83 protein-coding genes, 3 tRNA genes, 5 pseudogenes and 2 riboswitches (1 of these 93 running past the window's edge) are annotated in these 115,343 nt (G+C 60.7%); of the genes and pseudogenes, 38 read left to right on the top strand and 53 right to left on the bottom strand.

Annotation, left to right across the window (positions count from 1 at the left end):
- On the top strand, positions 1–730 hold the 3' portion of the coding sequence (locus JFX23_RS05055; RefSeq protein WP_198775991.1) for a metallophosphoesterase. Its footprint begins 377 nt before the window's first position; the window shows 730 of its 1,107 coding nt (coding positions 378–1,107); its start codon lies beyond the left edge, outside the window; the stop codon is at positions 728–730.
- Between the two features lie 695 nt (positions 731–1,425).
- Positions 1,426–1,499: transfer RNA gene (locus JFX23_RS05050), tRNA-Pro, on the top strand.
- Positions 1,500–2,658: 1,159 nt separating this feature from the next.
- On the opposite strand, the gene hisC is transcribed toward JFX23_RS05050, so the two are convergent.
- Positions 2,659–3,708 (bottom strand): histidinol-phosphate transaminase, encoded by a 1,050-nt coding sequence (hisC, locus tag JFX23_RS05045; protein WP_198775990.1) that lies wholly within the window; start codon positions 3,706–3,708, stop codon positions 2,659–2,661.
- Positions 3,709–3,876: 168 nt separating this feature from the next.
- Between hisC and JFX23_RS05040 the strand changes: the two genes are divergently transcribed.
- On the top strand, positions 3,877–4,263 hold the full coding sequence (locus JFX23_RS05040) for a phage holin family protein (protein WP_005962553.1): 387 nt from the start codon (positions 3,877–3,879) through the stop codon (positions 4,261–4,263).
- A 372-nt stretch (positions 4,264–4,635) separates the two neighbouring features.
- Here JFX23_RS05040 and JFX23_RS05035 read toward each other — a convergent pair whose 3' ends face one another.
- From JFX23_RS05035 to JFX23_RS05010, 6 genes are all read right to left on the bottom strand, one after another.
- The gene (locus JFX23_RS05035) at positions 4,636–5,283 is read right to left on the bottom strand and encodes a TenA family protein (protein ID WP_198775989.1); all 648 of its coding nucleotides are present in this window, start codon (positions 5,281–5,283) and stop codon (positions 4,636–4,638) included.
- Positions 5,280–6,086, bottom strand: coding sequence for a bifunctional hydroxymethylpyrimidine kinase/phosphomethylpyrimidine kinase (gene thiD, locus JFX23_RS05030; RefSeq protein ID WP_005962557.1), 807 nt, complete (start codon positions 6,084–6,086; stop codon positions 5,280–5,282). The genes JFX23_RS05035 and thiD overlap by 4 nt, the downstream gene beginning before the upstream one ends.
- Positions 6,083–6,745, bottom strand: coding sequence for a thiamine phosphate synthase (gene thiE, locus JFX23_RS05025; RefSeq protein ID WP_005962559.1), 663 nt, complete (start codon positions 6,743–6,745; stop codon positions 6,083–6,085). Before thiE ends, thiD begins: the two co-directional genes overlap by 4 nt.
- A complete protein-coding gene (gene thiM, locus JFX23_RS05020) occupies positions 6,742–7,545 on the bottom strand; it encodes a hydroxyethylthiazole kinase (RefSeq protein ID WP_005962561.1) in 804 nt (267 codons plus the stop codon). The genes thiE and thiM overlap by 4 nt, the downstream gene beginning before the upstream one ends.
- Positions 7,535–7,622, bottom strand: a riboswitch (TPP riboswitch). It overlaps the preceding gene by 11 nt.
- 291 nt (positions 7,623–7,913) lie before the next feature.
- Positions 7,914–9,629 carry an alpha/beta hydrolase family protein gene (locus JFX23_RS05015; protein ID WP_198775988.1) on the bottom strand — a complete coding sequence of 572 codons (1,716 nt, stop codon included), beginning with the start codon at positions 9,627–9,629 and terminating at the stop codon, positions 7,914–7,916.
- Positions 9,630–9,632: 3 nt separating this feature from the next.
- Positions 9,633–9,995, bottom strand: coding sequence for a hypothetical protein (locus JFX23_RS05010; RefSeq protein ID WP_198775987.1), 363 nt, complete (start codon positions 9,993–9,995; stop codon positions 9,633–9,635).
- 129 nt (positions 9,996–10,124) lie between these two features.
- Between JFX23_RS05010 and JFX23_RS05005 the strand changes: the two genes are divergently transcribed.
- Together JFX23_RS05005 and purB are read left to right on the top strand one after the other, a co-directional pair.
- Entirely contained in the window at positions 10,125–11,099 is a 975-nt protein-coding gene (locus JFX23_RS05005) for a fructosamine kinase family protein (RefSeq protein WP_198775986.1), read from the top strand.
- An 88-nt stretch (positions 11,100–11,187) separates the two neighbouring features.
- Entirely contained in the window at positions 11,188–12,660 is a 1,473-nt protein-coding gene (gene purB, locus JFX23_RS05000) for an adenylosuccinate lyase (RefSeq protein WP_198775985.1), read from the top strand.
- A gap of 206 nt (positions 12,661–12,866) precedes the next feature.
- Here the strand turns inward: purB and JFX23_RS04995 are convergent, their stop codons facing one another.
- From JFX23_RS04995 to JFX23_RS04985, 3 genes are all read right to left on the bottom strand, one after another.
- Positions 12,867–14,597: a glycoside hydrolase family 13 protein gene (locus JFX23_RS04995; protein WP_198775984.1), complete on the bottom strand. Its 1,731-nt coding sequence runs from the start codon at positions 14,595–14,597 to the stop codon at positions 12,867–12,869.
- Positions 14,598–14,848: 251 nt separating this feature from the next.
- A complete protein-coding gene (locus JFX23_RS04990; protein WP_198775983.1) occupies positions 14,849–15,643 on the bottom strand; it encodes a hypothetical protein in 795 nt (264 codons plus the stop codon).
- Positions 15,640–17,298, bottom strand: a complete 1,659-nt coding sequence (locus JFX23_RS04985; RefSeq protein WP_233050594.1) for an alpha/beta hydrolase family protein — start codon at positions 17,296–17,298, stop codon at positions 15,640–15,642. The genes JFX23_RS04990 and JFX23_RS04985 overlap by 4 nt, the downstream gene beginning before the upstream one ends.
- Positions 17,299–18,155: 857 nt before the next feature.
- On the opposite strand from JFX23_RS04985, the gene JFX23_RS04980 reads away from it, so the two are divergent.
- The 3 genes from JFX23_RS04980 (at position 18,156) to JFX23_RS04970 (ending at position 22,158) form a co-directional block, all read left to right on the top strand.
- A complete protein-coding gene (locus JFX23_RS04980; RefSeq protein ID WP_005962586.1) occupies positions 18,156–18,440 on the top strand; it encodes a metal-sensitive transcriptional regulator in 285 nt (94 codons plus the stop codon).
- A gap of 470 nt (positions 18,441–18,910) precedes the next feature.
- Positions 18,911–19,156, top strand: a complete 246-nt coding sequence (locus tag JFX23_RS04975; RefSeq protein WP_005962589.1) for a heavy-metal-associated domain-containing protein — start codon at positions 18,911–18,913, stop codon at positions 19,154–19,156.
- A gap of 380 nt (positions 19,157–19,536) precedes the next feature.
- A complete protein-coding gene (locus JFX23_RS04970) occupies positions 19,537–22,158 on the top strand; it encodes an HAD-IC family P-type ATPase (RefSeq protein ID WP_198775982.1) in 2,622 nt (873 codons plus the stop codon).
- A gap of 142 nt (positions 22,159–22,300) precedes the next feature.
- On the opposite strand, the gene JFX23_RS04965 is transcribed toward JFX23_RS04970, so the two are convergent.
- From JFX23_RS04965 to JFX23_RS04930, 8 genes are all read right to left on the bottom strand, one after another.
- A complete protein-coding gene (locus JFX23_RS04965) occupies positions 22,301–23,137 on the bottom strand; it encodes a glycosyltransferase family 2 protein (RefSeq protein ID WP_198775981.1) in 837 nt (278 codons plus the stop codon).
- A 133-nt stretch (positions 23,138–23,270) separates the two neighbouring features.
- Positions 23,271–23,573 (bottom strand): acylphosphatase, encoded by a 303-nt coding sequence (locus tag JFX23_RS04960; protein WP_198775980.1) that lies wholly within the window; start codon positions 23,571–23,573, stop codon positions 23,271–23,273.
- 110 nt (positions 23,574–23,683) lie between these two features.
- Positions 23,684–24,565 (bottom strand): DUF5926 family protein, encoded by an 882-nt coding sequence (locus JFX23_RS04955; protein ID WP_198775979.1) that lies wholly within the window; start codon positions 24,563–24,565, stop codon positions 23,684–23,686.
- 527 nt (positions 24,566–25,092) lie between these two features.
- Positions 25,093–26,685, bottom strand: coding sequence for a xylulokinase (locus JFX23_RS04950; RefSeq protein WP_198775978.1), 1,593 nt, complete (start codon positions 26,683–26,685; stop codon positions 25,093–25,095).
- A gap of 149 nt (positions 26,686–26,834) precedes the next feature.
- Complete coding sequence (locus JFX23_RS04945) at positions 26,835–27,752, bottom strand: HAD family hydrolase (protein ID WP_233050593.1); 918 nt, start codon at positions 27,750–27,752, stop codon at positions 26,835–26,837.
- 5 nt (positions 27,753–27,757) lie between these two features.
- Positions 27,758–29,032 (bottom strand): serine--tRNA ligase, encoded by a 1,275-nt coding sequence (gene serS / locus JFX23_RS04940; protein ID WP_198775976.1) that lies wholly within the window; start codon positions 29,030–29,032, stop codon positions 27,758–27,760.
- Positions 29,033–29,191: 159 nt separating this feature from the next.
- Positions 29,192–29,653 carry a PIN domain-containing protein gene (locus JFX23_RS04935; protein WP_269815687.1) on the bottom strand — a complete coding sequence of 154 codons (462 nt, stop codon included), beginning with the start codon at positions 29,651–29,653 and terminating at the stop codon, positions 29,192–29,194.
- A gap of 126 nt (positions 29,654–29,779) precedes the next feature.
- A complete protein-coding gene (locus tag JFX23_RS04930; RefSeq protein WP_198775975.1) occupies positions 29,780–30,262 on the bottom strand; it encodes a helix-turn-helix domain-containing protein in 483 nt (160 codons plus the stop codon).
- Positions 30,263–30,492: 230 nt separating this feature from the next.
- Here JFX23_RS04930 and JFX23_RS04925 point away from each other — a divergent pair, with 230 nt between their 5' ends.
- The 4 genes from JFX23_RS04925 to JFX23_RS04910 all read left to right on the top strand — a co-directional run bounded on the left by JFX23_RS04925 (position 30,493) and on the right by JFX23_RS04910 (position 35,867).
- The gene (locus tag JFX23_RS04925; RefSeq protein ID WP_198775974.1) at positions 30,493–31,800 is read left to right on the top strand and encodes a diacylglycerol/lipid kinase family protein; all 1,308 of its coding nucleotides are present in this window, start codon (positions 30,493–30,495) and stop codon (positions 31,798–31,800) included.
- Between the two features lie 1,100 nt (positions 31,801–32,900).
- The gene (locus JFX23_RS04920; protein ID WP_198775973.1) at positions 32,901–33,968 is read left to right on the top strand and encodes an ABC transporter substrate-binding protein; all 1,068 of its coding nucleotides are present in this window, start codon (positions 32,901–32,903) and stop codon (positions 33,966–33,968) included.
- Between the two features lie 52 nt (positions 33,969–34,020).
- Positions 34,021–35,040, top strand: coding sequence for a FecCD family ABC transporter permease (locus tag JFX23_RS04915; protein WP_198775972.1), 1,020 nt, complete (start codon positions 34,021–34,023; stop codon positions 35,038–35,040).
- Entirely contained in the window at positions 35,040–35,867 is an 828-nt protein-coding gene (locus tag JFX23_RS04910; RefSeq protein WP_198775971.1) for an ABC transporter ATP-binding protein, read from the top strand. Before JFX23_RS04915 ends, JFX23_RS04910 begins: the two co-directional genes overlap by 1 nt.
- Before the next feature lie 784 nt (positions 35,868–36,651).
- Here JFX23_RS04910 and pheA read toward each other — a convergent pair.
- The 3 genes and pseudogenes from pheA to JFX23_RS04895 all read right to left on the bottom strand — a co-directional run.
- The gene (gene pheA / locus JFX23_RS04905) at positions 36,652–37,716 is read right to left on the bottom strand and encodes a prephenate dehydratase (RefSeq protein WP_198775970.1); all 1,065 of its coding nucleotides are present in this window, start codon (positions 37,714–37,716) and stop codon (positions 36,652–36,654) included.
- A 276-nt stretch (positions 37,717–37,992) separates the two neighbouring features.
- Entirely contained in the window at positions 37,993–40,509 is a 2,517-nt protein-coding gene (locus tag JFX23_RS04900) for a DUF6541 family protein (protein WP_198775969.1), read from the bottom strand.
- A 210-nt stretch (positions 40,510–40,719) separates the two neighbouring features.
- Positions 40,720–41,355, bottom strand: a pseudogene (locus JFX23_RS04895) (DedA family protein); the annotation flags it as partial.
- A 96-nt stretch (positions 41,356–41,451) separates the two neighbouring features.
- Between JFX23_RS04895 and JFX23_RS04890 the strand changes: the two are divergent.
- Entirely contained in the window at positions 41,452–44,109 is a 2,658-nt protein-coding gene (locus JFX23_RS04890; protein ID WP_233050591.1) for a lysylphosphatidylglycerol synthase transmembrane domain-containing protein, read from the top strand.
- 66 nt (positions 44,110–44,175) lie between these two features.
- On the opposite strand, the gene JFX23_RS04885 is transcribed toward JFX23_RS04890, so the two are convergent.
- The 6 genes from JFX23_RS04885 to JFX23_RS04860 form a co-directional block, all read right to left on the bottom strand.
- Positions 44,176–45,003, bottom strand: coding sequence for a class I SAM-dependent methyltransferase (locus JFX23_RS04885; protein WP_198775968.1), 828 nt, complete (start codon positions 45,001–45,003; stop codon positions 44,176–44,178).
- 142 nt (positions 45,004–45,145) lie between these two features.
- Positions 45,146–45,937 carry a nucleoside/nucleotide kinase family protein gene (locus tag JFX23_RS04880; RefSeq protein ID WP_198775967.1) on the bottom strand — a complete coding sequence of 264 codons (792 nt, stop codon included), beginning with the start codon at positions 45,935–45,937 and terminating at the stop codon, positions 45,146–45,148.
- Positions 45,938–46,641: 704 nt separating this feature from the next.
- The gene (locus tag JFX23_RS04875) at positions 46,642–49,350 is read right to left on the bottom strand and encodes an ATP-binding cassette domain-containing protein (RefSeq protein ID WP_198775966.1); all 2,709 of its coding nucleotides are present in this window, start codon (positions 49,348–49,350) and stop codon (positions 46,642–46,644) included.
- Positions 49,343–49,954 (bottom strand): ECF transporter S component, encoded by a 612-nt coding sequence (locus JFX23_RS04870; RefSeq protein WP_198775965.1) that lies wholly within the window; start codon positions 49,952–49,954, stop codon positions 49,343–49,345. Before JFX23_RS04870 ends, JFX23_RS04875 begins: the two co-directional genes overlap by 8 nt.
- A 33-nt stretch (positions 49,955–49,987) precedes the next feature.
- Positions 49,988–50,097: riboswitch (TPP riboswitch) on the bottom strand.
- A 422-nt stretch (positions 50,098–50,519) separates the two neighbouring features.
- Positions 50,520–51,938, bottom strand: coding sequence for an amino acid permease (locus tag JFX23_RS04865; protein ID WP_198775964.1), 1,419 nt, complete (start codon positions 51,936–51,938; stop codon positions 50,520–50,522).
- Positions 51,939–52,060: 122 nt separating this feature from the next.
- Positions 52,061–52,534, bottom strand: coding sequence for an SRPBCC family protein (locus JFX23_RS04860; RefSeq protein ID WP_198775963.1), 474 nt, complete (start codon positions 52,532–52,534; stop codon positions 52,061–52,063).
- Positions 52,535–52,722: 188 nt separating this feature from the next.
- Here JFX23_RS04860 and JFX23_RS04855 point away from each other — a divergent pair, with 188 nt between their 5' ends.
- Both JFX23_RS04855 and JFX23_RS04850 read left to right on the top strand, forming a co-directional pair.
- Complete coding sequence (locus JFX23_RS04855) at positions 52,723–54,270, top strand: Re/Si-specific NAD(P)(+) transhydrogenase subunit alpha (protein WP_198775962.1); 1,548 nt, start codon at positions 52,723–52,725, stop codon at positions 54,268–54,270.
- Between the two features lie 6 nt (positions 54,271–54,276).
- Entirely contained in the window at positions 54,277–55,752 is a 1,476-nt protein-coding gene (locus JFX23_RS04850) for an NAD(P)(+) transhydrogenase (Re/Si-specific) subunit beta (protein WP_198775961.1), read from the top strand.
- 172 nt (positions 55,753–55,924) lie between these two features.
- Here JFX23_RS04850 and JFX23_RS09360 read toward each other — a convergent pair whose 3' ends face one another.
- Positions 55,925–56,557: a transposase gene (locus tag JFX23_RS09360; RefSeq protein WP_332874678.1), complete on the bottom strand. Its 633-nt coding sequence runs from the start codon at positions 56,555–56,557 to the stop codon at positions 55,925–55,927.
- Positions 56,558–57,884: 1,327 nt separating this feature from the next.
- Between JFX23_RS09360 and JFX23_RS04840 the strand changes: the two genes are divergently transcribed.
- Both JFX23_RS04840 and JFX23_RS09685 read left to right on the top strand, forming a co-directional pair.
- Positions 57,885–58,343 carry a hypothetical protein gene (locus tag JFX23_RS04840; RefSeq protein WP_198775960.1) on the top strand — a complete coding sequence of 153 codons (459 nt, stop codon included), beginning with the start codon at positions 57,885–57,887 and terminating at the stop codon, positions 58,341–58,343.
- A gap of 842 nt (positions 58,344–59,185) precedes the next feature.
- Positions 59,186–60,743 (top strand): annotated as a pseudogene (locus tag JFX23_RS09685) (IS1634 family transposase).
- 654 nt (positions 60,744–61,397) lie between these two features.
- On the opposite strand, the gene JFX23_RS04825 reads toward JFX23_RS09685, so the two are convergent.
- From JFX23_RS04825 to JFX23_RS04810, 4 genes are all read right to left on the bottom strand, one after another.
- On the bottom strand, positions 61,398–61,904 hold the full coding sequence (locus JFX23_RS04825) for a DUF2249 domain-containing protein (protein WP_233050590.1): 507 nt from the start codon (positions 61,902–61,904) through the stop codon (positions 61,398–61,400).
- A gap of 279 nt (positions 61,905–62,183) precedes the next feature.
- On the bottom strand, positions 62,184–62,648 hold the full coding sequence (locus JFX23_RS04820; protein ID WP_198775957.1) for a RidA family protein: 465 nt from the start codon (positions 62,646–62,648) through the stop codon (positions 62,184–62,186).
- Between the two features lie 299 nt (positions 62,649–62,947).
- A complete protein-coding gene (locus tag JFX23_RS04815) occupies positions 62,948–63,781 on the bottom strand; it encodes a polyphosphate polymerase domain-containing protein (protein WP_233050589.1) in 834 nt (277 codons plus the stop codon).
- A 44-nt stretch (positions 63,782–63,825) separates the two neighbouring features.
- Positions 63,826–64,491 (bottom strand): DUF4956 domain-containing protein, encoded by a 666-nt coding sequence (locus tag JFX23_RS04810; RefSeq protein WP_198775956.1) that lies wholly within the window; start codon positions 64,489–64,491, stop codon positions 63,826–63,828.
- Positions 64,492–64,668: 177 nt separating this feature from the next.
- Between JFX23_RS04810 and JFX23_RS04805 the strand changes: the two genes are divergently transcribed.
- Positions 64,669–65,310 (top strand): HAD family hydrolase, encoded by a 642-nt coding sequence (locus tag JFX23_RS04805; RefSeq protein WP_198775955.1) that lies wholly within the window; start codon positions 64,669–64,671, stop codon positions 65,308–65,310.
- Between the two features lie 6 nt (positions 65,311–65,316).
- Here JFX23_RS04805 and JFX23_RS04800 read toward each other — a convergent pair whose 3' ends face one another.
- Complete coding sequence (locus tag JFX23_RS04800) at positions 65,317–67,338, bottom strand: carbohydrate-binding domain-containing protein (protein WP_198775954.1); 2,022 nt, start codon at positions 67,336–67,338, stop codon at positions 65,317–65,319.
- 419 nt (positions 67,339–67,757) lie between these two features.
- On the opposite strand from JFX23_RS04800, the gene JFX23_RS04795 reads away from it, so the two are divergent.
- Genes JFX23_RS04795 through JFX23_RS04780 form a run of 4 tightly spaced genes read left to right on the top strand, consistent with a single transcriptional unit; the run spans position 67,758 to position 72,518 of the window.
- Positions 67,758–68,354: a 2-oxoacid:acceptor oxidoreductase family protein gene (locus JFX23_RS04795; protein ID WP_198775953.1), complete on the top strand. Its 597-nt coding sequence runs from the start codon at positions 67,758–67,760 to the stop codon at positions 68,352–68,354.
- The gene (porA, locus tag JFX23_RS04790) at positions 68,347–69,618 is read left to right on the top strand and encodes a pyruvate ferredoxin oxidoreductase (RefSeq protein WP_198775952.1); all 1,272 of its coding nucleotides are present in this window, start codon (positions 68,347–68,349) and stop codon (positions 69,616–69,618) included. Before JFX23_RS04795 ends, porA begins: the two co-directional genes overlap by 8 nt.
- Positions 69,619–69,631: 13 nt before the next feature.
- Positions 69,632–70,888 (top strand): thiamine pyrophosphate-dependent enzyme, encoded by a 1,257-nt coding sequence (locus tag JFX23_RS04785; protein WP_198775951.1) that lies wholly within the window; start codon positions 69,632–69,634, stop codon positions 70,886–70,888.
- A gap of 4 nt (positions 70,889–70,892) precedes the next feature.
- The gene (locus JFX23_RS04780) at positions 70,893–72,518 is read left to right on the top strand and encodes an NAD(P)-binding protein (protein WP_198775950.1); all 1,626 of its coding nucleotides are present in this window, start codon (positions 70,893–70,895) and stop codon (positions 72,516–72,518) included.
- 79 nt (positions 72,519–72,597) lie between these two features.
- On the opposite strand, the gene JFX23_RS04775 is transcribed toward JFX23_RS04780, so the two are convergent.
- The 4 genes and pseudogenes from JFX23_RS04775 to JFX23_RS04765 all read right to left on the bottom strand — a co-directional run bounded on the left by JFX23_RS04775 (position 72,598) and on the right by JFX23_RS04765 (position 75,618).
- The gene (locus tag JFX23_RS04775; RefSeq protein WP_005962667.1) at positions 72,598–73,176 is read right to left on the bottom strand and encodes a PIN domain-containing protein; all 579 of its coding nucleotides are present in this window, start codon (positions 73,174–73,176) and stop codon (positions 72,598–72,600) included.
- Complete coding sequence (locus JFX23_RS04770) at positions 73,173–73,694, bottom strand: helix-turn-helix domain-containing protein (protein WP_198775949.1); 522 nt, start codon at positions 73,692–73,694, stop codon at positions 73,173–73,175. The genes JFX23_RS04775 and JFX23_RS04770 overlap by 4 nt, the downstream gene beginning before the upstream one ends.
- Positions 73,695–73,945: 251 nt before the next feature.
- Positions 73,946–74,119 (bottom strand): annotated as a pseudogene (locus JFX23_RS09355) (ISL3 family transposase); the annotation flags it as partial.
- Positions 74,120–74,259: 140 nt separating this feature from the next.
- Positions 74,260–75,618 (bottom strand): Fic family protein, encoded by a 1,359-nt coding sequence (locus tag JFX23_RS04765; RefSeq protein ID WP_198775948.1) that lies wholly within the window; start codon positions 75,616–75,618, stop codon positions 74,260–74,262.
- 186 nt (positions 75,619–75,804) lie between these two features.
- Between JFX23_RS04765 and JFX23_RS04760 the strand changes: the two genes are divergently transcribed.
- The 4 genes from JFX23_RS04760 to JFX23_RS04745 all read left to right on the top strand — a co-directional run bounded on the left by JFX23_RS04760 (position 75,805) and on the right by JFX23_RS04745 (position 81,932).
- Positions 75,805–77,400, top strand: coding sequence for an MFS transporter (locus JFX23_RS04760; protein WP_198775947.1), 1,596 nt, complete (start codon positions 75,805–75,807; stop codon positions 77,398–77,400).
- Between the two features lie 537 nt (positions 77,401–77,937).
- Positions 77,938–78,912 carry an aldose epimerase family protein gene (locus tag JFX23_RS04755; RefSeq protein WP_198775946.1) on the top strand — a complete coding sequence of 325 codons (975 nt, stop codon included), beginning with the start codon at positions 77,938–77,940 and terminating at the stop codon, positions 78,910–78,912.
- Positions 78,913–79,261: 349 nt separating this feature from the next.
- On the top strand, positions 79,262–80,722 hold the full coding sequence (locus tag JFX23_RS04750; RefSeq protein WP_198775945.1) for an ATP-binding protein: 1,461 nt from the start codon (positions 79,262–79,264) through the stop codon (positions 80,720–80,722).
- Positions 80,723–80,885: 163 nt separating this feature from the next.
- Entirely contained in the window at positions 80,886–81,932 is a 1,047-nt protein-coding gene (locus tag JFX23_RS04745; RefSeq protein WP_198775944.1) for a LacI family DNA-binding transcriptional regulator, read from the top strand.
- Positions 81,933–82,384: 452 nt separating this feature from the next.
- On the opposite strand, the gene JFX23_RS04740 is transcribed toward JFX23_RS04745, so the two are convergent.
- From JFX23_RS04740 to JFX23_RS04710, 7 genes are all read right to left on the bottom strand, one after another.
- Positions 82,385–82,948, bottom strand: a complete 564-nt coding sequence (locus JFX23_RS04740) for an RpiB/LacA/LacB family sugar-phosphate isomerase (RefSeq protein ID WP_198775943.1) — start codon at positions 82,946–82,948, stop codon at positions 82,385–82,387.
- Entirely contained in the window at positions 82,945–83,994 is a 1,050-nt protein-coding gene (locus JFX23_RS04735) for an ABC transporter permease (protein ID WP_198775942.1), read from the bottom strand. The genes JFX23_RS04740 and JFX23_RS04735 overlap by 4 nt, the downstream gene beginning before the upstream one ends.
- Before the next feature lie 14 nt (positions 83,995–84,008).
- Positions 84,009–85,019 carry an ABC transporter permease gene (locus JFX23_RS04730; RefSeq protein WP_198775941.1) on the bottom strand — a complete coding sequence of 337 codons (1,011 nt, stop codon included), beginning with the start codon at positions 85,017–85,019 and terminating at the stop codon, positions 84,009–84,011.
- 1 nt (position 85,020) lies between these two features.
- Entirely contained in the window at positions 85,021–86,532 is a 1,512-nt protein-coding gene (locus JFX23_RS04725) for a sugar ABC transporter ATP-binding protein (protein ID WP_198775940.1), read from the bottom strand.
- A 103-nt stretch (positions 86,533–86,635) separates the two neighbouring features.
- Positions 86,636–87,673 carry an autoinducer 2 ABC transporter substrate-binding protein gene (locus tag JFX23_RS04720; RefSeq protein WP_198775939.1) on the bottom strand — a complete coding sequence of 346 codons (1,038 nt, stop codon included), beginning with the start codon at positions 87,671–87,673 and terminating at the stop codon, positions 86,636–86,638.
- 242 nt (positions 87,674–87,915) lie between these two features.
- Positions 87,916–88,869 (bottom strand): ribokinase, encoded by a 954-nt coding sequence (rbsK, locus tag JFX23_RS04715; RefSeq protein ID WP_198775938.1) that lies wholly within the window; start codon positions 88,867–88,869, stop codon positions 87,916–87,918.
- Positions 88,870–89,168: 299 nt separating this feature from the next.
- Complete coding sequence (locus tag JFX23_RS04710) at positions 89,169–89,870, bottom strand: MgtC/SapB family protein (RefSeq protein ID WP_198775937.1); 702 nt, start codon at positions 89,868–89,870, stop codon at positions 89,169–89,171.
- 731 nt (positions 89,871–90,601) lie between these two features.
- Between JFX23_RS04710 and JFX23_RS04705 the strand changes: the two genes are divergently transcribed.
- Positions 90,602–91,933, top strand: coding sequence for an aminotransferase-like domain-containing protein (locus JFX23_RS04705; RefSeq protein WP_198775936.1), 1,332 nt, complete (start codon positions 90,602–90,604; stop codon positions 91,931–91,933).
- Positions 91,934–92,088: 155 nt separating this feature from the next.
- The gene (locus JFX23_RS04700) at positions 92,089–93,111 is read left to right on the top strand and encodes a D-alanine--D-alanine ligase family protein (RefSeq protein WP_198775935.1); all 1,023 of its coding nucleotides are present in this window, start codon (positions 92,089–92,091) and stop codon (positions 93,109–93,111) included.
- A 965-nt stretch (positions 93,112–94,076) separates the two neighbouring features.
- On the opposite strand, the gene JFX23_RS04695 is transcribed toward JFX23_RS04700, so the two are convergent.
- From JFX23_RS04695 to rpmH, 9 genes and pseudogenes are all read right to left on the bottom strand, one after another.
- Positions 94,077–94,706 carry an HAD family hydrolase gene (locus JFX23_RS04695; RefSeq protein ID WP_233050587.1) on the bottom strand — a complete coding sequence of 210 codons (630 nt, stop codon included), beginning with the start codon at positions 94,704–94,706 and terminating at the stop codon, positions 94,077–94,079.
- A 143-nt stretch (positions 94,707–94,849) separates the two neighbouring features.
- Complete coding sequence (locus tag JFX23_RS04690) at positions 94,850–96,388, bottom strand: ParB/RepB/Spo0J family partition protein (RefSeq protein WP_198775933.1); 1,539 nt, start codon at positions 96,386–96,388, stop codon at positions 94,850–94,852.
- Positions 96,389–97,987: 1,599 nt separating this feature from the next.
- On the bottom strand, positions 97,988–98,818 hold the full coding sequence (locus tag JFX23_RS04685) for a ParA family protein (RefSeq protein ID WP_198776016.1): 831 nt from the start codon (positions 98,816–98,818) through the stop codon (positions 97,988–97,990).
- A gap of 662 nt (positions 98,819–99,480) precedes the next feature.
- Positions 99,481–100,245, bottom strand: a complete 765-nt coding sequence (gene rsmG, locus JFX23_RS04680) for a 16S rRNA (guanine(527)-N(7))-methyltransferase RsmG (protein WP_198775932.1) — start codon at positions 100,243–100,245, stop codon at positions 99,481–99,483.
- The gene (locus tag JFX23_RS04675; RefSeq protein WP_198775931.1) at positions 100,242–100,781 is read right to left on the bottom strand and encodes a Jag family protein; all 540 of its coding nucleotides are present in this window, start codon (positions 100,779–100,781) and stop codon (positions 100,242–100,244) included. The genes rsmG and JFX23_RS04675 overlap by 4 nt, the downstream gene beginning before the upstream one ends.
- 69 nt (positions 100,782–100,850) lie before the next feature.
- Positions 100,851–102,191 (bottom strand): membrane protein insertase YidC, encoded by a 1,341-nt coding sequence (gene yidC, locus JFX23_RS04670; protein ID WP_198775930.1) that lies wholly within the window; start codon positions 102,189–102,191, stop codon positions 100,851–100,853.
- 184 nt (positions 102,192–102,375) lie between these two features.
- A pseudogene (gene yidD, locus JFX23_RS04665) lies at positions 102,376–102,705 on the bottom strand (membrane protein insertion efficiency factor YidD); the annotation flags it as partial.
- On the bottom strand, positions 102,699–103,055 hold the full coding sequence (gene rnpA, locus JFX23_RS04660) for a ribonuclease P protein component (protein ID WP_198775928.1): 357 nt from the start codon (positions 103,053–103,055) through the stop codon (positions 102,699–102,701). The gene rnpA and the pseudogene yidD, both read right to left, overlap by 7 nt.
- A gap of 10 nt (positions 103,056–103,065) precedes the next feature.
- Complete coding sequence (gene rpmH / locus JFX23_RS04655; RefSeq protein ID WP_003791379.1) at positions 103,066–103,206, bottom strand: 50S ribosomal protein L34; 141 nt, start codon at positions 103,204–103,206, stop codon at positions 103,066–103,068.
- Between the two features lie 465 nt (positions 103,207–103,671).
- On the opposite strand from rpmH, the gene dnaA reads away from it, so the two are divergent.
- The 10 genes and pseudogenes from dnaA to JFX23_RS04605 all read left to right on the top strand — a co-directional run bounded on the left by dnaA (position 103,672) and on the right by JFX23_RS04605 (position 115,047).
- Positions 103,672–105,141, top strand: a complete 1,470-nt coding sequence (gene dnaA / locus JFX23_RS04650) for a chromosomal replication initiator protein DnaA (protein ID WP_198775927.1) — start codon at positions 103,672–103,674, stop codon at positions 105,139–105,141.
- Between the two features lie 489 nt (positions 105,142–105,630).
- Positions 105,631–106,767 carry a DNA polymerase III subunit beta gene (dnaN, locus tag JFX23_RS04645; RefSeq protein ID WP_198775926.1) on the top strand — a complete coding sequence of 379 codons (1,137 nt, stop codon included), beginning with the start codon at positions 105,631–105,633 and terminating at the stop codon, positions 106,765–106,767.
- Between the two features lie 3 nt (positions 106,768–106,770).
- Positions 106,771–107,949 (top strand): annotated as a pseudogene (gene recF / locus JFX23_RS04640) (DNA replication/repair protein RecF); the annotation flags it as partial.
- 401 nt (positions 107,950–108,350) lie between these two features.
- On the top strand, positions 108,351–109,088 hold the full coding sequence (locus JFX23_RS04635; protein ID WP_198775924.1) for a DciA family protein: 738 nt from the start codon (positions 108,351–108,353) through the stop codon (positions 109,086–109,088).
- A gap of 225 nt (positions 109,089–109,313) precedes the next feature.
- Positions 109,314–111,326, top strand: coding sequence for a DNA topoisomerase (ATP-hydrolyzing) subunit B (gene gyrB, locus JFX23_RS04630; RefSeq protein WP_207382566.1), 2,013 nt, complete (start codon positions 109,314–109,316; stop codon positions 111,324–111,326).
- A 66-nt stretch (positions 111,327–111,392) separates the two neighbouring features.
- Positions 111,393–114,089, top strand: coding sequence for a DNA gyrase subunit A (gyrA, locus tag JFX23_RS04625; RefSeq protein WP_198775923.1), 2,697 nt, complete (start codon positions 111,393–111,395; stop codon positions 114,087–114,089).
- Entirely contained in the window at positions 114,086–114,475 is a 390-nt protein-coding gene (locus JFX23_RS04620) for a DUF3566 domain-containing protein (RefSeq protein ID WP_005962772.1), read from the top strand. The genes gyrA and JFX23_RS04620 overlap by 4 nt, the downstream gene beginning before the upstream one ends.
- 244 nt (positions 114,476–114,719) lie before the next feature.
- Positions 114,720–114,796, top strand: a tRNA-Ile gene (locus tag JFX23_RS04615).
- Positions 114,797–114,826: 30 nt separating this feature from the next.
- A complete protein-coding gene (locus JFX23_RS04610; RefSeq protein WP_005962775.1) occupies positions 114,827–114,964 on the top strand; it encodes a DLW-39 family protein in 138 nt (45 codons plus the stop codon).
- Positions 114,965–114,974: 10 nt separating this feature from the next.
- Positions 114,975–115,047 (top strand) — tRNA-Ala (locus JFX23_RS04605).
- The last annotated feature ends 296 nt before the right edge of the window (positions 115,048–115,343 follow it).

Here is a 115,343-nt window from a genome sequence, read left to right as displayed (position 1 = left end):
CTACGAGCCCCTCCTCGCTCTGCCCGGTGCATTCGTATTCGGCTCCAACGACTACTACTCGGCACAGAAGAAGAACTGGGGACGCTACCTCCTCGGCTCCTCAAAACTGCCAAAGAGTTCAATACCGGACCTGCCGTGGATAGAACTCGCCCGCCGTTTCAAAGACGCCGGATGGCTCGACCTGTCCAATCGGGCTGGCACGCTGAATGTGGAACCCTGCGGCGGCGACGGATCCGCATGTGGGAGGTCTGCACTCGGGGATTCCTCGTGTGGCGGGTTACCGCTTGGGGGCTCCGCACTTGGGGGGTCACAACTCAATGGCTCCGCACCCGAAGCTTCGCAAAGAGTTTCCTTCCTCGGAACCGACGACCCGCATATCGGTCGCGACCGGATCGTCGACCCAGATCCCTCCTGGGCTCTGGACTCCTCACTTCGCATCGGTGTCACGCACGCCCCCTACACGCGCGTCCTCAACGCCTTCACCGCGGCTGGAGCGGACCTCATCCTCGCCGGCCACACGCACGGAGGCCAGATCGGAGTGCCAGGCTACGGAGCTATTGTCACGAACTGCGACATCAAACAAAAATACGCAAAAGGACTTCATCGCTGGCATTCGGGCGATCGCTCCTCCCTCCTGCACGTGTCCGCCGGACTCGGCACTTCCCCCTATGCTCCCGTCAGGATCGCGACGAGGCCGGAAGCTTCCCTCTTGACGATCCGCTCAGTCTGAGTGGCGCGCCCTCTCGCCAAGCCTTGAACGTGGGGCGGATGCCTGAAGAGCCGTCCATTAAGGGGGCATGGCAGTTTGGCTGGAGCCATGCGCGGGAGCCGTGCGGTCGCGGTCGCGTTTTGAGAAGCGCACCCTGTGAGCCGCGCGGCGGCAGCAGTCCTCTGGCAACCGTGCGCGGTAGCCGTGCGGTTGTCGCGGCCGTGAAGCGAGAGCCATGCGCGGGAAGCGTGTGGTTGCGGCCGTGTAGAGGATGGCGGTCGAACAGGGTCTGTTTGGAAGAAACATGCGCTAAACAGAACTTGAAGGCTCGAGTGAACACCCCAAACTCCCCTCAGCCTGGGGATTCCAGGCCGAGGGACGCGAGCACTCAAGAATGCTGTTGAACTGTCAAGCTATTGAGCCTAGAACTTCTCGAACCCAACAGGTCTTCGAGGCTCTGAGCTTCAATGAAGCTGTTCAACGCTCGATCCTAGGCTGACACGCCCTATGACGCTCCCATGCGCTCCACACCTTCGATGCACTCCACACCTTCGATGCTGTTGTGGTCTCCGAGGGAACGTTGCCAAGACGAGACTCACAAGCTCCACCGACCTTCAACACTGCACGAACGGCGTCCCTGTGATCCATCTGCCACCCCGCTCCTCGTCCTCAATTTTGGAGGGCGGGCACCCGGCGCGTATACTTCTCAAGTCGCACGGGGTGTGGCGCAGCTTGGTAGCGCGCTTCGTTCGGGACGAAGAGGCCGTGGGTTCAAATCCCGCCACCCCGACTCGTGTGGAGTCCCAGGGCACTGTTCAACAAGGTCCTGGGACTTTTCACATCCGCTTCTTCTTGATCTTCCCTCCAGGTATTAATCCCCCTGTAGGTTCACTGCATCTTCTCATAGCCCCTGCACCTCCCCCGCGCCTGAGACTTCTATCAATGGTACGAGGCATCTGGCTACTCGGGCAGGGATCACCTCCCACGCTGTTAACGCGCGACCGACCACGCGCATCTGGCCGCGGGGACGTGCATCTCCTCTGTGGCACAACCTCCTCCATCCCCTGTGGCAGCGCCTCCTTCATGCCCTGTGTTCGACCTCAATGCTTTGAGGTGTGCCCGACCTCAGTGCCTTGACCTGTCCGAGGTCTCACTATCGCTTGCCGGTTCTCGGTGAAACCGGGATAACGGCCAGAATGGAGTGGTGGGACAGAAAGTATTCGTTTGACCTGGACTTTTTGGCTTTGTGGTGCGGAAAAGTCGGAATACCGGTCAGAATGTGCGGCGCCGCCCGTGCGGTGGTGCGGCGGTCCACAAGTCGAACCGTACGCCTCGGCCCCTTAAGAAAACCCCAGGTCAGAGTTTGGATTATCAGACTTGTCTACGCCTATTGTCCGACTTGAGGCCTCGCGGCCTGGGTGCCGACCAAAACCCTCGCAGCCTACGTCCACGCCGAGCCCTTGTGGCCTTAACCGAAGGATATCGGCCACAATGAGCGACATTTTCGGGTGTGTCCAGGGTTTTTCGAGGTTGAAGCGTCGAGCCTTCTAGCTCCGTGGCGCGGAGCATTCGCAGCCGCACCGCCCAAAGGACCCCAAATATAATCTCGGCGCCATCAACCACCCCTCAGCCTCGCCGAACGCATAATGTGGGCACCCGCACACCACCCCACACCAATCCAGAGAACCCCAAATATGACCTCGGGGCTATCAAGGACCCCTCAGCCTTGCCGAACACATAACGTGGGGACGCATGTCCCAAAGAGGCTGAGGCATAGACGCACAGCAGCCCGGACTTCCAACACCGCACCTCGAAGCAGCAACACCGCACCTCGAAGCAGCAACACAGCACCTCGCAGCTCCGCCACGACAGCTCGCAGCTCCAGCACCGCACCCCGCAGCTCCAATCCAGCAGCCTCGATCTACCGGATAACACCCACGGCGCGCTCCTCAGCGCGCAAAGCGCCTCGCGACCTCCAAGAAGCGATCATTCGTTAGCGGATCGGCAAGCGTCACCCGAACGCCCTCGGGGAAAGGACGAACGATGAGGCCCGCATCCACACATGCTTCGACAAAGTCGGCCCCCAAGCCCGGAAGGAAGAAGAAGTTCGCCTGAGAATCCGGCACCGAAAGCCCCGCCTCGCGAAGCGCGGCGATCATGCGTTCGCGCTCGGCAATGACCGCCTGAGCCGAAGCGCGGACCCCGGCCTCGTCCTCAAGGGAAGCGAGAGCCGCTGCCTGCGCGACACTCGACACCCCAAAAGGAACGGACACCGCCTGGATTGCACCAATCAGCTCCGTATTCCCAATCGCATACCCGACCCGCACTCCCGCGAGCGCATGCACCTTTGAGAAAGTCCGCAAAACGAGGACGTTCGGATGCTCCTCAATCAACGGGATCGCGCTCGACACGCGCGGATCGCTCGCGAAATCAATGTACGCCTCATCAACGAGGACGAGGACAGATGCGGGAACGCGCTCAACAATGTCCCGGATCGTGTCGAAAGTCAGAACAGGACCCGTCGGGTTGTTCGGCGAACACAGGATCAAGGCGGTAGCATCCTGAGCTGCACACACGAGCCCCTCAACATCGTGACCCCCATCCTCGTCGAGGGGAACGGGAACCCCTTCGGCGTGCGAAGCTGGGATCGCAATCGGATAGGACTCGAAGGAGCGCCACGGGTAGACGACTTTCGCGCCCGGCGAGCACACGGCCGACAGGGCGGCGAGGAGGAGCGCAGAAGAGCCGGTTCCGACGCAGACCTGCTCGGGAAGGACCTTGAAACGCTTGGCGATGGCCTCGCGCACTGGCGTTGCCATGAGATCCGGGTAGCGGTTCACGTTCTCAAGGGCTTTTCTCATCGCCTCGAGGATGGGGGCCGAGGGCGGGGTCGCCATCTCATTCGAGGAGAGTTTCATTGCTCCCGGCGCGGCCTTCCCCGGCCGGTAACGCGGGAGATTACGGACGGCGGGGCGGATCGGGACCTGGAATTCGCTCATGCTTCAGTCCTAGCGCACAGCGCCGAAGGAGATGAAGGATTTCCGAAGTGCGGGCGTTCACGCGCTCAAAGGGCGCGGAGGGGACGAGGGGCCTTTCACGTGGGCCAGCATGAGCGTTGAAGCGTCGCTCAGCGAGCGCGGAGCGGGAAAATGCGCGACAGTGGAGGCATGGAGTTTCTTCTTCGTCTTCTCGCAACCATGGCAGGGATCTGGGTGTCCGCACGCCTGATCCCCGATATTTCCTTCACCTCAGGGGCTTCCCTGACGGAAACAGCCCTCACACTCGCAGTGATCGCTCTTGTTTTCACCGGGGTCAATTCCATCATCAAGCCGATCGTGAAGACCTTGACTTTCCCGCTCTACCTGTTGAGCTTTGGGCTTTTCGCAATCGTCACGAACTCGGTCCTCTTCAAGTTCACGGGCTGGCTGTCCACACAACTCGGCTTCCCCTTCTCCACGGGCGGTTTCCTGTCCTGCCTCTTCGGAGCGATCATCACCGCGATCGTCTCTTCTTTCGTCGCGGGCTTGTTCGGTGCAAAGAAGAAGGAGGACTGAAAAAGGACACGTGAGGAGGCGCCGATCCGCACGTCAAGACGGAGAGCCGCCGAAGCAAGCTGCGCAGCGGTCGAGGCAAGACGGGGAACGACCAAAGCAAGACGGGGAGCGGCCGAGGCAAAGCCCCGGCCGCTGCGCAGCTTGAGCACCCCCACGGACTCCCCGAAATGCTCATCCGGGGCAGCGATCGGACTTGCAGCAAGCTCGCGAGCCTCAGATCGCGGCGAGCCAGCTCCCCCGGACACCCAGCTCACCCGGACACCCCAGCTCCCCCAGCTCCCCCGGACCCCCAGCTCCCCCAGATCCCCCGGACACCCCGGCTCACCCAAGCTTCTCCCATCCCGGCTGCTACGCAGCTTGAGCGCTCCCAGCTCAGATCGGCCAGGCCTCCATGCGCCAGGCCGCATCCCAAAACATCCACTCATAACGACAGGCCGTCTCGAAGGCCTCACGCATACGCCCACGCGCCTCCTCTGACACCTGCTCGGCCAGACGATCCACAATCGAACGAACAATCATAGTCTGCTCGGCGAAAGCCGGATCAGCGTACATGCCGATCCAATCCCCATAAGCGTGATTCTCCAGCTCACCGGCTTTTTCGAGCAGAGAATCCCCAACACTCTGGTAGATCCAAAAACACGGCAGAACCGCACTCGCAGCGACCGCATACTCACCCGAGGCGAGGCAGGCCAAGAGGAAACTCTGATACGCCCTCGAGGTCGGCGACACCTCCAAGGGGCCGTCAACCTCCACATGGGAAGCGTGCAAGGAACGCTCAACAAGGATCGAATCCCTCGCACAGCCCGCCCAGAACACCAGGTCATCCGGGTCGCTCGCCATCGAGGCAAGCCCCGCAAGAGCCCGAGCATAAGTCCCGAGGTATCCCGCATCCTGACGCATGTAGTAGTCGAAGCGCTCGCGTGAAAGAGTCCCCTCACCCAAGCCCCTGAGGAAATCAAGATCCTCAATCGCCTGACGGATCGGGACAATCCCCTGCCACAGTTCATCGGTGAAACTCATCGCTCCTCCTTGGGCCAGATCGCGTGGAAATGGTGAATGGGGCCGTGCCCGTGCCCAACGCCAAGAGAATCGGCGTGAGCAATCGCCTCCGTGAGGTAAGCCTTCGCGTCCTTCACGGCATCGACCCATGTGTGACGACGAGGACGCAGAGCCGCAATCGCCGAAGAGAGGGTGCAGCCGGTCCCATGAGTGTTCTGCGTGGCAATCCTGCGGCCCGTCAAAACGAGGGGCCCGTCCTCGTCGATGAAGACATCACTCGCATCTTCATCCAGGTGCCCGCCCTTGACGAGGGCGCGCTTGACTCCAAGCTCGCGCAAAGCCTTCGCCTGCTCGATCATCTCCTCAACGTTCCTCGCGCGTTCACATTCGAGGAGGACCGCCGCTTCGGAAAGGTTCGGCGTGATGAGCTCGACAAGAGTGCAGAGCCTACGAACCTCGGCCCGCGCATCCGGCTCGAGGAGCGGATCGCCCGAGGTCGCGACCATCACCGGGTCGAGGACCGTGTTCTCCAGGGTCGGAAGATACTCAGCGACGAGGGCGGCAAGCTCGGCGGTTGCGAGCATCCCGATCTTCGTCGCACCGGGGCGAATATCAGCAAGGACGGTGTCGAGTTGGAGTCGAACGAAATCCAGGGGCACGGCATGCACTCCCGTGACACCACGAGTCGACTGGGCGGTGAGTGCGGTAATGACACTCATCGCGTAGGCGCCATTGGCGCTCATCGCCTTAAGGTCCGCTTGAATGCCCGCGCCTCCCGAAGGGTCAGATCCTGCGATCGTCAAAGCTGTGACGGTCCTAGTCATTCCTGTGCTCCTTCATTCCACTGGGCAAGTAGTTGAGCTGCGGTGGCAGCCGGGTCAGGGGCGCAACAGATCGCGGACACGATGGCCCCTCCGTCAATGCCGATTCGCGCGAGCTGCGCCATGTCATCGACTCCGACCCCACCAATCGCGACGGCCGGGATGCCGACAATCCTCTTCAAGCGTTCACAGCCTTCGAAGCCGAGAACATCAGGAGTGTCGGTCTTTGTCGCGGTGGTGCGCAGAACTGAAAGGCCGACGTGGTCGGCCGCCCCTTCCTCTCGGGCGGCCTGTGCTTCCTCTTGAGTGCCGATCGACAAACCAAGGTAGGCGTCCTCGCCGATGAGAGTGCGCACGAGGGAGGCGGGCAGATCGGATTGACCGACGTGCACGCCAGCAACTTGCGCTCCGAGGGCGCGGGCCGCGAGGAACACGTCGACGCGGTCGTTCACGATCACGGGGACTTTCTCGCCGACGGCTTTCGCGACCTCGAGGACTTCCTCAAGGAAGGGCCTCCCATCGGAGTCTTTAGCGCGCAACTGCACGCAGGTTGCGCCGCCCTCAACTGCGGCGATAACGGTTTCACGGACCGTGCGGCCCGCGCTTTCGCACAGGCCCGCGTCAGTTACGAAGTAGACGCGAAGATCAGGGGCGGTCCTCATGACAGGGGGATCCTTTTCAGCTCGGCGCCTTCCAGCGAATACAGGGCGTCGAGGAAGAGCGGAGCGAAAGTGCCCGGCCCTGCAGCCTGAGACTCGGCGCGCTCAGCCGCAGCCGAGTAGGCGATATGGCATGCGGCAACAGATTCCAGATCCCCCAGGCCCTTGGTGCGGCCCGCGCTCACGAAAGCGGCGCTCACAGCGCCGAGGGCGCAGCCACCACCGGTCACTCGCGTCAGCATCTCGGCTCCACCTCCGACGCGGAGGATCTCAGAGACGGACACGATCGCATCAACGGCCCCAGAGATCGCGACCACGCACTCGGCCTTTTGCGCGAGGGCCCGGGCCGCGTCGAGTGCGGCATCAACCTCGTCAGCGGCATCCACGCCGCGACCCCCGATGCCAGTGCCAGCCAAGGCGATGATCTCCGAGGCGTTACCCCGGATCACAGTGGGCTTGAAGTCGAGGAGCTCATGAGCGAGGGCGGTGCGATGCACGAGTGCGCCCACGGCCACAGGGTCAAGGACCCAGGGGACGCCCGCATCATGAGCGGCTCGCGCGGCCTGTCTGGCTGCCTCACGCTGTTCAGGAGTCGGGGTTCCTAAGTTGATGAGCAGGGCGGAGGCGATCGAAGCGAAAGGCCCGGCCTCGCCGACAATGTCAACCATCGCCGGTGCGGCGCCCACTGCGAGCAGAGCATTCGCGGTGAAGTTCGTGACGACCGAGTTCGTAATGCAAGAAACCAGAGGAGTGGTCTCGCGAACGGCGTTGAGTGCGGTTGATGCGGTCGCGTGCGTAATCATGCGACATCCCTTCGTCAGAATTATCTGGACAGGTTCAACGGGTGTGTTCTCAGCCAGTGGCACCCCGTGTCACGCAGCACACGTTAGCACTCCACAGGGTGTTTGACCTGCGCGCTAAGCCCTTGAGCGCGCTTGCGCGAGCTGTTCTGGGACCTGTTGCCAGCACGCTCTCGCACTCTTTCTTCACAGACTTCTTTTCAGCACCCTGCTGCGCGACTCCTCTTTAACACCCCTTGCGTAGTTTGGTCTGCGTTTCCTTTTCCGCACCCTCTTGCGCAGTTTCTTGCCCATCTCCATCCCAGGCTCAGTCTGCGTTTTCAAGCGCGAGGTGTCGCGAGGCTTTTTCAGCGAGGTGTCACGAGACCTCTTCAGTAGCCGACCCTTTGAGTGTCGAAAACGAAGGCCGTCGTCCTCGTCCTCGAAGAAAACCCCATCCGAGAGCTTCGCGCCTCCTCCCAAGCCCTCACCTCCGCGAGCTCTTCTCCCTCATGTGCCTGAAGATCAGCGAGTGCGTTGCGGTACAGCCCGATGTCGTGGGCGACGACCTTCCCGCCCTCCTTCCCCTCGGGGATATAGGGTTCCCCGTCGAAGTGGACGGTAACGACTCCTGGGGCATTATTCGCACCATCCAGCCCGGGAACAATGTCCCTCGTGTTCTCAAGAGCAAGGACACGCACACCTCCTTCGGGGACGGACCCGGCGATTGGCGAGCCCGCAGTCAGGGCGGAAACGACCGAATAGTCCTGACAGAGCGTCTGGTCGGTGGCGAGGTCCGCAGCAACAATGCCCCCTTGAGAATGACCGACGAACTCGACCGGCTCACCCTTGTCAATTCCCGCCATCTCCATTGCCGCCAGAACCGCGCGCTTTTGGTCCGTGTCGAGGCCGCCGACTCCCTGGAAGTTCGTGAGCATGTCCTGCGGGTTCGAAGCTCCAACTCCCCATTTCTGTGTGCCGCGTACAACGACGCTCCACGATCTACTGCTCGTCCCATCCCCCAGTGGTGTCTCATGGCGCAAGATCATGAACTGGCCGGAATCGCCAGAACCATCAAGGCTCGCCAGGTGATCGAGAAGCGCCGTCGGTTCCTTTGGTGTGGGGACCGAGGATGCAGGAGTGGGAGTCGGAAGCCCTGTCCCGGGAAGGGGGAGTCGATGCCCCACGAATCTGGTGAGGCTTCTCGTGCCTCCCGGAACAAGGCTTGCGCTTGAGAGCAGGTCAATGACCCTCAGATTGGTCTCCCCTGTCTTGGCAAACCCCCTGCTCACACCTTCTCCGGGATTCACTAAGACATGATCCCGGCCGGGTGGAAGGCCCTGACCGCTGCGCACTTCAACACCCTTTGGTGCGCCGAAAACGGAAGCGCCCAAGAAGGAGGAGAGCCACGATACCCGTGCCGCAGCCTCTTTCGTTCCTCGACGTCCGCCCGCATCCTCCTCGCAGAAGGGAGTATCCATGAGCGCCCTGCTGATCGTAGCGAGGTCGCGCTGCAGGCGCACTCCAGCGAAACCATCGCCTGCGCCGGAAGTGAATTCCATGATCTCCGCCATGATTCTCGCGTTGCTCCCCGTCGCAACGAGGCGTGCCAGCCAGTCGAAGTAACTACTGGCCGCCCTGTGAGGAGGCGAGGCGATACCCGAAGAATGGGGGCCTTTTGAGCTTAGGAGCAGACTCAGCAACACCCCGCTTGCGCCCGCAGGGCCTGGAAAGAGCATGGATATTCCCGCAATGCCCCGTAGCGCCAATTCACCGTCAGTGAGGGGCTCGCTCAGACTCAGGGCTCGCGACTCTGCTTCGCAATACAGGTTCGCCGCAAACCTCACAGAATCAACGAGCTCAATCAAACGGGCTCTGGCAGTCAGGATTCCCTGTTCGGCGGACTCGGCGGCGACCCTTGCCTGCCAGGCGCCAGCAAAGTCCCCGCTCGAAGCGGCCAGGGTATCCTCGCCAGCACGGCGCGCACGGTATTCGAGCTCTTCAAGATCACAGGCAAGAGCCTCAAGACGAGCCGCAGCAGCGAAAAGAGCCTCCGTATCGACCTGGGTCTCACCGTTCGTCACAAGGAATCGGCCAAAAGCCTCCATCTCTTAGCGTCCCATCACACTCGCGCCGAAAAGTTCGGCATCCGAATCCGCTAAGGAGGCAACCCCTGAGCCGAAGAATGCAACCTCAGAAGAGCTTGCGCCCGCAAGGGCCGCAGCGGCGAGAGAATCCTCCACGAATTGGACCCGCGCCTCAGCCTCGTTCAATGCGAATTCCGCCTGACTTCTGGCGCTTTCCAGCATGGAGCAAAGCTCGACGAGCCGTGAGCGTGCGCCTTGTGCGGCGTTTCCCTCCCACCCGTCGAAACGTTCAAGCCCGAGCCTGCACACAGCGCCTTCAAGTTCTGCAGCGACAATCCGCAGGTTGTCCCGCGCGTCTTGCGCCGCGATCAGCGCCCCTGCGCTCATCCTTTTCTCCTTCCCCTTTTGAGGTGACGCTAAGCCACTCGCCCTCTTCAATCAGGCTCGACAATGGGAGGATGTGGACCAGCGTGCGCCGAGTCGATGCCTGTGGATGAAGGCGCGGAGGGAGGAAGAATGCAGATCTTCACGAAGAAGGATCCGAGGCCCTCACGGATTTCCCACGAGGTCACGGGACTCATGTGGCTCGCCGACACGTCTCCTAAGGCCGCGCGGGTCGTGCCCGTCCTCGACAGTGGAAGCACCTGGCTCACAGAGCCCCGCCTCCACAGGGTCTCCCCCACCGCATCGGCGGCAGAAGAGTTCGGTCGAGCTCTCGCCCACACTCACGCGGCAGGTGCCCCGCATTTTGGCGCTCCCCCGCCCGGACACCTGGGCGATGGGTGGATGGGCGAAGCCCGGCTCCCTCTCCTCCACGAGGGCGCACCCGCCTCTTGGGGAGAGTTCTACGCCCAGTACCGGATCCTTCCCTACATTGATTCACCGGGCTTCACCCCCGATCAGCGCACAGCGCTGGGCATGCTGTGTGATCGTCTCGCAAGCGGAGAGTTCGACCATGAACAGCCGAAGCTCCTTCACGAGGGCGCGCTCACCAAGGATGGAACTGGGGAGAAGGAAGTCGCTCCGACCAGGGACAAGACCGGGGAGAAGCAAGACCCTCTAGTCGGAGAAAAGAAAGGCACCCTCGCAGGGGAGAAGCAGCACACCCTCCCTGAGGACAAGAGCCGGGACGCAGAGCCGACTTTGCCGACTCCGGCCCCCTACAGAGCCCAGCACGCCTGCGGGCACATGGCCGCACGCACGCACGGCGACTTGTGGAACGGCAACGTCATATGGACCCCCTCCGGTGCGGTCCTCATCGACCCGGCCGCTCAGGGCGGACACGCCGAGGAGGACCTCGCCGCCCTCGCCGTCTTCGGCTTCCCCATGCTCGAAAGAGTCCTTGCCGCCTATGACGAGGCCTCTGCCCTGGCTGATGGTTGGCGTGATCGCGTCGGCCTTCACCAACTCCACATCCTCACCATCCACGTCCACCTATTCGGCGCCGCCTATGTGCCGGAGGTCATGAGCATCCTTCGACGCTTCGTATAACCCACGGATGCGCGTAACGCACGAATGCGCGCCCCCTCCTGCACGAGCGGCGCGCCCTCCCTCCTGCTGCGTCTGGGATGATGGGGACATGAGCGCTGATTGGTCCACTCTGTTCTCCCCCTCCCACGGCTACTCCGACCTCGCAGCTTCCGGAGAGCCACTCTCCCCTCTCGACGGTCGCTACCGCACCGCAGTCGAACCCCTCGCGAATCACCTCTCTGAAGCCGGTCTCAACCGCGCGCGAGTCCACGTCGAGATCGAATGGCTCCTCCACCTCCTCGACAAGGAGGTCCTGCCCGGAGCCCCGAGCCTGAGCAACGCCGAACGCGAATACCTGCGCGCCCTGCCTCGTTCTTTCTCCGAGGCCGAGATCCGGCGCCTCGCACACTTCGAAGCCACCACCCGCCATGATGTGAAGGCCGTCGAATACCTCATCGCCGAACACCTCGACAAAGCCGCCCACGTCCTCGGCCCCAACACCTGCCTCCCGGGTCTACGCGAGGTCGTCCACATCTTCTGCACCTCCGAAGACATCAACAACCTCGCCTATGCACTCACCGTGAAAGCCGCGATCGAACAGGTGTGGCTGCCTTCGGCGTGCGCCCTCCTCGATCGCCTCCACCGCCTGAGCGAGGTTGGCGCCGATGTCCCCATGCTCGCACACACTCACGGCCAACCCGCCACTCCCGTCACCATGGGCAAGGAGATGGCAGTCTTCGCGCATCGTTTCGCCCGACAGATCCGCCGAGTCGAAGCGTGCGAATACCTCGGCAAAATCAACGGGGCGACCGGCACCTGGGCTGCGCATATCGTGTCCGTTCCCGGCGCCGATTGGCCGAAGATCGCGCGCGAGTTCGTCGAGGGCCTGGGTCTGAGTTGGAATCCGATCACCACTCAGATCGAATCCCACGACTGGCAGGCGGAACTCTATTCCGATGTCGCCCGCGCCGGACGCATTGCACATAATCTCGCGACCGATTGCTGGACCTACATTTCGATGGGCTACTTCCATCAGAACCTCGCAGCCCAAGGCTCGACCGGCTCCTCCACAATGCCCCATAAGGTCAATCCGATCCGCTTCGAGAACGCCGAAGCGAACCTCGAAGTGTCCGGAGCGCTCCTCGATTCCCTCGCTTCGACACTCGTCACCTCGCGCCTGCAGCGAGACCTCACGGATTCGACGACGCAGCGCAATATCGGCATCGCCCTGGGGCATTCGATCCTCGCCTACTCCAACCTGGTCCGTGGCCTTGATGGCATCGACCTCGACGCGGAACGCATGGCTGCGGATCTGGACGCGAATTGGGCGGTCCTCGGTGAAGCGGTGCAGCAAGCGATGCGCGCTGCCGCGATCGCGGGCCACACGGGGATGGCGAACCCCTATGAGCGTCTCAAGGAGCTGACCCGCGGCCACGAGGTCGATGCTGCCGCGATGCGTGATTTCATCTCTACTCTGGGGCTTCCCGCCGAGGTTGAGGAGCGTCTGCTCGCTTTGACTCCTGCGAGCTACATCGGCGCGGCCCCCCAGATCGCACGCTGGGTGCTTCCTCGCGAACGCTGAGAACGAGGGGCCTTGAAAGCAATGGCTTCTCGGGGTGAGGTTCCTCGGGGGGTGGGCCTTCCGGGTGGGGTCCGAAGCTAGGGCCTGCGCTATGGGGCTCGAAGGTGGGCCCAAGACCGAGGAAGCTGAGACAGCGGGGGTTCTCAAGGGGAAGCTCTGAGGACGATGGACCCCGGGACCCGCCTCAGGGCGTCGCACTGGGACGATCAACCCAAGCGCCACCAACTCGTTGAATTCGCCGGAAGGACCGAGCCCTTTGCTCCGCACCCCGAAGCATCCACAAGATCGGCGGTGTTGAGCAAGAAGCTCGCGCCCTCGATAAGAGGAGTCTCTCGCTCCTCGTCAGCAGTATTCGTCGCGCACACCAAAGAACCAGCGCGAAACGCCACGACCTCTCTAGGGACCGCATCAATCCACTCCACTCGGCTCGCCCCACCCAAAAGCTCGGGACGCAAACGGCTGAGCCTCTTGTACAAGGAGAGCATCGAGTTCGGATCGGCCTTCTCAAGGTCGCGCGCACAACCTCGGAAGGAGTCGGGCTGAGGGAGCCACGGCTTCGCCCCTCCCTCGGGCCCAAAACCCATCGAAGAACCCGACGCACTCCACGGGATCGGGACACGGCATCCGTCACGACCGAACTCGGCGCCACCCGTACGCGTGAAAATCGGGTCCTGACGAAGCTCATCCGGCAGATCAAGGACCTCCGGCAAGCCGAGCTCCTCACCCTGATACACGTAGACCGTTCCCGGCAGGGCGAAAAGAAGCCCCGCCTCCGCCTTCGCACGGCGCACCCCCAACTCCACGTCGACCGGCCAACGCCTACGAGCATCAGCCAGCATGTCCCTCGGATCCGGATCCCGATCAACCTGCTCTTGCCCCAGGCGCGTCACCACACGATGCACATCATGATTCGACAAAGCCCAGGCAGGGCCCTCCTCGGCGCCCGCCACAGCGAAAGCGCGTTCAATTGAACGACGCAAACGGTAGGCGAACCAGGGTTGAACGAGCAGCTCGAAAGCGAAGGACTGGTGCAATCGGCCCGGCTCGGTGAAACGGGCAAGCTTCTCAGCCGAATCCACCCACACTTCACCAATGAAGTACTTCTTCTCCTCGTAGGAGTCAGCAAGGGCGCGCCACTCCTCGTAGATCTCATGGACTTCTGGGCGGCCCCACAGTCCCTCAGCTCCGACTCCCTCGCCACGCGGAATCCTGGCCGGTTTCACCAGTCCGTGTGCGACGTCGATGCGGAAACCGTCAACCCCGCGTTCGAACCAGAACCTGAGGATCTCGAGGAACTCCTCACGCACCTGTGGGTTTCGCCAGTTGAAGTCCGGCTGGCTCCAGTCGAAAAGATGCAGGTACCACTGCGGGTTCTCCCGCCCGTCCTCGACGCGATGCCACGCGCCCCCTCCGAATACGGAAGTCCAGGTGTTCGGAGGGGTTTCGCCCCCGTCCTCGCCCTCGGTGAAGATGAAGCGGGCCCTTTCGGGACTTCCCGCTTCGGAGGCGATCGCCTCGTGGAACCATGCATGCTCAACGGATGCATGATTCGGGACGATATCCATGATGACTCGGATACCGAGGGCGTGAGCTTCGGCGAGCATGAGCTCGAAACCCTCAAGGCTGCCATATTCGGGATTGATCGCACGATAGTCAGCGATGTCGTATCCGTGATCGCGCTGCGGCGAGGGGTAGCAGGGGTTGATCCAGATGATCTTCACGCCAAGATCAGCGAGTTCGGGAAGGCAGTGGCGCAAGCCCTCAATGTCTCCGATCCCATCCCCATCGGAGTCCCTGAAGGAGCGGATGTAGACCTGGTAGGCGACGGCGTTGCGCCACCATCTTGAAGAGGGGCTGAGGCCGAGCGGAGTTCCCGGAGTGGGCGAGGGGGCCTGAGCGGCAGTCGAGTCCAAGCTTTGCGAAGTCTCGTCGTTCATTCTTTTCCTTGGTGATTGCTGAAGTGAGAGTTTTGTGGAGTGCTCCCCTTCTCCGGAGTGCAGAAATGTCATTCCCGAAGTGAGAAAGCACCTTCTTAGGTTGAGAAAACAGGCTCTCAGGCTGAGGAAGCAGGCTCTCGGGCTGAGAACAATTGTGCCGCTCGTGTTCTGAGGACAACCTCGTCGCCCCTGCTTTGAAGAAAGGCGCCACCCTCAAGGTGAAAGCGAAAAAATGCGGATGCCCGGGAAGTTCAAGGTCTCCACCTCGGGTCCGATGCCGGAGAACCGTAACGAGCGAAGAGGTCCTCCGGCCTGGCAGTCTCGTCGAGGAAGCCAAGGACCGTCATATCCGCGAGGACGAGGACACCGGCCTTTCCTCCCTCCCTCGTCACCTCTTCTTCCGAGCCCGCCGACGTCGGCCCGGCTGCGCTTGCGGAATCTGCTAGATCCGGCTCCTCCTCGGCCGCACCTTCCGAATCTGGCAGCTCCGGCTCCGCCCCGGCCTCGTCACTGCATGCTCGCCCAGCACACAACCCCCCGGCGTCCTCACGAGCGGGAGCGTCGAAGGACGTGATGATGCGTCCGCGAATCGCGACAGGCGCGAGCTCCGGATTATCCCACACGGCCTTCGTCCCCACGTCCAGCAACTCGGACAAGATCGCAGGGCTAACACCCCCGCCCTTCGGCAAAAAAATATCGAATGCCACGAGAGCCGGCTTTCCGAAACCCTCCCCGACCTCGACAGACACCTCAAGTGGTATTGAAGGCTCGAGCTCTTCGAGACGTGCACGAAGCGCCTCATCAACGCTGGAAAGGAGGAGAGCGCGAAAACGCGATGAACGCCCACTCCTCTTCGAAGGACGCATCGCCTGCATGGCGATTCCCACGCCAAGAGCCCCCACGCCGAGTGCGCCGATGACCAAAGGACTTGCGATCTGCGGGATCTTCCGCGTCGCCGAAGAGAAGGTCCCCTTGTTAATCGGCGTGGACATCTGCGTCCAGCGGAGGATCTCCTGCCAGGACGAACCCGGCGTCGAATGAGTCATGATCGAATGTCCTTCCGGGGTGCTTCCTGCGAGCGCTCAAACCCGGGCACTGCCCTGTGCCCGCCGATTCTGATCGTTTTCGGGATTCTCATCGATTTCAGGATTCTCTTGGGAGTGTCCGCCACTTTCTTCACATAATCAGATACAAGCCTCGAATACAGGGCGAACGCCGATATTGAAAACTCGGGAAGAGCAATCAAAGGGGTCGGAGACCAGTCCATGTGGTAATCCACCGGCTCGAAGTCCTCCGCACGATCAAGCGCAACGAACGCATCTTCCGTGTCCGTCCTCGTCGGTTCGAGGAGTTCTTGCCAGACCTCGTAGAAGAAGACGCGGGTCTCTTCGTCAATCTGCGGTAAGAAATCCGTCAATGCTGCAACTGAGGACGCCAGCCGACCCCAAGGATTCACACGCACCTTCCGTTCGAGGTGGCGCACCGTCTCCGTATACGTCGCAGAAGAATGCGCATAGTACAAGGGGGATTTCTTCGGGCGCACGAGGCTGCGACCCACGTGAACACGTTGATCGGGGGCTCGCGCCGGAGTGCCGTCCATCGAGGGGATCACATCCTGATCGTGCTGAACGGACACCATCGTGACGTCTTCACGAATGCGGATGCGCCGCGCAGGGGCACCGGTCGCGAGGATCGCCTCAACGTCGACTCCTGCTTTTAGCGGTGGCAGCGCAGCGAGGGCGACCGCCACCATTCCTCCTTGCGAATGACCGCAAATCATGACGGGTTCTTTCGAATAACCCGCAGGATTCACGCCGTCGAGTGCCATCGCATGATGCAGTGCCTTCACCACCCCGACTCGCATCGCCGACTCCAAGCCGAGCATCTCACGAATATTCGACTCGAAATCAGCCGGGTTCTCCGTGGAGTGAAAGTCCGTGTGGGCCGTGCCAGGCAGGGAGAGAAGCCAGCGTCGGGCCTCGCCCTCGCCGACCCGAGTGATCTTGAGAGTGTGTCCGGCGCTCATTGACCAGTACATGTCGTCAATGTCGGCACACATGTCGCGCAAGGATTCAGGTGGCTTCGGGCGTCGAAGATGAACCTGGGGGCGGCCCGGACGCGGTGAAAGGGGCTCCTCAGGATGTGCCGAATCACGCAGCAGGGTCACGTGGACGGCACCGCCGCGCGCCGCACCGATTGCCGTCAACACGGTGAGCATCCCCGTCATGAGGGCGTCGTAAGAACGACTCGGCAGCAGAGGCAAGAGGGCTGCGGCGCGCCGGGCCCGCTCTCCGCCACGTCCTCGGTCGAGGGCGATCTCAACTTTCAAGACCCGCGAGAATGCACGGTTGAGGGTGCCTGCGGCTCCGGCGAGGCCACGGACGAAAAGCGTATCCAGGCCGGGTTCGTCGAAGAAGATCCTCTGGGATCGTTCAGAGGTGTCGACGCCGAGGGCCTCCGACTTCTCACGAGCAGCCTCACGCCACCTCTCTGGCAGGCTCTGAATCTCCGCAACGAGGCCGAGGGCACCCGTTGCCAGGAGGACGGGCAGGAGGGGGATGAGCGTGAAGCGCACCTCCGCTGGAGGGTAGGAGTGTGGCACTCTGCGTCGCGCGTACATGCGACGGTGCCTGCGCCGGACGCGCATGCGGGGGCGTCTACGGGGTGCACGCACGTGGGAGGTTCTGCGTCGTGTTGCCATTCGTTCCCCTTCCCCTGTGCCACGGTCCTTGTCCTGTTTTGCACAGTCGCTACTGCTGTGGGGGTTTCACGTGCTGTGATGACCCATCGGCGTTTCGCGTGTTGCTGGTTTCGCGTTACACGTTTCGCGTCTTAGTGTTGCTCGTTCGAAGTCGTGCTGGACTCAGGCCGTGTTGCGTGTTCGAAGTCGTGCTGGACTCAGGCCGTGCTGCGCGTTCGGAATCGCGCACTCGGCCCGTGCTGTGCCTTCGAAATCTCGCACTCAGTGTTACTCGTCCCGCATCGTTTCGCGTCTCGGTTTATTTGTACGGCGTTACTCGTCCCACCTCCTGCTTTATTCGTTCGGCGCTACTTGTTTCGCTCGTGTTTCAAGCGTAATCCTAAGAATCGCGGGGCGCAGAAGCGAATGCGGCGAGGCGCTGAGGCCACAAGAGGAGGGCCTTACGACAACACCTGCAACCATGACGACAGCCGAAGGCAGGACACCTCCATCAGTGACATTTCCAGCAGTACTACCTCCATCAGTGGAGGGAATCCCGACAAAAGGAGGGACTACAACCCCTCCACACTCCGCCAACCCCTCCACTCACAAATACCCAAGACACCCCGGCCCAAGTCCCACACCGATCACACCTGCCACCCCCTCCACTCACGGGCCTGCTCATTAGTGGAGGGGATCCTGACAAAAGGAGGGACTATAACCCCTCCACACATCGTTAACCCCTCCACTTACGAAAACCCAGGATTTCTCCACTGATCGAATCACGCGGAAGGATTGACGCATATACCCCCTAGGGGTATTGTTCAGAGGGTAGGGCAACTGAATGCCCTATGGCGGAGCCACGAGAAGGAGCCCTGATGACATACGGCTACTCGTCCTCGACGGACCGCTACCTCGCTCGCCTCCGCCGGATCGAAGGACAGGTCCGAGGACTCCAACGCATGGTCTCCGAAGGCGAATACTGCATCGACATCCTCACGCAGATGTCCGCCGTCCAATCAGCCCTTCACGCCGTTGCGCTCGGGCTCCTTGAAGACCATATGAACCACTGCGTCATCAATGCCGCGAAGGAATCCGACGAGGCCGGACGCGAGAAGATCCAGGAGGCGACACACGCCATTGCCAGACTTGTGAAATCCTGAACCACCCCGGACGAGAGAGTCGGGCTGCATCCACGTGCGACATCCCAACACTCACCCTGTGCTCCGCTCTTGCCCGTCGGCGTCAAACGTCCACTCGTAGCCCTTCGCTTCGTAAGCGAGTTCCACTCGTCGCCCACCTGGGACAAACACCCCGGCGAGCCCGGAACCTGAACTTCGGCCCGCAGAATCCCTGGGAGCCGTCTCCGCCACTCGGCTTACCTTTAGAGTCCCGTGGAGGTCCCCTTCCTCCACTCGGATCACCTGCAAAGGCCGGAGCCGAGCACCGTATTCATCCCCAATACCAGCCCCCACACCCCAAGGACAGCCCAAGTCTCTCCCTCAATCTCGAATCCGACACTGCGAACTGCTTCGCAGGACCCCTCCGACACTGAAGACTGCCTCGCAGCCCATTCTCTGCCCCAGACCCAGACTCCAGCCCCGATCACACTCACACCCCTAAGGAGAATCCCATGACCATGGAAATTGATCGTTCCATCGAACTCGCCGTCAATGGCATGACCTGCGGCCACTGCGTGAAGTCCGTGACCGAGGAGCTCGAAGAAGTCAGGGGCGTCACCAACGTCGAGGTCATCCTCAATTCTGGTGCCACCTCGAAAGTCACCGTCTTCACCTCTAAGGGTGTGGACGATGATGCCCTGCGCGAAGCGATCACAGAAGCGGGCTTTGAGCTCGTCAGCATTTCCCGCGATTTCTGAGCGGACCTGAGTGGGCCGCCCGTGTCTGTGCCTCGGAGCGCCTGCCCGCACCAGCTGCTACCTTGGCGGCCCGCTCATTTTCCCATTCTCCGCGCCCAGGTTCTCGTCACTCCTGTGTCTTGCTCGCTCTTGCAGCTGCCCCTGACTCCTCGGCCTCGCGTCCCTTGACGAGGGCGAGGCCGGGCTCCGAGGACAAGGCCGGGGGCCGAGGACGGGACTCGAAGCAGTTCACCACCTCCGCGAAGCAACCCTGACAAGCCACCCGCCGCCGGGGCCAATCCGAGTGGCCTTATCAAACACGTCCCCATCCACACTGCCACCCCGCCCGGGCCGATCTGAGATCACTCGTTCAGTTCCAGGGCGCTTTGAGAAGGAACACCGTGTCTACGCCCAGCACCGACTCCACCCCTTCCACGCCCAATACCTCCGCGCCCTCAACGAACGCTTCCTCAGTGACCCCTTCTTCCTCCCCAAACGCAATCTCAGAAACAACCCCCTCATCGACCACCTCCTCACCGGGCGTGGGCGAAGGAGCCCGCGAGCGCGCCGACAATCTGGAACACCGCCTCCTGATCTCCGCGCCTTTCGCGATCCTCGCCCTCGTCTTGTCAATGGCACCGCCCCTGCAGTTCAGCGGATGGCAGTGGGTCGTGGCCCTGGCTTCGATTCCCGTGACGACCTGGGGGGCGTGGCCATTCCACAAGGCAGCTTTCGCAGCTGGGCGCCACGGTTCCACAACAATGGACACCCTCGTCTCCCTCGGCGTCATCGCCTCCTCACTGTGGAGCTGGTGGGCTCTGCTCTTCGGGGGCGCGGGCGAACTCGGGATGCGCATGTCAATGACATTCCTGCCCCGAGCCTCCCAGGCGACGCATGCGCAGATCTACTTCGAGGGCGCATGCACCATCGTCGTCTTCCTCTTGACGGGCCGCTGGATGGAGGCCAGGGCCCGCTACCGCGCTGGTGACGCCCTGCGCTCGCTTCTTGAACTCGGCGCGAAAGAAGCGATTCGCGTTGACATTGATCCGACGAGCGGCGCGCGTTCCTTCGTTCGCCTCCCAGCAGCGGATCTTGCGATCAACGACCTCTTCCTCGTTAAACCTGGAGAGAAGGTCGCCACTGATGGGGTCATCGTGGAAGGTGCGACCGCCCTCGACACTTCACTCCTCACGGGCGAGTCCGCGCCAGTCGACGTGTCCGAAGGCGATGCCGTCACCGGTGCCACGATGAACACCTGGGGTTCGATCCTCGTGAAGGCCACCCGAGTCGGAGCGGATACGACGCTCGCGCGAATCGGGCGCATGGTGACTGAGGCTCAGGCGGGTAAGGCGCCCGTTCAGCGTCTCGCCGATTCGATCTCCAGTGTCTTCGTTCCCCTCGTCATCGGGGTTTTCCTCCTCACCCTCGCGGGTTGGCTCATCTGGGGCGCACCGCTCCAGGCGTCATTTACGGCAGCCGTCTCGGTTCTCGTCGTCGCATGTCCCTGTGCGCTGGGTCTGGCGACCCCGACTGCTCTGCTCGTCGGCTCGGGGCGCGCGTCCCAGCTTGGAATCGTCATCAAGTCCGCTGAGATCCTTGAGCAGACTCGCTCGATCGACACGATTCTTCTCGATAAGACGGGCACGGTCACGACCGGGCGCATGTTCCTTGAGGAGGTCTGCGGCACTTCGGGCGTGAAGACCACCGCTGAAGTGCTCTGCGACGAGGAACGCGGTAGCGAGGAAATCAGTGAAGAGGAGGCTCTCGCCATCGCTGCCGGTGTCGAATCGGCTTCCGAGCATCCCATCGCCCGAGCGATCCTCGCCGGCGCGCACGAACGCGGCATCACCCCCACCCAAGTCACGGCCTTCACTAACCACGCGGGTCTTGGTGCCTCCGCCATCATCCATCGCCCCGAAGGCCCCGCCCTCGCCCTCGTGGGTCGCGCAACCTGGCTCGCGAATATGGGCGTCACCTTAAGCGAGGAGCACCACCGCGCCCTCGCCGAAGCCAAGCGCCGCGGAGCCTCCGCCGTCGTCGCCGCGATCATGGCGAAGTGGATCGACGAGGGCGGGGCTCACTCGTCCATTAAGCCCACAGGCTCTGGGCATGTGCTCCCCAAGGAAGACACTCCCCTGCCCCTCGCGACGATCACCATGAATGTCCAGGGCATGACCTGCGCCTCGTGCGTCCGACGCGTGGAGCGCAAGCTCGGGAAACTCGAAGGGGTGAGCGCGCAGGTAAACCTCGCGACTGAGACCGCGACGATTCTCCTGAGCTCAGAGCATTCGAATGAAGAACTTGAAAGGGTCGTCGACAAGGCAGGCTACTCCGGCACGATCCTTGAACGTCACGAAACGGGCGAACGTGGCCTTGCATCCCCAAGCAGCGACGAGAACGGCGAAGAAGAACGAGAAACGCAAGAGCGTGTCCTCCCGGCAACCCTTGAGGGCGCGAAGGCCCTGGCTGTCCTCATTTTGAGCGACACGGTAAAGCCGAGCTCTGCCGAAGCGATCGAACGTTTGAAAGAACTCGACATCGAGCCAATCCTCCTGACCGGAGATAATGAGGCCGCAGCCCGTAGGGTCGCCGAACAGGTCGGCATCCACCGAGTCATCGCTCAGGTCATGCCCGATGAGAAGCGCGATGTCGTCGCGAGCTTGCAGGAGCAGGGTCATGTGGTCGCAATGGTCGGCGATGGTGTGAATGATGCGGCGGCACTCGCTCAAGCGGGCGTACAGGGGCTTGGAATCGCGATGGGGTCGGGAACCGATGTCGCGATCGAGGTCGCCGACATTACCCTCATGAATTCTGAGTTGACGAGCGTGGCGACCGCGATCCGCATCTCCCGGCGAACCCTGCACATTATCAAGGGCAATCTTTTTTGGGCTTTCGCCTACAACGTCGCGATGATCCCCCTGGCGATCGCGGGCCTGCTTAACCCGATGTTCGCTTCGGCGGCTATGGCGTTCTCATCGGTGTTCGTCGTCCTCAACTCCTTGCGCCTGCGCAACGCCGACTAAGAGAGCCTGCGCAAGTGAGCTGAAAGCACCTACGCAACGCGGGCTGAGAGAGCCTGCGCACAGCGAGCTGAAGGAGCCTTCGCAACGCCGATTAAGAGACCCTGCACACAGCGAGCTGAAAGCACGGGTGTCTTGAGGAGGGTCAGGCCTGGGCCTGCGCTTCCTCGGCGGTCCTGTCGCGAGCCGGACGAGGGAAGGGAATCCCAATGCCCTGGGGTATCGTCTGGCGCAAACGATGAGCGCCGGGAAGGCGGACCCGACGCACGGTGAGACGCGCCGAAGCGAGCGCAGCATCCGCGAAGCGCAGCGAGGGTTTCAATTCACCGAGCGACTTATCGGCGCCACTGTGTTCGAAATGGCAAGGGATCTCCACGACGGAAAGACCCGCGACGAGCACATCAATCGTCATCGCAATCTCAAGCCCATACCCCTTCATGAAGGGCATTGACGCTTGGATCGCTTCGCGCGTCGCACAGCGCACGAGGGAGAGGGGGCACGTCGGCTCCCAGCCGGTCGAACGTCGGATCCTCGCGCGCGCCATGTTCCTTGCATGGGAACGGCCGCTGTGCTGTTCGGTACTCGCGGGTACGGCGCAAGCGAGATCCGCTTCTCCAGTCATCACAGCCTCAACGAGGGCGCTCGCCTCTACCGCGGACTCGCCCAGATCCGCCGAAAGGATGAGGAGGAGGCGCGGCGGCCAATCGGCGTGGTCGCGCATCGCCGCAACCTTCACCCCTGTCTCAATGGCGGAGGCTCGGCCTCGTTCAACAGAATGGCGGACAACTACGGCGCCCGCTGCACGCGCATAGGAACCCGTGTTGTCGTCTGAACCGTCATCGACGACGATCAGCAAGTCCACACCGGGGATGGCTCGGCACGCTCGGATGGTCGGCGCAATGTCACGGCCGACGTTATGGGCAGGAATGATCGCTGCGACGCGTTGCGGCGCATGAGGATCCGCGCTGCCCAGGAGATTCACGATTCGATCATAGCGCCGCTAAGGACAGGCGGGTCGGGAGTGAAGCGCGTAGGGGCTGAACCTTGAGATGCGCCTTCGAGCCGCTCACCCGCCTCGTCCGAGCACGCCCGACAGCCCCTGGCAAAGCCACGTTTCACCCGCGAATGCTGAAAGTATCCCCCATGTAAGACCCGGCGGGAAGATCCTCCACGAGGATGTCCTCCACACTCGCCCACTTCGGCCCCTTGTAGAGCCACACGATCAAGCGAGCCACCCCATCAGCCGAGCCCTGCGCAATGACGCAGACCGAGCCATCCGCACGATTGCGAACCTCGCCCACTAGGGAGAGGCGCTCGGCCTCGTGCTGACAATTCCACCGGAAGCCGCCCCCCTGGACCCTGCCATAGATGCGCGCGCTGATCGTCCGAATACGAGCCTGCGCAGGCTGCCCGCTCATGACATCGCCCTCCTTGCCTCAACTATGAAGAAGGACCGGGTGTTGGCTAAGGCCGCCACCCGGTCCGATCCGGTCCGGTCCGATGATGAAGATCGACTCTGCGGCTTCGATCAGCGAATCGTCACCTGACGCGACACCATGCCCTGACGGGCACGCCTCTCTTCAGGCGTGAGCGGCTCCTTCACCTTGAGGGCAGCCGCAATGGCCTTCTCAAGGACTCCAGCCTCCTTCACGATGTCCTCGGCGCGCACACCCTCAGCCAGTTCGAACACGGGGATCGCAATACCGCAGGCGCGGAAGGCACCGATGAAACGCGAACCCTCACCCAGGTTCGCCTTTCCGGCGGCCTGAACACGGGCCAGAGCATCAAAAAGGGGCGACTCTTCAACATCGGAGAGGTAACGAACGAAGTTGCGGTTCATCTCGCACCAGTACATGCCCTCAACGCCCTCGACCTTCACGGTCGGGATGATCTCGTTGTGATTCTCCTCGAGGGCACGACGAGTCGCCTCATCCCAATCCTCGTCCGGATTGAGCCAGAAAGCGAAGTTCTCCTCCAAGACCATTTCGCCGAGCGAATCGGGGTCGAGAATGTCTTGCAGTCGCTCGGAAGGATCGCGCACGTTGAAATCGACGAGGCCCTCGTCTCCGTTCTGCTTCGCGGAGATCGCATTGAGTAGCGCTGCGCCCGCATCGTGCGACAGATCGCCCGAGTTCGAACGAGTCTGCAGGGCCACGAGAATCCGACCATCGCCGCGGACCATCGCACCGCGACCATCGGGAAGTGCGGTCACGAAGTCGAAGGCCACGGAGCCGTGATCGGCGTTCGTGCGAGCAGTCAGAGTGGCGCAGGGGATGATCTCTCGCATGGCGACGAGCTCAACCTCGCGTGGAAGGCCCTCGAAGGGGCGAGCGACGAAGGGAATCGGCGCGCGATACTGCGCCAGAGCGGCAGGATTCGCGACCTTCTTACGGCGACTTGCTTTACCCATGAGCGCAATCGTAGCGGGGTGTCGCGCCCTTCACCTACGCCAAGATCCTCGCCCAGCTACTCCACAACCTCCGCTGCAGCCGTCTGAGCGCCCATCATCCGGATTGCACATTCGCCGCCGCTCGCGAGGCTCCACTCCGATACCGCATCCGAAAAACTCGGTGCACACCCAGCATGCATCACAACGCATCACAACGCCCCAGGCAGGGCGTGTTACCGGGGAGGAGCGAAGCCCCCACAATCGCCCGGGGATGTTCCTCATGGCGTCCCTGATGCGGTCAGCTCCGCGAACGCTCCCACAAGAGCCCGGGGCTCTTGTGCAGATGTGCAGGCGCCGCACCCCGGCGCGGAAAACCCCACCAGCCCCCAGGAGGCTGTTGCAAGCACTCAGCAAGACGATTGCAAGCACTGAGCAGGACTATTGCAGACACTCAGCAGCAGGCGTGGAAGCTCCCAAACGGAGGCTGGAGGCTACCGTCTGGCGGCTTCCGGCTAGCGGCTGGAGGCTACCGTCTGAAGGCTGGAGGCTCAGGAATTGTCCGCCGCCGCCTGCACCACGGGCAAAGCCCTGCGGTAGCGAGCCAGGAAACGGTTATAGGCCTCATGATCGGCCGGGTCGGCATTAATGACATTCGCCTGCGCGGAAGCGAACACCCTCTCCCTCAGATAGTCCGGGAGGGACTCGCCCTCGGCCTTCGCGAGCGCATAACGCGCAAGCACCGCAATGCCCCACGCGCCACCCTCGCCCGCAGTCTCACCGACGGACACGGAAATGCCGAGTGCATCGGCGAGGATCTTCTGCGCGACCCCCGCAGTCTTGAACAATCCACCGTGCGCGAAGAGCTCATCAAGCGCCACGCCCTCGGCCCCCAAAATGTCAAGGCCGATGCGGATCGGAGCGAAAATGCTCATGAGCTGGGTCCTAAAGGCGTTCGCGAGAGTGAACACCGCCTCCGGAGTGTGGGTGAACAGGGGGCGTCCGCCCTCAAGCCCAATGATCGGCTCGCCCGACAGCGTGTTGTAGGCGAGCAGGCCAGCGCCATCCGCATCGCCCTTCAAAGCGTTGGAGTACACAAGCTCGTAGACCTGCGAAACATCCAGCTCCATGCCCGCAAGTTTCGCGAACTCCACGAACATGCCAACCCATGCGTCAACCTCGGAGGCGCCATTATTCGAATGGACCATCGCGACGGGCGAAGCGTCCGGGGTCGTCACCATGTCGACCTCGGTGTGCAGGCGCGACAGCGCCTTTTCGAGGACGACCATGAGGAACACGGAAGTGCCACAAGAAATGTTGCCGGTCCTTTGGGCGATTGAGTTCGTCGCGACCATGCCGGTCCCGGCGTCACCCTCAGGAGGGCAGAAGGGGATGCCGGGTTTGAGCGTGCCCGTCGGGTCAAGCAGGAGCGCGCCTGCTTCAGTGAGCTCCCCAGCCCTCGCGCCCGCAGGCAGAACCTCGGGCAGCAGATCGGCGAGCTTCCAGCCGAAATTCCGATCAGCGACGAGGGCGTCGTAGGCCTCGACCCGAGCAGCGTCGTAGGTGCCACTCCTTGAATCGATCGGGAACATGCCCGAGGCGTCGCCCACGCCGAGCACATTGCGGCCGGTGAGTTGACGGTGCACCCACCCCGACAGGGTCGTGATCGACGCAAGAGAGGGGACATGGGCTTCCTCGTCAATGACCGCCTGGTGCAGGTGGGCGATCGACCAGCGCAGTGGAATATTGAAGTTGAAGGCGTCGATGAGTTGTGAGGCGGCGCGCCCCGTGTTCGTATTGCGCCAGGTGCGGAAGGGCACGAGCTGTTCGCCCTCGGAATCGAAAGCCAGGTAGCCGTGCATCATTGCGGAAATGCCCACAGAACCGTAGCTCCTTGGGACGAGGCCGTAGCGTTCCTTCACATCGGCGACGAGAGTCGCATACGCATGTTGAAGCCCTTCTCGGACCTCTGTGAGGGAATAAGACCAGAGTCCATTGACGAGTCGGTTCTCCCAGGAGTGGCCCCCGGAAGCGAGGATCTCGTGATCTGGGCCGATCAATACGGCTTTGATGCGTGTGGAGCCGAGCTCGATGCCAAGAGCGGTCCGCCCGTTTTCAATGAGGTCTTTCGCTTCGCCAGTCATCTCGGGGTCCTTCCGTCCTTGGCGCTTCCCCCCGAGATTCTGCCACTGCGAGCCTCGTCTTGGCCACCGATTCGCGGCCTGTCCTCATCGCGAAAGCGGCGCTGAACTCAGCGGTATGAGCGCTGAGCTCAGCGGAATCAGCAACGAGTTCAGCGTGCGAGCCCGCAATGGTCGAGCACCGCGCGGATCACGGCCGCAGCTCCGTCGTTCTCCACAGCACCGGTCACGTGATCGCCCTCTGCCTTGATGTTGTCCGCAGCACCACCCATGACGACGCCGAAGTTCGCCCATCGGATCATCGGAACGTCATTCGTGCCATCACCGATCGCGACGGTTCCGGCCCTTCCGATCCCGAGGGTCTCGGCGAGTTCATGCAAACCGCTGGCCTTGGTGACACCAAGCGGCAAGACATCCGCCCAGCTCGTCCAGCCGACCGAACACTCGTAGCGCTCGGAGATGCCGAGTTCATCGACCAGGTCCTGGAAGTCATCTCGGTCCATTTCTGGAGCGCGAATGACGAGCTTGATCGTCTCCTTGCCGCGCAGTTCTTCGACCGGATGGACGCGGTGAGTCTCGATGAACTCGCCTGGAGGGAAACCACCCGACAGCAAGAAACAATCGGACACTTCCAATCCGATCAGCGCATCAGGGATCCCCTCTAAGACGAGGTCAATGAGGTCCGTCGGGTCGAAAGTACGGATTCTCGAGGACACCACGCCTTGACGCGCGTCGAATTGGACGCTCACCGCGCCATTCGAGCAGATCGTCCACCCTTGAGGGTCGCCGAGTTGATGAAGGACAGGAGCGGTCGCTTCGAAAGAACGGCCGGTCGCGACCACCGTTTGAAGGCCTGCACGGTCGGCCTCGGCCATCATTTCGCGAACGCGAGGCGAAGGTCCCGAGGGGAGGAGCACCGTCCCATCCAGATCCACTGCAACGAGGATTTTCGTAGGATCCTTCGGCATGTCGGCGGGCAGGGCGAGGCGCGCCGCTTCGACCAAGGTCTCGAAGGGGATCGGTTCTTCCCCTGATGGGGGCGGCGACACGAGGTTCAGGATCGGCTCCATGCCGCTCACTTGACGGGTTCGAGGACTTCAAGCCCGCCAAGATAGGGGCGCAGGGCCTCGGGAACACGAAGCGACCCATCGGCGAGCTGGTGGTTCTCAAGGATCGCGACGAGCCAACGGGTCGTCGCCAGCGTGCCGTTGAGGGTTGCGACCGGGAACATGCCGTCCTCGCGGCGCTCGCGAACGCCGAGACGACGGGCCTGGAATGTCGTGCAATTCGAGGTCGAGGTGACCTCCATGTACCGCGACTGGGTGGGCAGCCACGCCTCGCAATCGAACTTCCTGGCGGCGGAGGTGCCAAGATCACCTGCCGCCGTGTCAATGACCCGGTAAGGCAATTCGACCTTGCGGAGCATCTCCTCTTCCCAGGCGAGGAAGCGCTCGTGCTCTTCGGCGGCCTCTTCAGGGCGGCAGTAGGAGAACATTTCAGCCTTGTTGAACTGATGTACGCGGATGATGCCACGCGTGTCCTTGCCCGCTGAACCTGCTTCGCGGCGGTAGCAGGTCGACCAGCCGAGGTATCGCTTCGGACCCGCAGACAGGTCGAGGATTTCATCGCTGTGATAGCCGGCGAGGGCGACCTCGGAAGTGCCCGTGAGGTAAAGGTCGTCAGCAGGCAGGTAGTAAATCTCCTCCGAATGCTCGTTGAGGAAGCCGGTACCGCCCATCACCTGCGGGGTCACGAGGGTCGGGGTCATCATCGGGACGAAGCCCGCTGCGAGGGCCTGGTCGAGGGCCATCGTCATGAGCGCCAACTCCAGGCGGGCGCCAATTCCCTTGAGGTAGTAGAAACGGGCACCCGAGACTTTCGCACCGCGCTTCGTGTCGATCGCGTCGAGGCCCTCACCGATGGCGAGATGATCAGCGGGCTCAAAACCCTCGGCCGTAAAATCCCTGATCGCCGGACCCTCGTGGCGCAGGACCACGAAGTCCTCTTCACCTCCGACGGGCACGCCGTCGAGGACGAGGTTCGGCAGGAGGCGGGCGAGACGCTCAGCCTCAGCATCAGCCTCGTTCGCGCGCGCCTCCAAGGCCTTCACCTGCTCAGCGAGCTCTTTCGCTTTCGCGAGAATCGCGGGGCGTTCTTCCTTCGAGGCCTTGCCGACCGATTTCGAGATCTCCTTTTGAGAGGCGCGGAGCGACTCGAATTCCTGAAGGCTGGTGCGGCGAAGCGCGTCGGCCTCGAGAATGCGGTCGACGAGTTCGACGTCGCCGCCGCGAGCGCGCTGGGAGACGCGTGCGGGTTCGGGGTTCTCACGGAGTGCGCGAATATCGATCATGGCGCAATCCTAAGCCAGTCGGGCACCGAGTGATCGTCGCGGCCCAGGCGCTTGTTCTTAAGGAAGCGGCACAATCACGCAAACGCGTGTTGACTTCCTGCTGAGGGGCTCCTTGAAAACCTAGGGCCCCTCGAAAAGCGACCCTATCCTTGCTTGCTCTCAAGTAAGCAATTGCCGCATCTCGGCTGCAAATCTCGACACTTCCTCGCGTTCAAGGCGCTCGAGAAGATCTCCGAACCCCCATTTCGGGCCCTTTCGGCCGCTTCGAGTAACGATCACTTTCACAGAATCCTGGACAAGCCGAGGATTCAGATCGAGCAGGTCGAGGAGGAACTCGTCGGGATGGAGTACGTCGAGTTCACGCGGCACAAACGACTCGGGAAAATCGTTGATATTGAAGGTCACGATAACGTCGGCGCGTCCGGCAATTGCCGCCGCGACAACATGTCGGTCATTCGGATCGGGACCTTGGGGAACCTGATGTTCAAACTCTTCCCAATCCGCGATTTTGGCATCAGGCAGTGCCGCATTCATCTGCTTTGTCAGGCGTTTGACGTATTCCCTTGATTCCTGAGCATCACGCCCTCGTTTCTCGCTCAAGCGAAGAATCGTCCTCGTCATTTCATCTTCGATCCGCTCGCTTTACAGGGGCCGATATACGTTCGTCGTGCCCAACTCCAAAAGCAGGTCACGAAGAGTGCTCGGCACCAGAACACAAGCGTCAAGGAGAGCCGAGAAAGCCATACATCATTCCCCCGCTCGAATCCTCGCGAGGGCACGACGCGCTTCAGCAGGATCGATGTCGTAGGCTCCCATCGCTTGCCCGTCGGCAACCATGTCCGCAAGCGCCTCGTTCGCGCATCTGCGCTGTCGTTCCCTGTATTCGAGTACATCAGAAAGCAAAAGTCGACGATGACGTCTCACCTTCTCGAAGGGGATCTCTCCGGCTTCGAGCATCCTCACGAGGGTTGATCTGGACATTCCGAGGAAGTCAGCGGCCTCCTGCGTCGTCATTCGCGTATTCTGCGGAACGACGCTCACTGCGAGTCCCCGTTCCATTGCTCGGGCGACCGCGGTGAGGATATCAGCCATCTCCTTCGTCAATTCGATTCGTTTTCCCCCGACAAGCAGACACGCTTCGCCCGGCTCCTCCTCAAGGGCTTCAACCATCTTTGCGAAACGCTGGGTGACAAGCTCTTCAGGCAGGTAGGTACTCTCATGAGTTGGCATCGGAAGTCCACAACTCCTTTCACAATCGATTTGCGCGAATTGATCGTTTTGAGTGAATTGAGCCTATCGCCTCCGACTCAACAGGACAAGAGTTCACCTCCAGGGCACCGCAATCCATTCCTCCACCCCCAGCACGCCTACGGGCAATCGCGCAAGCGCTCACTCTGCTCAGCACCATTGCATCCTGCATGAGCCCAACGCTCCCACCGGACGGCAGATAATCTGGCAGCATGACTCTGGAGACCTGGATCCTCGTGGCCTTCCTTCTCGTCATCCTCATCGCCTTTGCGTGGATGATTCGTCTTCTCCTCGCCCAGTACGCCAGGCGCAGGGTTCGTCGCGAGGCGATGCTCACTCCCGCACCTGCGATGGATCCTGAGTGCGGATGCACGAGGCCGTGGGTGATCGTCAATCCCTCGAAGCACGCGGACCTCAATGCTTTCAAAGCGCAGGTCGAAAAAACTGCTGAGGAAATGGGGGTCCCCCAAGTCCAATGGTGTGAAACCAGCGTCGAAGACCCCGGCACCGGTCAGGCTCTTCGTGCGGTCGCCCTCGGCGCTTCTCTTGTGATCGCAGCCGGTGGTGACGGGACCGTTCGCGCGGTCGCGGCAGGCCTTGCCGGAATGGGGATCCGCATGGGCGTCATCCCCGTGGGAACCGGTAATCTTCTCGCGCGAAATCTCGAGCTTCCAATCGATGATGTACCAGCGGCTGTGCGGGTCGCCCTCGGCAATGAGCATCGTCTTGTGGACTGCGGGTGGCTGAGAGTCGATGGTGTTGAAGAGCCGTCCTCCCTGCCCGCAGAGGGCATGTTGGTGCGAGCCGCCCGCACTTGTCTGCGCGTCGATGAGGGGATTGAGCTGCCTGAGCCCGAGTCCCTTCCTTCAACGAACGAGTACTCCTTCGTCGTGATCTCCGGCCTCGGTTTCGACGGGGAGACCATGGCGAAGACGGACTCCGAGTTGAAGAAGCACATCGGCTGGGTCGCCTACGTCATTGCCGCCCTGGGGGCCATGACCACAGCGCGCACCGGGATGCGCGTGATTTTGCGTCGCCCCCGTCCGGCTGATGACCCTGTCGGCGATGCGCCTGCTTCCGAGGCCTCCAGCAGGGTCGTGTCGACCTCGGCGATTCTCGAGGGCGAAGAGCTTGCGAACGCGCCGGCGCAGGAAATGGCGTGGATCGAATCGAAGTCCCTCATGTTCGCGAACTGCGGGGATCTTCCGTACGTGACTCTTGCTCCGGGGGCGCGCCTGGATGATGGCCTTCTCGATGTGATCGCGGTCGACACTCAGGCGGGCCTACTCGGGTGGGCGGATCTGTCGTGGAAGATCCTCTTCCAAAGGCTCGGCCTCAAGGCCTTCAACCTGGCCAATTCGACCGGGCAGATTCACTTCCGCCAGGCCGAGGGGGTGTCCGTCTGCGCGCAAACACCGCAGACTGTGCAAGTTGACGGCGATCCTGTGGGGACGGCTACGACTGTGCACGTGCGCGTTGATCAGGGCGTATTGGATGTGTCCGTGCCGAAGGTCCTGTGAAGGCGCCCTCTGCCGGGTCGGCCGCGCCATCCTCATCTTCGACCTCGAGCCACAGCATCTTCGTTCTTGAGCCACAACATCTTTGACCTTGTGCCCCAACCTGCCTCATAAGCCCCAACTTGCCTCAGAAGAGGAGGGTTTGGCGAGAGCTGGGTGCTTGACGACCCGAAAAAGGAGGGGTTGACGACAAGTGGAGGGGATATACCCCCTCCACACATCGTTATCCCCTCCACTCACGCCGTCAGGCCGTCAGGCCGTCACGCTGTCAGACTGTCACGCTTTGACGATCCCTCACTCACGCACAAGGGAGTTGAGAAAAACCAACAAACCGGAAAACCCCGCTGGACAGTCGAACACCAAGCCCCGGATTGGGTCACAAGTCGGACACCGAGCGTCCACAAGTCCGACGATTCAAACCTTGACCTGGGGTTTCTTTCTTGAGTCGACAGATAGCGCTCGAGTTGTGGACAGCCACACCCGAACGGGTCACCAAAGGAGGGGTTGACGACACCCGCCAAGCGGACGCCGCTATGCGGAACACCGCTCGGATAGGCGAGCTTGGGTCCAAGTCACTCCCAGCTTCGCCTTAGGCTCCCCCTCCACTCCCCTTAGACCCCCCCCACTCCAAGATCAAGCCGCCGTCCCCTCGATCCCCCCGACCTCAAGCCACCTCCCGCAACCTCGAAGCACCCTCCACCTCGAACCACCCTCCCGCAACCTCGAAGCACCCTCCACCTCGAACCACCATCAACATCAGCAGAGCAAACCAGGTACCTCGAGCAACCACCCCCGGCCTCGAACCACCCTCCACCCGCAGACAGCATTTTGGAGGGGAAAACGAGCACAAGCACACCGACGCTATCACACCTGTTGAGCTCGCCCCTGCTCTCAAGCCTTGAGGGCTTAAACACACGAACTCTGGCGGATCTGCGAAGGACACACGCAGGCCCGAACATCGCCACCAAGAGAAAACACCTGCCACTTCCCTCTATTTTCTTCCCAAACTTCCTATAATGACGGGGCACACCCCATCATTTTGGGCATCTTCGTGGAACAACCCGATGCTCCACCGTCGCCCCGCAGCTGAAGAACGGATGAATATGACACTCTTACGTCGACTCACTCCCATCGTGGGCATTGCCCTCGCATTCTCACTGACCGCATGCTCGACCAACACGACTGCTCCCCAGTCGGATCCCTCAAGTACCTCCGAGCAAGTCAGCGCAAGCACCCGAACCGTCACCGACCTTCGCGGCGTCGAGGTCGAAATCCCCGCAACCGTCAACAAGGTCGCCGCCTCCTTCCCCGCGATGGAAGAGGCCTTCCTCATGCTGGGGGTCCAGGACAAGAACGTGTCCGCGATTGCGTCCAACCAGAAGAACCCGTGGATGCTCAAGCTGTATCCACAGATCGCGGACCTGCCGAACATCTTCGGCGAATCCGTCAACATGGAGTCCCTGCTGGCTGCAGCTCCCGATGTCGTGTTCGTCGGTGACGAGAAGACCCAGCAGAGCCTCATCGATGCCGGGATCCCCGCCGTCCAGAGCAACTTCAAGTCCGCTCAAGACGTCATCGACGGCCTGACCCTCATGGGCGAGATCTTCGGCGGAGACGCGCAGAAGATCGCCGCGAACCTCGTGTCTGATTACCAGACGAACATGAGCTTCGTGAAGGGCCGCACCGACGCCATTGCAACCGCAGACCGCCCCCGCGTCTTCTACGCGGCGAAGAACACCCTCAACACCGAGGGCGCAGGGAGCATCGTCACCGACTGGATCGAAATGGCCGGCGGCGTCAACGTTGCGACGGAAAACGGCATCGAAGGCACCTTCAAAGACATCACACTCGAGGACCTGCTCGCCTGGGATCCCGAGGTTATCGTCGCCCGCGACGCTGCGCACAAGACGGAGTACATGAGCGACTCGCGTTTCGCAGACCTCCAAGCCGTCAAGAACAACCGCGTCTACGTTAACCCCAAGGGTGTCTTCGTGTGGTGTGTACGCTCCGCAGACGAAGTCCTGCAGCCCGTGTGGGCCGCGACCGTCATCCAGCCCGAGCTCTTCGGCGACGTCGACATGAACAAGTACACCTACGACTTCTACTCGACCTACTACCACTACGACGCCAGCGACGAGGATCTGCAGTCGATCCTCTTCCCCACAGAGTGACACGACCATGACGAAGGGTTCCCAGGAGACTGGCGAGAGAGAAAGACCATCTATGGGTCGACAACGCGTCTGGCCACTGGTCGCCGCCCTATTCCTCCTCCTCGCCGCCCTGGGGGTCCTCGCCATGTGCCTGGGGAACTACCAGATATCCCCGCCGACGGTAGCGCGTATCCTCATCGGTACCCTCCCCGGTATCCACGTGGAGGTCACGTGGCCACACGCAGTCGAAACTGTCATCCTCCAGGTACGCCTGCCCCGAACCCTCGGGGCTGCCTGCGTCGGAGCGGCCCTCGCGCTCTCCGGTGCCACCTACCAGGGGGTGTTCCGCAACCCCCTCGTCTCCCCTGACCTGTTGGGAGTGTCGGCTGGCGCGTGCGTCGGCGCAGCAAGCGCGATCCTCCTGCACACCGGGCGCGCATCCTTGCAGATCCTGGCGCTCGCAACTGGCCTCGCGGCGGTCGCCCTCGCAACCTTCATTCCGCGTCTGCTGCGCAACACTTCAACGATGACCCTCATTCTCTCCGGCGTCATCGTGGCTGGACTGATGAACTCCACGCTCGGCCTGCTCAAGTACATTGCAGACCCGGAAACGGAACTCGCTGACATCACCTACTGGATGATGGGGTCCTTCTCGCAGATTAAGGGAAGCGAGGTGGCGATGGTCGCCCCCGTCATGTCGGTGGCCGCGCTCGTTCTCTTCGCCATGCGCTGGCGCGTCAACCTTCTTTCCCTGGGCGACCAGCAGGCCCAATCCCTTGGCGTCTCTCTCCGCTCGACGCGCCTGACCACAATCGTCTGCGCGACCGCACTGACCGGATGCGCCGTCTGTATTTCAGGCACGGTCGGATGGGTTGGCCTGGTCGTCCCGCACATCGGCCGCCTCATTGCCGGTCCCGACAACACGCGCCTCCTGCCCGTATCAGCCGTCATCGGAGGGATCTTCATGCTCGTGATCGACACCCTCGCGCGCACCCTCTCCGCCGCTGAAATACCCCTGTCGATCCTCACCGGCTTCATCGGTGCCCCCCTCTACATCTGGCTCCTCTTCCGAAACCGGGTGACCATCCAATGATGACGTCCATCCCCGGCACGCGAAGCGCAACCGCGGGAGCCGCTGTCTCGGAGCCTATCCTCATGGTCCACGGCCTCAGCTTCGCCTACGAGGGCGCCCCACCTGTGTTCGAGAAGGTGTCCTTCGACCTCGACGCTGGTCATTCCTTCACACTCTTAGGCCCCAACGGTGCCGGAAAATCGACACTACTGGGATGCCTAGCCGGCCAGCTCAAGCCCGAGGCGGGGGTTGTTCGCATCACCGGACGGGCACTGAGCGACATGAGCACAGGGGCCATCGCCAGGCGCATCGGTTTCGTCCCCCAAAGCCACGCATCCGTCTACGGCTACCGAGTCTTAGACTTCGTCGCCATGGGGCGCGCCCCCTATATCTCGCGATTCTCCATGCCCTCGAAGGAGGACTATCAGCGGGTTGCCGACACACTCAACGACCTGGGCATCACCCACCTCGCTGACAAGTCCTACACCGCCTTGTCCGGAGGTGAACGACAGCAGGTCATGTTCGCGCGCGTCCTCGTTCAAGATCCCCGGCTGATCCTGCTCGATGAACCGACCAGCGCCCTCGACTTCGGCAACCAGCTCAAGGTCATCCGCGTCGTGCGAGACCTCATCGAACGTGGCTACGCCGTCATTATGACGACGCACAACCCCGATCACGCGATCATGCTCAACGACCGCGTCGGAATCCTCGACCGCGAAGGATGCCTCACCGTCGGCAGCATGGGCGAGGTCGTCACTGAGGACACGCTCTCGCGCGTTTACAAGATACCCGTGCGCATCGTTGATGTCCCCGAGGTGGGGCGCCGTGCCGCCCTCGCGACTCTGTAAGACTCGGCGTCAGTAGCCCCGCTGCAAGAGTCGTAACCAGCTGCCCTGCTGCAAGAGTCGAAGGCACAGGCTCCTTGGGGCTCGAAAGCACCGGTTCTTCTATGGCGCGACAGCACCACTTCTGGTGCGACCGCTGCTCGAGTAGGGAGAGGGAGAGCCGGACGGGCGGGGAGAGTCAGCGGTCGCGATTGTCGCGGGCGAGCTCGGGTACGGGAGAGTCAATTGGGGCGGGGAAGGGAAAGCCGCACGACGAGGAAGCCAGCGAGTGACGCGCCACATGTGCAGCGGCCTCATAAGAGGGGTTTGGAGTGAGTTGGGGCTTGACGGCCTCACAAAAGGAGGGGGTAGCGAGACCCGACAAGCGAACACCCCCACAAAAGGAGGGGTTGGCGGGAGGTGGGTGCTTGACGGCCTGAAAAAGGAGGGCTTGGCGACAAGTGGAGGGGATATAACCCCTCCACACATCGTTATCCCCTCCACTCACGCCGTCAGGCCGTCACGCTGTCAGACTGTCACGCTTTGACGATCCCTCACTCACGCACAAGGGAGTTGAGAAAAACCAACAAACCGGAAAACCCCGCTGGACAGTCGAACACCAAGCCCCGGATTGGGTCACAAGTCGGACACAAAGCGTGCATAGCTCCGACGATTCAAACCTTGACCTGGGGTTTCCTCAAAGAGGTAAGGCATACGGTTCGACTTGTGGACAGCCGCCCCCTCAGGGGAGTCGAGGCCCCTTCAGCCCAGTCGAGGCCACCCCCTCAGCCCAGTCGAGACCGCGCCCTCAGCCGAGCAGCGGCCACGAGGGCGCAGGCGTGGAGGAATCAATGTGCATGCCATCGCCGCCGTGCAGCAGATCTGCGACCCACGCACGCCCCTTTTGGAAATCCTCATCCCTCGTTCCGGGCAGGACCACCGAGCGCCGACCGTCGACCCTCGGATATGAACCCATGAAGCGCACCTCCGGCGAATACCGGTGGAGGCCGACAAGGGCCGCCTGAACCCGCTCCTCGGCAATGTGGCCGACAATATCGATGCTGAAGGTGTAGTCACCCAGAGCATCTCCGCTGGGCCGAGATTCGATGCGCGACAGGTCGACACCGCGCACAGCGAACTGTTCGAGGAGAGTCAAGAGAGCGCCCGATTCGTTGACGGGCAAGGCGACCTGAATCGTCGTCTTGTCCGCTCCAGTCGGCGCCGGCAGATTCCCGGGGGGTGCGACAAGGACGAAACGCGTCACCGCGCCCGGGTTATCGGCAACATCTCTGAACAGGGCTTCGACCTCGTAAGTGTCGACTGAGACTGCAGAGCATAAGGCCGCATCGAAGTTCGCGTCGCCGTTCGCGAGCAGCTGCGCACCCGCGGCGGTTGAAGTCGTCGGGACGTGGATCGCGCCGGGGAAGGTCTGCTCAACCCAGTTCCGGCATTGGGCCCACGCATGAGGGTGGGTGCCGATCTTGTGCACATCCTCGGGCCGAGTGCCAGGGCGGACGACGAGCTGGAAAACGACCGGGACGACCATTTCCGCGATGATGACGAGCGGGTCTCCGTGCGCCAGCGAGTCGAGGGTCGCGTTCACACCACCTTCGATGGAGTTTTCGATCGGGGCGACTGCACGGTCCACCTCGCCGCGGCGCAGGGCCGCCAGTGCGTGCGGCGCGGAAGTCATCGGGACGAGTTCGGCACCTGCGGGCGCGATCTGTCGAACAGCCTGTTCAGTGAAGGTTCCGAAGGGGCCGAGGAAGCCGATGCGCATGCGCTCGCCCTTGGGCGCGGGACCGGGGATGTTCGTGGGCGCCGAGGGCGGGGCGGTTTCGCGCGATGACAGGGGGGTCGATGCGGCTTCCATGCGCCAAGGCTAACGAAGCCCGCTCCTGATCGCCTCCTGGTCTCCCGATGCGGGCTTGCCACTCCCAGCCCGGTTCACGCCCCCTAACCCCATCGGTCCACAGCCAGGCACCCCCTTCAGCCCCGAAGACGGCAACCATACCCGCAAAGGCTGGACAGGACGCTCGCATCCACCACGCCACGTTGACCCTGTACACACATTTCTGCTGCTAGCCCTCGCCTCATGCTCCCTGTCGAACTGGTACCCGCGACCTTGCCACTCAGCCGGACGCGCCACTCAGCCTTTACCCATCAAGCCTTTGCCCACGATCTCGCCGCAGGCCGTGATTCGGTAGAGCTTCGCAGTTCCCCCGTGATCGACCAACTCGAAACCCATCGAAGTGTCGACGCCGTACAGGCCAGGTGATCGCGTGGAACGCTTGAAGTTGTAGTACCAGCCGTCCTCGTCCTCGTAGAAGTGCGTGATGCCGAGTTCGCGGACCACCTCGCACACTTCCGGATCCGTGTGGATGTCCTTGAAGCGGTGAGCGAGGACCTGCTGCCAGCGCTCCCCACCATTGGTCATGCTCAGCTGCGGGAACACGGCCTCGTGCTGGCCGAGAACCTCCGTATAAGCGGCGCCCGCGATGGGGTCGCCCAAAACCAGGGAGTCGCCGGGGATTCGCAGGCGCATGCGGCGGATCATTGCGAGCTCAGCGGTGTCGGCCATACCGGGTTTTCCCAGTTTCTCGGGATCGTAGACATAGTCGGTGGCCGCCAATCGTGAGTCGAGTGCGCCGAAACCGCTGAGAGTCAAAAGGACGAGGCCGAGGGCGACCTTGACTTTCCAGGGGGCGAGCTGCGGGAGCGAAAAAGACTGTGCCGAGCCAGTTGCTCCTGAGAGGATCTTGTGCGCTATAGAGGCGAGAAAGTCGAAACCGAGCGCCATCAGCGGCACCATGGTGAGCCCGTGCGCACCCATGATGCGTCGGGCGTCCAAGTACCAGGGAGCGAGAAGGAAGGTTCGGACTTCACCGAGGGGCGCGTAGGCCAGCAGAGTCAGCACGCAGAACACGAGGTAAGCCGCAATCGGCCACAGGGGTTCTTCTGCTTTGAGCCAGTCTCGTGCTCTGAGCCACTCGCGCGGGTGCTCGCGGGTGAAAGGGGTTGCCTTGTCATCCCACAGGTCGTCGTCCCCAGATTCTTTGTCATCCCATGGGTCGTCATCCCACAGGTCGTCATGACTCCCCGGTTCGTTGTCATCCCACTGCCCGCCGCTCAGTGGCGGCTTAGAGTCTGAGGGCTTCTCATGTTCTCGCTCCGGTCCCTTTGTGATTGACGAGGACGAGGGTGCCCCTCCCCCTATCCCTCGAAGCTTTGGTGTCATGAGGCCGCTCAGGTAGGCGATGCCCAAGAGGACCAGTCCTGCCTGAAGGAGGATCATCATCGACATGGAGGTCGTCTCGGTGAAGGGCGGAGCGGGGGTGAACATGTGCGACAGGGCGTAAGACCAGGTGAATCCCGGACGCGGATACTCACCCATCGCGCGGATTTTGCTCGTCGTGAGCGCTAGGAAGGGCATGAGCGTTGCGGACGCAACAATCAGGGTGACAAGAATGACTCGAAGCCACGATCCTGAAGCCACAGCCCGCCGCAGGACTGTCACAGAGCCCGCGAGGAGCGCGGGAATGAGGAGGGCGGCGAGCACAAAAGCAGAGCTCGGATGCGCGGCGCTGGCCCCCGCCGCACCAAGCAGTAGGAAGATGCTCAAATAGAGCTCGCGTAGAAGAGGGCGGATACCTTCCTCGAAAGCGCCAGCGATGCGACGACCGAGGATGACCGCGAGCGCAACGACACCCGGCACTGCGGCCAAGCCCATCGCGTTGGGCCACTGGTTGTACATCGTGAGGTTATCGGCAGGCATGTCGAGCAACAGTCCGGCAAGGATTGGTGCTGCGAGGATCGCGCCGCGTCGACGGGTGATGACGCTCGTCAATGCGCTCGCTCCGAGGACCCACATGATCATGAGGACAATGGAGGAGGCGTTCGCCGCTCGGATGACTGTCGGGGAGGTGGAGAAGAGGGCGGTGAAGGCGTGCCAGGTCGTGGGGTAGAAGACGCTGCGCCCGCCGTAGAGGTCGGAGAGCCCTCCGAAGGGGGATGCCGATCCGAATTGGAGGATCGACCATACGCCGTTGAGGTGGAAGGTCGAGTCCCACTGCTGGGCCGGCAATTCTGGGTTCGCGTGCAGGAGCATCGGGAGGGCAGCTAAGAAGGAGCCCGCCGCAACCATCGCCCATATGGGTCCGCCGACTGGTTCAGGCTCGACTCGGCCCCTCGCTGCTCGGGCCTTCTCAAGTCCACTCGTTTCGGCTCCAGTCGTCGTGATGCAGCCCAGCTCCACGCGGCCCGGCTCGACTCGGCTCCTCGCCGCTCGCGCCTTGTCGAGTCCACTCGTCTCAGCTCGGCTCGGCTCCGCTCCCCCACGCCTCCGTTCCTCCAAAACATGGCGGATCGCACCTCGGGTGACTCGCCCTCCGGTGAGCTCTCGGGCCTTCGTGAAGACGAGGACGAGCGCGCCGAAGAGAGTGAGGATCCCGAGGACAGGGAGGACGTGTTCACGCTGCCAAGAGATGCCGACCCGCTCGAAGAGAATCGATAAAACAGTGATGAAGAAGAAGGTGACCGCCGGTGCGACCGCCAAGGAGATCAGAGGGGAGCGGACTTTGGCGTGCACCCAGAAAACAGCGGGGAGTACCGCCGCGATCAGCATCTCAATGATCGTCGGCGTGAGCATCCACCACTGTCCGAGCATCGACTACTCGCTCAGGTTCTCCGAGCTTGTCCTCGCCTCCTCCGAAGCAGCATCCAGGCAAGCAGTGTGAGAGGAATCGGCACTCGTGGAGCCGCCGTATGAGCGACTAACGTCGCCGACTAGCGCAGCATCAGGTTCCTCTTCTCCAGCGGCCTCGTCCTCGGGATTCAAGTCCTGGGCATTCAAGCCCTCAGCGCCAGAGTCCTGAGCCTTCGAGTCCTTAGAGCCCCGGTGGACAATGAACTCGATGATCATCGGGAGTAAGGACACCCCCACGATCGCCAAGATGATGAGCGAGAGGTGGTCGTGCACGAACGCAACCCCACCCAAGACTGAACCGAGGTAGGTAATTCCTGAACCCCACAGCAGCGCACCCAGGGAATTGAACACGAGGAACCTCGGGTAGGAATACCTCGCAATTCCGGCGGCCAGGGGGATGAAGGTGCGCACGAAGGGAATGAACCGGCCGATCACGAGGGCGCGGCCCCCATAGTCAGCGAAGTGGCGCTCAGCCTTGTCGAGGTACTCGGTTTTGAGGAATCGAGCGTCTGGGGAGAACAGCCTGCGGCCGAAGCGCGCACCGATCCAGTAGCCGATCTGGGCACCAATGAAGGCCGCAACGAAGGTCAGGGCGACGAGGGTCGGAAGGTGGAGGCCGAGTCGATCATGCAGCAGACCCGCCGTGAAAAGGAGAGAGTCGCCGGGAAGGACCGGGAAAAGGACTCCCGATTCGATGAGAACAATGCCGAGGGTCCCCCACAAGACCCAGGGACCCATCGCGAGGAGGAGGCCTTCAGGATCGTGGAACCAGCTCAGGAAAGTCTGAAGCCATGAAGCGTCAGCCATGGGAGAGAGGGCTTGGAGGATCACGCAGTCTCCTTGTGTCGGCGCCTAGAGCGTCTCCACACTACCCGCCCGTCGCTCGACAGTAAGATCAAGCCCATGGATAGTGGTGAAATGGGCACAACCCCTGAGACGCAGGACACTCCTTCCGCGTCCGTCGATGCCCCTGAAGCCCTCAAGCTTCCCCAGCCGAATCACGCTCCCTCTGCCCCTCAGAGCCCCGAGGCTCCCGCGGATTCCGAAGCCCCGGCGCTATCCACACGCCGCATCGTCCGGGAAGTCCGCTTTGCTGACCGTCCGACACCCCGACAACGGCGCCGCGCGGACCTCCTCGACGTTGTCCTCTCCATCCTCGGCATCGCCGCGACCTGGGCGATCGGAGTCTTCGCGAATGCCACCACTCAGGGCGTCACCGAAGATGTCCTCCACTTCCGTTTCATCCGCGAAATCCTCCTTCTGCCGATCACCCTCATTGAGGGCGGCGTCGTCCTCGTCGCCCCAATCGCGGTCGTCATTGCCCTCGCCCGCCGCCGTCGCCTCATAGCGATCCTCCAGGCGCTCGTCACGGGTCTGGTCGCCGCGCTCCTCGGCTGGGCGGCCCTGTACGCGACCTCCCTGCTTCCCCCCGAAATGACCGCGCCCCTCAGAGTCGCGAAAGCCGTCGCTCTGCAATCAGATTCCACCTCGACGGCAATCGGCATCAACCTCGTTGTCGTCGTGCTGTGCGCGCTGTTCACAGTCGCCGGAGAAATGCAGAACATGAAGACCGTCCGCTGGTCCTGGATCGGACTGTGGGTCATCGTCTTCCTCGGCGTCATGCGCTCCTCAATGACCCTGCCGAGTGCATTCCTCTCCGTCTTCCTCGGCCGAGCAGTCGGCTCAGCCGCACGCTGGATCTTCGGTTTCGAGGACCGACGCGCCTCCGCCAAGGACATTGTGCGAGCCCTGCTCGACATCGGAGTAAAACCCCTGTCCGTCATCCGCTCCGACCTCGACACCTCCCTCGAACCCCTGGAGTCCGCGACCCTCGGCGAAGACGAACGAGGCCGCTTGCACCTTCTCGACCGTGAACTCGAAGCAGGCGAATACACCGTGACTCGCCGTCCTGACTCCGATGGCAACCGCCACTACCAGGCCCTCACCGAAGACGGCTCCACCGTGGAAGCCGTCGTCTTAGATCCTGGGCGCGAGATTCTCGGAACGATCGTTGACGTGTGGAACAATCTGCGACTAAGGGGGATCAGCCGTTGGATTTCCCTGTCGTTGAAGGCGACAGCTGAACGCGCCACCCTCGCTTCCCTCTGTGCGCGCAAGGCTGGAGTCCGCACGCCCGAGGTCGTCGGCATCGCTTTGGCCGGGGATTCCTTCATCTGCGTTTCCAAAGCCCTTCCACCCACAGTCCCGCTGGCTCAGCTTCCCTCGGAAACAATCCCGGACTCCGTCCTCGATGATGCGTGGCGTCAACTCCAGGCCGCCCACTCGCACGGAATTACGCACCGCGACCTTGATGAGAACTCGATCGTCCTCGACGAATCAGGGGCCCTGTGGATCGTCGATTGGGAGCGCGGCGAGGTTGCCACCACCGAACTGAACCGCAGGATTGACATCGCGCAGATGCTCGTCGTCCTCTCCCAGGCGGCGACCCCCGAACGGGCGCTCGCCTCCGCGCGCCGCATCCTCGACGAACGCTCCTTGACCACCGCCGCTCCGCTCCTTCAAACGGCGGTCATGCCCTCATCCATACGCTCGACCCTGCGGCGCGGAGATTTCCTTGAAAACCTACGCGGCCTCGTCCTCGGAACCGAAGAGGCCGAGGGCGTAGAACTCACGAATGTCCAAAGGTTCGCCCCACGCACTGTAATCATGGTGACCGTCTTGTTCACCGCGCTCGTCGTCGTCCTCGGCTCGCTGAACTTCGAAGACATTGCCGTTGCCGTCACTCAGGCGGACCCGATGTGGATGGCGATCTCCTTCGGACTGGCCTGCCTGACCTGGGTGGGTGGCGCGATCCCGCTCATGGCCCTCAGCCCCGTGAAGCTGCGCTTCCGAGATGCAGTGAGCGCTCAGGTCGCGGCGTCAATTGCGACGATTGTGGCTCCCGCGGGAGTGGGACCGGCTGTCGTGAACCTGCGCCTATTGAAGAAGAAACGCGTCAACACGGTGGTTGCTGCAACAACTGTCACTTTGCAGCAGCTGCTCCAGCTGTTCATCATGCTGGGCTTCCTGCTCCTCGTCATGGTCCTCTCGGGCAATTCCCTGTCCGTCCAGCTCCCCTACGCCACGATCCTCGCCGTTGTGGTGCTGGTCATCGTGGTGATCGGCATCGCCTTATCCGTCCCGAAGTTCCGCCAGTGGATCTGGGCGAAAATCAAACGGACGTGGACGCAGGTGTTCCCACGACTTATCTGGATCGTCGGGCAACCGAAGAGACTCGCTGCAATCCTTGGCGGCAACGTCATCATGAACATCGGGTTCATTGGAGCCTTCTGGGCCGCCCTGACAGCCATGGGCGGGTCGATGGATTTTCTGCCCCTGGCGCTCACCTACCTCGCCTCGAACTCCTTGGGCTCAGTGATCCCCTCGCCTGGTGGTATTGGCCCGGTTGAGGCGGCCCTGACGGCGGGTCTGCAGGTTGCGGGGGTGTCGCTATCGATCGGCCTGCCGACGGCGGTGCTCTATCGCCTCGTCACTTTCTACGGGCGCATTCCCTTCGGCTGGGTCGCGATGAAGTGGATGGAGCACAAGGATCTGCTCTGATCCCAGGCGTTGTCTCTAGCGTTGCCCCTGATCCCTAGCGTTGTGCCTAGCGGATGACAGGCCTGCTCAGAGCCGATGCGCCGTCCACACGAGGGTCCAGTACGGGAGCAGGATCCTCGAGCCTTTCGGACGCCCCAAGTGCTCATGCAGGTACCAGCGCAGATTCGCTTGCATCCGCCGACGCCCGGCCTCGTCTTGTTTCAGGTAGGAGGAGCGGGTCGTTCCCAGTTCGAGGATCTGCTCGGGAGTCATCGCCTCCTCCCATGTGACGAGTTTGAGCTCAGGGCGTGAAAACGCGTCTCCGAAGTCCGGTCGGTCCTCGGGCCGATGGACGTCCCCTGATCGCATGATTCGCGTCAGCCTGTGAACCCAGGGGATCGATACATCCATCTGATTCCACACTGCCGCGAGCACTCCACCAGGAGAGAGGATCCTCGCCGCCTCGGCCGCTGCCCGGACAGGGTCGACCCAGTGCCAGGATTGGGCGAAGACGACGAGATCGAGGGTGCCATCAGCCAAGCCGGTCGCTTCGGCGCTCGCGGCGCGCACGGCAATGGTTTCGCTATCGCCTCGGGTACCTTGGTTCTGCCGCATTGTCGATGGAGCGGATGCGGCGTCCTCGTCAAGGAGGATGAATCCTTCTTGAATGAGGTCTTCCCTCATGTGCTGGCGCATCGCCTCCGAGGGCTCCAGCGCTACGACGCTAAGGCCCCGTCGGGCGAGGAGTTGCGTCATTTTTCCCGTTCCCGCACCGATGTCGGCGACGAAATGTGCCCGGTGTCCCAAAGAGGCCTCTGCCTCGTTCAGGAGGGCGTCGAGGACGGGGCTCGGGTAGGCGGGTCTGACGGCGCCGTATCTCGGTGCCTCGACCTCGAAGGGGTTAGTGGATTCCACCTGGGGATCTTATCGGGCCTGCGGAAAAGGGATGCGGCCGATCTGGCTCGAGTGCTCGCTTCACCGCAGGTGATCAGGCGTGGGCGGATCCGCCCCTCAGGTGTTGAAGAATGCGCCGCTGTTGAAGCATGCGCCGATCGCCTCAGGTGATGACAAGGAGGTCTGCGTAGGCACGTGGATCCGCGGCTGCCTTCGCCGACGAGATCCCCACCGCCCTCAGATCCGCATGGGCGCGCGGATCCGCCTCCATTCTTGTTCGACGTTGCTGTAGGTCTGCCCTCAGATCCGCGTGAGCGCGCGGGTCCGTGTCTGCTCTTGCGACGAGCTGTGTCGTGTTCCCTCCCGGCCTCGGTCCCGCAAGACGCCCCAGGTCCTGTTCAGCCCACGTCTCCCACCACGCGCGGAACATCTCTCCATCGCGTCCGATCGCCCGCCGGTAGCGTTCTTTCTCGCCTCCAGCGGCCTCAACCCACAGGGCGATGGCGGCGTATCGACGCGATTCTCGCGTCAGGGCACCGCAGCCCTCAATAATCAGGGGAGCTCCCGCTTCGATGATGAGTTCTTCGCCGCGGGATTCACTCTCCCAGTCCCAGGGTCGGTAGCGTGCTGGGCGTGCTTCTGCGAGGTCTTTGGCGATTCTGGAGGCGATTGTGCTCCCCGCGTCCAGACCGTGCCATCCCTCGTACAGGGAGTCGAGGGCGAGGACGCGCACAGACTCAACAGGGCCGTGGGAAGCGAAGTCGCCGCTCAGGGAGGAGGCGAGGGAGCGAGCGAGCGCTTGTGCGAGAGTGCTTTTTCCCGCTCCGGACAGGCCATCGATAAGGATGATCGGTGTGGCCGGGCGCGACTTCTCATCGCCACCTTCCTGGGTTCTGTCGGGATCCTGCTCCTCCCCCAGGCTGTGGCTTGCCCGTCGATTGTGGCCCGTCTGCACGTCATTGCCCTGCAGGAGGTTCTGGCCTGTCTGGAAACTCTTGTCCTGGACAAGGTTGTTGCCCGTCTGCTGGGCCTCTGCCTCCCCTGTGATTGGCCTCTTCCATGGACTGTTGGCTGTTGTTCTTTCTTGCGTCGCACTGTCAAACGGGTGCGACGACTTCCCCTGGGCAGGAGCGTCTTTGACGGTGGAAGTATCTCCTGTTCGAAGAGGATTGTGCAGGGAGCGGATTGCATTCATGCAGGAATCGAGGAGAGCCTCAGGTAAGGCATCGCTCCCGTCCCAATGGACCTCGATTCGCTTCTCCTGCCAGTACGAGCGAGCCTCGATATGAGTCTTGGTTGGAGTTTTCGCTGGATGGATCTGTGGAAGATCATGGCCCTTGGGAGGCTTTCGGCAAGATTCTTCTCCACACAGCTCGACGCGTTTTCGCACCTCGTGGGCCTGAAGAGATTCACCTTCCCCATAAGAGTGCGCACACGCCCTCGACTCATCTCGCTTGTGTGCGCCACTGGCGCCCGAGGCTATCGGCACGCGAGGATCCGCCGCACCCGCGCCACCAGCGCCCAAGGCACCCACCTCCCAAGCATCCGCCAGCTCCTCTTCTCCAGCATCCAGGGCACCTATCGCGCCAGTGCCTGTCGGCTCCTCTTCTCCAGAGTCGCTTACTCCCCTTTCCTCAGCGTTGAGCACTCCCACCCTCGTCACCGCCCGATGAGTTCAAAAGACCCGCTGAGGACTGACGCCGTCAAAGCTGCAGTGGGAATGATGAGGGCGACGAGCATCATCACGGCGTCCGCCATTCCGACATGAGAAGGGCGCGCCCATGTCCTCGTCCTCGCCGTCCCAAAACCTCGGGCTTCCATTGTCAGCGAGAGCTTCGCTGATCGACGCAGTGCGAACACCAAGAGGGAGAAGGAACCTCTCAGAGCGGAGACCACTACCCTCGCATCGCCGATTCCTCGGATGCGCCGCGCCTGCTCCAAAGCCTTCCAATCGGCCGCCATCAATCCCGTCATGCGCGCAGCTGCGAGAGTGGCGAGCACGGGACGTGCAGGCATGTGGAGGACCTGGGAAAGACCATCTGCCATATCGGTTGGATCGATCTTCGACAAAAGGATGATCGCGGGCGCTCCCACAGCGAGGACGCGCACAAGGATCCCCAGCGCCAAGCGAATCGAGCGTTCAGAAATGATCGCTGGGCCGAGGGACCAGAAGATCTCTCCCCCTGGGTTTGCGTACAGGAGCATCGAGAGCGCAGCGATTGGGGCGGCGATCAGGAGGGGGATCATCCTCAGGGCAAGGGTCGTGGGCCTGATCTGAGCGAGGGGGAGGAGCAGGATTTCGAGGCCGAGGGCGATGCCCGCAGAAATTGGATCGATGGTGATGAGGAGCGGGGTCGTCATGACGATCAGGGCGAGGACCTGCGTCACGGGATTGACCCTGTTGAGGAGCCTGCGTCTGCGCGAGGGGGCATCGAGCCGTGTCGATGGGGCTTTGTGCTCGGCTGCGCTGCGCACCTGGGCAAAGGAGGCGGCCTCATTGTCGTTTGAAGGCCCGTTTTCGGTCCGGGCTGCGTTCTCACTCAAAGCCAGGGGGTCATTCCGGGTTCCGCCCCCACTCAAAGTCGGGCTGTCATTCCGTGTCGCACTCTGTCTCGGGGAAGCCGTCTCACGCAGGCCTTCGTTCTCACTCCAGGTTCGATTCTCACCCGTCGGATTCGTCCTGTTCACACCCCCGTTCTCGCTCGCGCCTCTGGAGTTGTTCTTCGCTCCCTCGGTGCCCCCGAGGTTCTCAGTGCTCCTGCTGTTCCCAGCATTCCCGGCACTCCGGGAAGTACCGACGCTCCCAGAGTTCCCGGTACTCCGGGCACTCCGAGCAGTCCCGGTGTTCCCAGCATGACCGGGTGCGCCAATGTCGGAAAGATCGATCACCGTATCCCCCATGGCGGCGACATAGGCAGGATCATGGGTGATCGACACGAGGGTCGTCCCCCGGTCACGTGCATCTCGTAGGAGTCGGACGAGCTCGATCCACGTCCCCCGGTCCTGACCGAAGGTCGGCTCATCGAGGATGAGGAGCTCGGGGGCGCTGATGAGCGCGCTCGCAACCGAGAGTCGACGCTTCTCCCCGCCGGAAAGTGTCATGGGATTCGCCTCGGCGAGGGCGCTGAGTCCCAGGGCCTTCAGATGCTCCTCAACGAGGGGCGCGAGCTCGTCTTCGGACATTCCGGCTTGCCGCGGCCCGATTTCGAGTTCCTCGCGGACGCTTCGCGCGAGGAACTGGTACTCGGGCTCTTGGAAGACCATCGAGATCCGGCCCAAAAGGTCGGCGGAGCGCCACTGGTGGGGGTCCGCCGAGGCGGAGCGCACGGGGTTTCGGGGGACTGCGGAAACGTTTCCATCAAGGGCAGGTAAAAGCCCCGCGAGAGTGAGGCCCAGAGTTGATTTCCCTGTGCCATTCGGCCCGATAATGCAAGTCGATTGCCCTCTGGCGATATCAAGGTTGATTCCGGTGCGAATGGGATGCTCGGGGTCGTATCCGATCGTCAGGCCACGCACGGAAAGGATCGGATCGGAGGGACTCGTCTCATGACGCCGTTTCTCCGGCGCCCCGACTACGGCAGCGACGTCGTCTCCGGGAAGCCAGATCCCCTGTTCTTTCAGGAGGCTTCCCTGCTCGGCGAGGATACGGTCAACGGGCCCATCAGCGGCGATCCTCCCGCCGAGGATGACGATGATCCTGTCGACGAGGCCGGCCCACACGTCGACGCGATGCTCAACGACGACAAGGGTGGCTCCGCTTGCGGCCAGGACCCCTTCGACTGCGTCACGAACCTCGGCCACTCCGACAGGGTCAAGGTTCGCGGTGGGTTCATCGAGGATGAGGAGCCCCGGACGCATGGCGAGGATCGCGGCGAGGGCGAGCCTTTGCTTCTGCCCTCCAGACAAAGCCGAGGTGGGATGGTCGAAGGGGAGGCCGAGGCCAACCTCTTCGAGGGCTTGTCCCACTCTCGGCCAGATCTGCTCGCGCGGAACGCTGAGGTTCTCCATCGGGAAGGCGACGTCGTCGCCGACGCGGGCGAGCACGACTTGCGCCTCCGGGTCCTGCATGACCAATCCGATGCGGCCCCGCTGCTGTTCCGAAGGCATGCCGTCGACGCTCAGGCTTCCCCGCGCTTCGCCCTCGTCCTCGCCTCCGAGGATTCCGGCAAGTCCCGCGAGGAGCGTGGACTTACCAGAGCCTGAGGGGCCGAGGATGAGGACGCGCTCACCTGGGGCGATGTCCAAGTCGATGCTGTTGAGGGCCCAGGCGTGGCGGCCGCCGTGGCGCCATCCCCAGGCTCGGGCCTCGACGCGAGCACCCGCTTCTTCGGTTTTCACGAGGAAGCCCGTGGGGCGGGGCTCAGACACGGGCGCGGGCTTCGCGTCCTGCGGCGAAGCGGTCGAGGGCGCCGGTCGCGGCGAGGGCTTTGACGAGAAGCCAGGCGACGAGCCCGCCGAGGACGAGGCCAGACAGGATGCAGCAGATCAGGTAGGTGATGAGGAATGCCGGTCCCATCGCGAGATTCCCGGCGGTGAACAGTTCGAGGACCCACGCGGCGACTCCCGCGCACAGGCCGGACAGGGCCGCGATACTCGCGTTGTAACGGCGGTACATGAAGATCAAGAAGATGAGTTCGGCGCCGAGTCCTTGGGCGATTCCCGAGTAGAGGGTGCCGATGCCCCACTGGGAACCGAGGGCTGCTGAGACGGAAGCGGCAATGACTTCGACGAGGATGGCGGCTCCGGGTTTGCGGATGATGAGGCCACCAAGGGTCCCGCCGAGGAGCCAGATCCCCAGGACGAGGCCGCCGATTCCGGGGGTGAGGGCGTCGAGCACGGAGTAGCCCAGACCACCGATCTGATTCCAGACGAGGAAGATCAGGCCGCAGGCGACGCCGAGGACGGCGGCAGTGACCATGTCGACGACGCGCCAGTTGAGACGCGGAGCGGAAGTGGAAGTGGTGGTGCCCATGCTGGGGGTTCTCCTCTCGTTCACAGCACGGTGCGCACGAGCAGGCAGCCTCCCTACGCCGGTATGAGCCGGTTCAGGTTCGACGGTCGAGGGCGAGGGCCCTCCTCTCAACCCGGTTCTTCCAGGTTCCCGTGGCACTGGTTCAAGCCTACTCTCCCGCAGCCTCGAAGCGCGAAGTCAGGGCATTGTCCAGCCCAGTACGAGGCCTCGGCTCCAAGCGCACTGAGCCCTAAATTCGATGCCGGGACACCATGCGAGGACCACCCATCCTTCAAAAGGAGGGCCCCAAGAAGAGGGAAGACCCCCAAGAAAAGGAGGGTTTCACGACTTGTGGAGGGGATATAAACCCTCCACTTGCCGCCAACCCCTCCACTCGCGCATCACGGCGCGATCGCGCATGCCCCTGCCATGAGCGCGCCACGCGAAGCGACGCCTCCACGCAAGAAGGGCTCAGACACCCTGGTGAGGGGTGGTCGGGGATCGGAAGACATTTCCCCACAAGAAGGGCTCAGAACTGCACTACGCTGTCGGTAACGTCCAGGCCGCCCTCCACGCAAGAAAAGGCTCAGAAGTCTTCGAGCTGCCCCATCTCCGCCCGCTTGAGCATGCGGTGACGATGCACGAGCGCCGCCACAGTCACAGCACCGATCCACACCAAAGAGGGAACCAATCCTGCCCGGGTATCGGGGAAAAGCCCGAGGACGACAACCATGATCGCCATGAAGCCAAGGACCAACCACGCAGAAGCCGCTCCCCCGGGAGCCTTGAAGGTCGAAACCTCGTGCAGGTGGGGGCGCTTCTTCAGGTAGATCAGGTAGGAGACGACAATGACGACCCACACGCCCATGAACAGCGTCGCAGACATCGAGGTGACCAGTGTGAAAGCTGCGGAGATCGAATCGCCCGACGCCATGAGAATGATCGCGCTGAGCAGGAACACGCAGGAGAGGAACAGGGCGTTTCTGGGAACGTGACGCTTCGACAGTTGGGAGAACACCTTCGGCGCATCCCCTCGGTTCGCGAGTCCGAAGAGCATGCGCGACGTCGAGTAAATCCCCGAGTTCGCCGAGGAGGCTGCCGAAGTCAAGACCACGAGGTTGACGATCGTTGCGGCTGCACCTAGGCCCGTCATTGAGAACATCGTGACGAAAGGCGAACGCTCAGGATCCACCTGGTCCCAGGGAGTGACCATCATGATCGCAGCAAGCGCGGCGACGTAAAACAACATGATGCGGATCGGGATCGAATTGATCGCCTTCGGCAGAGTCTTCACAGGGTCTGCAGTCTCGGCGACAGTGGTGCCGACCAGTTCAATGCCCACGAAAGCGAAAAGAGCGATCTGAAAACCGCCAAGGAAACCCATCACGCCTTTCGGGAAGAAACCTCCGTGCGACCAAAGATTCGAGGCCGCGGCAGCGGTTCCGGCCTCGTCGATGGTGCCCATAAGGACCATTCCGATTCCCACGAAGACGAGGGCGAGGATCGCGATGATCTTCACGAGGGCGAACCAGAACTCTGTTTCACCGAAGGCCTTGACCGTCATCGCATTGAGTGTGAAGAGCAGGGCCGTCATGATCACAATCGGGATCCACGCAGGCGTTGTGGGCCACCAAAAGCGGATGTAACCGGTGATCGCGACCATGTCCGCGACACCGGTGACGACCCAGCACATCCAGTAGGTCCACCCCGTGACGAAACCGGCCCAGGGGCCAATGAGGTCACGCGCAATGTCGGCGAAAGTCGTGTAGCGCGAGTCGGAGAGGAAAAGCTCTCCCATGGCTCGCATGAAGAGGAAGAGGACGGCTCCGATGATGGTGTAGACGAAGAGGACCGAGGGTCCCGCGGTCGCGATCGTTTTGCCCGAGCCCATGAACAGGCCCGTGCCGATTGCTCCGCCGATTGCAATGAGCTGGACGTGACGGTTCTGCAAAGTGCGCTGCAGATCCTGTGTCCCTGACACGGCTGCGGTGTCCTTCGCGGTCATCGGACTCCTTCAAGATCGGATGGGCAAAATGCGCCCACGCCTGTGGGGATTCCCGATAACGCTACTCTACGGCGGGCTTTGGGCGCTCTTCGACCTTGAAGGTGGGCTCCGACCGCCCAGGTTCAGGCTTCCAGGTGCGCCTTCACGGCCGCGAGCGCGACCTCCCACATGGCGAGCTCGTCCTCGCAAATCGAACGGGCTGAGGCATCGTCTTCGGCGATGGCGGAGAAGCCGGACTCTTCCACGTGGACTGCAATGCCTGAGCCTTCTTCGGATAGGGAGATCTCGATGCTCGTCGAGGCGTCTTCGGGAAGTTCGTCGGAGGCGAGCGGATACCAGCGGAAGGAGACGATGTCCATCGGGTCTTCCTCGCCTTTTTCGACGAGCCATTCACCCGCTTCCGGGTCGTTCACACGGTAATAGCCGTGCTCATCGCGGGTGACCTCGTGGTCGCCGACGGGTCCGTCGTTCACCCACCAGCCCGGTTCTGCGACGATGCCCCACACGTCCTCGACGGACGCTTTGATCGTCATATCGACTTCGATGCGGTCGAAGTCCTCTTCCGGCTGGGCGGTGTCATCGTCGAAGAAGCTCATGCCTCAAAGGTAATCGTCAAGGGCCATGTCGGCACCCTAAACGGCGTGGGGAAGCCGCGTTTTTCCCCAGCGGAACACCGAGTTCGGGCCTTGGTCCCGATGTCGAGGTCGAGGGGCCTTTTAAGGTGACGGAGAACCACGGACATGATCCGCATCACGTCCTTCGACTCCTACGATAAGGAGCACCTATGCGAATCGCTGTTCCACGCGAGAGGGAGGGCCAGCCGCTCGTTGCCGCTGCCCCGCAGACCGTCGAGCTTCTCATTCGCCTCGGATACGAGGTCCTCGTTGAGCGCGGCGCCGGCCTTCGCGCGTCCTTCCCAGATTCCCTGTACGAGGACGCGGGCGCGAGCCTCGTTGATGCGCACAGCGTGTGGGCAGCTGATGTTGTCATCGCGGTCGACACTCCGAACGAGGAGCAGCTCGCAGCGATGAGGCCCGGCGCAACTCTCATCGCCCGTCTCGCCCCACAGCAGACCCCGGGGCTTGCCGAGAGTTTGGCGCCCCTGGGGATCACGGCGCTCGCAATGGATGCGGTCCCGAGGATTTCTCGCGCACAGGCGATGGATGTTCTTTCCTCTCAAGCGAATATTGCGGGATATCGGGCCGTCGTGGAGGCTGCGAATCGTTTCGGGCGAGTCTTCACCGGTCAGGTCACCGCTGCGGGCAAGATGCCGCCCGCCCGCGTCTACGTCATCGGTGCGGGCGTTGCAGGGCTCGCGGCGATTGGAACTGCGAATTCAATGGGGGCTCTCGTCTCGGCGACGGATGTGCGCCCCGAGGTCGCCGAACAGGTCGAGTCGATGGGCGCGAGTTTCGTTCCCCTGCCGACTTCTCAGGGAAAGTCCGAGGACGGGTACGCGAAGGCTCTGTCCACCGAGGAAGCGGCGGCGGCGAATGCTCTTTATGCCGAGCAGGCCGCGAAGTCCGACATTGTCATCACGACCGCGAATATTCCCGGCAGGACAGCGCCGATCCTGCTCGACGAGGACGCTATCGCAGGCATGGCACCGGGTTCGATCATTGTGGACATGGCTGCCGTGAACGGTGGGAACTGTGCGCTCACCGTCCCCGGGGAGGTTGTGACGACTGCCAATAGTGTGACGATCATCGGCTACGTTGACCTCGCTGGACACCTGCCCACTCAGGCTTCCGGCTTGTATGGGCGCAATGTCGCGAACCTTCTCGAACTCATGACGCCAGGCAAGGACGGCGAACTCGTCATCGACCTTGATGATGAGATCGTCAGGGGCATCGCCGTCAGTGTCGAAGGTTCGATCATGTGGCCGCCACCGCCGATCCGCGTGTCCGCTGCCCCTGCGAAAGCCGCGAGCGGGCCGAGCGAGCAGGAGCTCGCTGAAGAGGCGGTGCGCAGGGCCGCGAAGGAGAAGAGGGCGAAGCGCACGGGACTGATCGGCCTCATTCTCGCGATCGCAGTGTTCATCGCTCTTATCCTCGTGACTCCTGCGGCGGCGACCGGGCACTACATCGTTCTCATCCTCGCGGTGATTCTCGGCTTCTACGTCATCTCGAATGTCACTCCGGCGCTACACACTCCGCTCATGTCGGTGACGAATGCGATCTCGGGGATCATCCTCATTGGCGCGATTTCACAGATCGGCGACCCGCATCCGCTCATCGCGGGTGCGAGCTTCGTCGCGATCGTCCTCGCGTCCGTCAACATCTTCGGCGGCTTCGCGGTCACGCACCGCATGCTCGCGATGTTCAGGAAGTGAAGCGCCATGCACAACCTTGAAAACCTCCCTCTCGATTTGTCCGCTCTCAACCAGCCGGTGACGCTCGCCTACATCGCTGCGTCAATCCTTTTCATCCTCGCCTGCTCAGGCCTGTCCCGACATGAAAGCGCGGTGAAGGGCAATATCGCGGGCATGGTCGGTATGGCTTTCGCCTGCGCCGCCGCGATCGTGCTCGTCCTCGCAGGTGAACCGGCTCACGGCGTCCTCGTCACCGCTGTGCTCATCGCCTTGGCGATCGGTCTTGGTGGTGCGATCGGAATCTATCGGGCGCTCCATGTTGAGATGACGGGGATGCCGCAGCTCATCGCCATTTTTAACGGGCTCGTCGGCCTTGCGGCTGTCCTTGTCGGATACAACTCCTATCTGCATCCCGATGTTTCCTCCGCTTCCCTCGGGTCCTTCCACTACGGCGAGGTGTTTCTCTCCGTGTTCGTTGGAGCGGTGACTTTCACGGGGTCGATCGTTGCGGGGTTGAAGCTTCAGGGGCGTATTCCCGGTCGTCCGATTCTCCTGCCTGCCCGCAATTGGTTGAATCTCGTGGCTCTCGTCGTGTGTTTCGTGCTCGCCGTCCTTTTCGTGGAGCATGGTGATTTCTCGCTCGCGGCTTGGGCGTGCCTTCTCCTCATGACGGTCATCGCCCTGACTCTCGGGATTCACCTTGTCATCGCGATCGGGGGCGGCGATATGCCCGTCGTCGTGTCCATCATGAACTCGTATTCGGGGTGGGCCTCAGCCTTCACCGGTTTCCTCGTTGACAATGATCTGCTCATCATCACGGGCGCGATCGTCGGTTCTTCGGGCGCTTACCTGTCCTATCTCATGTGCGAAGCGATGAACCGTTCCTTCCTCAATGTCCTTCTCGGAGGTTTTGGCACGGATGCGTCGACGGCGCATGTGCACGGTGGGGAAGAAGAGGGCGAGATCCGCGAGGTCGACACGTCCACGGTCGCTGATCTGCTCCTTGGGTCCAAGCGCGTGGTCATCACGCCCGGCTACGGCATGGCCGTCGCACAGGCGCAGTACCCGGTTGCCGCTCTCGTCGAAGATCTTGAGGCGCGCGGTATCACGGTCACGTTCGGGATCCACCCGGTCGCCGGGCGCCTGCCCGGTCATATGAATGTCCTTCTTGCCGAGGCGAAGGTCCCTTATGACATCGTCCTCGAGATGGATGAGGTGAATGATGACTTCGGCGAGGTCGATGTCGTTCTCGTCATTGGGGCGAATGACACGGTGAATCCGGCGGCTGAGGAGCCCGGCTCCCCGATCGCGGGCATGCCCGTGTTGAAGGTCTGGGATGCGAAGCGCGTCATCGTGTTCAAGCGCTCCATGGCCACCGGGTACGCGGGCGTCCAAAATCCCCTCTTCTTCAGGGAGAACACGTCGATGCTTTTCGGCGATGCGAAGGACAGTGTCGAGGCGATCGACAGGGCCGTCGAGACGGTCGCGCCCCTGCGGGGGTGAAGGCCGATTTGCAACGTCTTATTCGAATCCTACTGGAAATAAACAACAATGAGACTCCACCCTACATGCCATGCACATGCGGCAACGATGAAGCCGTTATGCCCTGTTAGTACGACAACGCTTTAATTAAAGCTGACTGTGTTCACTTCATCGATACCAAACATTCCGGCCGTTAATTCGTCTCGCACACCGTCGTTCGCCGAACAGGCAAGCCTCCCAACATCGTCACATCACAAACCATATTGTGGCTCTTCATAGTTGAGTGTGCGTGGAGGCATCGAGGCCTTCGGTGATTAGGAGTATTCGGAGTCTGTAGTTGTTGGGGTTGCGGTATCCGTGGGCGGTGCATTGGCCGAGTTAGATGATGCCGTTGATTGCTTCTGTGGAGGCCGTTGCTGGCCCCGTTGGTGTCGAAGTAGGTTAAGAACGCGTCCTTCCGCTTGCGTAGAGTTCGGCCCAGGCGAGCAATTTCGGGGATGGGACACGTTGGCAGGCGTTCGACGAGGTGGGCTGCTAGGTCTCGGCCTTGGGCGGGAGTGTTTTGGTGGAAGACCTCGCGGACCTGCTGGGCGCAGTGGTAGGCAACTTCGGCAGCAATGTGTGCCTCATCGATGGCGAAGGCCGCCTGGCGTCGTTCTTGTTGACGTGGGGTGAGCCGATTGCGCGAGGCACGCAAAATATTGCGGATGTGGTAGCCGGGATTGCCCTCGCGCCCGCGGTGGCCCAAGGTGGCTTGTTGGACGCGGCGGCGCACCTGACCTGGTGTCTCGCCGGCGAGCTTGACGATGTGGAAGGCATCGAGCACGCTGGTGGCATCCTCGAGTTGGTCATCGATGGCGTTCTTGTACCCTGGAAGGGGTCCGGCGTCGCTATTTGCACACCAGAGTGGCAGTCTTTGCCGCGCTCTTCCAGCCAGTTCCGATAGACTGCACCGGAGCGGTCTGGGACCAGATCCAACAAGCGGGCCGTGGGATGGTCCTCCCCTCGGGTCAACTCCACGATGCCGGTGCGCTCGCGCGGGCCGCGTCGGCGCCGGTCCTGATGGTGCCAGACATCCTCATCCACCCCCAGCACCCGCACCCCCGCAAAACGGGCGAGGTCATCGGCCCCAGCTTGCAGGCAAGGCTTGATGTGGCTGCACACCGTGTTCCACGTGGTACCCAGCTGACGGGCCAGGCCGACGATGGCGACTCCCCCCAAAGCATAGCTGACGGATCGCCCGCATGCCCAGACGCACCCTGAGGCACACAGCCCCTTGTTGTGCTCCAGGAACGTTACTGTCTGGCAGGCGTGTTCGCTGCAGCGCCAGCGGCGTTTGTGCCACCGAAGCCGCGCCGGTACCCCGACCCAGGGACGTCGATCACCTCCACCACCACTCTCCCGTGGTCCTGTGCGACCACCCCACACCCAGGACATCCCATCACCTGATTACACGACTCAACATCCAACACCAGACCAGACTCGCGCCGAGCGACCGCGATCAGGTGGAATCCTCCAGCCCGACGAGCAGATCACACTGATCACAACGATCAAGCAAATCAACGCAGCAGCAGGTAGTGTGAAACATTGCCGAGGTCATTGAAGATCGCGGGGGTAGAAGTCCGCTCATCATCAAGGACCTCGACCTCTACTCGCAACCCCCAACCAACACCCGGCCACCCACACTCAACTCGGAAGAGCCCATATTGTCGACCCTTGCGATGAAGATAAACCTACATTATTATGTTTTTTTATACATTCAACTTCCGCGAACAAGACAATTCAAAGCCGAAGGAGCAGGAATGGCCAATGAAAGCATGTGTTCACATTGTCTGAAAACATCTTCCAATGAACACATTGAAGCTTGCCCATTTTACAGGAAGGACCTTTGAGACACGCCACCACAACTTGACTATTTGAACTCTCGCAATTTCAGACCAACCCTACCCCACCGCATCAAACAAATTCAAATTGCATTACCAACTCTTTCACAATCCACATCAACAAAAGCACAACACACTTCACGAAAAAACTATTGAGAGCAGTATTGACAACACCGCCTTACCACATCTACACATCACACAACACGCTTCCATAAAGCAATTAGAAGAATTGTTTTCATATTTCATTTCCCACAAGCGATAGGAAAAACAATGGCGACCGACATTCATATTTCTAACATAGGCCCCCTTGCCGAGAAAGTCAATCGTTTTATAAACGCTAGCCCTTTTACAATATTCGGACACTTCTCCAACGCGAACGTCACACTTATGACACAACGACTACTTCATGATCTACCGCACTTGAAAAGGTCAGCGTACAATGAAGATGAAACGTCATTATTTTTTTACGAAGTCGATGATGGCTTTTGGGCGTGGGCACCCCTAATACACGGCGAAGAGTCGGGTGGCTTTATATTCATTGGTTTACCAAAGGGAATCGAGACTTTTGCAGCACTTGCACATACCGCAACCGAGATTATCGACTGGGTTCGCGCAAACTGCGATGAGTTTGATCTGATCGACCGGGGCCGAGTTGAATCCACATTCACAGCTCACCTCGCCTCTCAATGTATCGCCATTCCAGCCTCAACAATGATTCAAAGTCTTTGAGATTAAACACAAGAAAGCGCGCTTTAATAATTGATTCTTAACGTTAAAGCGACGAGCGAAACTATAGCACAAGATTGACTTGGCACTTTAAAGTCAATCAATCTCAACAGGAGTACCAACCTTTCAAAGAGGAGATTTTCCACAATGTGGGTTTGCGAACGCTGCAAAACTAACAACGAAGACGATCGCTACCAGTGTAAAAAGTGTAAGAACTTTAACGGGTACGCGTCTGAGATTCACGTTCGTTGGCTCGACTGGACCTGCACCAGTTGCGGAATTCAGAACGGAGGAGGATTTAGCACCTGCTATAAGTGCGGAAAGAAGAGATAACGGCTCCTCACAACTGAGGGTGTAGGTGAGGTCTGCATCCTTTTATTTCGAGCAGGCCGCAGGCGATGTAGTTAAAGAGGTTTTGAAAGCCTAGTTGCACTTCCCCGTGAGGTTGTGAACGCGGATGTGCACTTGCAAAACGCCGAGGCAGTGTTTTGGTCTGATTGGTCAGCATCTTGTAGTAGACCCGCGTGCGAATGCTCGTCGACACCGTAGTGCAGGTAGCACTAGCCTCCGCCACTCCTGCCATGATTGCTGGAGCGGGTCTCAGTCCGGCTTGCGGCTAGCGCGAGGCCAGCGCCGCGCTCGCGAGCGCGTCAGCCTTAGCCGTCGCGGATACGGCCGGGCTTCTTGATATCGACGTGGACGCGTTGTCTGGGGCTTTTTTGCCGTAGCGTCGCCTGACTTGTGCAAGTGGTGGTGTTTTCGGGTGTTGGGGTCTTGGTTTTTGTTGAAATTCTGCGGTTTGTGGTGTGTGGGTGGGGCACTAAGCGGGTGTTTATGATGGGGGTGTGGCCCCGTTTATTCGTCGTGTGAGAACTGCTTGTGGTGCGGCTGCTGTGCAGATCATGGAAAAGTAGGGACGTAAGAATGTTGTGGTCAAGCATGTCGGCTCTGCTCACAATGAGGTTGAGTTGACTGTGTTGATGCAGGCAGCTCATGATGAACTCCATCTTGGTCAAGCAGCGTTAGAGTTTTGAGCCTAAGCAACGCCATGTCACGAGCGTTTTGCGCGTGGGAGACAAACGCTCCGTCCTGTTGTGGAGTGCATTGGACAAATGCCTACGCGGGTATTGGTTTTGATGTCCTGGGTGATGAAGCGTTTAAGCAGATGGTGTTAGCGCGTTTGATTGAAGCATGCTCGAAGGAAGCCACCATCAATGTCCTTGAGCGTTGAGGAATCGAGCATGTCAGCCGTCGGACGCTGTTTAACTCTCTTAAGCGCTGCGCTCAGCGAGTTTACCGTGACACTCTAGCCCAGGCTTGTTTTACTCACGCTAGCCGTCATGGAAACCTGTCCGTCCCTTGTGCTCTATGACGTGACAACGCTGCATTTCGAGGCTGAGCGTGAGGATGAGGATTGGGAGGCAAATAAAGGATTTCGCCGCGTGGGGTACTCCAAGGAACGTCGGGTTGACCCCCAAATCATTGTTGGCCTACTCGTTGACCGCGCGAAAAACCCTTGAGAGGTGGAAGCCTTTGAAGGTAACAAAGCCGAAACCCACACCCTCATCCCCATCATTCAACGCTTCCAAAACCGCCACAGTCTGCATGATTTCGTGGTGGTAGCAGACGCAGGCATGCTCAGTACAGGAAACCTCAAAGCCCTGGACGAGGCAGGGATATCCTTCATCGTCGCAGCCCGCCAAAGCCGAGCACCCCACGACCTCGAACAGTACTGGGACCAGCATGGGGATTACATGGTTGATGGGCAAATTATTGCCCCCCATCCCCAACCGCAGAACACAACAGCCAAGGCTTGACCAGGACAACAGCAGGCAAAAGGGGCAAGAAGCGTGGAGAGCAATATGGGCTTACTCCAGCAAGCGTGCAGCGCGTGACAATAGAACCCTCAACGCGCAACAACGTCGAGCCATGGACACCATCGAAGGGGCCAAACCCGCGCGCAAGCCTCGCTTCGTGTCCCAGGGGCGTATGGGCATGAGCTTTGATGACAAAGCCTTCGAACGCGCCAAGCGCCTAGCTGGACTCAAAGGCTATGTCACCAATTATCCCCGCACACCTCAGCCACGGTAGGCAGATTATTGCCCACTACCACGAGCTATGGCACGTAGAGCAGTCCTTTTGCATGAGTAAGCACGACCTCAAAGCCCGGCCCATCTTCCACCACACCAAAGACACCATCCAAGCCCACCTCACCACTGTCACCTAAGCTCTAGCCCTCGCCCAACATCTCTACCAGGCAACAGGAATCACAGCCCCACAACTGGTCAAAAAGCTCATCGATCTGCAAGAAACCGACATCCCCTACCCAACAGGCAACAACACACCGCTTACCCCCAAATCGATCCCCAAACCCAAAAACTACCCACCCTCCTGGATCACTAAAACCGCACGAGTCAGGCTAAAGCTGCACGAGTCAGGTGACGATGCTCCGGTCTGTCAGGTCGCAGCAGATTTCGGTCTCTTCGAATCACGCTTGCACTGCTGAATCCGCGCGGCGCAACAGGCCTAAAGCAGCTTTTCGCAGATGAGGGATCGCCCGTCGTGGGTACTGTGGTGGGTTCGGGTGCGATGGTACCAGTCGACCCATGAGGCGGTGGTGGCCTTTTGGTCGTCGCAACCCCTCCAGGCGCGGATCCACACCAGCCGCGCTTGTAGAACGCGTTCAGTGCCTCTGGCCGTCAAGACCACGGCGAGCTACCTCCACGGCAAGATCATCCTCATCAACGGCATCCAGCTCATATCACTGATGCTTGATTACGGTGTCGCCGTGCAGAAGGTGCGCCCCGTTCACGGTGCACGAGATCGACGGGAGCTTCTTCGAAGACTCTCTGGACTGACATCAGACCCCTTTACGCCGAGCCGTGCGCCCAGTTCCGACGATTCCGGCACCCCGGTCAGACACTCGACACCTCTTGACCCGCCGATACCCGTTGTCCGAACAAGGTACGAAGGGGACGGAACAAAGGACGAGGATGCAGACCAGAGCCCTTCGATCCCGAACAAAACCTTTCTCCCGGGCTCGGGCCGATCAGCAGTCTATGAACACGCCTCTCTGCTCAGGCGCGTGATGCGGTAGCGCCAGCTGAGTGGCCCTTCTTCGAAGGTCTCCACTCGGTAGTGGGACTCGGAGTTCTGGAGGTACTCGAAGAGCGCTTGGGGGGCATGAGGGGCGAGAATACGAATGTTCTCTCCAATGGGCAGGATGTCCATCGCATGGAAAACCAGGGCGTGGCGCACGACTTTCGGGAGGGCGTGGATGTCGAGCTCCTCAACGCCGCTTGCTTCTGCAACGCCGCTTCCCTCCGGGTGCCCCTGGGCGGCAGACCTTCCCTGAGCAGCGCTCTGAGTGCGCCTTCCACCGTGGCCATGCCCACCGCAACCACAGCCGCCGCGACTACCCCCGTGCCCGCCGCAACCGCAGCCGTCGTTCGTCTTGAGATTTTCAACCTTGGTTCTCGCATCAACGAGTGTGAAGATCTGGTGAGTCGTCGTGGGCGCTGCCTCGGGCATGGTATCGGCCATCTTGGGCATGGTGTCGGCCATGAAATCTCCTGAAGAACTGTGAATGGGGATACCCCGGTGGGGGTGCTCGTCCAGTGTATTGCGATGAATCGGAGACATGAGACCCGAGAGGCTTTCGCAGATCGGCGGGGCTTCACCTCATTCCTCGTTCGCCCTGCACGAGCGATTGGCTCCGTCTAAGCCTTCGGCACGCTATCTGGCCGCTTCGGCGCCCCGTCTAAGGCTTCGGGACCCCGTCTGAGCCCCTCGCCACCCACAAGTCTGCGCCTCTTGCCCCTGGCTATGAGCCTTCGTCGGTCTTCAGTCTTCGACGAGGGCGAACTCGGCCTCGACCTCGACGGAAACATTCAAAGGCAGAGCGGCAACGCCGACCGCGCTGCGCGCGTGGGCGGAGCCGAATACCTCGCCGAAGAGTTCAGAGGCGCCATTGATGACACTCGCTTGAGCGTAGAAGTCGGGGCGCGACGCCACGAAGCCAACGACCTTCACGACACCTGCGAGGCGGTCGACGCCTCCGGCGAGCGCAGCGGCGGCGGCCAGGGCGTTCAAAGCGCAGACGCGCGCGGCATCTTTCGCATCTTCTGGGTCGGCCCCGTCCTCGCCGACAGCACCGATGCAGACTGGCTCGCCCTCGACGACGGGGATCTGGCCGGAGGTTCGGATGACCCCCCGGTCGAGAACAGCGGGCACATAGGCGGCGACTGGGGTAGCGACTGGGGGCAGTTCGAGGCCGAGTTCGGCGAGCTTTTCGGAGGGGAGAGTCATGATGCGCCTTTCATGTCGTGCTCGAAGGGGGTGATGATCTCCAAGCCTTGTGCTGTTGCGCAATCCTTGACGTCGCGCTTTGCAAGACTATATCTGCGACTCATGCCCCATCTGCCTGTCGCCCTCGGCTTTGGTGACACCGATGGGGAAGAGGCCGAGGCGGGCTCATGCCCATCTTCCTGTCGCCCGCGATCTCCAATTCCCTTCGACAGTGCTACCCACCCCACCCACGTCGTCGCCTCGTCGCACTAAGACGGACCAACATGAAGAATCGCAGCTGAGGATCTGCTTGCGATTGCTCAAGCGGCGAAGTACCTAGACAGGGTCCTCGTCCACCGGTTCCTCGGAAGCGAGGGGTCGAGGACGGCCATTGCAGTCGCGTATTTCGAGATGCGCGCCGGGCGGTGTCCCCTCTCCCAGAGGAGATGGTCGAGCGCGGAGGGCGTGGAGCCCGACTTTGTCTCAATGATGACGAAGTCGGACGCTTCAAGATTCGCGCCCTCCTCATCCCTGGCCCCGACATGACGCAGGCTCGTCCACTTCAGCTCGGAGTCGATGGTCGCCCGCCCATCCCCGTGGGGCATGAGGAGAGTCGCACGCGTATAGGAGCCACGTAAGACCGGACGAAGCGAGCCCGGGGTCGGTGCCTCACAAGCAGCGCTTGTGAGAGTCTTTCTGATCCAGGCCTCGCCCTCGGCGGTGATCCTTCCCGCGCGGGCGTCCTCGACGCTGCAGGGGATGCGGGTCTTGACGGTCGTGTTGCGCGCTCCTCGGATCTTCACTTCAAGGAAGGCGATGCCTGAGTCGAGGTAGGCGCGGGTGCGGATCTTGTAGCGGCGCCTGCGGGGCCTGGCCGTATCGAGGAAGGAGCGCAGTCCCGGCGTGTCGAAGTAGGTCGATGCGTAGGCCTGGGAGCGGACCCCTGCGATGCTGAGGACCTTCGTGTCCGTGTCGAGGCCGGACATGATGTCGGGGATATGCGAGCGGGTGACGATGTATTTGCGGTCGACTCGCGTCAACATCTCCGCCTGTTCGTTGAGTTCAGCGAGTCCGATCGTGTCGAGGTCGGCGGGGATGAGCGCATCGGCACTGCGCTGAATGATGCGCTGGTGTTGGAGGAGGTGGGGCGTCATCGCAGGTCCTTCCGGTTCCAGTGTCATGCTCGGTGCACTATCGGTCAGGGTTTCGGCGCGGCAGAAACGAGGGCGTGGGCGCTTGCCTGATGGGCAGCGCTGTGCTCAACGCGAGGTCCTGCCTGTTCGTCGAGCTGGCGCTGCCTGGCCGCAGTTCGCTCGGCGCGCGTGTAGTCGCGGAATCGGACATCGACGAGGGTGAGGTCGTTGACGAAGTCGACGCGGATGACGCGAGTGCCGATGACTGTGGCGCCGAGGCGCTCGGCGAGGGCGGCCCGCAGTGCAGCCTCTTCAGTGATGGCGCGGTCGAGTTGCACAGTCTGGTTCGAGTAGCGCCCGAAGAGGAGACGAGAGTCCCCGAATGCGAGAGCCACGAGGATGAGGGCGACAAGTCCGACGACGAGGGGCGTCGGCGTACTCGTCATTCCCATGAGCAAGCCGATGGACAGGGAGGCGAAGTAGTAGGCGATCTCGTGCTGGGTGATCTCGTCGGAGCGCAGGCGGATGATCGAGAGGACGCCGAAGAGGCCGAGGCCGAGGCCTGCGGACACTGCGGAGTTTGCGAGGACCGTTGCGACGGCGAGGACGCCGACGTTGACGCCGAGGAACGCGGCGACGAGGTCTGCCCTCCGGTGTCTGGGGAAGTAGAGGCCGAAGACGAGGACGAGCATAGCGACGAGGTCGATGCCGATCGTGATGAGCGCGGTCATGGTATTCTCCTTTTCTTGATCTCTTGGTGTTATTGCACTCCCTCTCCTTAAATTTGTGCTGTGGAGGAGATGAGAGGCTTCTAAGGTTTGAGGTGTTCTCAAAACTCAAGGCGTTGCAGGGCGAGACCGGCTCCCGATTCGCCTTACCGGACAAGCAGATGTGGGGACAATGGGGACATGAGGCACATCATCTGGGACATGGGCGGCACTCTCGTCAACACTTATCCCGAGGTCGACCGTTGCCTGTGCGAAGCGACCTTCGGCAACTGTGATCCTGAGAATCTGCGTGTGGTCACCTTGGCGACGCGGCGATCCATCGCCCACGCCATGGACACTCTCGTGGGCCAGTACGGCGCCAAACGGGGTGCACTGGAAAGCGCTTACGAGGCCCTCAAGGAGCGCTGGCGCCACCAGCCCGCCCCCGTTATGGAAGGGGCGCTTGAGGTGATGGAGCGGGTCACTGAGGTCGGTGGTTTGAACCTCGTGGCGACCCACCGTGACCGCACCAGCGCTCAGCATTTGCTGCGTGCCCTGAACCTGCACGTGGATGACATGGTCTGTGCCCCTGATGGGATTGAGCGCAAGCCGAGTCCGGCGATGAACCTGCTCCTGGCGAAGAAGCATGGACTCGACCCCGGTGAGGTCTTGTGCGTCGGAGACCGCCCGATCGACATCGCCGCCGCGCGCGATGCCCATATGCCCGCGGCCCTGCTCGTGCGCCCCGGGACTTCCGTCACGCTGCCCGATGATGCGCCGGGTGCTCTCGTCGTGGCGAGCCTGACGGATTTACTGTCCCTTTTCACCCCCGCTTCGAACTGAGGCTTTTCAGCCGCGAGGCCCTGGCATCTGCCCTCCTCCCATCTGCCCTGCGCCAGGCTCACCGGCCGTCACCGAGGTCGAGACCCCGTCAATACTGAGCGTGTATTGCGCGCCCACCGTCATCTCGGCGCTTGAGAAGACCAGGGAAGTGAAAGCCTTCGGAGAGGTGTAGCTCGCCAGGACGACGCCCTGGGCATCGCTGATCGTGATTGTGGACCCTGCAGAGCCTGAAACTGTGGAGGAGATCCACCCTTGACCTTGCGTTGAGGAAGGCGCCTGGGCCATATCCGAAGAGCCGATGGCGAGCAGGGTTCCTCCGCTGAGCGTCATTGTCCCGTTGTAGTCGAGCGCCCCATTCGCCCCGTTTTCGGGACCGTAGATCGTGATGGTGCCTCCGCTGATGGTGATGGAGCCATTGGAGTCGATACCATCTCCCCCGGCGTTGACGGTGAGGGTCCCTCCGGTGATGTTGAGCTGTTCGCCGGTGTCTTCAAATTCGCCTCCCCCTCCAGCGCCGAGAGCGCCCTGACCTGTGGCGTCCGCTCCCGTCTCCCCAGGATTGGGAGGAGTCGCTGCCCCGAAACCCCCGTTAGGGGCGCCCTCAGGCAAGGTGGCACCCTCCGGAGAAGTTGTGCCCTCAGGTGGGATGGCACCCTCCGGAGGGGTGGCACCTTCAGGAGCTGTGCCCTGGCCGGGTTTCCCGGCGCGTGGGTCCTTCGTCGGTGTTTGAGCGTTCTCAGTCGAAGATGAGCTCTCCTGCACAGCTGCCACTCCTTCTTCAACGCTTGTCGACCCCGAGGCGTTCACCCCGTCGTCGGTGGCGACCAGATCAACGGTGCCACCGGAAATCGTGATCAGACCGGCTTCGAGACCTTCATTCGATTGGGAAACGGCAAGATCAGCACCGTCGAGGACTGCGGCCACTTCCGCGTGGGCACCATCATCGCCGCTGGCCACTGTGATTGTCCCCGAGCTCAGGCGCAGAGCCCCATTCGAGTGGAGTCCGTCATCTGCGGAGTCGATGTTGAGGCTCGCGTCCTCGCTGATGAGATAGACCCCGGCTTTCACGCCCTTCGTCGAAGTAGTGGCGTTTGCGCCCGAGGAGGTGCCGCCTCCGGCCTTCACATCGATGCTCCCGCCCGTCAAGATGACGTCGGTGTGGGCGTCAATGCCGTCACCACCGGAGGTGATGGAGACTTCTCCTCCCTGGATCGTGATGTATCCGGAGTCCGGCTCCGTGTCCTGATCGGCTTTGAGCCCATCACCACCGGCTTCGACGCTGATCGTGCCGCCCGCAATGGTGAGGGAGTCCTTTCCGCGCAGGCCATCGTCTACGGCTGTGAGCATGAGTGTTCCCGAGAGGATGTACAGGTCGTCTGTGGAGGTGATCGCATCGTTCCCCCTCCCGGTGACCTTCAATGTCCCCTCCCCTGTGATTGTGAGGTCGCAGTCCGCGTAGATCGCAGCATTCGCCTCCGCCGAATCTTCATAGGAGGAGGCGTCTGACACGGTGGAGTTTCCTTCCAAGGAAATCACCACGTTGTCCGCGCTGTGCGCCCAAATGGCTGCGCCGGACTCGTTCTCAATCGAAGCATTGTCGACAATGAGGATGACATCGGCATCCTTCGGGGCGTCGACGATGACCTGTCCTTTAAGTTGGCCGCTGAGCCGATAGACCCCCGCCTGGGTGATCATCACCGTCGAGTCCTTGATGCTCACTCCCTCGGCGTCGCTGGTGGCAGTCGATGTGTGCAAGGTGATCGTCTGAGCCTGGGCCTCGTCCCACTCGTCATCGCCGACATGGGATGCGGCGGCGTTTTCGGCGAGGGCCCGCGCCGCGCTGGGTGGCGCTGCGGTGTGAGATGCGGGTGTGCCTTCGCTCGCGGATTGACTGGCGCCAAGAGTGTTGTCGAGGCTGTCCAGCGCATTCGTGGCTGAGCATCCGGCGAGCGCGATGGAGGCGAGGAAGGCGATGGACCCGAGCTTCAGTGGCTTTGCGCTCGCTCGTTTTCTCAATGGATGTCTCATATTCACACGTCCTTCACGTGAGTCGGAATCGGTGCGCGGCCTTCACCTCCGTGGGTGTTGGGGGTTCATCGAGGACCGTTCATCATGTGCCCGTCTGTTTCGCAGGCTCTGGTCGCCTGCGCTTCGGGGTGGAGAATCCGCTCAAACTGTGGTTCGCGCGAACGTCGATATGGCATCTATTGGGCCACGTTCTCCTGCGCTCGTCCTGAACTCTTCCTGGGCGCGCTCTGCGGGTATCGCAAAAGTCTGATGGGACCTGACTGGGAGTTTCCTTTACGACAGTGCAGTGGTGTGTTTTATCACCCGAGGCTCTTCACCGTTTCACACTGTGGTCACCGCGATGCCCAAGTTTTCAAGGGAAAAGCGCAAATCTTTGCAAATGGGACCGAGTTTCCTCCCCTGGGCATAGCGTCAAGAGCATGGTCGAAGTGAGAATCCACGGTCGAGGAGGACAGGGCGTCGTCACCGCGTCCGACCTGCTCGCAATGGCAGCATTCACCGATGGGCACCACGCGCAAGCGTTCCCCTCCTTCGGTTCAGAGCGCACCGGCGCGCCAGTGGTGGCCTTCTGCAGGATCGCCGAGACGGAGATTCGCACGCGCGAACCCGTCCTCGAACCCGATGTCGTCGTCGTCCAGGACCCGACTCTCCTGAGCGTGATGGACGTGTTCGCCGGTCTCAAATCCGAAGGCTACGCGCTGCTCAACTCCACGAAGAGCTTCGAGGAGCTGGGTCTATCCGAACTGGTGAATCGACTGCCGAAGGGCCATGCGATCACCCTTCCCGCATTCGACCTCGCCCGCGAGCATGTAGGCCGCCCCGTCCCCAACGCCGTCATGCTCGGCGGGATCGCAGCCCTCACAGGACTCATCCGCCTGCAGTCGGTGACCGACGCGATCCGCCACCGCTTCCCCGGAAAGGTCGGTGACGCGAACGTGTCCGCCGCGACCGCCGCATACGACCTCGTCGCCGCCGAACGCGGCCGCGCGGACTCGAAGGAGAACGCCGATGCGTGAACAGATCGAAGGATCCCAGGCGATCGCGAAGACCATCGCCGCATGTCGGCCCGAGGTCGTGGCCGCCTACCCGATCAGCCCTCAGACGCACATCGTTGAAGCACTCTCCGCCCTCGTGAAAAAGGGCGAGATCGAGGGCTGCGAATACCTCAACGTCGAATCCGAGTTCGGCGCGATGTCGGCGTGCATCGGCGCTTCAGCGGTCGGAGCGCGCACCTACACGGCGACGGCCTCACAGGGCCTCCTCTTCATGGTCGAGGCCGTGTACAACGCCTCGGGCCTCGGCCTCCCGATCGTCATGACGGTCGCGAACCGGGCGATCGGCGCACCCATCAACATCTGGAACGACCATACGGATGCAATGAGCCAACGCGACTCCGGGTGGCTCCAACTCTACGCGGAAACGAACCAGGAGGCCGCCGACCTGCACGTCCAAGCCTTCCGCATCGCCGAGGAGCTTTCCCTGCCTGTGATGGTCTGCATGGACGGCTTCATCCTCACTCACGCGATGGAGATCGTGGACGTGCCCGAGGCCGAGGACGTCGCCCGCTTCCTCCCGCCCTACGAGCCCCGCCAGGTCCTCGACCCGGCGAATCCCGTGTCGATCGGCGCAATGGTCGGCCCAGAGGCCTACACGGAGGTCCGCTATCTCGCGCACCACCGTCAGATGCAGGCCCTCGAGCTCATCCCGAAGATCCAAAAGGAGTTCGCCAAAGTGTTCGGCCGAGACTCCGGCGGCCTCGTCCGCCCCTACAGGATCGAGGACGCCGACACGATCATCGTGTCGATGGGCTCCGTCCTCGGAACCATCAAGGATGTCGTCGATGAGCGCCGCGAGCGCGGGGAGAAGATCGGGGTCCTGGGAATCACGAGCTTCCGCCCATTCCCCACCGAAGCCGTGCGCGACGCTTTGAAGGACTGCAGGCGCTTCATCAATATTGAAAAGGCCTTCTCCGTCGGCATCGGCGGCATCGTCTCCTCTTACTGCCGCGGCGCCGTGCGAGGCATGGGGATTGAGAACTTCGAGGTCTTCGCGGGCCTTGGTGGGCGTCCGATCACGAAGGCCTCCCTGCACGGCCTCCTCGACGCCTCCGCAAAGAACACTCTCGAAGCGCAGACCTTCCTCGACCTCGACCGGGAACTCGTTGACGCCGAACTCGCCCGCGAGGCTGCCTCCCGTCTGTCTGGCCCGCTCGCGGAGAACATCGTCCGTGACTCCTATGCGCGCTCCGATGCGGCGCTTGCTAACGAAACCGGGAACTGAAAGGAGAAGGATCATGTCCGTCCACCTCGGGATCCCCGAAGTTCAAGAGACCGCGATCCCCGCGCGCGAGCACGTGAAGTTCTACCAGGTCGGCTCTTATGCGGTCGGCAACAGGCTCGCCGAAGAGGACTATCGTTCACTCCAGTCCGACCCGAACCGCTGGAACACCCTCACCTCTGGCCACCGCGCCTGTCAGGGCTGCGGTGAGGCCCTCGGCGCACGCTACGCCCTCGACTCGGCGGCCGCCGCAAGCGGAGGCGACATTGTCGCGGTGAATGCGACGGGCTGTCTCGAAGTCTTCTCCACGCCTTACCCGGAGTCCGCGTGGACGGTTCCCTGGCTGCATTCTCTGTTCGGCAACGCCCCCGCAGTCGCCGCCGGGGCCGCCGCGGGGCTGGCGGCCAAGGGGAAGGCGACTCGGGTCGTCGCCCAGGGCGGTGACGGCGGAACCGTTGACATCGGCATGGGTTGCCTGTCGGGCATGTTCGAACGCAATGACGATGTCTTGTACATCTGCTACGACAATCAGGCGTACATGAACACGGGCGTACAGCGTTCGGGCGCCACTCCCCCAACGGCTCGTACCGCGACGACCCAACCGGTCGGCCCGAATCCGGGCAATCGTTTCGGCCAGGGCAAGGACATGGCTCGGATCGCAATGGCCCACGAGATCCCCTATGTCGCGACTGCGACCGTCGCCGATCTTCGCGACCTTGAGCACAAGGTGAAGAAGGCGATGAGCTACCACGGGGCACGCTACATCCACGTCCTCGTCCCCTGTCCGCTGGGGTGGGGCGCGGCATCGAGTATCACCGTCAAGCTCGCCCGGCTTGCGACGCAGACCGGCCTCTTCCCCGTGTTCGAGGCCGAGGGCGGGGAGATCACCTCTGTGACGAAGATTCGCCGCCCGGCTCCCGTCGAGGAGTATCTGCGTCCGCAGAGGCGCTTCGCGCACTTGTTCAAGGGCGGGGGCAACGCTGAGACTCTTGCGCGCCTCCAGGCGATCGCGGATCGCAATATTCGCCGCTACGGCCTCATTGATGAGGAGAACCTCGACGAGGATGTGCGCGCCCGCGTGCTTTCTGCGCCCGAGGATCCGGAGGGGCGCTACGAGCACATCCTTCACGCCGCCTCGCAGACGAAGCAGGGACGTGCCGAAGCTGCTGCCTTCGCTGAGGCCTTTGAAAGTGGAGGGCCGGCGACGCAGATCCGCAGGCCCGACACAGTGATGAGGGCGTCGCTGCGCACGAACGCCCCGGAGCAGGAGTAACGCCATGACGATGGAGAAACAGCCTTTCGCGATCACCCTCAACGTCGGGTCCTCGCTCGCGAACGAAACGGGTTCGTGGCGCACGGAGCGTCCCGTCTACGTGAACCTCCTGCCCCCGTGCAATAAGGCCTGCCCCGCCGGGGAGAACATTCAACAATGGCTCTACCACGCCGAGGAGGGTGACTACCAGTCCGCTTGGCGCGAGATCATGGTGAACAATCCGATGCCTGCGACGATGGGCCGGGTCTGTTACCACCCGTGCCAGAGCGCATGTAATCGCGTGCAGGTCGACGAGGCCGTGGGGATCAATGCGATTGAGCGTTTCCTCGGGGACAAGGCGATCGAGCAGGGCTGGCGCGTCCCGGTGTTGGCTGCGGATTCGGGAAAGTCCGTCCTCATTGTGGGGGCCGGGCCTTCTGGCTTGTCAGCCGCATACCATCTGCGCCTTGCGGGGCATCGCGTCCACATTAAGGAGGCGGGACCGATGGCGGGCGGCATGATGCGTTTCGGCATCCCCTCGTATCGTCTGCCGCGTGGAATCCTCGATGCTGAGATCCGCAGGATTGAGGAGATGGGTGTTTCCATCGAATACAACGCGAAGGTCGAAAATGTCGAGGACGAGCTCGGCAAATGGGACGCGATCTTCCTTGCGGTCGGCGCGCATATTGGTCGTCGCACTGATATTCCCGCAGGCGAGTCGGCGAAGATCGTGGATGCCGTCTCCCTGCTCCAGGGCGTTGAGACGGGTGAGCGCCCGATGCTCGGCCGAAGGGTCGTTGTCTACGGCGGCGGCAACACCGCGATTGATGTGGCTCGAACGGCGAAACGCCTCGGCGCTTTAGAGGCGATCATCGTCTACCGGCGCACCCGGGACCGTATGCCCGCCCACGATTCTGAGGTTTCTGAAGCCGAGGAAGAGGGCATCATGATGCGCTGGCTGTCCACGGTCAAGCACGTGGACGGGGGGACTTTGACCATTGAGAAGATGGAACTCGACGATTCAGGTTTCCCCCAGCCGACCGGCGAGTTCGAGGAGCTTGGCGCCGACTCCCTCATCATGGCGCTCGGACAGGAGGCGGATCTGTCCTTGATCGAGAATGCCTCCGACATTGAGATCGAGGACGGGGTAGTGAAGGTCAGTGACCAGATGATGACCGGTATTGAGGGTGTTTTCGCCGGCGGCGACATGGTGCCCTCGGAGCGCACGGTCACGGTCGCAATCGGTCATGGGAAGAAGGCTTCGCGTTATATTGACGCCTACTTGCACGGTACGACCTATACCCCGGCCCCGAAGCATGCTGATGCGGAGTTCTCCCGCATGACGCCGTGGTATTACGCGGATGCTCCACGTCAGGTGCGTGCAAAGCTCGAGGGTGCGAGGCGCGCGTCGACTTTTGACGAGGTCGTTCAGGGGCTTGACGAAGAGTCGGCATTGTTCGAAGCGCGCCGCTGCATGTCCTGCGGCAATTGTTTCGGCTGTGATAACTGCTTCGGCGTGTGTCCGGATAATGCGATCGTGAAGATCACTCCTGGCGAGTACGAGTTCAAGTACGACTACTGCAAGGGTTGCGGTTTGTGCGCCGAGGAGTGCCCCTGCGGTGCGATTTCGATGGTGCCCGAGCAGGTGTAACGGCGGAACGACTCTCGGGGTGTGGCTGGGCGGCGTGGAGCCGCTCCGCCACGCTCCGCGCCAGTCTTAAGAACCGTAGTCAATCAGCGTTGTTGTCGTAGTGCCACTCGGTGATCAGATTAGCGAACTTCGGTAGCCCGGCCTTCGACAAACGATGAACCATGTCCCTCCAATTGAGACCTCTCACATCGCTCATCTCGTCGATGATCGTGACAATTCTCTGTGGATACCACGGCTTGAGATCCCACAGGTCGAGCATGAATTCATCGGGACCCTGGGCAAATAATTCGGCCTGCTCCAGTGCATCCTGCGGAAAGTCTTTTAAATTGAATGTGACAATCACATCGGCATTTCCCGCAATCGCAGCGGCACATACGTGCTCGTCATTACTGTCAGGCAGTTCGGGGCATCGTTCTCGAAACACCTTCCAATCGGAGACCGTTGCCTGTGGGAAGGCTCTTATCATGTCCTGAATCCGCTCATCGATGTTATTCCGAGGAATCGATGGATTGAGCTGTACCAGCGTCCGCGAGACCTCTTCGATGATGCGGTCTGACCACAGTAGATCGTAGAAGCCCTGCTCGGCGCAGCGCAGGAAGACATCCGCAACAGTGATGGGAACCAGCACATTCGCATCAAGAAGGGCTCGGAAACTCACTCTGTACTCATCCCCGATCTCACGACTCTCACCGCTTCGGCGACTTCTTCGGGGGTCGGATCATCAAATTGATGTTCTCGAGCCGACTCCGAGAACCTCATGATGGCCGCTCGCCGCTCTGCGGCCCGCTTTGCTCGATACCGCTCAAGGTCTTCGAGCATCACGTATCGATGCCGATTCGGCTTATCGAAGGGGATCTTTCCTTCCTCAAGGAGTTTCACAAGAGTCGGACGAGACACGCCGAGGATCTCCGCAGCCTCCCCGGTCGTCAAACGCATGGCGGTCGGAGTCAGCACGATTGCCCGTCCAGCCTGCATGGCTTCAACGACATCGCGAAGCACACTGAACACCTCTTCCGGCAGAGGGATCGCATGCCCTTGCTGGTCGACAAGCCTTGGCTGAGCCGCGAGCAACTGATCGATCTCATGAAGCTCGCGGCGATCTTCAGGGGGCAAAACCGTACGCGAACCTCGCGAACATACCCCAATACCGTCTCTTTCCATCGTTATGCTCGCCATGGACCCAGTCTATGTCAGAAACGAAAGAAACGATAGAGATGATTGAAGTGTCGATCATCAAACAGGCTTTTCGCAGATGGGGTGTGGGTGAGGTCTGAACCCTCTCGTTTCGAGCAGGCTTGGAGTGGTCGAAGTAGGCCAGGATGTCTTGGACTCGGCGAGTGAAGCTGCTTCTCATGCGAGCCAGTGCGATGTGAGTTTTAACAGGTCGGGCCTGGTGATTGTCTTGATGAGCTGGTGTAGGGGTATTTGTTGCGCACGGGTGTCAAGTCCACGATCACCGTTGCGTACCTGTCTCCACCCCGCTGACGCCACACGTGTTCATCGACCCCAATGACGCACACTCCCTCAAAGTGAGAAGAATCCGGGAGGAGGGATTATTCCCCAGAGGCCCACGCCGCGTCGTTGGCGGAATACCAGGCCACCCTCCAGATGAGCGACTCCCTGAGACATCAAAGCTGCATGAGCGTCAGTCATGAAAGCCTCCTTGAACCGGACATGAACGTGACAACCCCACATCCAGCCCACAAGACCTTCACCTCCACAGCCTCCCAGGGAAGTCCAGCTAGTGCCCTGAATCAATCCTCGTGGCAATATCATCCCCGGGGTACCACATGAAGGTCTTACCGCTCTTGACCACGTGGAGATAACCCCGTTCATGCAGATCCTGCAGGTCAGTGCGAGCGGTTTGGTTCGAGACACCGTGAGTGCGTTGATGCTCGGCGACCGTCGTGATCGCGCCTGGGTCGCGGACAAAAGCCTCGAGGAGCGCGATCTGGCGGTGATTGAGCCCGAGTGTGCGGAGCTTGCTGCCGAACTGTTTCAGTTCTCTCGTCTTGCGAGCGAGGTAGCCGTCAAGATCGATGATCGCCCGTTCAACGATTTTCGCCTGTTCAAGAAGGAAATGGGTGAGATCACCCTCGTCCTGTTCGGTGTAAAGGAAGCTGCGCGCGTAGCGCGCGGGCGCCTTGAGAAGTAAGCGCGAAATGGAAAGATACTCCGTGAGGAAGAAACCCTGGTTGAGCATTGACCAATAGAAGACTGCGCGAGCGGTTCGCCCGTTCCCGTCTGCGAAATAGTGGTCGTGTCCCATCATGAAGTGAAGGGTGATGGAGCGTACGAGGGGAGGGACATACGGACCGTCCTCGTTATTCGACGAGGTATTGGCGAAAGCACACAGCTCCTCCAAGCGTTTCGGTAGTTCCGCTGCGGGGGGCGGTATATGGAGGATCTGTTCATCGCTGGCGTCACCGACGATCCGAACGCGGCTGTCACCGGGACGTTGAATTCTTCCGGCCTCGGCGGGGTCATCGATAGTCCCATCTGTCACGCGACGGTGAATCTCGCAGACGAGTTCGGGAGTCAGGGATTCATTGCGTAACTCGGTGATTCGCTTCATTGCGAGGAAGTTGTTGACGATCATGCGTTCAGAGCGATCCCTCGGCTTTCGGTTCTCCCTCAACATCTTCTTTGCATCGATTCGCGAGGTTGCGGCTCCTTCAAGCTGGGAAGACGTCATTGATTCCTCAATGAGTGAGCGAACGAGGTAGCGATTGCGGGTAGCCGTATTCACAACGGGTTCCGGAAGCTCGATTTGCCCGCGAGCGCGCGCGGAGATCTCGTCGACGAGCCGAAGAAGCGGGTCGGGAAGATTGAATGTGAGTGCCTGACCATTTGTGAGCCTCAGGGGAAGAGGCCGCGCTGTCGCAGCGCGGGCTGAACGAACAGCAACCCACCACTCCTCACGCGTAAATCCCTCAGGGGGTTCATGTCGGAAGAACCACTCCCACGGGTGGTACAAGGGATCTTCAGCCAATGTTCTGGATGTGATGACGTCGACGAGATGTCGCGTGTCAGTGTTTCCTCCAATGAGGATGCGTCTCATATCCGCCAGTGGTGCCGGTGGTGGAATGGGGAGCTTCATTGCCTCCACCTCCTAAAATCTCCTAATTATTCCCACATTAGGAGATAGCAGGAGGTGGCGTCTAGGAGTTCCGATAGTGCAGTGTTGACCCACACCAACCCTCAACCACAGGTTCACAGATGATGAAGTCGCAGTCCCCGAGACTTCGGTGTTCCCTTTCACGTGTCATCGGACGATGATGGGCTTATGACATCAAGTCCCCCGAGAAGCACTGCGATTCCTTCTGATGACGAGCTCAACGCCCTCGTTGAGGCGACGCCCGCTTCAGGGCCGCATCGCTCCATTGCTCTCCTCGCAACGGTCGCGACCTTCGGCTCGCTCCTCTTCGGCTATGACACCGGAGTCATCGCAGGCGCACTGCCGTACATGTACATGCCGCCCGCCGCTGGCGGCCTCGGGCTCAACGAGTTCGACGAGGGCCTGGTTGGCGCAACTCTCGCCCTCGGCGCCGCGCTCGGCGCGATCCTCGGTGGGAGAATCTCCGACTCGAGGGGCAGGCGCTTCAACATCCTCCTCCTCGCCGGAGTGTTCACCATCGCAACTCTGGGCTGTACTCTCTCCCCGAATATCCCAGTCCTCCTGTTCTTCCGTTTCATCCTCGGCTGGGCCGTCGGCGGGGCGTCCGCGACCGTGCCGATCTACCTGTCAGAATCCGCGCCAACACGAGTCCGAGGTCAACTCGTCGCCCTCGATCAGTTCATGATCGTCTTCGGCCAGCTGCTCGCCTACTCAATGAATGCAATGCTCGCCCGCGGCCACGGCGGCCCTCACGTCACCGTTGACCCGGCAATCGCACAATCCTCGCAGCTGAGCTGGGATCAGGCCTCGACCATGGCCGATATCGTCATTCTCAGTGGAAACGGCGCTGCGTGGAGGTGGATGCTCGTCCTCGCGACGATCCCCGCGATTCTCTTGTGGATCGGGATGCGCCTTATGCCCGAGTCGGGACGCTGGTACGCTGCGAACCTCCACTATGTCGAGGCGATCGGCTCTCTCAAACAGATCCGCGATCCCGAGCGCGACGACATCGCAGATGAGATCCGTGAGATTGTCGATCTGCACGAGCGCGCCAAGAGCGAAGGCACCTGGTCCTTTTCGAGGACGATGCGAGTGCGTTGGACGAGGCGCCTCACTTTCATCGGCATTGGCCTCGCCTGCTTCGACCAGTTGACCGGCATCAACACGGCGATGTACTACCTGCCGAAGATTCTGCGGGCGGCGGGCTTTTCCACAACCGATTCGATCTCCCTGAACGTCATTACGGGCGCGGTTGCGACTCTTGGCGCGGCCTTCGGCTTGTGGCTCGTCGGCAGACTCAAGCGCCGCCATGTGGGTATCTACCAAGAATCAGGCGTCACCTTCTTCCTATTTGCTCTCGCCCTCGTGTTCGCCTTCGGGATCACGCCTTATACGCTGCCCGATGGGTCGATTTCCGCGGATGTGCCCTCCGCCTTGCCGTGGCTCGTCCTCGTCCTCGTTTCACTTTTCGTGTTCGCGAAACAGTCGGGCACGGTGAACTGGGTTCTCGTGTCGGAGATCTTCCCTTCGCGCATCCGCGGTGTCGCACAGGGTTTTGCAGTCGGGTGCGGCTGGCTGATGAACGCGCTCGTGTCCTATGTCTTCCCCGTGATGATCACCCACCTGGGCGCAGCGTGGACCTACGCGACCTTCGGTGCGATCAATGTGGTGGCGCTGTGCTTCTACCTGTTCATCGTGCCTGAAACTAAGGGCACCTCCCTTGAACGCCTCGAAGAGGACTTCGCCGCGCGCTACGGGCGCTGACTCACCCAGGGACTACGAGGAAGCGAAGAGGAGGAGGCGGATGAAAGGACGAGAGCTACGAGGCGGGCGAGGAAGACCAGGAGGGGACGACGACGGCATCCGTACTAATCAGTCAGTGGGAAAGGGACGAGGGAAGGAGACGGGGACGACACACTCATCGGGCACAAGTCGGGTGGAGCGACCCCCACGCCCACCAGGCACAGGTTCATCAGGCACGGGTCAGGTGAATAATCCCCATACTCATCAGGTACGCGTTCATCGGACGCGAGTTCATCAGGCACAAGTCGGCCCCCGGGGGCGCAGCAGTTGGGCCAAGTCCCGACATCATCTTTTTCGAGTTGACAGTCGGGCACGGGGCGCAGAGTAGGCAGACCACAGGTGACTACACTTGGATCTGTTTCACGAAGCAGCCACCCCAGGGTGGTCCAGGTACAGACTGGCCCCGGGTGACCTCCCCGCCCCAGGTGACTCCGGGTGTTCCTGGCCTCAGCACCGGCCACACCTGGTCACCTCAGTGTTCTCGACGAAGGAGTCGACATGGACATCATCATCGGAAACGAAAGCGTGCGCGCAAGCATTCAGCCTCTCGGCGCGATGACGACCCTCGTCTTCAACCCCGGGACCCCGCGCCAGTTCTCGCCCTCGTACACGGCGAAATGGGAGGGCTTCCCCGAGCTTGCGCTGCTTGACAGCTTGCGGGGTGATTTCCTGTGCGCCCCCTTCGGTGCGGCCCCCGCCTCGGCCGAGGACCTGCCAGAGGCGTGGCGTCAGGGTTTTGCGGGCCCGAGCGAATGGGTGCACGGCCCCTCCGCAAACTTGGAGTGGAGCGCAAGCGAAGTCGGTGAAGACCATGCGAGGCTCTTCCTCGAATATGCTCCCGATTTTCCGATCGAGAAGGTGGAGCGCCGCGTCACCTGCCTCGAAGGCGGGGTCGAGTTCCTCGATTCGATCCTCGTTCGTTCCGACTGTTGCCTGCCGCTCGGCCTCCATCCGATCTTTTCGCTTCCCGAGGCCGAGGGCGGTGCGCGCATTGAGCTGCCCGAATGCGATTCCTTGTGGAGCTTCCCCGCCGATTCGGGCACCTCAGTACTGGACAGGGGCGCGGTGTTCCACGATGCGACCAAGGCACCTCGAGCTGATGGTGGCACGCTGGATCTCACGCGCCTTCCCCTCAAAGACGAGGTCGACGAGATCGTTCTTTTGGCCGCCCCGAAGGAGGGGCGCGTCGCACTGTTCAATGAGGCCGAGGGATATTGTGTCGCCCTTGAGTGGGATACCGAGGTGCTCGACCACGCGATGCTGTGGATTTCGAACTACGGTCGCAAAGGCGCCCCGTGGTGTGGGAGGAACCTATGCCTGGGCATTGAGGCGATCACATCCGCTTTCGATTTCGGAACAGGCGTATCAGGAGCTCCCAATCCTCTCAGTGATGCCGGTTTCCGCACCGCCGTTGAGCTGCATGCGGGCCAGATCTACGAGATCCGACACCGCATCACCGGTGAGGCGCTCTAAGAGAAGGTGACCCGAGAGAAGGCGATCCGAGGGAGGGCGCTCTGAGAGGAGCCGAGGGCGAGTCGGATGACTGCGGGGCCGTCTTCCTCCTGATGCGAGTTCGGAGCGGACATTGAAGGGGAACACGTTTCCTTAGGATGATTCGCACGAGAAGCGAAAAGGCCCAGCATGATGAAGAGGGCAATGCGAAGAAAGCAGATCGGAAGAGTCCCTGGAGGGTCAGGCGTGCCCGGGTCGGCCACTTGAGATGCGGCAGAGGAGGCCGTTGAAGACTCAGCTTTCAGGTCTTTCCTTCAGTCTTCCTGAGTTTTGGGCGAGCTTCCCACTCAACATGCCAATGAACTCACCAATGTGGGAAGTAGTTGGCATGTTGGATGAAGAGCTTCGCGAGCGCATCGATCGTTTCCGTCTTCTCGGTTTCGACACCAGTTCAGAACAAGTGAAGCCAGGGATCGGCAAAGCCGTGCGTGAAACCTTGAGCGCCTTCTCTCACTCTGACGGTGGAACCCTCATCATCGGTGTGTCGGAAACCCAGGGGTTCACACCCGTCGAGGGTTTCGACCCCCAGAGCGCACAGAACCAGCTCATGTCCCGGTGCGAGCAGATGACTCCCGTCGTTCGGCCCGAAATCGAGATTCTCAAGGTCGACGACGCTCTCGTCCTCGTCGCAGAAATCCCGGAAATGCAGTCGCTTGATAAACCCTGCTATGTCACCGACCAGGGGTGCTACGGAGGTTCTTACAAACGCACCGGTGACGGTGATATGCGGATGACGCAATATGAAGTCGACCGCCTCATCGAGCAGAAAACACAGCCGAAATGGGATGAGGAGCCCGTCGACGATGCTTCCGTAGATGATCTCGATTCCAGCATCCTCGCTCCCTTCCTTCAAAGCGAACGGGTAAAACGTCCGAAGACCTTCGCACATGGTGAGGATCTGGCGCTTGCGCGCCTGCGCATCACCCGGCAAGAGCATCCGACCCTCGCAGCTCTCCTCGCCATGGGTGAGTACCCTCAGGAGTTCTTCCCGCGGCTCACCGTCGCTTGGGCGATGTTCCCGGGAACATCAAAAGGGGAGATCACAACCGGTACTCGCCTTCTTGACAGTGCAACAGTGACTGGCCCGATTCCTGAACTCGTCGAACGTACACTCGACCTCGTTGCGAGGAACATGCGGACTGGAGCGCTTATCGGCGAGAGGTTCAGGACAGAACTTCCCGACTACCCGCTCGTCGCAGTGAGAGAAGCCATTGTCAACGCACTCATGCACCGCGATTACTCCCCAGCAGCGCGCGGCACTCAGGTGCAAGTCAACCTCTTCGTCGATCGTCTTGAGATCACGAATCCAGGGGGGCTCTACGGGAACACTACTCTTGCGACGCTTGAGGCCGCCGGCACTTCTGCGACTCGCAACCAGCGCTTGGCAACTTTCTTGGAGAGCGTGGCTCTCGCGGATGGCGGCATCATCGCGGAGAACCGCGGCACGGGGATTCAGGTGATTCAAGCGGCGCTTCGCGAGGCTTTGATGCCTCCGGCCGAATTCAAGAACGATCTCACCCAGTTCACAGTCGTGTTCCGTCGGCGCCGCGTCGCTCAAGCTGAGCAGTACACCACCGCGCTGGAAGTCGTACGAGCGATCCTGGCAGATCGCGAAAGCGCTTCAACCAAAGACCTCGTCCGAGCCACGGGACTGAGCAGAACCTCTGTACAGAACTCCCTGAATTCACTGATTGAGGACGGCGTAGTCGAGGCAACTGAGCCTCCAAAGAGCCCTCGACAGCGCTACCGACGTGTTCTTCCGGAGCGTTGATCGAAATCCGGTGAGGCGTGGGCGAGCTTCCCACTGAATATGCCAACTACTTCCCACATTGGTCAGTTCATTGGCATGTTATGTGGGAAGCTCAGCGGACAGTGCTTCTCTCTGATCTCAGAGTTGATACACGAGGCACTAGGGATGACATTCCACAATGCCAATGATCGACAAGCACTACGCTGAGGCCATGGCGACCGATGACAGGCAAAGACCCCGGTTAGTTGACGTCGCACGCGCAGCGGGCGTCTCCGTCTCAACAGCCTCGCGGGCGCTCGGACGCGGCTCCGAACTCATCGGCGCCCAGACCCGCGATCATGTGCGCCAGGTCGCACGCGAGCTCGGATATCGAGTCAACCCGGTCGCCCGATCCTTACGACTCGCGAGGACCAAGCAGATCGGCATGGTGGTCCCCTCGATCTCGAATCCCTTCTTCATGGAGCTCGTTGTCCAAGTGGAGCATTGTCTGGCCGAGCGCGGCCTGTCTTTGCTGCTCTCAGATTCCCAAATGTCGGTGATCAAAGAGGATTTTCAGCTCCGCTCCTTCGAGGGAGGCTCCGTTGACGGACTGATCTCCGTGCCCTGCCATGAGGCATTCTCCACCCCCGCCCTCGAGCGCACTTCATCACTCGTCAACACCGTGCAGCTCGATCGCGCGGTTCAACTCCCTGAACTTCCGATGGTCGGAGTCGATGATCGTCACGGTATTCGCGCGATCCTCGAACACTTGCGCGATAAAGGAGCTCAGCGCATCGCCCTCCTCTCAAACACGGGAACTGATGTCTCCTCCATGACGCGCGTGAGTGAAGCGAGAATTGCGGCCGAGGAGTTCGGGATGCAGCTGAAGGACACTGACGTCGTTGAATGCAACTTCTCGGTTGAGTCCGCACGCAATGCGGTGAGCGTTCTGCTGGCCCGCGGGGACAAGTGGGATGCCTTCGTGTGTCTCAACGACCTCATTGCGATTGGCGCGGCGACAGAGCTTCGCCACCGCGGTTGGCGAATCCCGGAGGAGGTCATGGTCACAGGCTTTGACGATATTCAGTTCGCCCAATTAATGCGACCGTCTTTGACGACACTTCGCCAACCTCTCGCTGAGATCGCCCGGCGCGGAGTCGATCTTCTCTTATCCGAAGATGAGCCAATCGAGAAGCGAATCATCGTGCGAGGCGAGCTCATTGTTCGCGAATCAACCGGTTTCGAGGGCTGAGGAGCTCCTGCTTTTCGGGGAAGAATCATGCTCTTGGCCTCATTCGCCTGACCCTTCGCTCAGTCGACTCGAGCCAATTCACTCAGCCGAATCAACTGACCTTTTGAGGGGCGGATCCGCAGACTTACACAACCCGAGACCTGCACGACCCGAGGCCTGCACAACCCAAGACCTGCACGACCCAAGACCTGCACGACCCAAGACCTGCACGACCCAAGACCTGCACGACCCGAGGGGCGTCCATTGGTCTTGTGCCCACCCAAAGGCAGGATCACTGATTTTATGGGGAGTCTTCTCAAGGCGAACACGAGTCCGCCGCTCCTTTCGATTTTGGTTGAAGGAGCGGCGGATTCCACGTATGTGCGCCTCAGTAGGCCTCGCGCTTCAGTCGGCCTCACGCCTCAGTAGGCCTCACGCCTCAGTAGGCCTCGCGCTTCAGTAGGCCTCGCACCTCAGTAGGCCAACCCCTTTGGCTCGGGGGCGAGGAGAGCTGTCTGAGGATTGACGACTTCGAAGCCGTTCGCCTTATAGGCGGCGTAATCGAAGCTCTCGCACTCGTCATATCCGATGCGGTGGTATTCGTAGAAGCCTTCCCAGTCCTCGTACCCCGTACCGAGCTCAGATTCGAGGAAGGCATCAGCCATTGCCATCGCCGTGCGTTCAGCGACGTAGAACGCGCCCATCGCAAGGAGGTTCGCGTTATTCGCCGCAGCTGCTCGCTTTGCGGAAGGAACAGTCTCGCAAACGGCGGCGTGCACGTGCGGGACCTTCGAAGCGGCGATGTGGATTCCCATTCCGGTCCCGCAAAAGGCGAGGGCCCGTTCGAATTCGCCTTCGGCGATCTTCGCACCGAGGGCGAAACCGACGCGGTGGTACATGGGGGCGCTAGAGATGTCCGGGGTGAGGTCGGTGACGGTCCAGCCTCGCTCCTGCAGGTGACCCTTGACCGCCTCTTTGAGTGGGAATCCCGCGAAGTCAGCCCCCACGACGATCTGTTTGCTTCTCACAGTCTTCATGCTTTCTTCCTTTCCACGAGGAGGCCCTTGAAGGGGTTCTTGCCATTGAGTTCGTTCGCACAGATGACGACGAGGAGTACTCCGCCCCAGATCAGCGCGCGATAGAAGTTGGAGATATTGGGGAACATATTGAGCCCTGAGGACAGCACCTGGAGGATGACGATCGCGAGGACCACGCCCGCGATGCGTCCTCTTCCTCCATTCGGGTTCACTCCACCGAGGACGACGATGAGGACAGTGAGAAGGGTGTAGCTCGCTCCGTAATCGGCTTTCGCAGAGTTGTAATTCGCCAGCATGACGAGGCCGGCCATCGCAGAGAGAATGCCCGAGAGGATATAGGTCCTCATGAGAAGACCTCTGATCTTCAGTCCCGAGAAGTGCGCCGCCTTCTCATTCGCACCGATGAGGAGGATCTTCGTGCCGAATCCGGTGAGCGTGAGGATGAGACCGATGAGGAGCGCGCAGACGGTGAAGACGATCAGCGGCATCGGCACGATTCCAATGCGAGCGGCGAAGACAGCTCCATAGGCATCAGGAACACCGGAGACAGGTTTTCCTCCTGTGAGGATGATCGCGATGCCGCCGAAGAGTTCCATGGTTCCAAGGGTCGCGAGGATCGGTGGAATCCTCAGCACCGAGACGAGGAAACCATTGAAGGCGCCGAACACTGATCCAGTTGTGAGTGCGACCCCAAGAGCGATCGCGATGGCAAGACCCATCGAGGAGGGGCTCGCATCCCCGGTCAGGGTTGCTCGCAGGATGAGAGCTGTGCAGATCGAGGTGACGTTCGCGATCGAAACCGCCGAAAGGTCAATACCGCCGGTGAACATTGTGAGCATGACGCCGAGTGCCATGAGTCCGAATTCGGGGAACTGGATCGCCATAGACTGCCAGGTCCTCAAGGCGAAGAAGGGACCGGGCTTGACGACCGCGAAGAAGATGAGGAGGAGGACGAGGATGAGAATGAGCCTCGTCATGTACGTGTCCTTCGTGAGGAAGGACGGCATTCCGACTCGTTTGCGTTGGGAAAGGGATGAAATACTCATCAGTGGTTCTCCTGTCACATTCCCGCTGCTTGGGTGCGCTTCGACCTCGCCACCTGCACGGCAGAAACGCCGGTACCGATGATGATGAGGAGGCCGAGGGCGAAGCCCTGCCAGAAGGTTGGGATGCCGGTGAGGATCATTGAGTTTTGAACGATGACGATGAGGAGAGTGCCGAGGATGACACCCGTGAGTGAACCGGTGCCGCCGGTTATCGCCGTGCCTCCTAGGACGACGGCCGCAATCACCATCATCTCCATGCCGAGAAGATTCGTCGGGTGCATCTGGCCCATGGAAGTGGTGCGCACCATGCCCGCGAGCGCGGCGATGACTCCGACGATGACATAGAGCCAGAACTTCGTGCGCCGGACTTTGAATCCGGCGCGCTCTGCGGCTGATTCGTCGCCGCCGATCGCGAAGATACCGCGCCCGAACATTGTGTATCGGGTGATGAAGAAGACGATGGCGAGAACGGCGAGGAAGATGAGGATACTCGTCGGCATCACGGATTTGAGACCTGATTGGGTATTCGTCACCGTGAAAAGGGTGGACTCGCCGAAAGCTTTCATCGACTGGGGGATGTTGGGGATCTGGACCGATTTGAGCGCGCCCTGCATGACGCCGGAGAAGACATTCGCTGTACCGAGCGTGATGATGAGTGTCGGAACTGTGAGCCACGAGGTGAACAACCCGTTGAACGCTCCGAGGAGTGCGCCGAAAAGCATGGCGAGAAGGAAGGGGACGATCACCGGTCCGTTGAATCCTTGATCGACGAGGATGCGAGTCGTCGCATAGACCGCGAGTGAGGCGAGGGCCGGGAAGGACACGTCGATTCCGCCCGATACGAGGACAAGATGCGCGGCGATGGCGAAGAGCCCAGGGACGACCATCGCGTTCGCGAGGTCGACGAGGTTATTCGCCGAGAAGAACTGGCCGCTTCGCATCTGGATGACGAGGGCGAGGAGGACTATCACGAGGAAGACCCAGAACTCATTCGCTCGCAGGACTTTTGCCTTCAGCGAAGTCATGTCACTTCACTCCTTCCTGGGCCGTGTCGCGGGAGACGAGCTCGCCGAGTTCGGCCTCACTCGTCGTAGCCGGATCAATGGATTCACATATGCGACCACCGCGCATGATGAGGACGGATGAGCAGTTTGTGAGGACTTCGGCAATATCGTCGGAGATGATGACGATCGCCATGCCCTGAGCAGCGAGGCGCTGAAGGATCGAGTGGATTGTGTACTTCGATCCGATGTCGACGCCGACGGTTGGTCCATTGAGGATCAAGACGTCGGGCTTCGTCGCGAGCCACTTGGCGAGGACGACTTTCTGCTGATTGCCGCCCGAGAGGGTGTTGACGGCGTTCTCATGATTCGGGGTGGCGACTTCGAGTTCTTGGACCCATCTGATCTCCTCCTTCTCGATCTTCTTCTTATCGAGAACGCCGAGTGCGCCCGCGAAGGAATCGAGTTCTGAAATGACGATGTTCTCCCCGATTGATCGGGTGAGAAAGAGCCCTTCAGTGAGGCGATCTTCAGGGACGAGGGCGATGCCGGCTTTGATGGCGTCTTGTACAGAGGAGAGGGTGACGTTTCTTCCCTTCACGCTGATCGTTCCCGAGGTCGTGGGCAGGGAGCCGAAGAGGGCGAGTGCGAGTTCCGTGCGTCCGGATCCGAGTAGGCCTGTGATGCCGAGGATTTCTCCACCTTTGAGGGAGAAGGAGACGTCTTCGAAAGCCCCTGCTGCACAGAGGTTCTTCACCTCGAGGACTACTTCTTCAGTGAGGGCATCTGCTTCGAAACGGGTTTCGGTGAACTCCTTGCCTGTCATGTACTTTGCGAATTTGTGGCGGTCGAGCTCATCGCGTTCACAGGTGATGACCTTTTCTCCTGAACGGAGGATGGTGAAGCGTTCGGAGATTTCGAAGACCTCTTCGAGTTTGTGGGAGACGAAGAGAATGGCGATACCGCGGGCCTTGAGGTCGGAGATGATGGAGAAGAGGGCGTCGACCTCGTGTTTTGTCAGTGCGGTGGTCGGCTCATCCATGACGATGAGCTTCGCATCTGACATGAGGGCCCGGCAGATCGCGACGAGTTGCTTGTCTGCGACGGAGAGTTCACCGACCTTCGCGTCAAGGTCTACGGTGAAGCCGATCTTCGCCACCGCCTCCTCGGCGATCTTCCTGAAGCGCTTCCAGTTGACGAGTTTTCGCCCCGCTGCGACCTCGGTCGTCAGAGCGAGATTCTCCATGACTGTGAGGTTCGGGAAGACGGAGAAGTCCTGGTAGATCACTTGGACTCCGGCGCCGATCGCTTCGAGGGGCGTCATCTTCGTCCATGTTCGCCCGTTGATTTCAATGGTGCCCGAGTCTGGTTCGTGGACTCCGGAGATCACTTTGATGAGGGTCGACTTTCCTGAGCCGTTCTCGCCGGCGAGGCAGTGGATTTCGCCCGGTGCGATCTCGAGGTCGATGTTGTTGAGCGCCTTGACGCCTGCGAAGGTCTTAGAGACGTTCTTCACTGAGATGAGTGGGGATTCCATTCCCGTTTCCTTCCGAGGTGCAGCGCCTTGAGGGGTTCTCGAGACCGCTGCCTTTCACGCGGAACGCGGGGGCGTCGGCAGATCCGACGCCCCCGAGCGATCGTCAGAAGCCGAAGCTGTCGACGTTGTCCTTGGTGATCTGGATCCAGCCGTCACCTTCGAGGACCTTCGTGGAGCCCTCGGCGAAGTGCATGACGTATCCCTTGGGGCCGAGGTCGATTCCGTCCTCGATCTTCTCCCCATCGAGGATCTTCGTGGCCAGTGAAGCCATCGCGTAACCCGCGTCCGCCGGATCCCACAGGGTGAGGGCGGAGACGAGTCCCTTGTCCAGGATTTCCTTGTTCGCGTCGGGCATGCCAGTTCCGGCGGTGAAGACCTTGCCTTGCAGGCCGAGCTCGCCGATCGCACGGGCAACGCCGGGGGCGTCGAAGGAGGAGGTGCCGAGAATGCCTGTGACCTCCGGGTACTTCTTGAGGACTTCCTTGGCCACCTGGTAGGCGGTTTCGCCGTTGTCCTGGGATTCGACGCGCGGTTCGGCTGCAAGGAGGGTCATGTTCGGGTAGGCCTCTTTTTGACGGGCGATGGCGCCGTCCGCCCACTCATTGTGAGAGGCGTTGGTGACGTGGCCGACCATTGTCGTGTAGGTCCCCTTTTCACCCATTGCGGCTGCGAGGTTGTCCATGATGAACGCACCGTACTTGGCGTTGTTGAAAGCTTCGATGTCGTACATCGTGTTTTCTTGGGAGGCTCCCTCGTGGGTGACGACGACGATGCCGGCGTCCATGGCCTCTTTAAGGACGGGTTCGATTGCTCCAGGGTCGACGGGGACGACGCCGATCGCGTCAACGCCCTGGGCGATGAGGTCTTGGATGACCTGCGCCTGCATGGTGGCATCGGTTTCGGCCGGACCCTTTTGGAACACATTGAGCCCGGTTTCTTCGGCGTATTTGTTGACGCCTGTCTCCATGCGCACGAACCAGGGGTTCGTCGCGTCCTTGGGCACGATGGCAATCGTGTAGTTCGAGGATGACCCTGTGGAGGGGGACGACGAACAGTTCGTCGAGTCCCCGCCAGAGCAAGAGGCGAGGCCTAGTACCGAAGTGAGAACGATTGCACTTACGGCTGCGATTCGAGACTTCATGATGACTCCTTGTGATTCACATCAACGCTGATGGGATCGTCTTGCGCGCGTGGGCGCCGGATCGCAACTCCTCCCTTCTTCTTCCCGGGGTTCGAGCTCATCGTCGAGCTCAGGGACAGAAAGAAAGAACGGTCCGTCGAACGCTCAGAGGTGCGTGCTTGACCCCTAGAACGAACGTTACTGATCGTATGGCGAACATCGCAGCGTGTCGAGCATTATCGCTCGATGTTGTGCAATCGTTATCAACGGTGCAATACAGGGGACTCGGCAAGGACGTGGTCTCTATCGGAAAGCCAGGAACGGAACTCCTGCGCATCGCGGTACGACTTCTGGGTCCCCCGTGCAGTGACCGACAGCGCCGCATATGCATTCGCGAGTTCAAGTCCCTCGCGAACTTCGAGGCCCTCGGATAGGCAGTGCGCGAAGCAACCGATGAAGGCATCTCCCGCGCCTGTGGTGTCCACAGGGTCGATGGAGAATGGGGCGATGAAGACATCGTCTCCAGAGTGAGAGAGCCAACGGACGCCTCGTGATCCCAAGGTGACGATGACATTCGGGCAGCCCGCTTCGAGAAAGACTTGGGCGGCGCGCTTCACCTGTTCCTCCGTTTCGGTCGCGATGCCGGTCAGGAGTTCGAGCTCAGACTCGTTCGGCATCACGTAGGCGCATTGAGCGACGAGTTCAAGGTCGAGATCTTTCGTGGCCGGTGCAGGATTGAGAAGAACCGGAATACCCAGTCTCTTTCCCAAGGCGATCGCAGCCGCGACGGTCTTCATGCGGATCTCGAGCTGGCACACGATGAGTGAGGTCTTTGATATGGCGTGAGCGCCAGCTTCGACGTCTTCGGGCAATAGTCCATTGTTCGCGCCCTTGACGATGATGATGCGGTTGTGGGAGTCGGGGTCGACGAAGATCGGCGCCACACCGGAGGTGCCGTGAACCTGTTTCACGAGCGAGAGGTCAATGCCATTGTGTGCGAGGTTTTCGATCGTCGCCGCACCGAAAGCATCGTCGCCGACGCAGGTCATCATGATGACCTCGGAGCCGAGGCGCGCCGCTGCGACAGCCTGGTTGGCCCCCTTTCCGCCGAAGCCGATTTCGAAGTCGGGCGCCTCGATGGTTTCGCCTTCAACTGGAAAACGGGTGATGTAGGTGATGAGGTCTGTGTTATTCGATCCGATGACTGTGATGCTCACGGGCCATTCCTCCTGGAACCACGGCGTTTGCACATCCCGAGCTTCTTTGCTCGGCGTTCATGCGCAAAGTGTTCGACCATGCTAACGCAAACGTTTGCAGCTGTCAGCTATTTCGCGGTTCTTCTTCTATTTCACAAGGAAGAAAGGCGGCGATATTGCGATCACGGAAGAGAAGCGGCGATGTTGCGCTCATGAGCACAAGACAGTGAGCTTTCCACTCACCATGCCAATTACTTCCCACATTGGTGAGTTCATTGGCATGTTGTGTGGGAAGTTCAGCGGGCTGTGCTATTCGAATCTCAGTCGAACTCCGCCCGCTCCACACGATCCACTGCCGTAATGCCCTCGATCTGGGCAAGCTCCTTCATCAGGGCATCTTGGGGGTAGGGGCCCTCGAATCGCAGAACAACGCGCATTCCCGCACCGTTTTCGGTCTGGATGGATTCCGTTGATTTCACTGAAGCTGCGTATCCATGCTCCGATGCGACCACGAGGATCTTTCTCATCACACCCTTTGCAGACTCGTATTCAATGACCGTCCGATCGTTTCGGTGACTTGAGGGGATTTTTTCCACAAGGGGACCGATGGCGAAGATCAGCAGGAAGTGCAAGACGAGTGTGATGACCGCGAGTACTCCGAGTCCTGCGCCGCATGCAACGCCGATTGCCGCCGAGAGCCACACGGTCGCGGCAGTGGTCAGGCCCTTTACGGTGTCGTTGTTGACGAAGATGACTCCTGCACCGAGGAAGCCGATGCCCGAGACGATCTGAGCTGCGAGGCGCGAAGGATCGAGAGTGAGAGTCGAAGTTTCAGGGACGACGAATCCGTAGATCGAGGTCAGGGTGAACAGACACGAACCCATTCCCACGAGGACATGCGTTTTCACGCCAGCGTCTTTGAGGTGGAAGTGACGCTCGAGGCCGAGGAAAAAACTCAAGACCATCGTCAATGCGAGGGCTCCCGCCCCGAAGACCAGAGCCTCATTTGAGATCACCTGCATTGTTCCCCTCACCTCACCTCTTCGATCTCGTGGCGCGTTCTCAACGAACCCTCGTTCTTGGCGTAACAGTTTAGGACTCTGCGCTTGTATCTGCGCGTTTTTCGCTGGCGAAAGCTTTCCTCGTAGACGCGCAATTCGCTCCGAAGAGGGGCGCTCGGCTACCAGAGGAATCAGAGCGAGTCGCCCGATCTTCTGGTGATTCGGGCATCGTTTTGGCATGAGTAGGACACACGATGATTTTGGCCTCCCCTCGCTTTGAGATGAGAGCTTCTACCTCGTGAAATATTCGGCCCATTAAGGGGATCATCTTCTCGCCTGGGGCACTTCAGTGGCTTTTGATCTTGAGATTCCACTCCGCCTCTTCTGTTTGAGAGAGCTTCTTGGATCGACTCAAGAGAAAGTGAGGCTGGGTGGAACTCCCCCCGCTGCGCGCCATATTCTGATCCGAACGCTTCTCGATGCCCGTGACATGGCACACTGAGGTGGAGTGTCGCTCCGACAGGCTCGCGGCTCCTGGTGCTCGTCACCGAGTATGCCGGTCAGCCTCCCAGCTTTTCGGCGGCGGCACGAGGTCGGAGCCTGAGGATCCACGGCTCGGCCTCGAACATTGTGAATAGGCGCACCGGGCCCGGGACTGGAGCCAGGGCTCTCGCCGATCTGGCTTTAGGCCACGAACGGCTGCCCCACCGGCTCGGCCCGAGTGCAACGATCAACGAGGTAAGGAAGGTTCAGTGAGCACATCAGCGCATCCGGACAGCAATCCGCAGGGAAATCGACTCGACCCGTGGTTCGATGCCTACGCTGAACGAGCTCATAACCTGCGAGCTTCCGAGATCCGCGCTCTGTTCTCCGTTGTCTCGCGCCCCGAGGTCGTCTCTCTCGCCGGTGGCATGCCGAATTTGAAAGACCTTCCTCTTGATCGCCTCGCAGAGTCGGCGAAACGCCTCATTTCCACCCGGGGCGCACAGGCAATGCAATACGGCTCTGGTCAGGGCTGGGAGGTCTTGCGCGAACGCATCACCGAAGTCATGAGCTACGAGGGAATCGTCGGCGCAGACCCAGATGATGTCGTTATCACGACCGGTTCTCAGCAAGCTCTTGACCTGATGACCGAGCTCTTCATCGACCCGGGCGATGTCATCTTGCTTGAAGCACCCTCGTATGTGGGCGCGCTTGGCGTTTTCCGCGCCAGACAGGCGGACTGTGTTCACGTCCCCATGGATGATGAGGGCATCATTCCCGAAGCTCTTGAGCAAGTCATTCGCGATGTTCGGGCTTCGGGGCGCACGATCAAGATGCTCTACACGATTCCGAACTTCCACAACCCAATGGGCGTGACTCTGTCTTTGGAGCGTCGTCCGCTCATCGCTGAGATTTGCATGCGAGAGCACGTCCTCATTCTCGAGGACAATCCCTACGGTCTCCTCGGTTTTCACGCCGATCCACTGCCTTCACTCAAATCCTTCTCCCCCGAAGGCGTCGTCTATCTCGGTTCCTTCTCGAAGATGTTTGCGCCCGGCTTCCGCATTGGTTGGGCTTACGCACCCCACGCGATTCGAGACAAGCTCGTCTTGGCGTCAGAGTCGGCGATCCTCTCGCCTTCGATGATCGGCCAAATGGCAATCGCCGATTACCTGAGCGACTACGACTGGTACTCGCAGGTGAAGGCCTTCCGTGCAATGTATGCGGAGCGCTGCGAGGCGATGCTGAACGCGCTCGAGGAATACATGCCTGATTGTTCATGGACCCATCCCGAAGGTGGCTTCTACACCTGGGTGACCCTGCCCGAAGGACTCGACGCGAAGTCCATGCTGCCTCGCGCTGTTCGTGCGCGGGTCGCTTATGTCTCCGGTACAGCCTTCTACTACGACGGTCAGGGCGCAGACCACATGCGGCTGTCCTTCTGCTATCCGACGCCGGAGCAGATTCGCGAGGGCGTGCGCAGGCTGTCGACTGTCGTCAATGCCGAGAAAGAACTCGTGGATATGTTCGGCGTCGGCTTCCACAAACAAGACATCGACGAGGTCGGGCCGGGCGTTGCCCCTGCGCCCAATGCCCTCTGAGCTCGCTGAACAGAGCGACTATGGCTGCCCATGAACGCTTTAGATCATCACATACGATTTGGCCAACACCTATAGTGATTCACACTCAATGTTTCACGTGAAACACCGCAATTCTGAACTCGCATGAAGCATTGAAGGAGAACAGGAGATACACCGTGAAGTCGAAGGTCCTCATCATCGCCGGAGGTCTCACGCATGAAAGAGACGTGTCCGTTCGCTCCGGTCGCCGAGTTGCCAATATTCTCCAAGAGGCGGGCTACGAGGTTCGGCTCAGCGATGTTGATCAAGGACTCCTCTCAGTCATTGAAGAGTTCGCTCCCGATGTGATCTGGCCTCTGGTCCACGGCTCTATTGGCGAGGACGGCTCCCTTCAGACACTGCTCGAAGCAATTGGCGTTCCCTTCGTTGGTTCAGCATCGACACAAGCGAAGTTTGCATCGAATAAGCCAACAGCTAAGGCACTTCTCGGAGCTGCTGATTTTGAGACTCCCGGTTGGGTAGCACTCCCCCAGGTTCTCTTCCGTCAACTTGGTGCCTCTCAAGTCCTCGAAGCTATCGAAGCGCAGACCTCCTTTCCTCTGGTCATCAAGCCGACCGATGGCGGCTCCGCCCTCGGCATTTCAACCGTGCATGATCCCGCCGAGTTGCGTTCGGCGATGGTTGAAGCATTCGCATATGGCGAGCACATCATGATCGAAGAGTTCATTCAAGGACGCGACATCGCTGTCTCCGTTATAGACCTCGAAGAGGGCCCGCTCGCTTTACCTCCGGTTGAGATCGCGACGGACACTGGTGAATACGACTACGCCGCTCGTTACACGACCGATGAGACCGAGTATTTTGTTCCGGCTCGCTTCACGCGCGATGAGCTTGATGTTCTTCGGGAAGCTGCAATCGAAGCGCATACAATTTTGGGCTTGCGAGATCTGTCCCGTATTGACTTCGTCGTCGACGATGAGGGCACATGCTGGTTCATAGATGCGAACGTCACGCCCGGCATGACCGACACCTCCCTCCTCCCCCTTGCTGCGGAGAACGCAGGCAGTTTCGCAGAATTGTGCTGCCGAATCGTTGACTTCGTTGCAGCAGGACGGCCTGTCATTGACGAGGACGAAATGGGCTCAGAGGAGGGAATTCTTTCCGAGGATGGAATCGCTTCTGAGGACGGAGAAGGCTGAGCTCAACCAAGCAGGAGGAGTTGTCGAAGACAATTGGCCGTTCGCAGCCACTGCTCGCCAATAGCCTCTCTTTCCTTTAGCCGACGCCCACAGTTCACAAGAGGGTTGCGGCTTCAAGCGTCCTCGCATGACGGCGAATAGCTCCTGAGGCGGGAGAGGGACTTCTTGGAGTCACTGCCGAATCCAGTGTGGGTTTTCCGCTTCACTTGGGTGTTGTGGCGGCACTACATCTGAACTCTACGGAACGTGCGTGTCTTCCCTGAGACCGGGCCTCTGCTGCCCCTCAATGGTATCGACGGGGCTTCGAGCGAACTATGTACGCCTTCTTCGCTCGTGCTGTTGGTTCAGGATCGGGGGATTTTGGGCTCTACGCTCAAGCTGCGCTAAATCTCCATGTCTGCGGCAGGCTCTGCGCATCAAGATCACCCCTCTCCCTCGACTCCGCCATTTCCGCTGTATTCGAGAGATCATAGAGGATTCCAGCGACCTATCCCCCTCAGCTACGTCTTCCTATCGGTGAACCCGGGCTATCGGTTAGCACGATGTTTCTGTCTCAGCCGATGTACCGGCCCGCACGATTCTTCTGTCTAAGCCGACAGATTGGGCAGTTGGGACGTCGTTTAGCCCGGACCTCTTGCCCCCGCCACCGCTCCCATCTCCACCTCTGTTCCAATCTCGTGGGGGCCAGAGTGCGAACCCTCCCTATTGACTCGTCGGCAAGCTGCCTGTTCCGAGCTATTTTGCCTCTGAAAGATTTTTGCTTCGTTCCGACGTGCAGTCCACCCATGGCTAGCCCGATTCATTGAGCAACACAGCGAGAATATCCAACCCGGCTGCATCGATCTGCCCGCGCCTAGGTCCTGGGCAGCTAGTTCAACAAGCGCTCGCACTACTATGTGGGACCCTACTTCCGTCTTGCCTCTGCCTAGCTTTTTCTATTGCATACGCGCGAGGAGCAGAACGGCTTAAGCGAGCATTCCGAGGTCAATGAGATCACGGCGCGCGAGTTCGGCATTCGTCCACATGATTCCGCGAATGCCAAGCAACTCGGCCGCTCTGATGTTCTTCTTCCGGTCATCGAAGAAGACCGCTTCCTTAGCCTCGATCCCCATCGCTTCAAGGGCAGCTCGGTAGATTGGTCGATCGGGCTTGCAGCACGCGGTGTCACAGGAAAAAGTGAAGCTCTCGAAATACTTGGCCCACTGAGTTCGCCGAATCTCATTCGCGATCGGACGTGGAGCATTCGAAAGGATCCCCAGGCGGATTCCTTGGGCATGCAAGTCCTTCAGTAGCTCAATTGTTTCAGGAACTGGCTGGTGAACGCGCATTGAGTCGTATTCGACAAGGGTTTCAAGAAGCTCATCAGTTACTGCAGGCTTCCCGCAGTCACCTGCGACTCGGTCCCAGAACTCGCGGTCGGAGGCGCCCGCGTCATACCCGTCACGATGCGCCCACATCGCCTGATCAACGAAGTTCACAAGAGACTGTCGTCCATCGCCAATGAGGCTTGCAATGTGTTGAGCACTGGGATGGGAGTTGACAATCACCCCACCAACATCGAAGAAGGCCGTGATGGGTGCCGAAGACTCGACCATGTACGCCTCCTTGTCAGTGCATGTGCGTCCATTCTCGCGTCTCAGCTTCGATGCGACCACTTTAGTGGTGAATCGCACGAGCTCAAGGTGGCCATTAGAACGGGCAGGCATGAGGGGCCTAGCGGCACTTTGGTCTTTGAGTTTTAGTGTTGTGCAGAAATTAAGTCTGCGATTCGGCGAAGATCTTCAGGACCCGCGAATTCGATGACGATCCTGCCTTTCTTGGCTCCTTCGGTGATACTTACCCGGGTTTCATAGGCATCCTGAAGTGCGGAAACAACCTGCTCGCCGAGTGCAGAAATGACCGGACGTGTTCGGGTACGTGGACGAGGTGCGGCCTTAGCGCGTCCAAGTCGAACAAGCTCCTCAGTTGTGCGAACAGAGAGACCCTCCGCAACGATACGATCAGCCAGAAGCTCCATATCCTCGACCGTTTCAAGGGAAAGAAGTGCCCTCGCGTGCCCAGCGGAGATCACTTGCGCCGCGACTTTCTTTTGAACTGTGGGCGGAAGCTTCAGGAGACGGAGGGTGTTGGCAATCTGCGGGCGTGAACGTGCAATTTTCTTCGACAACTCCTCCTGTGTGGCCCCAAAATCTGCCATGAGCTGCTGGTATGCAGATGCCTCTTCAAGCGGATTGAGCTGGGCTCGGTGAAGATTTTCGAGTAGAGCATCTCTCAGGAGGTCTTGGTCTTCAGTTTGTCGAATGATTGCTGGAACCCTGTCGAGCCCTGCGAGTTCAGCCGCTCGAAGTCGACGCTCACCCATGATGAGCTCAAAGCGTGCCTCAGGCTTCTCCTCCAGGCTTTCTTCCAACCGCTTGGACATGTCAGCTGTGAAGTCGATCGGACGAACAACGATGGGCTGGAGGATTCCGACCTCGAGAACCGAATCTCGGAGCTCAGCCAAATCATCTTCGTCGAACACTTCACGAGGCTGACGGGTGTTCGGAACGATATACGAGAGTGGAATCTCGGCAAAGCTCGCGCCGGGCACGGGAAGAAGCTCATCCGATGTTTCACGTGAAACACTATTGCAGGACTGAGCTGAAGCATCCTTCAGAGCATCGTCTAAGAGAACCGATGAAAGTGCGGCCCGCGGTTGTTCTTCAGCAGTGGAAGATGACCCCGTGCCCGATCGTTTTTCGGCTGTTGTACTGGTCTGCTCTTCGAGCATCGCGTCCGTCTTCTTAGCGGTGGTGCTGAGATCCTGCTGCGAAGCAAATCGACTTTTAGCTGAAACCTCTCGCTGGGCTTCGGCGTTGTAATGAGTAGTTCTCGGCTTTGAACCGGTGGAGCCGAGCATCTTAGTGCTGGCATGTGTTGCGTCGGAGGCTTTCTTGTTGGGGCTTCTTGGAGCAGTCTCCTCAACTTCTGCAACCTCCTGAAGTTCTTTGGCAGGAGGTTCGAACTCGGTGAGAGGCGAGCCCGAGGAGCTCACTCTTGTCTTCCTTGAGGTGGGGGTCTTCGATGTTGCGGCCTTCGGTACAAGCAGACCTTTTGCGGAACCGCCTCTTTGAAGTGCAGTGGTATTCGGACGTGCGGGGAAGAAGACGTCAAGAGGATCTACCTGCGACGATTCCTCGACATTGACTTCGTCAACCTGCGTCGGAATCAGTGCACCAAGCCCACGTCCGAGCGCTGAATGACGGCCCGCGCCACGGGGAGACTTCTTCTGAGACATCCGTATCCTCCTTGAATCGAACTCCATTGTTTCACGTGAAACAACGATCCTCATCCGGGATGGAACTCACTGTGGACACTAGCTTCGCTGTGCATCTACGAATAAGAACACTATCTGCGTCTTCGAAGGCGGGGCTTCCCCGGCCCTTGCGGCAGCAGCACGACAACCAAGGTGCAGCTCTTCAAAGAGGAGAGCGACGGCTTCTTCGTTGCCGTTCGTCAGCCAAAATCAGCTTTCATTGCTTAGCCTTTTGTCTCCCCCGAACCGCCTATGAGAAAGACTCTCCAAGGCCTGGTTTGAACGACTTCCTCCCATTGGACACTCAGCGAAACTCATGCATTCACTCCGCACCATTGAAGAGGCGCTGTTGCTCAATGGGTGAATCTACTCAGGTATAGGGCTCCTCCTCCAAGAACGCTATTCATTCGTTATTCTTTGCGGAGCTCTGCGCTACGGGCGCCATATCCCGGTGTCCAAAGCTCACCACCGCCTGATCGTGCATTCGGCTTATCACCACATTGCACTGTCATTGACGCCAGATGCCCCCGCGACCGCGACGACTTAGCTTCGCCGTGAACAGACAAGCGAGATACCCTCCGGCCCCGCCTCTTCGGAGATGCCCTCCGAGGTGAAGCTCGTGCTCGCAGTTGCATCCAAAGGAGCGCTCCTGCGGATGTTCATGAGTTATTGCCTTCTTACAGCTCTTTGCTGTTATCCCTGCACTTCGGCGATCTCAACCTTCTTCGCTCGGTCCTCAAGCAATCAATCTGAGAAGACCGCCTCCTCTTCCATATATCCGCAGATCACACCGAGTTGCTCATTCCGAAGTAGCGCGCGGAGATGCCGCCCGCCAAGAACAGCGCCTAAGACAGGGGCAGAAGCGCCGAAGTGTTTCACGTGAAACACTCAAGGTGATAAACGTTCTCATAAAATCCTGCGATCATCTCTGAGCATCAGTTGGACTCTGTAGCGACAAAAACTCAAACGCACAAGCTCAATACGAAAACGAAGAGAGGTGCGTCCTCAGATCCCGTTAAATGAAACGTTCCATATGAATCAATCCAAGTCAAAGACGATTCGGCACAATTACTCCTTCTACTACTGCGGTCGTGAATCCTCAATTGCTTCTCAATGCCGACTCTTGCTCAAGACCTCGACAAGTTCCTCCCTAGAATCAACATTCCTCGAGATTCACAACGGAACGATTACGAGGTGCGTCGACCGATATCCGATAGGAGGACCGACCATCAAACGTGTACACAACTATGCGAGCCTCCACTCCAAGGCTCCGCTGAGAACAGCGATGCTCTGAGAACAGATCCCCCGAGGTTCAACATTGTCTAGACACTCGGCACAATACGCTGCTCGAATGACGTTTCAGAGATTGCGATCTCAGACGAATGTTCAGGCAACGACAACACCGGAAGACAATCACTCATCCCAGGCCGGAGCAGACCAGACCCGACGAGACCAGGGCAGACCAGGGCAGACCAGGGCAGAGCAGAGCAGAATATCAGAGGCTCACTTAGTCAAAGCCGAACCAAAAATCGCCAAAGTTTCCTTCAACTCCGCTTTGAGCACCACCCTCGGCTCTCCTCCTCAGTCCTGCGCGAATCTCAAACTCAACTCGAGGGCAGCCTTCCGGTAGGCAAGGGCCCCTGTGTTTCGAGGCTCGTAAGTGATGATCGATTGGCCGAAGCTCGGCGCTTCGGAGATCCTCACCGAACGAGGAATGACCGTGTTCAAAGTAAGGGCGGGGAAATGCGCTCGAACTTCGGCTTCAACCTCTTCGGAGAGGCGAGTACGCCGATCAAACATCGTCAAAAGCATCGTCGACACGTGAAGCTTTGGATTGAGTTCGCTCCGAATCCGCTCAATCGTGTTCCACAACTGGCTCAAGCCCTCCAGCGCGTAATACTCCGTTTGAATCGGAATGAGAACCTCATCTGCAGAGACCATGACATTGAGAGTCACGAGTCCAAGAGAGGGGGGACAATCGACAATGACGACATCAACATCGCGCGTGACAGCGAGAAACTCCTTCATTGCCTCAGCCAAACGGAACTCACGCCTCGGCAGATCCACGAGTTCAATCTCTGCACCTGAAAGGTCAATCGTCGCTGGGCAAACGCGAAGACCTTCTATATCGGGGCACTCTTGTAAAACATCGGCTAGGGCGGCACCGCCGATGAGCACATCGTAGGTTGAGGGAGTTCCTGCGCAATGCTCGATGCTGAAAGCACTCGAAGCGTTACCTTGGGCATCCGCATCCACGACCACGACCGAAAGCCCTCCGAGGGCGAGTGCGGCAGCGAGATTCACTGCTGTCGTGGTCTTACCGACCCCGCCCTTCTGATTTGCGACCGCGATGACGCGTGTGCGTGAAGGCCGACCGAAAGATGCGTTATCAAGCATTCTCTGATCGTGCATGTTCTGCTCGATCTGGGAGAGCAGGGGAGTATCCTGACTCTTCGGGTTGCTCACTCTCTTCCCTTCCGTTTGATGCCCCGCCCAGTGTACGTGGCCGCGTGGGCAAGTAGTGAGACCGCCTGCGTGCCCACCTCAGGATGATGGACGACACATCCCCTGTGGATAACCTCTTCGGCCTCGACCAGGTCCCAGATCGGGGTAAACACAGAGGGCGTGTCTCGGGCAAAAAGTGAGTCTCGGCCTACTCCCCGGATCTCGCCACAGATCTGATGATCTCGCCACAGATCTGGTCCCAGCTCTCACCCGGCAGGCGCCTCGGATCTCACGGCCCCGAAGCGTTTTCCCCGATTTCGCTACCGACCTCACTGCGGCTCTCACGCCGCATATCACACCGGCGTACGCCAAGGGCCCCGTCCCGGCACACTCCTCCGCCCCCACAGCGACATATGCCAAGGACTTCGCCCCGCTACTCGCCTCCGGACTCAGCCCAGATGCACACCCCGGCCCCGTGCCAACGCACACCTCAGTCCTCACACGGGCATACGCCTCCGGCCTCGTCCCGCTACACGCCTCAAATCCGGCCTCAGCGACTAAGCCTTGAGCTCCGACCCCGCCGTGGGCCCGGGCTTCACCTCGCTTTTCGCTCTCACTCTCAACCTGGCCTACTTCTGACGCTTGCAGACCACCACGTATGTGGACTCGTCCTCCATAATCGATGGGACCTCATGGATCTCAGCGCGCAGATGGTGGCTCTTGAGTTCCTTAGCGGCCTCTTCAATCTCGATGGCGGCGCGGCGCCCCTTAAGAGCCACGAGGGAACCACCTGGAGCGATTAAACGGGTCGTCATGCGGATGAGCTTCGACATGTTGGCAACTGCGCGGGCTGTGATGACATCGGCCTGCCCTTTGCCCCTGAGTTCTTCGGCGCGGGCCTGATGGATCGTCACATTGTCCAAGCCGAGGTTCTCCACGACATCGAAAAGCCATTCGCAGCGGCGCTGCATCGGTTCGGCAAGGTGAACATCGAGATCAGGTCGGCAAATCGCGATGACGATCCCCGGAAGGCCTGCGCCAGAGCCGATGTCGAGAACTTGGCCCTTGCGGGGAAGGAAGTCCAAGACAGCGGCAGCGTTCACCGCGTGACGCGACCAGAGTCGAGGCATTTCCCGTGGTCCGACGAGGCCGCGAAGCTCACCCTCTTCTTCGAGCATGTGAACGTATTCCTCAACATCGGCGAATGCCGAGCCGAAGAACTCTTTGACTGCTTCCGTGGGCTGCTCAGGCTCGAAAGGATCACCGACTTTACGCTTAAGGGGATCTGGAACGGCAAGGGTCGCAGGGTCCTCAAGTTGAGCCTGTTCCTTCGAGGAAGGGAGGTTACCAACCCCCTTGAGAGTGGGGTCATCAACCCCCTTGAGGTCTTTCACTCTTCCTCGGCCCCGTCAGTCTCCGCCTCTTCGACCTCGTCCTCTTCAGCGGGCAAGATGACGACGCAACGGTGAGGTTCGGCGCCTTCTGACTCGGAAAGGAAGCCCTCTTCGGCGACAACGTCGTGGCAGACCTTGCGTTCGAAGGGGTTCATCGCCTCGAGCTTTTGCGCTTCGCCAGTGGCACGAAGGCGTGCGATCGCCTCCATGGTGAGGTCCTGGAGCTCGGCCTTGCGTTCGGCGCGAAAGCCGGCAATGTCGAGCATGAGGCGCGAACGCTCACCAGTTTCAGTCTGGACCGCAAGGCGAGTGAGCTCTTGGAGGGCGTCGAGGACCTCTCCGTCTTCACCGACAAGACGATCCAGGCCAGAGGAGTGCTCGGAGATGATCTCAACGCTTGCGCGCCCGTTCTCCACATCGATCTCGATATCGCCGTCGAGGTCGGCAATGTCGAGAAGTTCTTCAAGGTAGTCGGCGGCGAGTTCACCCTCCTCCTCGAGGCGGGTGAGCTTGTCCGTGCTGGTGTTCTCAGTCATGAGTGTTCTCCCAATTCAACAGGGCTAGATGGCTGGGGGACAAGGGTGCCTGAGCCCTCGTGTTAAGGCTCAGTGGCCCTTCTTCTTGTTCTGCTTGCGACGGGCCTTGCGACGCTCCTGACGGCGGCGCTCGATCTCCTCGGCACTCAATCCGGCTGGATTGTCAGAGGCACTGTCCTTGCGGGCTTCCTCTGCGCGCTGGCGCTGAGCCTTGGTTTGACGTTCTTCGCGGGACAAACGCTTGTTCTGCTCGCGCTTGACCTGCTGATTGCGGCGTTCCTCGGCCTTTTCGGCGGCCGCGCGAAGCGTGCGCATCCAGACTTCATCGGGCAGGGTTGTCCATTCCTGGCTCGCCAGATTGCGCAAAATTGAAATCTTCTCGCCGGGGCTCATAGACTCGGGGAAGTCGGTCGCGACCTTCAGCTTCTTCGCCTGAGCGGCTGCCTCAGTGAAGGTTTTCTCATTGAGCTCAAGGACTTGGGCATCATCCGCGGCGGAGGGCAGCGCAGAGCGGGCCTCGTCGTAGGAGGCGAAGAAGGGTTTGGCCCATTCGAGGTACTTGTCGTGACGATGCTTGAGGAGTTCCTCGTAAGCGGAAGATCCCGGGGTGGGCATGACCTTGATCGTCCAGTAGGTCTGCGCAATCGCCCACAGGGCAGCTGTGACCATGTAGATGATGACGCCCATCTGGAAGAAGCCGCCGGAGAAGAGGTACATGAGCGGCATGACGTAGAGCATCGACTTTTGCGATTGCATCATCGGATTGTTCGAGTCCATCGGCGGCATATTGCGCACCATGGAGATCCTCATGGAGAAGAACTGGAGGATCATCATCGCGCCGATGAGGATGACGAAAACGATGATCGCTGCGATGCCATCACCTGAGGTGATTGTGTGCGAGAGGGGCACGCCAAAAACGGTTGAGCCGTTAATGGAGGAGGCCAGTTCCTGGGTGATCGGTCCGAGGCGATCGGCCTCGATGCCCGCGTAGGTGTAGGTGCCGGCCGCGAGGTCCTTCACCGCGTAGATTGCGCGGTACATCGCAAAGAGGATGGGAAGTTGAACGAGGAGCGGAAGGCAGGATGCGAAGGGGCTGACGCCGTACTTCTTGTACAGGGCTTGTGTCTCTTCGCTTTGTTTGACGCGCGAAGCCTGATCGGTTTTGCCCTTGTACTTCTCTTGGAGAAGCTTCACTTCCGGCTGAATGGCCTGCATGGCCCGCGAACTCTTGATCTGCTTGAGGAACAGCGGCAGGATCAAGATCCTCACGATGATCGTGAGCAGGACAATCGAAATCACCCATGCCACGCCGGATCCGGAGGAGAATCCGAGTAGGACGAGGAAGTCGTGGATCTTTACCCATACCCACGCCACCGCGACGGCGAAGGGATGAAGGATCTTGTCGAACATGTGTTCTCCTTCAGGATGCGCGGACGCCAGGGGCGCCCTTCGATTGTCCGGCTTTCGCCGGGTGGTTTTCGGGGACGAGGTCGGGGCTGTGTGCCTCGTCAATGGGGTGGTGCACGCTGCCGGGGCGGATCGACACTTCCTGGCCCTCGTCTTCGAGGTCGATGCTGTCCTTGCTCTCCATATTCGGGCTCATGCCCATGGGCAGGGGCCTTTCGATGATTGCGTTGCCGACCCAGTCTTCGGGAGGAATCCACGGATCCGGGGTCCATCGTCCCTTTTCGGGGACATGGTCAACGCCGCCAAGAGTCCAAGGGTTGCATCTGAGGAGCCGCCAGCACCCCAGCACTATGCCCTTGATCGCTCCGTGGGTTTCAATCGCTTGGAGGGCGTAGGTCGAGCAGCTTGGCGAGTAGCGGCAGCGCGGTCCGAGCGCCGGTGAGAGGAACTGCTGGTAGAGGCGGATTGGGGCGGTGAACACCATTCGCACGAGTGCGCTCGGAGTGGGAATCAACATGTGGGATCCCAGCGTTTCCAGGCTCTTTCGAGGGCGGAATCGAGATGGTGGGCGAGCTGGTGTGAGTTGAGTTCGAGTGCTTTGCCGCTGGCTCTGACGACGACTCTGCTCCCCTCAGGCAGGGTGTCGAGGCGTTCTCTCATGAGATGTCGGAGCCGCCTTTTCACACGGTTACGGCCGTTGGCCCTTTTGATCTCCCTCTTAGGCACGACGAAACCGACGAGGCGGTCATTGCCTTCCTCGTCGGTTCGAGCGTGGACGATCAGGACCGGGTTCCCGGCTCGTGCTCCCTTTCGGAAAGTGAGGCGGAAATCTTCAGGATCGACCATCCGGTGTGCGCGAGGCAGCACCAGTGCGGTCTCAGGCGGACAGCTTGGCGCGACCCTTACGACGGCGGGCAGCCAGGATGGCGCGGCCGGCGCGGGTGCTCATGCGCAGGCGGAAGCCGTGCGTCTTGGAACGACGACGGTTGTTGGGCTGGAAGGTCCGCTTGGTGGTCACTGCAGTTCTCCTCGGCGAAAGTGGTGGACGGCTATCCACCACTCATCGGTCGTTTGGTGGCGATCCCACCGCAGACGACCTGCGCAGGAATCGATGGCATGCCCGAATTTCGGGCACAGACAGACACCTAGGTTAGGGGGAGTGGGGGAGTGAGTCAACGCGCCCGAGCTCGTTGTGACGCACTCCCCGTGTCCACACCTGTGGAATTCTCTGTGGACTCTTCTGTCCACATTGTGTGAATGCAGCTTCGGCGTCCACAGGGCTGTGGAAAACCCTCTTTCCGCAGAATCGCCGCAACCCATTGATGTAACTACATTTATGTGATTCGCAGATCTCTTTCCACAGTTTCATCCCCAGACTGTGAATGCGCCTGGGGACAGATACAGTGGCATGCGACCGGATCGCCCATTCGAAGCTATGATCCGGTGATTGACATCACTGAAGATCGATTCTGGAGGACTTCACGTGGAGACGACATCCCTGGCCGATGCATGGCTCAAAGCACTTGACGCCGTCTCCACTCATGATTTGGGCCCCGCAGCCGCGACCTATCTGAGGAGCGCCACTCCTCTGGGCAACATCGAAGGCACCATCCTCCTCGCCGTTCCCTCCGAGTTCACAAAGACCTGGATCGAATCCAAGGCCTCGAACGAAGTGACCACGGCTCTATCCGAAACTCTCGGAAAGAAGATCCGCATCGCTATCACGGTCGATCCCTCCTTCGCCACTGAAGATGACGAGGCCGAAGAGGATGGCCCTGCGACTCCAGCGCACTCCCCAGCGCAATCAGCCATCCCAGCCACACATTTCCCGTCCCCAGCTTCAGCGTCAACGTCGACCCCGACCCCAGCGACTTCGGGATCTCCCGCGGATTTTGGCGGACAGCCAACCCGATTGAACTCGAAGTACACCTTCGACACCTTCGTCATCGGCCCCTCGAACCGTTTCGCCCACGCCGCCGCATTGGCCGCATCAGAATCACCGGGCTCCTCCTTCAACCCCCTGTTCATCTACGGGGATTCGGGCCTGGGCAAGACTCACCTTTTGCACGCGATCGGCCACTATGCGCTCTCGCTCTACCCCAAGCTCAAAGTCCGCTACGTCAACTCTGAAGAGTTCACGAACGAGTTCATCAACGCGATCCGACTGAACAAGACCGATAACTCCGCCGTCGAGGAGTTTCATCGCCGCTACCGCGAACTCGACATCCTCCTCATTGACGACATCCAGTTCATTGGGGATAAAGAGCAGACGATGGAGGGCTTCTTCCACACCTTCAACGCCCTGTACGAAGCTGATAAGCAGATCGTCATCACCTCCGACGTCCACCCGAACTACCTCAATGGCTTCGAAGAGAGACTCACTTCTCGCTTCGGATCGGGCCTCCTCGTTGATGTTCAGCCACCAGATCTCGAGACACGTATCGCGATCCTGCAGAAAAAGGCCGCCACTGACGCCCTCGAGATCCAACCTGAGGTCTTCGAGTTCATTGCCTCGAGAATCTCCTCGAACATTCGCGAGCTCGAAGGCGCCCTCGTGCGTGTCGTCGCCTACGCGAACCTCACGAAGGAACGCATCGATATCTCCCTCGCAGAGATGATGCTCAAGGACTATGTCTCCGACCCGGACGACAATGAGATCACAGTCGCCCTCATCATGGGCCAGTGCGCCGCATATTTTGGCGTCACCATTGACCAGTTGTGCTCAACGGATCGCTCCCACTCGGTCGTCGAAGCCCGTCAGATCGCCATGTACCTGTGCCGCGAACTGACGGATCTGTCGCTGCCGAAGATTGGCCAAGCTTTCGGACGCGATCACACGACCGTGATCCATGCGAACAAGAAGATCCTCGCCCTCATGAAGGAAAAGCGCGAGACCTTCAACCATGTCTCGGAGCTGACGAATCGCATCAAGAAGAAGGCCCGGGGCGACTGAAACACGGCCGCAGAGTCGCACAGGGGGAGCGAAACTCGTCCACAGGCTCTGTGAGTTCCTCAGTGCACTGAACATCCCCGCCTGTGGATTCCTCCTCGGGATCTGTGGACACAGACGAACAAGGAATTTTGTCATTCACAGGTCAACGTGCCCTCTCCCCAGATTCATCCCCGACTCGATGCACGGGTGAAAACTTGTGATTTGCAAGGACAAGTCCGTGTTTCCACAGTGTCCACACAGCTGATGATGAAGGATTCTTTGTCATTTGAATGACAAGAAAAACCCCATCACCACCAGCAGCGCAGGCAGCTGGCGACACTCTCTTCTTGTTACCGAACCTGAGATCACAGGGTTGAAAACTCCTGTTCCAGACAGTCGAGAGCTTGTCGAATACGCTGACGATCAGTGCTTTCTTCTTCACAGTGTCAAAGAAGCGAAGATCACGGGTAGAGTGGGGAGGCATATCGTCTTGTTCTCACGGAGGCCGGAATGAAGTTCACCGTCGCCCGCGACGTTCTCGCAGAAGCAGTTTCGTGGACCGCCCGTGCCTTGCCCGTTCGCCCGGCCACACCGATCCTCGCGGGCGTGCGCATCCAGGCTGAGGCCGAAGAACTTACCCTTTCTTCTTTCGACTACGAGGTTTCTGCGAACTCCCACATTCCCGCGACCGTTGAAGAGGCGGGTGAAGTCCTCGTTTCCGGTCGCCTCCTCGCAGACATTTCGAAGTCCCTTCCGAACAAGCCCGTCACAATCGAACTCGACGGTCAAAAAGTGAAGCTCACCTGCGGTTCTTCACACTTCACTCTCGCAGTCATGCCTCTTGACGAGTACCCGCTCCTTCCTGCCCAGCCGCAAACTGCGGGCACCGTCGACTCCCAGGTCCTCTCCCAGGCCGTTTCCCAAGTGTCGATCGCCGCGTCCAGGGACGACACCCTCCCCCTGCTCACCGGTGTGCGCATGGAGATCGACGGCGAGCACATGACATTCCTTGCGACCGACCGTTACCGTCTTGCGATGCGTGAGCTCGAATGGACCCCCGCAGATCCCGCCTTCGAGCACATCGCCCTCGTGAAGGCTCGAATCTTGCAAGATGTCGCGAAGTCGATGACCTCAGGTGAAACAGTTGAACTCGGCATTTCGGACTCCTCCCAGCAAGGAGCGTCCTCGCTGATCGGCTTTGAAGCCTCGGGCCGTCGCACCACCTCAACCCTGATGGACGGCGACTACCCGCCGGTTCGTCGACTCTTCCCCGAATCGACTCCGATCCAGGCGGTGTGCGATCGTCATGCCCTCCTCGAAGCTGTGAAGCGCATGTCCCTCGTCGCCGAGCGAAAAACCTCCGTCCGACTCTCCTTCACGGATGGCAGCCTCGTTCTCGAAGCCGGGCAGGGTGACAATGCTCAAGCCTCCGAAGCACTCGAGGCGAGCCTGTATGGCGAAGACATTGCGACCGCCTTCAACCCCCAGTTCCTCATTGATGGCCTCTCGGTCATGGACACGGACTACGTGCGCTTCGGCTTCACCCACCCGAATAAGCCGGCCGTCATGACCGGTCAGACGAAGGTCGACGAGGGCGAGGTCACGACCTTCCGTTATCTCCTCATGCCGATTCGCTTCGGCGTGTGACAGATGCGGGTCTCGCACCTCGCGCTCGACGATTTTCGCTCGTGGAAGCGCGTCGTCCTCGAGCTGCCCGCAGGCCCTCTTGTCTTCCTCGGCCACAACGGCCAAGGCAAGACGAACCTCGTTGAAGCGATCGCCTACCTGTCGACTTTCTCTTCGCACCGCGTTTCCGCTGAAGGGTCGCTCGTACGCATTCCCACTCACGAGGAAGAGCCTGCGCCTGCCAGAGCTTTTGTCCGCGTGAAGACCGTGCGTGATGAGGATCGTGAACAGGTCGTGGAACTCGAGATTGTGCGCGGCAAAGCGAATCGTGCGCGCATCAACCGGGCGAATGTTCGTCCCCGCGAAATCCTCGGCCTTGTCCGCACCGTCGTGTTCGCCCCGGAAGACCTGCAACTCGTTCGAGGCGACCCGAGTGTGCGAAGAGCCTTCCTCGATGAGATCGCCATCCAGATGCATCCCCTGTATGCGCAGGTCAAAGCAGACTTCGATCGGGTATTGCGTCAACGAGCCGCAATCATGAAACACGCGCAGTCTCAACTGCGGCGCGGCCGGACCCCGGATTTGTCGACAATCGAGGTATGGGATGAACGCTTCGCGGAACTCTCAGCGAAGGTCAGCGCCGCCCGTTTCAAGGTTGTTTCACTCCTGTCCGAGCCTGCGGCTAGGGCCTATGATGATGTCGCCGATTCTCATCGTCGCCTCGAACTCTCCTTCGACGCCTCCATTGATCGGACAATCGGGACGAACCCGGATGATCCTGGCAGTGGTGATCTCGGTGATGTTGAAGCGCAGCAGCGTCGCCTTCTTGCGGCTTTCGACAGGATGCGCGACCAAGAGATTGAGCGTGGAGTGAATCTTGTGGGCGCTCATCGTGACGACCTGGGCTTGAAGCTCGGACGCATGCCCGTGAAAGGATTCGCGAGTCATGGCGAGTCCTGGTCGGTTGCACTCGCCTTGAGATTGGGATGCTTCGATCTTCTGCGTCTTGACGGGCAGACGCCCATATTGATCCTCGATGACGTGTTCGCAGAGCTCGACTCCAAACGCCGGGCAGGCCTGGCGACCCGCATCAATGCTGCCGACCAGGTGATCATTACGGCCGCTGTTGAAGCTGATGTTCCCCCCGAGTTGGATTCGCATGTGCTGAAAATCCACTGGGATCCGGTCCTCGGATCCCAGGTCCTCCTCGAAGAGCCTGGAGCTAAGGAAAGCGCTGAGCCTATTCTCGTTGAGAGTGAAGAACCCAGTGGTTCCGAGGGCTTTGAGCCCAGCGTCAGCGAGGGTGTCAACCCCAGCGTCTCCGATAGCGCTAGGCCCACAATTACCGTGAATGTTGAATCCGCAACTTCCGACAGTCATGAATCCGGGGCAGCTGAGAACGAAAGCTCCGGTGTTTGCGAAGGTGTCAATCCCGATGTCCTTGGGGGTGTCGATCCCGCTATCGGCGAGGATGCTGAGAGCAAGGGTGAACGCAGAGCTGAGATTCCTGCTTCCGCCTCGAGTCCAAAGGATGAGGCTTTTGTGCCTGAAGCGGATACGGTGGCGGCCTCGTGACTCCCGATCCACCTGTGAACAGTGATCCGATGGGTGCCCCAGATCCTGCGGGAACTCGATTCGGCGAAGAATATCTCGCCAGAGCTTTGGCGCAGGCCCAAAGGATCGCCCGGGCGAAGGGCTATGTCCGCTCTGCCGCGCCGAGCTGGGGGCTTGAAGAGACCCGCCCCTCCCTCGGCTCTTTGACCGGCACTTCTGAGGCCTCGGCCATTGAATTTGGACAAGGAAATGAGTCAGGTGGAACCAAGGCCGAGGAAACAGGCGAGGACAGTGGGGGAGTCCACGATAAACCCGGTGATACCGGGGCCTTGGGTGAGTTCGGGGGCGATCTGCATGCATTGGAGCGGGCGAGGATCCGCGCGCGCTCGACATGGGCGAAAGCTCCAGGAATGGCGGCGATGCACCTGAAGTTCAGGGACTCGAAGCCGATTGGCTCAGTGCTGGCGTCAATGGTGAAGAAGAACCAGTGGGATACGCCAACGAAAATGGGGTCGATCATGGCGAAATGGCCGGCGATTGTCGGCCCCCAAGTCGCCGAACACTCCGAAGTGGAGACCTTCGAGAACCAGACGCTGATCATCCGATGCTCTTCGACCGCATGGGCAAAACAATTGCACCTGCTGCTCGCCACGATCGAGAGGCGCATCGACGAAGAAGTCGGCCCGGGAGTCGTCACTCAGGTCATCATCCGTGGCCCGGTCGCGCCCTCGTGGCGAAAAGGGCCACTCTCGGTGCCCGGCCGCGGCCCTCGCGACACCTACGGATGAGGCAAGCGGAACCCGCTTTTTCCACGAGAGTTTCCGCTCCGGACCACCGAGCACGCCAGTGGCCCTCGTCACACGAGTGTTCTCGCAGCTCAGACAGTATATGAAGGAAGGCGCACAGCCAGTGGAAAAAAGGCCCCAATAGGTGCTTTTGGTAGAATTACACAGGTGAATCGTCGGGTCCGAAGGCCCGACTCGTACGAGGGGAGCCGTGTGGCTGACAACGAGATGACGACCGACGGGTCCGAAGGCTACGGTGCTTCGGACATCACCGTTCTCGAGGGGCTAGAGGCCGTCCGCAAACGCCCGGGCATGTACATCGGATCGACCGGCGAACGCGGACTCCACCACCTGGTCTACGAGGTCGTCGATAACTCCGTCGACGAAGCACTCGCCGGATACGCCGACCACATCGAGGTCACGATCCTCGAAGACGGTGGTCTTCGAGTCGTCGACAACGGTCGAGGCATCCCCGTCGATGAACACCCGAGCGAGCACAAGCCCACCGTCGAGGTCGTCATGACGATCCTGCACGCCGGAGGTAAATTCGGTGGCGGCGGCTACGCGGTTTCCGGTGGCCTGCACGGCGTCGGCATTTCCGTCGTCAACGCCCTATCAACCCGCGTCGACACAGTCATCCGCCGTCAGGGCTACGTGTGGCGCATGTCTTTTGCGAACGGCGGACATCCGATCACCGAACTCGTCCGCGGAGAAGCAACCGAGGAAACCGGTACGACACAGACCTTCTACCCCGATCCCGAGATCTTCGAAACCACCGTCTTCTCCTTCGAGACCCTGCGTCAGCGGTTCCAGCAGATGGCCTTCCTCAACAAGGGCCTGCGCATCACGCTGACCGATGAGCGGCCCACCGCCGTCGACGATGGCGACGAAATCACCGGCGACGAGCTCGGCACAGCCGACGATCCGGTTCCCGGTCACCGCGCCGTCAGCTACATGTACGAGCACGGCCTGCGCGACTACGTCGAATACATCGATTCGACGAAGAAGAACGATGTCGTTAACGCTGAGATCATCGACTTCGAATCGGAAAACGACGAAGGCACGATGAGTGTCGAGATCGCCATGCAATGGACGACCGCCTACTCGTCCTCGGTCCACACTTTCGCGAACACGATCAACACGACCGAAGGCGGCACCCACGAAGAAGGGTTCCGCACCGCACTCACCACTCTCGTCAACCGCTACGGGCGCGAGAAGAACATCATCAAAGACAAGGACGACAACCTCACGGGCGACGATATCCGCGAAGGACTCACCGCCGTCATCTCCATCAAACTCAGCGAACCCCAGTTCGAAGGCCAGACGAAGACGAAACTCGGCAACACCGAGGCCCGCACTTTCGTCCAACAGCAGGTGTATTCGCAGCTCGGCGACTGGTTCGACGCCCACCCTGCCGAAGCGAAGGCGATCATCCAGAAGAGTCAGCAAGCTCAGGCCGCCAGAGTCGCCGCCCGCAAGGCCCGCGAAGCGACAAGACGCAAGGGCGTCCTCGAATCCGCTTCCATGCCCGGCAAACTGCGTGACTGCTCCTCGCGCAAGGCCGAAGACTGCGAAATCTTCATCGTCGAGGGCGACTCTGCGGGAGGTTCAGCCGTCGGTGGACGCGACCCCGAACATCAGGCGATCATGCCGATCCGCGGCAAGATCCTCAACGTTGAAAAAGCGCGCCTGGACCGGGCCCTGTCTTCAGACACCATCCGCTCCCTCATTACCGCTTTCGGTACGGGAATCGGCGAGGATTTCGACCTCAACAAGCTCCGCTACGGCAAGATCGTCATCATGGCCGACGCGGATGTGGACGGTCAGCACATTGCGACGCTCCTGCTCACCCTCCTGTTCCGATACATGCGCCCCCTGATCGAACAGGGACACACCTATATCGCGATGCCGCCGCTCTACCGCATCAAATGGACGAACGCCGAGCACGAATTCGCCTACTCCGATAAGGAACGCGACAAGCTCCTCACCGCAGGCCAGTCTGCCGGACACCGCCTCCCGAAGGAAGGCGGCATCCAGCGCTACAAGGGCTTGGGTGAGATGAACGACCATGAGCTGTGGGAAACCACCATGGACCCGGCTCACCGCATCCTTAAACAGGTCACCCTCGATGAGGCGGCGGACGCGGACGAGATCTTCACGATCCTCATGGGGGACGACGTCGACCGTCGCCGCTCCTTCATTCAGCGCAACGCCTCCGACGTGCGCTTCCTCGACATCTGACACTGAGACGACGCCAGGGGCCGAAACGCCCGGCCTAGGGCATCGACAAACAAACGAAGGACGAATGTGAGCGACGAGAAGACCACCCCGAGCAAAGAAACGGTCGATTTTGACCGTGTTCAAAGGGTCGACCTCCAGGTCGAAATGCAAAGGTCCTACCTCGACTACGCGATGAGCGTCATTGTCGGGCGAGCCCTGCCCGACGTGCGCGACGGCCTCAAACCCGTGCACCGTCGCGTCCTCTACGCGATGTACGACGGCGGATACCGTCCGAGCTCGTCCTTCTCGAAGTCGAGCCGCATCGTCGGCGATGTCATGGGCAACTACCACCCGCACGGTGATTCGGCGATCTACGATGCCCTCGCGCGCCTCGTGCAATGGTGGTCGCTGCGCTATCCGCTGGTCGCCGGCCAGGGCAATTTCGGCACCCCCGGCAACCTCGGGCCCGCAGCTCCGCGTTACACCGAATGCAAAATGGCGCCCCTCGCCATGGAGATGGTGCGCGACATTGACGAGGAGTCCGTCGATTTCCAAGACAACTACGACGGCAAGAACCAAGAACCGGCGATCCTGCCCTCGCGCTTCCCGAACCTGCTCGTCAACGGCTCCGAAGGTATCGCGGTCGGCATGGCGACGAGGATCCCTCCCCATAACCTGCGCGAGGTCGCCAAGGGAGTCCAGTGGGCGCTCGACAACCCCGAGGCCTCCCGTGAAGAACTCCTCGAAGCCCTCCTGAAGATCATCCCCGGCCCGGATTTCCCGACGGGTGCGACGATCCTGGGACGAAAGGGCATTGAAGACGCCTATCGCACGGGCCGCGGCTCAATCACGCAGCGCGCAGTCGTCAACGTTGAGGAGATCCACGGCAGGCAGTGCCTCGTCGTCACTGAGCTTCCCTACCAGGTCAACCCCGATAACCTGGCAGATAAGATCGCGCAGCTCGTGCGCGACGGCCAGATCCAGGGAATCGCGGACATCCGCGATGAAACTTCGGGGCGCACCGGCCAAAGGCTCGTCATCGTCCTCAAGCGAGACGCCACCGCCAAAGTCGTCCTCAACAACCTGTATAAGAGGACGAGCCTGCAGGAGAACTTCTCAGCGAACATGCTCGCCCTCGTCGACGGCGTGCCGCGCACCTTGTCGATTGACGGTTTCATCCGCCACTGGGTCGCCCACCAGATGCAGGTCATCCAAAGGCGCACGAACTTCCGCCTCCGCAAAGCCCTGGAACGCCTCCACATCCTCGAGGGCTACCTCAAGGCCCTGGATGCGCTTGATGAGGTCATCGCCCTCATCCGGCGTTCCCCGACGGTTGAGGAGGCGCGCACCGGTTTGATGGAGCTCCTCGACGTGGATAGCGTCCAGGCTGACGCGATCCTCGCCCTCCAGCTGCGCCGCCTCGCCGCCCTCGAACGCCAAAAGATCCTCAACGAACACGCCGAACTCACTGCGCGTGTCACGGACCTGCGCGACATCCTGGAGCGCCCCGAGCGCCAGCGGAGCATTATCTCCGAAGAACTTGGAGAGATCGTCGCGAAGTACGGCGACGAGAGGCGCACCCGCATTGTCCCCTTCGATGGGGAAATGAGCATGGAGGACCTCATCCCCGAAGAGGATGTGGTCGTCACCATCACTCGCGACGGCTTCGCCAAGCGCACCCGCACCGATCATTACCGTTCCCAAAAGCGCGGCGGCAAGGGCGTGCGCGGCACCCAGCTGCGAGGCGACGACGTGGTGGAGCACTTCTTCGTCACGACCACCCACCATTGGCTGCTGTTCTTCACGAACCTTGGGCGCGTGTATCGCGCGAAGGCCTATGAGATTCCCGAGGGCGGTCGCGACGCCAAGGGCCAGCACGTCGCGAATCTCCTGGCCTTCCAGCCTGAGGAGAAGATCGCGCAAGTCCTCGCGATCCGTGATTACGAGGTCGCCGACTACCTGGTGCTCGCAACGAAGTCCGGTCTTGTCAAGAAGACTCCGCTCAAGCTCTACGAGTCGGCCCGCACCGGCGGCATCATTGCGATCAACCTTCGCGAGGACGAGGCGGGGCGTCCCGATGAGCTCGTGTCCGCGCAGGTCATCACCTCCGACCAGGATCTGATCCTCGTGTCCCGTGACGGACAGGCCGCTCGTTTTGCCGCGAGCGATGAGAATCTGCGTCCCATGGGGCGTTCGACCTCGGGCGTGCGCGGCATGAAGTTCCGCGGCGACGATGAGCTCTTGTCCATGGAGGTGCCCCGCGAGGGCTCGGATCTGCTCATCGTCACCGAGTCCGGTTATGCGAAGCGCACACCCGTGGAGGAGTATCCGAGGAAGGGGCGCGGCACTCTTGGCGTGCGCGTCGGCAAACTCGTCGATGAGCGAGGTGGCCTCGTGGGCGCCCTCGTCGTCAACCCGGACGAGGACGTCATGGTCATCACGGAATCCGGCAAACTCGTTCAAGTCAATGCTTCTGATGTGCGTCCGACCGCCCGCAATACGATGGGTGTGATTTTCGCCCGCCCCGATGAGGATGACCGCATTATTGCGATCACGCCGAATCCGGAGCGCGACATCGACGAGGACGAAGACGAGTTTTCGGATGAGGTTTCTGGCGGAACGTCTGGCGAGGTCTCAGGCGTGATGTCAGAGGAGCTTTCTGGTGAGGCTTCGGAGGAGTCTTCAAGCGAGAAGACCGCCACTCTGGGCGAGAACACCATCGAAAAGAGCTCGGAGGCTGTAGCGTCTGAGGAGGAATCCAGTGAGGAAGGCAACGAGGAATGAGCGAGCAGAGCAGCGTGTACGATGACGTCCCCCGCAGGGTTGATCTCGCGATCGCACGCGTCGACGCCTGGACGGTCATGAAGGTCAGTTTCCTCTTGTCCGTGGCCCTGGGCATTGCGATGGTTATTGGCACCGCGGTCTTGTGGTTCATGGTCGATGGGATGCACGTCTTTTCGACGATTGAGGAGTTCCTCAAGACGATCGGAGCTCAGAAGTTCACCTCCCTGCTCGACTACCTGCGCCTGCCGAAGGTCTTGTCCTATGCGACGATCGTGGCGGTCTCGAATGTCGTGCTTTTGACTGCGACCGCAACCCTGGGAGCGATGCTCTACAACGTCATCGCCTCCCTGGTGGGCGGAATCAAAGTTTCCCTCATGGATGAATGAGGCGCGCGCCCGCCCCTGGCGTGCCTTGAGGTGGGGTGTGCGCCGGGCCGAGCTTCACGGCTTGATGTCGAGCTTCATAGCGTGACGTGGCACGCGGCTTCATCTGGCGCGCGGCTTCTAGTTGAGCCTTGAGGCGGGACAGGTTGTGCTCTTCAAGGAGCGTCGTGCCGCACCTCACGTCCACGGACTTGCCGGTGCAACTCGAGGGCGGTTACGATAATGCGGTGCCCGAGAGAGCACGGATGGGCCTATAGCTCAGTAGGTTAGAGCGCAGTCCTGATAAGACTGAGGTCGGTGGTTCGAGCCCACCTAGGCCCACCATCCGCATCGCACGAGAGACGGAGATCCCCAATGAAGAAGTGGATCACAGCCCTGTCAGCGGTCACCGCGGCAGTTGCAGTCGGCGTTGTTATTCGTCAAATCTTCGAGGATCTCTCCGATAACGTTGAGTTGTGGAAGTCCGTCACGGACGAACCTTACGAAGACTGAGTCTTCACTGGGGGCTATGGCGCAATTGGTAGCGCACCTGCTTTGCAAGCAGGGGGTTACGGGTTCGAGTCCCGTTAGCTCCACAGAATAGAAACACCCCCGCTGCAGGCGAAAGCGTGCACGGGGGTTTTTCGTTTTCACGCGAAGAAGCGGCATGGTGCTGTTATTGGTGTGGCCATCGCTCCGGGCTTGCGAAACAGAGTCGAGGAGCGGGGGAGAGCTTGTGTTCTTCGGGTTACCGGCAGGAAAGTGGGGTTACCGGCAGGAAAGTGTGGCATCGCTCGGGCGTGTCGTGGGGGTTATGTGCGTCCGGCCCAGCCTTTTCGGGTGTGGAAGCCGGTGTCGGGGCTGTAGGCGTTGTCGTAGTGTGTGGGCCCGT

The sequence above is a fragment of the Schaalia cardiffensis genome (assembly GCF_016405145.1).
GTDB lineage: Bacteria > Actinomycetota > Actinomycetes > Actinomycetales > Actinomycetaceae > Pauljensenia > Pauljensenia cardiffensis.
Note: the sequence above shows the minus strand (reverse complement) of the source record. Positions and strands in the feature narration are given on the sequence as shown.

Excerpts from the sequence above, each read along its gene's own strand:
- hisC (WP_198775990.1), bottom strand. The coding sequence starts at position 3,708 with ATGAGCGAATTCCAGGTCCCGATCCGCCCCGCCGTCCGTAATCTCCCG.
- JFX23_RS05040 (WP_005962553.1), top strand. The coding sequence starts at position 3,877 with ATGGAGTTTCTTCTTCGTCTTCTCGCAACCATGGCAGGGATCTGGGTG.
- JFX23_RS05035 (WP_198775989.1), bottom strand. The coding sequence starts at position 5,283 with ATGAGTTTCACCGATGAACTGTGGCAGGGGATTGTCCCGATCCGTCAG.
- thiD (WP_005962557.1), bottom strand. The coding sequence starts at position 6,086 with ATGACTAGGACCGTCACAGCTTTGACGATCGCAGGATCTGACCCTTCG.
- thiE (WP_005962559.1), bottom strand. The coding sequence starts at position 6,745 with ATGAGGACCGCCCCTGATCTTCGCGTCTACTTCGTAACTGACGCGGGC.
- thiM (WP_005962561.1), bottom strand. The coding sequence starts at position 7,545 with ATGATTACGCACGCGACCGCATCAACCGCACTCAACGCCGTTCGCGAG.
- JFX23_RS05015 (WP_198775988.1), bottom strand. The coding sequence starts at position 9,629 with ATGGAGGCTTTTGGCCGATTCCTTGTGACGAACGGTGAGACCCAGGTC.
- JFX23_RS05010 (WP_198775987.1), bottom strand. The coding sequence starts at position 9,995 with ATGAGCGCAGGGGCGCTGATCGCGGCGCAAGACGCGCGGGACAACCTG.
- JFX23_RS05005 (WP_198775986.1), top strand. The coding sequence starts at position 10,125 with ATGCAGATCTTCACGAAGAAGGATCCGAGGCCCTCACGGATTTCCCAC.
- purB (WP_198775985.1), top strand. The coding sequence starts at position 11,188 with ATGAGCGCTGATTGGTCCACTCTGTTCTCCCCCTCCCACGGCTACTCC.
- JFX23_RS04995 (WP_198775984.1), bottom strand. The coding sequence starts at position 14,597 with ATGAACGACGAGACTTCGCAAAGCTTGGACTCGACTGCCGCTCAGGCC.
- JFX23_RS04990 (WP_198775983.1), bottom strand. The coding sequence starts at position 15,643 with ATGACTCATTCGACGCCGGGTTCGTCCTGGCAGGAGATCCTCCGCTGG.
- JFX23_RS04985 (WP_233050594.1), bottom strand. The coding sequence starts at position 17,298 with ATGGCAACACGACGCAGAACCTCCCACGTGCGTGCACCCCGTAGACGC.
- JFX23_RS04980 (WP_005962586.1), top strand. The coding sequence starts at position 18,156 with ATGACATACGGCTACTCGTCCTCGACGGACCGCTACCTCGCTCGCCTC.
- JFX23_RS04975 (WP_005962589.1), top strand. The coding sequence starts at position 18,911 with ATGACCATGGAAATTGATCGTTCCATCGAACTCGCCGTCAATGGCATG.
- JFX23_RS04960 (WP_198775980.1), bottom strand. The coding sequence starts at position 23,573 with ATGAGCGGGCAGCCTGCGCAGGCTCGTATTCGGACGATCAGCGCGCGC.
- JFX23_RS04955 (WP_198775979.1), bottom strand. The coding sequence starts at position 24,565 with ATGGGTAAAGCAAGTCGCCGTAAGAAGGTCGCGAATCCTGCCGCTCTG.
- JFX23_RS04950 (WP_198775978.1), bottom strand. The coding sequence starts at position 26,685 with ATGACTGGCGAAGCGAAAGACCTCATTGAAAACGGGCGGACCGCTCTT.
- JFX23_RS04945 (WP_233050593.1), bottom strand. The coding sequence starts at position 27,752 with ATGGAGCCGATCCTGAACCTCGTGTCGCCGCCCCCATCAGGGGAAGAA.
- serS (WP_198775976.1), bottom strand. The coding sequence starts at position 29,032 with ATGATCGATATTCGCGCACTCCGTGAGAACCCCGAACCCGCACGCGTC.
- JFX23_RS04935 (WP_269815687.1), bottom strand. The coding sequence starts at position 29,653 with ATGACGAGGACGATTCTTCGCTTGAGCGAGAAACGAGGGCGTGATGCT.
- JFX23_RS04930 (WP_198775975.1), bottom strand. The coding sequence starts at position 30,262 with ATGCCAACTCATGAGAGTACCTACCTGCCTGAAGAGCTTGTCACCCAG.
- JFX23_RS04925 (WP_198775974.1), top strand. The coding sequence starts at position 30,493 with ATGACTCTGGAGACCTGGATCCTCGTGGCCTTCCTTCTCGTCATCCTC.
- JFX23_RS04920 (WP_198775973.1), top strand. The coding sequence starts at position 32,901 with ATGACACTCTTACGTCGACTCACTCCCATCGTGGGCATTGCCCTCGCA.
- JFX23_RS04915 (WP_198775972.1), top strand. The coding sequence starts at position 34,021 with ATGGGTCGACAACGCGTCTGGCCACTGGTCGCCGCCCTATTCCTCCTC.
- JFX23_RS04910 (WP_198775971.1), top strand. The coding sequence starts at position 35,040 with ATGACGTCCATCCCCGGCACGCGAAGCGCAACCGCGGGAGCCGCTGTC.
- pheA (WP_198775970.1), bottom strand. The coding sequence starts at position 37,716 with ATGGAAGCCGCATCGACCCCCCTGTCATCGCGCGAAACCGCCCCGCCC.
- JFX23_RS04900 (WP_198775969.1), bottom strand. The coding sequence starts at position 40,509 with ATGCTCGGACAGTGGTGGATGCTCACGCCGACGATCATTGAGATGCTG.
- JFX23_RS04890 (WP_233050591.1), top strand. The coding sequence starts at position 41,452 with ATGGATAGTGGTGAAATGGGCACAACCCCTGAGACGCAGGACACTCCT.
- JFX23_RS04870 (WP_198775965.1), bottom strand. The coding sequence starts at position 49,954 with ATGGGCACCACCACTTCCACTTCCGCTCCGCGTCTCAACTGGCGCGTC.
- JFX23_RS04865 (WP_198775964.1), bottom strand. The coding sequence starts at position 51,938 with ATGACCGCGAAGGACACCGCAGCCGTGTCAGGGACACAGGATCTGCAG.
- JFX23_RS04860 (WP_198775963.1), bottom strand. The coding sequence starts at position 52,534 with ATGAGCTTCTTCGACGATGACACCGCCCAGCCGGAAGAGGACTTCGAC.
- JFX23_RS04855 (WP_198775962.1), top strand. The coding sequence starts at position 52,723 with ATGCGAATCGCTGTTCCACGCGAGAGGGAGGGCCAGCCGCTCGTTGCC.
- JFX23_RS04850 (WP_198775961.1), top strand. The coding sequence starts at position 54,277 with ATGCACAACCTTGAAAACCTCCCTCTCGATTTGTCCGCTCTCAACCAG.
- JFX23_RS04840 (WP_198775960.1), top strand. The coding sequence starts at position 57,885 with ATGGCGACCGACATTCATATTTCTAACATAGGCCCCCTTGCCGAGAAA.
- JFX23_RS04825 (WP_233050590.1), bottom strand. The coding sequence starts at position 61,904 with ATGGCCGACACCATGCCCAAGATGGCCGATACCATGCCCGAGGCAGCG.
- JFX23_RS04820 (WP_198775957.1), bottom strand. The coding sequence starts at position 62,648 with ATGACTCTCCCCTCCGAAAAGCTCGCCGAACTCGGCCTCGAACTGCCC.
- JFX23_RS04815 (WP_233050589.1), bottom strand. The coding sequence starts at position 63,781 with ATGACGCCCCACCTCCTCCAACACCAGCGCATCATTCAGCGCAGTGCC.
- JFX23_RS04810 (WP_198775956.1), bottom strand. The coding sequence starts at position 64,491 with ATGACCGCGCTCATCACGATCGGCATCGACCTCGTCGCTATGCTCGTC.
- JFX23_RS04805 (WP_198775955.1), top strand. The coding sequence starts at position 64,669 with ATGAGGCACATCATCTGGGACATGGGCGGCACTCTCGTCAACACTTAT.
- JFX23_RS04800 (WP_198775954.1), bottom strand. The coding sequence starts at position 67,338 with ATGAGACATCCATTGAGAAAACGAGCGAGCGCAAAGCCACTGAAGCTC.
- JFX23_RS04795 (WP_198775953.1), top strand. The coding sequence starts at position 67,758 with ATGGTCGAAGTGAGAATCCACGGTCGAGGAGGACAGGGCGTCGTCACC.
- porA (WP_198775952.1), top strand. The coding sequence starts at position 68,347 with ATGCGTGAACAGATCGAAGGATCCCAGGCGATCGCGAAGACCATCGCC.
- JFX23_RS04785 (WP_198775951.1), top strand. The coding sequence starts at position 69,632 with ATGTCCGTCCACCTCGGGATCCCCGAAGTTCAAGAGACCGCGATCCCC.
- JFX23_RS04780 (WP_198775950.1), top strand. The coding sequence starts at position 70,893 with ATGACGATGGAGAAACAGCCTTTCGCGATCACCCTCAACGTCGGGTCC.
- JFX23_RS04770 (WP_198775949.1), bottom strand. The coding sequence starts at position 73,694 with ATGGCGAGCATAACGATGGAAAGAGACGGTATTGGGGTATGTTCGCGA.
- JFX23_RS04765 (WP_198775948.1), bottom strand. The coding sequence starts at position 75,618 with ATGAAGCTCCCCATTCCACCACCGGCACCACTGGCGGATATGAGACGC.
- JFX23_RS04760 (WP_198775947.1), top strand. The coding sequence starts at position 75,805 with ATGACATCAAGTCCCCCGAGAAGCACTGCGATTCCTTCTGATGACGAG.
- JFX23_RS04755 (WP_198775946.1), top strand. The coding sequence starts at position 77,938 with ATGGACATCATCATCGGAAACGAAAGCGTGCGCGCAAGCATTCAGCCT.
- JFX23_RS04750 (WP_198775945.1), top strand. The coding sequence starts at position 79,262 with ATGTGGGAAGTAGTTGGCATGTTGGATGAAGAGCTTCGCGAGCGCATC.
- JFX23_RS04745 (WP_198775944.1), top strand. The coding sequence starts at position 80,886 with ATGATCGACAAGCACTACGCTGAGGCCATGGCGACCGATGACAGGCAA.
- JFX23_RS04740 (WP_198775943.1), bottom strand. The coding sequence starts at position 82,948 with ATGAAGACTGTGAGAAGCAAACAGATCGTCGTGGGGGCTGACTTCGCG.
- JFX23_RS04735 (WP_198775942.1), bottom strand. The coding sequence starts at position 83,994 with ATGAGTATTTCATCCCTTTCCCAACGCAAACGAGTCGGAATGCCGTCC.
- JFX23_RS04730 (WP_198775941.1), bottom strand. The coding sequence starts at position 85,019 with ATGACTTCGCTGAAGGCAAAAGTCCTGCGAGCGAATGAGTTCTGGGTC.
- JFX23_RS04725 (WP_198775940.1), bottom strand. The coding sequence starts at position 86,532 with ATGGAATCCCCACTCATCTCAGTGAAGAACGTCTCTAAGACCTTCGCA.
- JFX23_RS04720 (WP_198775939.1), bottom strand. The coding sequence starts at position 87,673 with ATGAAGTCTCGAATCGCAGCCGTAAGTGCAATCGTTCTCACTTCGGTA.
- JFX23_RS04710 (WP_198775937.1), bottom strand. The coding sequence starts at position 89,870 with ATGCAGGTGATCTCAAATGAGGCTCTGGTCTTCGGGGCGGGAGCCCTC.
- JFX23_RS04695 (WP_233050587.1), bottom strand. The coding sequence starts at position 94,706 with ATGGTCGAGTCTTCGGCACCCATCACGGCCTTCTTCGATGTTGGTGGG.
- JFX23_RS04690 (WP_198775933.1), bottom strand. The coding sequence starts at position 96,388 with ATGTCTCAGAAGAAGTCTCCCCGTGGCGCGGGCCGTCATTCAGCGCTC.
- JFX23_RS04685 (WP_198776016.1), bottom strand. The coding sequence starts at position 98,818 with ATGCACGATCAGAGAATGCTTGATAACGCATCTTTCGGTCGGCCTTCA.
- JFX23_RS04675 (WP_198775931.1), bottom strand. The coding sequence starts at position 100,781 with ATGACTGAGAACACCAGCACGGACAAGCTCACCCGCCTCGAGGAGGAG.
- yidC (WP_198775930.1), bottom strand. The coding sequence starts at position 102,191 with ATGTTCGACAAGATCCTTCATCCCTTCGCCGTCGCGGTGGCGTGGGTA.
- dnaN (WP_198775926.1), top strand. The coding sequence starts at position 105,631 with ATGAAGTTCACCGTCGCCCGCGACGTTCTCGCAGAAGCAGTTTCGTGG.
- JFX23_RS04635 (WP_198775924.1), top strand. The coding sequence starts at position 108,351 with ATGGGTGCCCCAGATCCTGCGGGAACTCGATTCGGCGAAGAATATCTC.
- gyrB (WP_207382566.1), top strand. The coding sequence starts at position 109,314 with ATGACGACCGACGGGTCCGAAGGCTACGGTGCTTCGGACATCACCGTT.
- JFX23_RS04620 (WP_005962772.1), top strand. The coding sequence starts at position 114,086 with ATGAGCGAGCAGAGCAGCGTGTACGATGACGTCCCCCGCAGGGTTGAT.
- JFX23_RS04610 (WP_005962775.1), top strand. The coding sequence starts at position 114,827 with ATGAAGAAGTGGATCACAGCCCTGTCAGCGGTCACCGCGGCAGTTGCA.